The organism is Aliihoeflea sp. 40Bstr573 (assembly GCF_024105655.1).
Classification (GTDB): Bacteria; Pseudomonadota; Alphaproteobacteria; order Rhizobiales; family Rhizobiaceae; genus Aliihoeflea.
The window spans coordinates 1-81,119 of sequence record NZ_JAAAMH010000014.1; the positions used below are offsets into that span (position 1 = coordinate 1).

General features: G+C 64.0%; 77 protein-coding genes, 1 tRNA gene and 1 riboswitch. Of the genes, 36 read left to right on the forward strand and 42 right to left on the reverse strand.

Annotated features, from left to right (window positions below; genetic code table 11):
- The 6 genes from GTK01_RS15605 to GTK01_RS15630 all read right to left on the reverse strand — a co-directional run.
- On the reverse strand, positions 1 to 1,476 hold a 1,476-nt coding region (locus tag GTK01_RS15605), incomplete at its 3' end, for an FAD-dependent oxidoreductase (RefSeq protein WP_252927805.1).
- 10 nt (positions 1,477 to 1,486) lie between these two features.
- Positions 1,487 to 3,025 (reverse strand): trimethylamine methyltransferase family protein, encoded by a 1,539-nt coding sequence (locus tag GTK01_RS15610; RefSeq protein WP_252927637.1) that lies wholly within the window; start codon positions 3,023 to 3,025, stop codon positions 1,487 to 1,489.
- 152 nt (positions 3,026 to 3,177) lie between these two features.
- Positions 3,178 to 5,643, reverse strand: a complete 2,466-nt coding sequence (locus tag GTK01_RS15615) for a dipeptide ABC transporter ATP-binding protein (RefSeq protein ID WP_252927639.1) — start codon at positions 5,641 to 5,643, stop codon at positions 3,178 to 3,180.
- A 4-nt stretch (positions 5,644 to 5,647) separates the two neighbouring features.
- On the reverse strand, positions 5,648 to 6,805 hold the full coding sequence (locus tag GTK01_RS15620; RefSeq protein ID WP_252927641.1) for an ABC transporter permease: 1,158 nt from the start codon (positions 6,803 to 6,805) through the stop codon (positions 5,648 to 5,650).
- Positions 6,806 to 6,817: 12 nt separating this feature from the next.
- A complete protein-coding gene (locus tag GTK01_RS15625; protein ID WP_252927643.1) occupies positions 6,818 to 7,852 on the reverse strand; it encodes an ABC transporter permease in 1,035 nt (344 codons plus the stop codon).
- Positions 7,853 to 7,951: 99 nt separating this feature from the next.
- A complete protein-coding gene (locus GTK01_RS15630) occupies positions 7,952 to 9,616 on the reverse strand; it encodes an ABC transporter substrate-binding protein (RefSeq protein WP_252927645.1) in 1,665 nt (554 codons plus the stop codon).
- Between the two features lie 275 nt (positions 9,617 to 9,891).
- Positions 9,892 to 10,096: riboswitch (cobalamin riboswitch) on the forward strand.
- Positions 10,097 to 10,242: 146 nt separating this feature from the next.
- Between GTK01_RS15630 and GTK01_RS15635 the strand changes: the two genes are divergently transcribed.
- The 4 genes from GTK01_RS15635 to GTK01_RS15650 all read left to right on the forward strand — a co-directional run bounded on the left by GTK01_RS15635 (position 10,243) and on the right by GTK01_RS15650 (position 14,862).
- On the forward strand, positions 10,243 to 12,069 hold the full coding sequence (locus tag GTK01_RS15635) for a TonB-dependent siderophore receptor (RefSeq protein WP_252927647.1): 1,827 nt from the start codon (positions 10,243 to 10,245) through the stop codon (positions 12,067 to 12,069).
- Between the two features lie 212 nt (positions 12,070 to 12,281).
- On the forward strand, positions 12,282 to 13,106 hold the full coding sequence (locus GTK01_RS15640; protein ID WP_252927649.1) for an ABC transporter substrate-binding protein: 825 nt from the start codon (positions 12,282 to 12,284) through the stop codon (positions 13,104 to 13,106).
- A gap of 8 nt (positions 13,107 to 13,114) precedes the next feature.
- On the forward strand, positions 13,115 to 14,092 hold the full coding sequence (locus tag GTK01_RS15645; RefSeq protein WP_252927651.1) for an iron ABC transporter permease: 978 nt from the start codon (positions 13,115 to 13,117) through the stop codon (positions 14,090 to 14,092).
- The gene (locus tag GTK01_RS15650; RefSeq protein ID WP_252927653.1) at positions 14,092 to 14,862 is read left to right on the forward strand and encodes an ABC transporter ATP-binding protein; all 771 of its coding nucleotides are present in this window, start codon (positions 14,092 to 14,094) and stop codon (positions 14,860 to 14,862) included. Before GTK01_RS15645 ends, GTK01_RS15650 begins: the two co-directional genes overlap by 1 nt.
- A gap of 95 nt (positions 14,863 to 14,957) precedes the next feature.
- Here GTK01_RS15650 and glpK read toward each other — a convergent pair whose 3' ends face one another.
- The 8 genes from glpK to GTK01_RS15690 form a co-directional block, all read right to left on the reverse strand.
- Positions 14,958 to 16,445: a glycerol kinase GlpK gene (gene glpK, locus GTK01_RS15655; protein ID WP_252927655.1), complete on the reverse strand. Its 1,488-nt coding sequence runs from the start codon at positions 16,443 to 16,445 to the stop codon at positions 14,958 to 14,960.
- A gap of 24 nt (positions 16,446 to 16,469) precedes the next feature.
- Positions 16,470 to 17,975, reverse strand: coding sequence for a glycerol-3-phosphate dehydrogenase (gene glpD / locus GTK01_RS15660; protein WP_252927658.1), 1,506 nt, complete (start codon positions 17,973 to 17,975; stop codon positions 16,470 to 16,472).
- A gap of 72 nt (positions 17,976 to 18,047) precedes the next feature.
- Positions 18,048 to 18,812 (reverse strand): DeoR/GlpR family DNA-binding transcription regulator, encoded by a 765-nt coding sequence (locus GTK01_RS15665; RefSeq protein ID WP_252927660.1) that lies wholly within the window; start codon positions 18,810 to 18,812, stop codon positions 18,048 to 18,050.
- A 56-nt stretch (positions 18,813 to 18,868) separates the two neighbouring features.
- Positions 18,869 to 19,876, reverse strand: a complete 1,008-nt coding sequence (locus GTK01_RS15670; protein ID WP_252927662.1) for an aldose epimerase family protein — start codon at positions 19,874 to 19,876, stop codon at positions 18,869 to 18,871.
- Entirely contained in the window at positions 19,873 to 20,877 is a 1,005-nt protein-coding gene (locus tag GTK01_RS15675; protein ID WP_252927664.1) for an Ldh family oxidoreductase, read from the reverse strand. Before GTK01_RS15675 ends, GTK01_RS15670 begins: the two co-directional genes overlap by 4 nt.
- Positions 20,874 to 21,806 (reverse strand): hydroxyacid dehydrogenase, encoded by a 933-nt coding sequence (locus GTK01_RS15680; protein WP_252927666.1) that lies wholly within the window; start codon positions 21,804 to 21,806, stop codon positions 20,874 to 20,876. The genes GTK01_RS15675 and GTK01_RS15680 overlap by 4 nt, the downstream gene beginning before the upstream one ends.
- 1 nt (position 21,807) lies before the next feature.
- The gene (locus GTK01_RS15685; RefSeq protein ID WP_252927668.1) at positions 21,808 to 22,989 is read right to left on the reverse strand and encodes a UxaA family hydrolase; all 1,182 of its coding nucleotides are present in this window, start codon (positions 22,987 to 22,989) and stop codon (positions 21,808 to 21,810) included.
- 10 nt (positions 22,990 to 22,999) lie between these two features.
- Positions 23,000 to 23,287: a UxaA family hydrolase gene (locus GTK01_RS15690; protein WP_252927670.1), complete on the reverse strand. Its 288-nt coding sequence runs from the start codon at positions 23,285 to 23,287 to the stop codon at positions 23,000 to 23,002.
- A 132-nt stretch (positions 23,288 to 23,419) separates the two neighbouring features.
- Between GTK01_RS15690 and GTK01_RS15695 the strand changes: the two genes are divergently transcribed.
- From GTK01_RS15695 to GTK01_RS15705, 3 genes are read left to right on the forward strand one after another with little or no spacing between them, the layout of a single operon-like run.
- On the forward strand, positions 23,420 to 24,202 hold the full coding sequence (locus tag GTK01_RS15695) for a UTRA domain-containing protein (RefSeq protein WP_252927672.1): 783 nt from the start codon (positions 23,420 to 23,422) through the stop codon (positions 24,200 to 24,202).
- Positions 24,203 to 24,249: 47 nt separating this feature from the next.
- Entirely contained in the window at positions 24,250 to 24,540 is a 291-nt protein-coding gene (locus GTK01_RS15700; RefSeq protein WP_252927675.1) for a BrnT family toxin, read from the forward strand.
- The gene (locus GTK01_RS15705) at positions 24,506 to 24,769 is read left to right on the forward strand and encodes a BrnA antitoxin family protein (RefSeq protein ID WP_252927677.1); all 264 of its coding nucleotides are present in this window, start codon (positions 24,506 to 24,508) and stop codon (positions 24,767 to 24,769) included. Before GTK01_RS15700 ends, GTK01_RS15705 begins: the two co-directional genes overlap by 35 nt.
- Positions 24,770 to 24,779: 10 nt before the next feature.
- Here the strand turns inward: GTK01_RS15705 and GTK01_RS15710 are convergent, their stop codons facing one another.
- Genes GTK01_RS15710 through GTK01_RS15725 form a run of 4 tightly spaced genes read right to left on the reverse strand, consistent with a single transcriptional unit; the run spans position 24,780 to position 29,258 of the window.
- The gene (locus tag GTK01_RS15710) at positions 24,780 to 25,892 is read right to left on the reverse strand and encodes a Gfo/Idh/MocA family protein (protein ID WP_252927679.1); all 1,113 of its coding nucleotides are present in this window, start codon (positions 25,890 to 25,892) and stop codon (positions 24,780 to 24,782) included.
- 11 nt (positions 25,893 to 25,903) lie between these two features.
- Positions 25,904 to 27,301 carry an L-fucose/L-arabinose isomerase family protein gene (locus GTK01_RS15715; RefSeq protein ID WP_252927680.1) on the reverse strand — a complete coding sequence of 466 codons (1,398 nt, stop codon included), beginning with the start codon at positions 27,299 to 27,301 and terminating at the stop codon, positions 25,904 to 25,906.
- Complete coding sequence (locus GTK01_RS15720; RefSeq protein WP_252927682.1) at positions 27,301 to 28,356, reverse strand: tagatose 1,6-diphosphate aldolase; 1,056 nt, start codon at positions 28,354 to 28,356, stop codon at positions 27,301 to 27,303. Before GTK01_RS15720 ends, GTK01_RS15715 begins: the two co-directional genes overlap by 1 nt.
- Positions 28,353 to 29,258 (reverse strand): PfkB family carbohydrate kinase, encoded by a 906-nt coding sequence (locus tag GTK01_RS15725; RefSeq protein ID WP_252927684.1) that lies wholly within the window; start codon positions 29,256 to 29,258, stop codon positions 28,353 to 28,355. The genes GTK01_RS15720 and GTK01_RS15725 overlap by 4 nt, the downstream gene beginning before the upstream one ends.
- Before the next feature lie 205 nt (positions 29,259 to 29,463).
- Here GTK01_RS15725 and GTK01_RS15730 point away from each other — a divergent pair, with 205 nt between their 5' ends.
- The 5 genes from GTK01_RS15730 (at position 29,464) to GTK01_RS15750 (ending at position 36,140) form a co-directional block, all read left to right on the forward strand.
- Positions 29,464 to 30,552: a sn-glycerol-3-phosphate ABC transporter ATP-binding protein UgpC gene (locus tag GTK01_RS15730; protein ID WP_252927686.1), complete on the forward strand. Its 1,089-nt coding sequence runs from the start codon at positions 29,464 to 29,466 to the stop codon at positions 30,550 to 30,552.
- A 51-nt stretch (positions 30,553 to 30,603) separates the two neighbouring features.
- Positions 30,604 to 31,863 (forward strand): ABC transporter substrate-binding protein, encoded by a 1,260-nt coding sequence (locus GTK01_RS15735; protein ID WP_252927688.1) that lies wholly within the window; start codon positions 30,604 to 30,606, stop codon positions 31,861 to 31,863.
- A gap of 64 nt (positions 31,864 to 31,927) precedes the next feature.
- Complete coding sequence (locus GTK01_RS15740) at positions 31,928 to 32,863, forward strand: carbohydrate ABC transporter permease (RefSeq protein WP_252927690.1); 936 nt, start codon at positions 31,928 to 31,930, stop codon at positions 32,861 to 32,863.
- On the forward strand, positions 32,864 to 33,694 hold the full coding sequence (locus tag GTK01_RS15745) for a carbohydrate ABC transporter permease (RefSeq protein WP_252927692.1): 831 nt from the start codon (positions 32,864 to 32,866) through the stop codon (positions 33,692 to 33,694).
- Between the two features lie 175 nt (positions 33,695 to 33,869).
- Positions 33,870 to 36,140, forward strand: coding sequence for a mechanosensitive ion channel domain-containing protein (locus GTK01_RS15750; RefSeq protein ID WP_252927694.1), 2,271 nt, complete (start codon positions 33,870 to 33,872; stop codon positions 36,138 to 36,140).
- 10 nt (positions 36,141 to 36,150) lie between these two features.
- On the opposite strand, the gene GTK01_RS15755 is transcribed toward GTK01_RS15750, so the two are convergent.
- From GTK01_RS15755 to GTK01_RS15770, 4 genes are read right to left on the reverse strand one after another with little or no spacing between them, the layout of a single operon-like run.
- Positions 36,151 to 38,157 carry a hybrid sensor histidine kinase/response regulator gene (locus tag GTK01_RS15755; RefSeq protein ID WP_252927696.1) on the reverse strand — a complete coding sequence of 669 codons (2,007 nt, stop codon included), beginning with the start codon at positions 38,155 to 38,157 and terminating at the stop codon, positions 36,151 to 36,153.
- 1 nt (position 38,158) lies between these two features.
- Positions 38,159 to 38,602 carry a response regulator gene (locus GTK01_RS15760; RefSeq protein WP_252927699.1) on the reverse strand — a complete coding sequence of 148 codons (444 nt, stop codon included), beginning with the start codon at positions 38,600 to 38,602 and terminating at the stop codon, positions 38,159 to 38,161.
- Positions 38,571 to 40,808: an ATP-binding protein gene (locus GTK01_RS15765; protein ID WP_252927701.1), complete on the reverse strand. Its 2,238-nt coding sequence runs from the start codon at positions 40,806 to 40,808 to the stop codon at positions 38,571 to 38,573. Before GTK01_RS15765 ends, GTK01_RS15760 begins: the two co-directional genes overlap by 32 nt.
- 37 nt (positions 40,809 to 40,845) lie before the next feature.
- Entirely contained in the window at positions 40,846 to 41,454 is a 609-nt protein-coding gene (locus GTK01_RS15770; protein WP_252927703.1) for a biliverdin-producing heme oxygenase, read from the reverse strand.
- 189 nt (positions 41,455 to 41,643) lie between these two features.
- Here GTK01_RS15770 and GTK01_RS15775 point away from each other — a divergent pair, with 189 nt between their 5' ends.
- The 4 genes from GTK01_RS15775 (at position 41,644) to GTK01_RS15790 (ending at position 45,046) form a co-directional block, all read left to right on the forward strand.
- Positions 41,644 to 41,877 (forward strand): hypothetical protein, encoded by a 234-nt coding sequence (locus tag GTK01_RS15775; RefSeq protein WP_252927705.1) that lies wholly within the window; start codon positions 41,644 to 41,646, stop codon positions 41,875 to 41,877.
- Between the two features lie 176 nt (positions 41,878 to 42,053).
- Positions 42,054 to 43,544 (forward strand): CHASE3 domain-containing protein, encoded by a 1,491-nt coding sequence (locus GTK01_RS15780; protein ID WP_252927707.1) that lies wholly within the window; start codon positions 42,054 to 42,056, stop codon positions 43,542 to 43,544.
- A gap of 31 nt (positions 43,545 to 43,575) precedes the next feature.
- Positions 43,576 to 43,989: a response regulator gene (locus GTK01_RS15785; protein WP_252927807.1), complete on the forward strand. Its 414-nt coding sequence runs from the start codon at positions 43,576 to 43,578 to the stop codon at positions 43,987 to 43,989.
- Positions 43,990 to 43,993: 4 nt separating this feature from the next.
- Positions 43,994 to 45,046: a response regulator gene (locus GTK01_RS15790; protein WP_252927709.1), complete on the forward strand. Its 1,053-nt coding sequence runs from the start codon at positions 43,994 to 43,996 to the stop codon at positions 45,044 to 45,046.
- Positions 45,047 to 45,053: 7 nt separating this feature from the next.
- On the opposite strand, the gene GTK01_RS15795 is transcribed toward GTK01_RS15790, so the two are convergent.
- The gene (locus tag GTK01_RS15795; RefSeq protein ID WP_252927809.1) at positions 45,054 to 46,085 is read right to left on the reverse strand and encodes a DNA topoisomerase IB; all 1,032 of its coding nucleotides are present in this window, start codon (positions 46,083 to 46,085) and stop codon (positions 45,054 to 45,056) included.
- Between the two features lie 212 nt (positions 46,086 to 46,297).
- Between GTK01_RS15795 and GTK01_RS15800 the strand changes: the two genes are divergently transcribed.
- Together GTK01_RS15800 and GTK01_RS15805 are read left to right on the forward strand one after the other, a co-directional pair.
- The gene (locus tag GTK01_RS15800) at positions 46,298 to 46,519 is read left to right on the forward strand and encodes a hypothetical protein (protein WP_252927711.1); all 222 of its coding nucleotides are present in this window, start codon (positions 46,298 to 46,300) and stop codon (positions 46,517 to 46,519) included.
- 111 nt (positions 46,520 to 46,630) lie between these two features.
- A complete protein-coding gene (locus tag GTK01_RS15805; RefSeq protein WP_252927723.1) occupies positions 46,631 to 48,052 on the forward strand; it encodes an amidase in 1,422 nt (473 codons plus the stop codon).
- 22 nt (positions 48,053 to 48,074) lie between these two features.
- Here GTK01_RS15805 and GTK01_RS15810 read toward each other — a convergent pair whose 3' ends face one another.
- Positions 48,075 to 48,809 (reverse strand): SIMPL domain-containing protein, encoded by a 735-nt coding sequence (locus GTK01_RS15810; RefSeq protein WP_252927725.1) that lies wholly within the window; start codon positions 48,807 to 48,809, stop codon positions 48,075 to 48,077.
- Between the two features lie 119 nt (positions 48,810 to 48,928).
- On the opposite strand from GTK01_RS15810, the gene GTK01_RS15815 reads away from it, so the two are divergent.
- The 5 genes from GTK01_RS15815 to recQ all read left to right on the forward strand — a co-directional run bounded on the left by GTK01_RS15815 (position 48,929) and on the right by recQ (position 53,038).
- A tRNA-Ile gene (locus tag GTK01_RS15815) sits at positions 48,929 to 49,004 on the forward strand.
- A gap of 139 nt (positions 49,005 to 49,143) precedes the next feature.
- Positions 49,144 to 49,386 (forward strand): hypothetical protein, encoded by a 243-nt coding sequence (locus GTK01_RS21110; RefSeq protein WP_371924366.1) that lies wholly within the window; start codon positions 49,144 to 49,146, stop codon positions 49,384 to 49,386.
- A gap of 118 nt (positions 49,387 to 49,504) precedes the next feature.
- Positions 49,505 to 50,233 carry a Crp/Fnr family transcriptional regulator gene (locus GTK01_RS15820; RefSeq protein ID WP_252927727.1) on the forward strand — a complete coding sequence of 243 codons (729 nt, stop codon included), beginning with the start codon at positions 49,505 to 49,507 and terminating at the stop codon, positions 50,231 to 50,233.
- Between the two features lie 41 nt (positions 50,234 to 50,274).
- Complete coding sequence (locus tag GTK01_RS15825; protein WP_252927729.1) at positions 50,275 to 51,087, forward strand: hypothetical protein; 813 nt, start codon at positions 50,275 to 50,277, stop codon at positions 51,085 to 51,087.
- A 151-nt stretch (positions 51,088 to 51,238) separates the two neighbouring features.
- A complete protein-coding gene (gene recQ, locus GTK01_RS15830; protein ID WP_252927731.1) occupies positions 51,239 to 53,038 on the forward strand; it encodes a DNA helicase RecQ in 1,800 nt (599 codons plus the stop codon).
- Between the two features lie 27 nt (positions 53,039 to 53,065).
- Here recQ and GTK01_RS15835 read toward each other — a convergent pair whose 3' ends face one another.
- Positions 53,066 to 54,670 carry a pilus assembly protein gene (locus GTK01_RS15835; RefSeq protein ID WP_252927733.1) on the reverse strand — a complete coding sequence of 535 codons (1,605 nt, stop codon included), beginning with the start codon at positions 54,668 to 54,670 and terminating at the stop codon, positions 53,066 to 53,068.
- Between the two features lie 164 nt (positions 54,671 to 54,834).
- Between GTK01_RS15835 and GTK01_RS15840 the strand changes: the two genes are divergently transcribed.
- Positions 54,835 to 55,209 (forward strand): DUF305 domain-containing protein, encoded by a 375-nt coding sequence (locus GTK01_RS15840; protein ID WP_252927734.1) that lies wholly within the window; start codon positions 54,835 to 54,837, stop codon positions 55,207 to 55,209.
- A gap of 72 nt (positions 55,210 to 55,281) precedes the next feature.
- On the opposite strand, the gene GTK01_RS15845 is transcribed toward GTK01_RS15840, so the two are convergent.
- From GTK01_RS15845 to GTK01_RS15860, 4 genes are all read right to left on the reverse strand, one after another.
- Positions 55,282 to 55,641: a hypothetical protein gene (locus GTK01_RS15845; protein WP_252927735.1), complete on the reverse strand. Its 360-nt coding sequence runs from the start codon at positions 55,639 to 55,641 to the stop codon at positions 55,282 to 55,284.
- A 114-nt stretch (positions 55,642 to 55,755) separates the two neighbouring features.
- Positions 55,756 to 56,355, reverse strand: a complete 600-nt coding sequence (locus GTK01_RS15850; protein ID WP_252927736.1) for a GNAT family N-acetyltransferase — start codon at positions 56,353 to 56,355, stop codon at positions 55,756 to 55,758.
- 3 nt (positions 56,356 to 56,358) lie between these two features.
- Entirely contained in the window at positions 56,359 to 56,772 is a 414-nt protein-coding gene (locus tag GTK01_RS15855) for a ketosteroid isomerase-related protein (RefSeq protein WP_252927738.1), read from the reverse strand.
- A gap of 66 nt (positions 56,773 to 56,838) precedes the next feature.
- Entirely contained in the window at positions 56,839 to 57,285 is a 447-nt protein-coding gene (locus GTK01_RS15860) for a YcgN family cysteine cluster protein (RefSeq protein WP_252927811.1), read from the reverse strand.
- Between the two features lie 180 nt (positions 57,286 to 57,465).
- Here GTK01_RS15860 and GTK01_RS15865 point away from each other — a divergent pair, with 180 nt between their 5' ends.
- Positions 57,466 to 59,439, forward strand: a complete 1,974-nt coding sequence (locus GTK01_RS15865; protein ID WP_252927741.1) for an OmpA family protein — start codon at positions 57,466 to 57,468, stop codon at positions 59,437 to 59,439.
- A 104-nt stretch (positions 59,440 to 59,543) separates the two neighbouring features.
- Here GTK01_RS15865 and GTK01_RS15870 read toward each other — a convergent pair whose 3' ends face one another.
- Positions 59,544 to 61,205, reverse strand: a complete 1,662-nt coding sequence (locus GTK01_RS15870) for a Na/Pi symporter (RefSeq protein WP_252927742.1) — start codon at positions 61,203 to 61,205, stop codon at positions 59,544 to 59,546.
- A 269-nt stretch (positions 61,206 to 61,474) separates the two neighbouring features.
- Here GTK01_RS15870 and dnaG point away from each other — a divergent pair, with 269 nt between their 5' ends.
- Both dnaG and rpoD read left to right on the forward strand, forming a co-directional pair.
- On the forward strand, positions 61,475 to 63,394 hold the full coding sequence (gene dnaG, locus GTK01_RS15875; protein ID WP_252927744.1) for a DNA primase: 1,920 nt from the start codon (positions 61,475 to 61,477) through the stop codon (positions 63,392 to 63,394).
- A 328-nt stretch (positions 63,395 to 63,722) separates the two neighbouring features.
- Positions 63,723 to 65,741: an RNA polymerase sigma factor RpoD gene (gene rpoD, locus GTK01_RS15880; protein ID WP_252927754.1), complete on the forward strand. Its 2,019-nt coding sequence runs from the start codon at positions 63,723 to 63,725 to the stop codon at positions 65,739 to 65,741.
- Between the two features lie 69 nt (positions 65,742 to 65,810).
- On the opposite strand, the gene GTK01_RS15885 is transcribed toward rpoD, so the two are convergent.
- Genes GTK01_RS15885 through GTK01_RS15895 form a run of 3 tightly spaced genes read right to left on the reverse strand, consistent with a single transcriptional unit; the run spans position 65,811 to position 66,468 of the window.
- Entirely contained in the window at positions 65,811 to 65,951 is a 141-nt protein-coding gene (locus tag GTK01_RS15885; RefSeq protein WP_252927757.1) for a hypothetical protein, read from the reverse strand.
- Positions 65,951 to 66,208: a hypothetical protein gene (locus GTK01_RS15890; RefSeq protein ID WP_252927759.1), complete on the reverse strand. Its 258-nt coding sequence runs from the start codon at positions 66,206 to 66,208 to the stop codon at positions 65,951 to 65,953. Before GTK01_RS15890 ends, GTK01_RS15885 begins: the two co-directional genes overlap by 1 nt.
- On the reverse strand, positions 66,205 to 66,468 hold the full coding sequence (locus GTK01_RS15895) for a hypothetical protein (protein WP_252927760.1): 264 nt from the start codon (positions 66,466 to 66,468) through the stop codon (positions 66,205 to 66,207). Before GTK01_RS15895 ends, GTK01_RS15890 begins: the two co-directional genes overlap by 4 nt.
- A gap of 430 nt (positions 66,469 to 66,898) precedes the next feature.
- Between GTK01_RS15895 and GTK01_RS15900 the strand changes: the two genes are divergently transcribed.
- Genes GTK01_RS15900 through GTK01_RS15920 form a run of 5 tightly spaced genes read left to right on the forward strand, consistent with a single transcriptional unit; the run spans position 66,899 to position 68,616 of the window.
- A complete protein-coding gene (locus GTK01_RS15900; protein WP_252927762.1) occupies positions 66,899 to 67,189 on the forward strand; it encodes a GYD domain-containing protein in 291 nt (96 codons plus the stop codon).
- A gap of 58 nt (positions 67,190 to 67,247) precedes the next feature.
- Positions 67,248 to 67,682 carry a GFA family protein gene (locus GTK01_RS15905; RefSeq protein ID WP_252927764.1) on the forward strand — a complete coding sequence of 145 codons (435 nt, stop codon included), beginning with the start codon at positions 67,248 to 67,250 and terminating at the stop codon, positions 67,680 to 67,682.
- Positions 67,682 to 68,107, forward strand: coding sequence for a secondary thiamine-phosphate synthase enzyme YjbQ (locus tag GTK01_RS15910; protein WP_252927766.1), 426 nt, complete (start codon positions 67,682 to 67,684; stop codon positions 68,105 to 68,107). The genes GTK01_RS15905 and GTK01_RS15910 overlap by 1 nt, the downstream gene beginning before the upstream one ends.
- A gap of 55 nt (positions 68,108 to 68,162) precedes the next feature.
- Positions 68,163 to 68,441 (forward strand): HlyU family transcriptional regulator, encoded by a 279-nt coding sequence (locus tag GTK01_RS15915; protein WP_252927767.1) that lies wholly within the window; start codon positions 68,163 to 68,165, stop codon positions 68,439 to 68,441.
- A complete protein-coding gene (locus GTK01_RS15920; protein WP_252927770.1) occupies positions 68,434 to 68,616 on the forward strand; it encodes a hypothetical protein in 183 nt (60 codons plus the stop codon). The genes GTK01_RS15915 and GTK01_RS15920 overlap by 8 nt, the downstream gene beginning before the upstream one ends.
- Positions 68,617 to 68,753: 137 nt before the next feature.
- Here GTK01_RS15920 and GTK01_RS15925 read toward each other — a convergent pair whose 3' ends face one another.
- Positions 68,754 to 69,203 (reverse strand): GatB/YqeY domain-containing protein, encoded by a 450-nt coding sequence (locus GTK01_RS15925; RefSeq protein WP_252927771.1) that lies wholly within the window; start codon positions 69,201 to 69,203, stop codon positions 68,754 to 68,756.
- A gap of 296 nt (positions 69,204 to 69,499) precedes the next feature.
- Between GTK01_RS15925 and carA the strand changes: the two genes are divergently transcribed.
- On the forward strand, positions 69,500 to 70,699 hold the full coding sequence (gene carA, locus GTK01_RS15930) for a glutamine-hydrolyzing carbamoyl-phosphate synthase small subunit (RefSeq protein ID WP_252927774.1): 1,200 nt from the start codon (positions 69,500 to 69,502) through the stop codon (positions 70,697 to 70,699).
- 46 nt (positions 70,700 to 70,745) lie between these two features.
- On the opposite strand, the gene GTK01_RS15935 is transcribed toward carA, so the two are convergent.
- The 4 genes from GTK01_RS15935 to GTK01_RS15950 form a co-directional block, all read right to left on the reverse strand.
- On the reverse strand, positions 70,746 to 71,285 hold the full coding sequence (locus tag GTK01_RS15935; RefSeq protein WP_252927777.1) for a hypothetical protein: 540 nt from the start codon (positions 71,283 to 71,285) through the stop codon (positions 70,746 to 70,748).
- Positions 71,286 to 71,382: 97 nt separating this feature from the next.
- Positions 71,383 to 72,285 (reverse strand): neutral zinc metallopeptidase, encoded by a 903-nt coding sequence (locus GTK01_RS15940; RefSeq protein ID WP_252927779.1) that lies wholly within the window; start codon positions 72,283 to 72,285, stop codon positions 71,383 to 71,385.
- Between the two features lie 58 nt (positions 72,286 to 72,343).
- The gene (locus GTK01_RS15945; protein ID WP_252927781.1) at positions 72,344 to 73,159 is read right to left on the reverse strand and encodes a 2-keto-4-pentenoate hydratase; all 816 of its coding nucleotides are present in this window, start codon (positions 73,157 to 73,159) and stop codon (positions 72,344 to 72,346) included.
- Between the two features lie 62 nt (positions 73,160 to 73,221).
- Positions 73,222 to 73,638, reverse strand: a complete 417-nt coding sequence (locus GTK01_RS15950; protein ID WP_252927783.1) for a pyridoxamine 5'-phosphate oxidase family protein — start codon at positions 73,636 to 73,638, stop codon at positions 73,222 to 73,224.
- 17 nt (positions 73,639 to 73,655) lie between these two features.
- On the opposite strand from GTK01_RS15950, the gene GTK01_RS15955 reads away from it, so the two are divergent.
- On the forward strand, positions 73,656 to 74,708 hold the full coding sequence (locus tag GTK01_RS15955; protein WP_252927785.1) for a hypothetical protein: 1,053 nt from the start codon (positions 73,656 to 73,658) through the stop codon (positions 74,706 to 74,708).
- Here GTK01_RS15955 and GTK01_RS15960 read toward each other — a convergent pair.
- A complete protein-coding gene (locus tag GTK01_RS15960; protein WP_252927787.1) occupies positions 74,705 to 75,241 on the reverse strand; it encodes a TetR/AcrR family transcriptional regulator in 537 nt (178 codons plus the stop codon). The genes GTK01_RS15955 and GTK01_RS15960 overlap by 4 nt on opposite strands.
- Positions 75,242 to 75,333: 92 nt before the next feature.
- Here GTK01_RS15960 and GTK01_RS15965 point away from each other — a divergent pair, with 92 nt between their 5' ends.
- Complete coding sequence (locus tag GTK01_RS15965; protein WP_252927789.1) at positions 75,334 to 75,654, forward strand: multidrug efflux SMR transporter; 321 nt, start codon at positions 75,334 to 75,336, stop codon at positions 75,652 to 75,654.
- Between the two features lie 143 nt (positions 75,655 to 75,797).
- The gene (gene carB, locus GTK01_RS15970; RefSeq protein WP_252927798.1) at positions 75,798 to 79,277 is read left to right on the forward strand and encodes a carbamoyl-phosphate synthase large subunit; all 3,480 of its coding nucleotides are present in this window, start codon (positions 75,798 to 75,800) and stop codon (positions 79,275 to 79,277) included.
- Between the two features lie 237 nt (positions 79,278 to 79,514).
- Here the strand turns inward: carB and GTK01_RS15975 are convergent, their stop codons facing one another.
- From GTK01_RS15975 to GTK01_RS15985, 3 genes are read right to left on the reverse strand one after another with little or no spacing between them, the layout of a single operon-like run.
- Positions 79,515 to 80,267, reverse strand: a complete 753-nt coding sequence (locus GTK01_RS15975; RefSeq protein WP_252927799.1) for a hypothetical protein — start codon at positions 80,265 to 80,267, stop codon at positions 79,515 to 79,517.
- A 6-nt stretch (positions 80,268 to 80,273) separates the two neighbouring features.
- Positions 80,274 to 80,723 carry a hypothetical protein gene (locus tag GTK01_RS15980; RefSeq protein WP_252927801.1) on the reverse strand — a complete coding sequence of 150 codons (450 nt, stop codon included), beginning with the start codon at positions 80,721 to 80,723 and terminating at the stop codon, positions 80,274 to 80,276.
- Positions 80,671 to 80,877 (reverse strand): hypothetical protein, encoded by a 207-nt coding sequence (locus tag GTK01_RS15985; protein WP_252927803.1) that lies wholly within the window; start codon positions 80,875 to 80,877, stop codon positions 80,671 to 80,673. Before GTK01_RS15985 ends, GTK01_RS15980 begins: the two co-directional genes overlap by 53 nt.
- Positions 80,878 to 81,119 lie beyond the last annotated feature (242 nt).

Here is an 81,119-nt window from a genome sequence, read left to right on the forward strand (position 1 = left end):
GAGGATCGGAACGCGCGGATCTCCATCTTGGCGGCGGCCGTCAGGCCGACATGCCGGATACGTTTGTGCAGACTGTTTACACCATCGTCCAATTGTCGCTTGCAACCGGGGCGGGCCATACGTTTGCGACAGGCGGTCATAGATCGGTGTCGTGCGCAGCGGCCGTCCGGCCGGCAGTTCCTCGTTCGGAAAGCGGATCGAGAAGCGCCGCGAATAGTTCTCACGCACCTTGGCGTTGGTGTAGGCCATCGACGCCCAGTCGCCGTAGCGCGCGACATCCATCGCCCAGATGTCGGCGCCCGGATCGTCTTCGATCATCCAGTTGGCAATGGCAAGCCCGACACCCCCGCCCTGACTGAAACCTGCCATGACGCCGCACGCCACCCAGAAGCCAGGCAGGCCGCGCACCGGGCCGACCAGCGGGTTGCCGTCCGGCGCAAATGTGAACGGACCATTGATGATCTGCTTGATCCCGGTCTTCTGGAACGCGGGGAAATGTCGAAAGCCGACTTCGAGCGACGGCGCGATGCGGTCAAGGTCCGGCTCCAGCAATTCGTGCCCGAAGTTCCATGGCGTCTCGACCTGCGACCACGGCTTGCCCGCCTTCTCGTAGGTGCCCATCAGCATGCCGCCGCGCTCCTGGCGCAGATAGAACTCGCCGTCGAAATCGATCGCGTGGATGATTTCGGTTCCGGTCTTGGCATTCCAGGCCGCGACCTCGGGCATGTCCTCGGTGATGAGGTACATATGCTCCATGGCGAGCACCGGCAGTTCCAGCCCGACCATGCGCCCGACCTCGCGCGCCCACAGCCCGCCCGCATTGACGACGTGCTCAGCGATGATCTCGCCCTTGTTCGTCGAGACCTGCCACTGGCCGTCCGGCCGCTGCGCGATGCCCTCGACCTTGGTGAACCGCTCGACCGAAGCGCCGAGCTTGCGCGCGGCCTTGGCATAGGCGTGGGTCACGCCCGATGGATCCAGATGGCCGTCGACGACCGTCCGGACCGCGCCGACGAATTCGGCCGGATCGAGAAGCGGCATCAGTTCGCCGGCTTCCGCGGCGGAGATTTCCTCCAGTTCGATGCCGAGATAGCGCCCCTTGGCGACGAGATTGCGCAGCCAGTCCATCCGCGCCGTCGTCGCCGCCAGCATGACGCCGCCGGTCAGGTGAACGCCGGTCGCCTGGCCGGAAAGCTCCTCGATCTCCTTGTAGAGGCTGATCGTGTATTTCTGCAGCTTGGCGACGTTGGGGTCGCCATTGACCGTGTGCATGCCCCCTGCCGCGTGCCAGGTCGAGCCGGACGTCAGTTCGTCGCGTTCCAGCAAGACCACATCCGTCCATCCCGCTCGCGCCAGATGATAGAGCACAGAGCACCCCACAACCCCGCCCCCGATGACCACGACACGTGCATGCGATTTCCTGGATGTTCCTGTGAAGTCAGATGGTTGAGTTGGTTCTTGGAATCGACGTCTCAGCTTCTTGAGATCAAGGCTCCCCGCTGCCGATCTCCTCGCGCCGCCGCGCCACATAGGCATCGAGTTCCTCGCGAACGCCCGGATCCATCGCCGGCTCGACATATTCCTCCAGCGCCTTCTTCCAGACCGCCGTCGCGCGGTGGGTGGCATCGAGCCCGCCCGCCTCCTCCCAGCTCTCGAAATTCTGCCAGTTGGAAAGGATCGGCTGGTAAAAGGCGGTGGAATAGCGCTCCAGCGTGTGCGGGTCGCCGAAGAAGTGCCCGCCGGTCGGGACGCGGCCAAGCGCGTCGAGCGCGAGTTCGCCGGCATCGACCGGGATCGGCGTCAGGAACTCCATCATGTGCTGGATCATCTCGACGTCGATGACGAACTTCTCGAAGCCCGCCGTCAGCCCGCCCTCCTGCCAGCCGGCCGCGTGATAGACGAGATTTCCATGCCCGAGGATCGCGCCCCAAAGCGCCATCATCGTCTCGTACGCCCCTTGCGCGTCCGCCGCATTGGAGGCCGAGCCGGGGGTCGTTCTGTAGGGCAGGCCGTATTTCCGCGCGAGCTGGCCGGACGCGATGTTGGCCTTGGTATTTTCCGGCGTGCCGAAGGCCGGCGCACCCGACTTCATGTCGACGTTCGACGTGAACGCGCCATAGATCGCCGGCGCGCCGGGCCGCACGAGCTGCGTCAGCGCAATTCCGGCCAGCGCCTCGGCGTTCTGCTGGGCCAGCGCGCCGGCGAGCGTCACCGGGCTCATCGCCCCCATCAGCGTGAACGGCGTCACGCAGACCGACTGGCCATGCTCCGACATGGCAATCATGCCGTCCAGCATGTCGCCGTCGAAGCGGCGCGGCGAGTTGACCGAGATGATCGTCGTCACGGACGGATCGCCGCGCATCTCGTCGAGCCCCATCCCGCGCGCGATCGCGGCCATCTTCACGCCGTCGAGCGCCCGCCCGGCACCGATCGCCGAAACGTGGAAGGCCTTGTCGGTGAGCGTCAGATTGGCGCGATAGGTGTCGAGATGGCGAGAATGGGCCGGCAGTTCCATCGGCGCGCAGACCTGATTGCCGAGCATGTGGATGCAATTGAAGTGCTGCGCCAGCCGAACGAGGTCGCAATAGTCGCGGTAGTTGCCCGACCGCCGCCCGCGCTCCATGTCGTGAACGTTGGGCGGACCGGCAACGAGCGTGAAATTGATCGCATCGCCACCGATCGTCAGCCGGTTTTCGGCATTGCGCGGCGTCAGGTGAAATGACGAAGGCGCCTTGGCAACCGCCTCCAGGACGAGCCCCCGGTCGAGCCGGACGAGCCCGCTCGCATGATCGACTTGTCCGCCCGCCGCCTCGAAGATGGAGCGCGCCCGCGCGCTCATGATCTCGACGCCGAAATTCTCCAGAATATGCATCGAGGCGTCGTGGATCGCCTCGATCTGGTCGGCGGAGAGGAGTTCCATCGGCGGATATGGATTGCGCGCCGCGCGTCGCGGCAATTGCGCGATGCCCGCATCCTCGGAACGGCGGGCACGGTCGGCGGAACGGCGGCGGCGAGGCTGGGTCATGCCGCCAATGTGCAAACCCGCAGCGAGGGCCGCTAGAAGAAATGCGACGTCTGAATATGGCGATCGCGCCAGTTCACCGGCACATCAATTGACAAGTACCCAAATAGCGACACATCAAGTCGCCTCATCAACAAAGACGCCTTCGGCAGGGATCACTCACTATCCTTGCCGCTCACCGCACGCGCGCCGATCGAGCGCCGAGCCTCTTCCGGCGAGGCGGCGACGTCGATCGGCTGGCGCGGAGCGCGCTTTGCTCCGGCCGCTTCTGCCTCTTCCTTCGGCGTCGCGGCAAGGCCGGGCTTCACCTCGGCGCTTGCGGCCAACCGTCCCTCGCCGGCCTCCGTCAGCGACTTTTCCGGCGCCGAATCGCCGGGCACGGCCGACATTTCCTTCGACGCCACGACAGGCGGCTCGCCGTCCTCGGCGCCGTCGTCCACTGGATGCTCTGCCGACTCCTGCACATGGCCGCGCGGCGCGTTCGCCATCGGCGCGCTGCTCGCCGTGTCGTCTTCCTTCTTGCCGTCGAAGCTGATCACCGGCTCCATCTGCGCAAGTTCCGCATCGTCGAGCCAGCAAAGGCTCTTGTGCCCTCCGCCAAGTTCGCGCAGCGGCGGCAGCTCGGTCTCGCATTTGTTGCCGGGCACCAGATGCTTGTAGTTGCAGCGCGTCTGGAACGGGCAGCCCGAAGGCGGGTTCATCGCCGAGGGAATGTCGCCTTCGAGCACGATGTGCTTCTTGACCACGGACGTGTCGGCGATCGGGATCGCGGACAAAAGCGCCTCGGTATAGGGGTGGTAGGGCGGCGCGAAGATCTGGTCTGTCGTCCCCTGCTCCACAATATAGCCGAGATACATGACGACGACGCGGTCGGCGAGATAGCGCACGACCGAAAGATCGTGGCTGATGAACAGCATCGTCGTCTTGTTCTTGCGCTGGATGTCCATCAGCAGTTCGGTGACCGCCGCCTGCACCGAGACGTCGAGCGCCGAAACCGGCTCGTCGGCCACCACCACGCGGGCGTTGCCTGCAAACGCCCGCGCGACGCCGATGCGCTGCTTCTGCCCGCCCGAAAGCTGGCGCGGCATCCGGGTCGCGAATGCGCGGGGCAGCTTCACGAGGTCGAGCAGCTCGAACATGCGCTGCTTGCGTTCGGCCGTGTTATTGCCGATCTTGAACTTCTCCAGTGTGCGGATGATCTGCGAGCCGACCGAATGGCTGGGATTGAGCGTGTCGAACGGGTTCTGGAACACCATCTGGATCGACGAGATCGTCTCCGTGTCGCGGCCCTCGATCGGCGTGCCACCGATGGATTTGTTGTCGAGCGTCACCGACCCTTCCGTCGCCGTCTCCAGCCCGAGCAGCACCTTCGCCAGCGTGGACTTCCCGCAGCCGCTTTCCCCCACGATCGCGACGGTCTCGCTTTCGCGTGCCTCGAAGCTGATCTGCTCGTTGGCCTTGACGGTGCGCGTGTCGCCGCCGCCGAAAATGGCATTTGCCGCGACCTCGTAGTGCTTCTTCAGCTTCTCGATCTTCAGCACCGGCGCACCGGGCTTCACCGCTTCCTTCTGCGTCGTCGCTCCCTCCGGCACCGCCGCCCAGTCGATCTGATCGAACCGCACGCAGCGGCTCATATGCCCCTCATGCCCCTCCACCTTCACCATCGGGATTTCGGCGGCGTCACACACACCTTCCACGAAATGGTGGCAGCGCGGGCCGAAATTGCAGCCCTTCGGCCGCTCGTGCGGCAGCGGCAGCTGGCCGGGAATGGCGATCAGCGGCCGCGAATTCTTGTCGGCGCCGGGCAGCGGAATCGAGCGGAACAGCCCTTGCGTATAGGGATGGCGCATATGATCGAAGACGTCGCGGATCGAGCCTGTTTCGACGGCCTCGCCCGAATACATGACCGTGATCCGGTCGCAGGTCTCGAGGATCAGCCCCAGATTGTGCGACACGAAGATCATCGACGTGCCGAAGCGCTTGCCCAGATCCTTGACGAGCTGGACGATGCCCGCCTCCACCGTCACGTCGAGCGCCGTCGTCGGCTCGTCGAGCAGAAGCAGCGCGGGCTTCGACAAGAGCGCCATGGCGATAACGATGCGCTGCTGCTGGCCGCCCGAAAGCTGGTGCGGGTACGAATCCATGATGCGCGCCGGATCGGGCAGGCGAACCGCCGTCAGCATGTCAAGCGCGCGGTCATAGGCTTCCTTCTTGGAAACCTTTTCGTGGATGATCGGCACTTCCATCAACTGCCGCCCGACCCTCATGGCCGGGTTCAGGCTGGCCATCGGCTCCTGGTAGATCATCGCGATCTTGTTGCCGCGGATCGCGCGCAGTTCCTCATCCGACATGTCGCCCATGTCGCGGCCCTGGAACTTGATCCGTCCGCCGACGATCTTCCCGACATTGGACAGGTCGCGCATGATGCCGAGCGAGACGGTCGACTTGCCGCAGCCCGATTCCCCGACGATGCCCATCGCCTCGCCCGGCATGACCGAGCAGGAAAAATCCATCACCGCAGGGATTTCCCCGCGCTTAGTGAAGAAGGAGATGGACAGGTTCTCGATTTCGAGGATGGGCTCGGCCCCCTCGACGGCGGAGGATTTGACGGTCTCGTTCATGGCCTCAATCCTTCAGTGACTGCTCACGCAGCGCATCCGCCAGCAGGTTGAGCCCGAGCACGAAACTCATCAGGGCAACCACGGGCGGCAGCGCCGGGTGGACATAGGCGCGCAACAGGCGGCTCGCATCCTTGATCGCCGTGCCCCAATCCGGGCTTTCGGGAGACAAGCCAAGGCCGAAATAGCCGAGCGTGCCGAGCAGGATCGTCGTATAGCCGATGCGCAGGCATGCATCGACGATCAATGGGCCGCGCGCATTGGGCAGCACTTCCCACAGCATGATGTACCAGGGCGTCTCGCCCCGCGTTTGCGCGGCCGCCACATAGTCCCGCGTCTTGATGTCCATGACGAGCCCGCGCACGATGCGAAAGACGCCCGGGCTCGACGCAAACACCACCGCCACGAAGATGTTGAGCTCGTTCGGCGAGATACGGATGAATCCCAGCGGGTCCGCGTCGAACACCAGCCCGGCATAGATCCACCCGCCGATCAGGAAGGTCAGCCCGAGCTGGATCGCGAGCAGGACCGGCCGGTGCTTGTTGCGGGTGTAGAACAGCGTGGCGAAGAAGATGATCGGGAACAGGAAGAACAGGCCCGCCATCGCATAGGGGATCGGCGTCTCCATGATGCCGGGGGTGACCAGCAGGTAGAAGAGCAGGATCACCGGGAAGGCGAGGACGAGATTGGCGAGGAAGGAGAGGAAGGAGTCGATCCGCCCGCCATAATAGCCGGCAGGCAGGCCGAGCGTCGTTCCCACCATGAGCGCGAAGCCCGTCGCAACTGGCGCGATCAGGAGCACGATCTGGCTGCCATAGATGGTGCGCGAGAAGATGTCGCGCGCCAGCCGGTCACCGCCGAAAAGGTAGGCCTGGCCTGATTCCGCTTCGATGGCGCCGGGCAGCGCATCCTTCATCATCAGCATCTGGCCGAGCGGATCGAACGGCGCGATGATGTCGGCGAAGATCGCGGTGAACAGCCAGAAATAGCAGATGGCGACGCCGACCACTCCGACCGGGTTGCCGAAGAGTTCGCCGTAGAGGGCGAGCCTTTTGCGAAAGGCAAAGCTTGCGCCCATGACGATGAGAAGCGCGACCCAGACGGGCCAGAACCGGGCGAGAACGCCCGTCAAGATCTGGAGTGCACTCAGATATTCAAGCTGCATGCGCGTTTCCCCCTATTGAACGCGAATGCGCGGATTGAGATAGGCATAGCCGACGTCGGAAATGAGCTGCGTGAACAGCACCACGAAGACCGAGACGAGCGAGCAGCCGAGAAGCATGTCGATGTCGTTGTTGCCGGCCGCTTCCACCAGCGTGAAGCCGAAGCCCTGGTAGCGGAACATCACCTCGACGATGACGACGCCGGTCAGAAGCCATGGAAACTGCAGCATGATCACCGTGAACGGCGCGATCAGCGCGTTGCGCAGCGCGTGCTTGATGACGACGGACGAAAAGCCGAGGCCCTTGAGGCGTGCGGTGCGGATATATTGCTGCGTCATCACCTCGACCATCGAGGCGCGGGTCATGCGGGCGATGTAACCGATGCCGTAGATCGCCATGGTCATGACCGGAAGCGTGAAATTGTTGAAGGTGATGCCCTGGTTGGTGGCGCTCGCCGCCGACCCGTTGAGCCAGCCCAGCCACGAGGCGAAGATAACGGTGAAGATGACCCCCGACACATATTCGGGCGTCGCTGTCGTGGTGATCGCCGCCACCGAGAGACTTCGGTCCGTCCGCGTTCCTTCGCGCATCCCGGCAAGAATGCCCATCAGGAGCGCGATGGGGACCATGGTGACCATGACCCAGAACATCAGCTTGCCCGTCGCCGCCAGTGCCGGGAAGAGCTTGTCCTCGACCTCGGTCCGAAACTTGGTCGAGCAGCCCCAGTCACCCTGCAGGATGCCGGAATAGCTCGGCTCCATCGGACCGGAGCAGTAGCTGAATCGCGGCTGCGGCTCACCGGCATCGTTCGTCACCGGTTGCTTTGGCACCACGCCGAGCCACTGGCCGTAGCGCACGAAGAACGGCTCGCGATAGCCGTTATTGACCAGCCATTGCTCGATCTGCGCGTCCGAGGACCGCATGTCGATCTGGCTGATCGACAGGCGCCGCAGGTTCGGCTCCAGATTGACGAGGAAGAACACCACCAGCGTCAGGCAAACCATCGTGAGTGCCATGACGCCGAGACGCCGCAAGATGAAAGACAGCATGAGCCCCCTGCCGTTCTGGTTGGGGTTTTGTTTTTATGTTCCCGAAGCAGTCTGGCGAAGGCCGGCTTGCGGCCTTCGCCTGTTGCGTAGCGCGGCCGATCAGGCGCCTTCGGCCAGCCACACCTTGCCGAGATCGATCTCGAAGGTCGGGTGCATGCCGTGGTTCTTCACCGCCTCGACCGAATGGTTGTAGAGCGTACGCCAGTAGGGCTGGATGATGATGCCGGAATCCTGGATGATCGTTTCGATCTGCTCCATGACTTCCTTGCGTGCTTCCGAATCCCCGATCGCCAGGCCCTGGCTGATCAGCGCGTCGAGCTCTTCGTTCGCATAGGCCGTCTCGTTCCAGCTTCCGCCCGAGCGGTAGGCGAGCGCGATGACCTGGATGCCGAGCGGGCGCATGTTCCAGTTCGTGGCCGAGAAGGGATACTTCGTCCAGTCGTTCCAGAAAGTCGAACCCGGCAGAACCGTGCGCTTTACCTTGAAGCCGGCGTCGCGAAGCTGCGCGGCGACGGCATCGCACGAATTGCGGTGCCAAGTTTCGTCGACCGAGATGATCTCATGCTCGAAATCCATCTGGCCGGCTTCTTCCATCATCTGCTTGGCGCGCTCGACGTCGCGCTCATGCGCGGCGATCTCGACATGGTCCGGCTGGATCGGCGCGACATGGTAGTTGTCGGCCTTCACGCCGGCATTGTCGATGCCAAGCTGCAAGATGACGTTGTTGTCGACGCCGTACTGGATGGCCTTGCGCACGTTCTGGTCGTCATAGGGCGCATTGTCGACGTTCATGCGAATGCACAGCGTCGTGCCCGTCATGACTTCCGAGCGCACCAGGCCGAGACTGTCCATGATCTCGAGATAGTCGGAGGTCGTCTCGTAATTGGTGTGGATCTCGCCGGATTCGAACGCCGAGACCATGGCTGCCGGATCGGTGCCGTAGTCGATGAACTCGACGCCGTCGAGATAGACGTCGCCATTCCACCACGAACCGCTTTCGCGGCGCTTGAAGACGATGCGGTCGCCGACCGAATAGGAGACGAGTTCGAAAGGCCCGGTGCCGATCGGGTTCGCAACCCAGTCCGCGCCGGTCTCCTCGAAGCTCGGGTGAACGATGAGCGCCGGATAGTCGGCGAAGCCGGGGATGATGGACACGTCCGGCTCGGGCAGCGTCAGCTTGACCGTGTAATCGTCGACACGCTCGACCGCGCCTTCGCGCAGCTTCTTCGTGTCGGGATCGATCATCGAGGAGACACGCGTCGCCATCGAGTTGCCTTCGGCTTCCTGGTCGGCCCAGCGCGTCAGATTGTAGATCACGTCGTCTGCTGTGAATTCGTCGCCGTTCGTCCAGGTCACGCCCTGGCGTACGTTGAGCAGGTATTCCGTCGCGTCCTCATTGACTTCCCAGCTTTCCAGCAGCCGGCCCTCGAAGGTGAAGTCACGGGTATACTTGACCAGCGGCTCGAGCGACTGGCGCATGCCGTTGGCGATTTCGGACCAGTCGGCCGTACGCGGATCCTTGTTCGCCTTGACGAACATGGCGACACGCAGCGTGCCGCCGGTGACGGGCTCGCCGTCATCCTGCGCAATCGCCTCGCCCGGCAGCGCCATGCCAAGCATCGAATAGGCAAGCGCGGTCGTCGCGCCGAAAGTGCTGGCCAGCGCCAGGAACTCGCGACGATCCATATCGCCGGCCTTGGCTTCTTCGGCCAGCTTCTCGATATGCGCGGGAACGCGATCGCCGTCGCTCTTGAAGAACTTCATGACTGTCATCTCCCATTATTTTGCCTGAACCCTACCATCCCGTATCGGTCAACTATTGTCAAAAACGCCGCCAGATCAGGATGTTCGGCGCTGAATGTGCCCCGCGACGTGCATCGCGAACCGCGCAAATGCGACATCCATGGCGCATTTTCGCCACTTATACGGCAAAAATTGACGTTACGTCGCCCGACCGCGCGTTGCGGACGGGCCACACGAGCACATCCCGATAACAAGTTGGTGACAGCCCCGATTGACGCCGGGTTTCCCGCCCTGCTACCCATTTCTCAGCTTGAGGTGCCTTGCGTCGTCGGACGCAGGCTAAGAGGGAATACGGAAGGACGAGCGATTGTCCGAGCCGTGGCTGCCCCCGCAACTGTAAGCGCCGAGGACATTCGAACGACCACTGGACCATCGGTCCGGGAAGGTGAGTGATCCGCCGAAGCGCGAGCCAGGAAACCTGCCTCGAGTGTCACCTTTGCCGGATGCGGGGCGCGTTCGGGGCTGTGGTTTCGCAGTGGTGACTTCTGTCATCGCTGGCGATATCGGGGCTGCAACGGTTCCTTTTCCCAGCATCGTTGAGAAGCTTGAGCTGCCGCCCGCGACGCGTGGCCGGCACGGGGGACCGAATGCATATTTCCCATCTTGGCGCAGCCTGCGCCGTATCCGCCATTGCCGTTCTGGCGAGCCTTCCCGCGCACGCCCAGTTCACCGAACTGCCGCAGATCGTCGTCACACCCAATCGCGCCCCCACCGATGCGACGAAAACCGGCTCCCGCGTCGAGACGGTCAGCCGCGAGGAGATCGAGGAAAAGTCGCAGCCGCTCGTCATCGACTATCTCGACCGCCTGCCGGGCATCAATCTGGTGCAGACCGGGCCCGACGGCTCGACATCAACACTGATGATGCGTGGCCTTCGCAAACAATATGTGAAGACGCTGTTTGATGGCATCGACATCTCCGATCCCACTGGACCGCAGAACGCGACGCTTTACGAACATCTTCTCGTCGGTGGCGTCAACGGCATCGAAGTGCTCAAAGGCTCTCAGAGTACACTTTACGGCTCAGACGCGATTGCCGGTCTTATAAGCATTTCGACACTCGGAAACATCGAGCCAGGAATCCACCATACGATCACCGCTGAAGGCGGATCCGACGGCACAGTGCGCGGCGGCTACAGGCTGGAAGGTGGATTCGAACGCGGTAGGGTGAGCGCCTTTCTTGGCGGTTTGCGCACGGACGGCTTTTCGGCTGCCGCAGCTGGCACCGAACGCGACGGCTACGAAAACATTACTGCCAATATCTCCGGCGAATTCGATATCAATGAGGATGTCTCGGTATTCGGGTCGGCGCTTCTGCTTGACGCAACGACCGAGTACGATGGTTTCGCCCCACCGACGTTTACACTCGGTGACACGGAAGACTATGCAGAGATTCGCCAGGCTGGCGTACGCGGCGGTGTGAACTTCGCCCTGCTCGACGGACGGTTCAAGAATACCGTTTCGGCGCAACTTTTCGACTCCACCCGTGAGGTCGTGGATTCCTTTCCGGGACGATTCGACGGCCAGCGAATCAAGCTCGACTATCAGGGCTCCTACGAGTTCAATCCAATGCTTACGACACAGTTCGGATTCGATTTCGAGCGCACGGCGGCGGAAACGACCGGCGGGGTCGATGAAGATGCGACAATGGCCAGCGTTTGGGGACAGGCCCTATTATCGCCTATTGAGCCCCTCGATCTGACGGTCGGAGTACGTCACGACGAACACGACATGTTTGGCGGTTACACCACTTGGCGCACAACGGGTTCTTATCAGTTCGAGACGGCCACCCGTCTACATGCTTCGGCTGGCTCGGGTTTCCGCGCGCCGAGCCTTTTCGAGTTGTATAACCCGACGAGCGGCAACCCAAACTTGGATCCTGAAACAAGCGTCAGCTTCGACGTCGGTGTCGAGCAGCGCTTTCTTGATGGCCGGCTGATTGCTGACGTGACATTCTTCCATAGCCGCATCGATGACCACATCGAATGGGCGGCCGGCAGATATCGCCAAGTCGAAGGAACCACCCGCACGAGTGGCATCGAATCAACCCTCGTTTATGATGTAAATGAATGGTTCCAACTCGGCACAAGCTACACGTATACGCGTGCAAAGCGTCCCAACGGCGACCGTGAGGTGCGCGTTCCAGCGCACACGGCCGGCCTCTCGGCGGTTGTCCGACCGGCCGAGAAATGGACCATTGCAGCCGACGCCAAGCTCGCGTTCGACACAATAGATGTCGGAGGCCTCGAATTGGATGACTATGTTCTTCTCAATGCGAAAGTTGCTTATCAGGCTAACGATAGCACTGAGATATACGTGCGCGCCGAGAACCTGCTCGATCAAGATTACCAGACGATTAGCGGGTACAACACGTCGGGCTTCGCCGCCTTCGCCGGCGTCAGGTCGAGGTTCTGATGCGGACGAGTCCGGCAGATCGGAAAGGTCGGAGCTTCATAACGCCCCCTTCTGTCCTGCCGGACTTCTCCCCCGCAAGGCGGGTGATTGCCCCCTCGTTCGCCGCGCGTGATCTCGCCACTCGCTGGGGGGGCGAAGGACGCAACGAGACCGGTGGCTCGGCCCAAGGCGGCCGACCACCCAGAGGGAGGCGCCGCAAAGCTCTGGTCTTGGTGGCTTTCGCGAGCGCCATATCGACCACGTCTTACGCCGCCGACCTGCCCCGCGTCATGTCCATGAACGTGTGCACCGACCAGCTCGTCCTGCTCCTCGCCGAACCAAGTCAGATCGCGTCTCTCTCCGACCTCTCCCTTGACCCTTCCCTCTCCTTCCTCCACGAAGAGGCCGCGCCTTACCCCAAGAACAGCGGCCGCGCCGAAGAGGTTTTCCTGTCGAAGCCCGACCTCGTCGTCACGGGCACCTTCTCGCTCCACAACACGACCAGCCTCCTCGAAGCGCTCGACTTCGCCGTCGAGGAATTCGCCTACGACCAGTCCGTAGACACCATCGCCGGCGAAATCCGCCGCATGGGCGCGCTCATAGGGCAGGACGCGAAGGCCGAGCAGATCGCATCGGCCTACGAGCGTGATCTGGCCGACCTGCGCGCCCGCCAGTGCTCGACGAAGCCCGCCGCCATCGCCTATGAGCAGAACGGCGTGGTGCTCAGCGAAGGCACGCTCGCCGACAGCGTTATCGAGGCCGCCGGCCTGACGAACCTTGCGACCGAACTTGGCTATTCGGCCATGACGCCGCTGCCGCTGGAACAACTGGTCTCGCACGAGCCCGATATCGTCATCGTCTCCGAGCCGATGACGGACGCCCCTGCCCTTGCCGACCAGATCGCTCAGCATCCGGCTCTTCGGTCGCTGGAAAGCTCCCGTATCGGCGCGTTCGTGCCGCGCGGCGCCTGGGCCTGCGGCGGGCCGTTCGTCATCGAAGCCGTGCGCGCCCTGACCGCTCTGCGCGAAGAGATCGCTTCCTGCGCGCCGGCGCGGTAGAAGGCGCGATGCTGAATCCGATCCTCGGCCTTGCCTGCCTCCTCCTGACCGCCGCCTCGCTGCTCGTCGGCCCGGCAGATCTCGACCTGGCGTCGAGCATTGCAGGCCTCTTTGCCGGCGGCGATGCGGCGGCGATGATCATCATGCAGGAAATCCGCCTGCCCCGCGCGCTCCTCGCGCTCACCATCGGCATCAGCCTCGGGCTTGCCGGCGCGGTGCTTCAGGGCCTCCTGCGCAATCCGCTGGCCGAGCCCGGCCTCATCGGCGTCACCTCCTCGGCCTCCTTCGGCGCGGTGGCGATTTTCTACACCGGCCTTGCCGGCGCCTCGCTCTATGCGCTGCCGGCCGGCGCGCTCGCGGGTGCGGCCGTGTCCGTCCTCCTGCTCCTCGCCATTGCCGCCCGCAACGGCGCGACGCTGACCCTCATCCTCGCCGGCGTCGCACTGACGAGCCTGACCGGCGCCTTGACGTCGCTGGTGCTGAACCTTTCGCCCAACCCCTTCGCCTCCTACGAGATCATCTTCTGGCTGCTCGGCTCGCTACGCGACCGCTCGATGAGTCATGTCTGGCTGGCGCTGCCACTGATGGCCCTCGGCTGGGTGCTTCTGGGCGCCTCGGCCCGCGCACTCGATGCGCTGTCGCTGGGCGAGGAGGCGGCGTCGAGCCTCGGAATCCGTCTCTCGGCGACGCGGCTGCTGGTCGTCCTCGGCACCGCGCTCAGCGTCGGCGCCGGCACGGCGGTCGCAGGCGCCATCGGCTTCATCGGGCTTGTCGTGCCGCATCTCGTACGCCCCTTCACCGACCGCCTGCCCTCCAGCCTGCTCGTGCCGAGCGCGCTTGGCGGCGGCGCGTTGCTGCTGGCAGCCGACATTGCCGCGCGCATCGTCGTGCCGACACGCGAACTCAATGTCGGCGTCCTGACGGCGCTGATCGGCGCACCGTTCTTCTTGTGGCTGGTCGTGCGCGCCCGGCGGGAATTGTTCTGATGCTTGCCGCCCGCAACCTCTCCGTCAGCCTGTCCGGCCGCCCGATCCTGCATGACGTTTCGCTTTCGCTGCAGCCCGGCGAAGTGGTCGGTCTTCTGGGCCCGAACGGCGCCGGCAAGTCGACGCTGATGCGAAGCCTGTCCGGCCTGATCCCGTTTTCGGGCACCATTGAACTGGACGGCCGAAACCTCGCCGCCATGAGTGACCGGGAGCGCGCGCGCGAAATCGCGTTTCTTCCACAGGCCCGCGCCATCGCGTGGCCCTTGTCCGTCGAGAATGTCGTCCGCCTCGCCCGCTCCCCCTGGCGTGGCTTCGGCGCGTTGTCGCAAAAGGACCTCGCCATCGTATCCGATGCGATGGAAGCAATGGACGTCGCGGCGCTGGCGGATCGCCCCGTCACCGAACTCTCAGGCGGCGAGCAGGCCCGCGTCCTTGCCGCCCGCGCCATGGCGCAGACGACGCCCGTCCTCCTCGCCGACGAACCCGTCTCCGGCCTCGATCCGGCGCATCAGATGACGATGACGGGCGCCTTCCGGCGCCTTGCCGGCGAACGCCGCGCGATCCTCGTCTCGCTGCACGATCTGACGCTCGCCGCCCGTTGGTGCGATCGCCTGGTGGTGATGGCACAGGGACGCATCGTCGCCGAGGGCAAGCCCGCCGACATCATGACGAGCGAGCGCCTGCGAGAAGTTTTCGGCATCACCGCCCACATCGCCCATGACGAATGCGGCATGATCTTCGCGCCGACAGGTCTGGCTGCAAATAGTTAGGCGTTTCAAGAGTCGGTCGAAGTGACCCCCACCCTGTATCCCTCCCCACAGGGGGGATACAGGGTGGGGGTCACTTCAGAAAAAACCTTCAGCGGTCAACTCAACGTCCGCCGCACCGCATCGCGCCACCCCGCCAGCTTCGTCTCCCGAAGCTCGTCCCCCATCGCCGGCTCAAACCGGCAATCGAGCTTCCAGGCCTTCGAAAAATCCTCCATCCCCGGCCACACGCCCGCGCGCGAACCGGCCAGCCAGGCGGCCCCCAGCGCGGTCGTCTCCAGGATCGTCGGCCGGTCGACGGGTGCGTCGAGGATGTCCGCGAGCCGCTGCATCGTCCAGTCGGATGCCACCATGCCGCCATCGACCCTCAGGACCGTCTGCCCGCTCGCATCCGCCCAGTCCTTCCTCATCGCATCGAGCAGATCGCGGGTCTGGAATGCCACGGATTCAAGCGCGGCGCGGGCGAACTCCGCCGGACCGGTGCTGCGCGTCAGACCGAAGATCGCGCCCCGCGCGTCCGCGTCCCAGTGCGGCGCGCCGAGCCCGACGAAGGCCGGCACCAGATAGACCTGTTGTGTCTCGTCCGCCTCCGCCGCCAACAGACCGCTTTCCTCGGCCTTGCCGATGACCTTGATCCCGTCGCGCAGCCATTGCACCGCCGCGCCGGCAACGAAGATCGAGCCTTCCAGAGCATAGGTCGTGCGCCCGTCGAGGCGATAGGCGATGGTGGTCAGGAGCCGATTCTTCGAGCGCACCAGCGTCTCGCCGGTATTGAGAACGGCAAAGCAACCAGTGCCATAGGTGGATTTCATCATGCCCGGCTTGAAGCACGCCTGGCCGATCGTCGCCGCCTGCTGGTCGCCGGCAACGCCGAGGATCGGGATCGCCGCGCCGAAAAGACCAGCCTCCGTCATCCCGAAATCCGCCGCGCTGTCCTTCACTTCGGGCAGCATCGACACCGGCACATCGAGAAGCGCGCCGAGTTCGGCGTCCCACGCATTCGTTTCGATGTTGAAGAGCAGCGTGCGCGACGCATTGGTCGCGTCGGTCACATGCGCCGCGCCGGCCGTCAGCTTCCAGATCAGGAACGAGTCCATCGTGCCGGCAAGCAGGTTGCCCGCCTCGGCGCGCGCCCGCGCGCCCTCCACATTGTCGAGCAGCCAGGCGAGTTTCGTGCCCGAGAAATAGGGGTCGAGCAGAAGCCCGGTCTTGCCCGCGAAGACCTCTTCAAGCCCCTTCTCCTTCATCTCGTGACAGATCGCGGCAGTCCGTCGGTCCTGCCACACGATGGCATTGTGGATCGGCTTTCCCGTTGTCTTGTCCCAGACGACGATCGTTTCACGCTGGTTGGTGATGCCGATCGCGGCGACATCCGCAGCCGACACGCCAGCCCTTTCGAGCGCCGTCTTCACCACCGCGACGACGCTCTCCCAGATTTCATCCGCGTCATGCTCGACCCAGCCGGACTGGGGAAAATGCTGCGTGAACTCCTGCTGTCCGACGCCGGCGATCTTCATCTCGCCGTCGAAGACGATCGCCCGGCTCGAAGTCGTGCCCTGGTCGATCGCGAGAACGAACCCGCCCATGAAATCCTCCCCGATGCTGGTCTGTCAGGCGGCGGCTGCGAGCCCGCCCATGAAGGTCTCGAGCCGTGCGGCGTCTTCCCTGGACACCACCAGCCCGCGCTTGGTGCGCCGCCATAGCACGTCCTCGGCGGTCTTCGCCCATTCGTGCGCCATGAGATAGCAGATCTCGGCCTCGTAGAGGTCGGCGCCGAAATGCCGTCCAAGATCCTCGATAGACTTCGCCGAGCCAAGGATCGTGCGCGCCCGCGTGCCGTAGAGCCGGGTCAGCCGCCGTGAATGCGCCTTTGCCAGGAACGGAAAGTCGTCGCTCAGCTTGCGCACGGTTGCGTCGAATGTGCCGACCGCGAAATCCCCGCCAGGCAGCGCCGCCCTTTCGGTCCAAGGCCGCCCCTTGGCGCCGATCAGCCCCTCGATCTTCGCCAGCGTGGATTCGGCGAGCCGCCTGTAGGTGGTGATCTTGCCGCCGAAGATGTTGATCAGCGGAGCGCCATCCGTATCGGCCTTCAGCACATAGTCGCGCGTCGCCTCCTGCGCCTTCGACGCGCCGTCGTCATAGAGCGGGCGCACGCCCGAGAACGTCCAGACGATGTCCGCGCGCCGCACCGGCTCTGCGAAATACTCGCTCGCCGAAGCGATCAGATAGTCGATCTCCGCCTCGGTGATCGCAACCTCCTTGGGGTCGTCCTGATAGTCCTGATCGGTCGTCCCGATCATGGTGAAGTCGTCATGATAGGGAATGGCGAAGATGATCCGCCCGTCCGCATTCTGGAAGAAATAGGCGCGCGGATCGTCGAACTTCTTCTTCACCACGATGTGGCTGCCCTGCACCAGCCGCACATTGTGGACGTCGCCGCGGCCGACCGTCTCGCCCAGCACATGGTCGACCCACGGGCCGCCGGCATTGACGAGAAGCCGCGCCCGCACCGTCTCGCGCGTGCCCGTCGTCTGGTCCTCGATCTCCACCGACCAGACGTCGTTTTGCCTCCTGGCCGAAACGACCTTGGTGCGCGTGCGGATCACAGCGCCCTTGTCGGCCGCGTCGCGGGCGTTGAGCACGACGAGCCGCGCATCGTCGACGCCGCAATCCGAATATTCGAACGCCTTCGAAAAGATCGGCTTAAGCGGCCGTCCGGCCGGATCGGCCCTCATGTCGAGGACGCGCGTTTTCGGCAAAAGCTTTCGCCCGCCAATGTGGTCGTAGAGGAAAAGCCCCAGCCGCAGAAGCCAGGCCGGGCGAAGACCCTTGTGGTGCGGCAGCACGAAGCGCATCGGCCAGATGATGTGCGGCGCGTTCTTCCACAGAACCTCGCGCTCCTCCAGCGCCTCGCGCACGAGTCGAAATTCGTAATGCTCGAGATAGCGCAGCCCGCCATGAATCAGCTTGGTCGACCAGGACGAGGTGCCGCTCGCAAGGTCGTTCATCTCGGCCAGGAACACCGAATAACCGCGCCCGACGGCGTCCCGCGCGATGCCGCAGCCATTGATGCCGCCGCCGATGATGAAAATGTCGTGGATCGTCTCGTCAGGCACGTCGAATATCCGATTTCGAAATCAAACGAAATCTAAACGAAACTTCATCGAAATCCAAGCGCTGGCAGTGCCTCAGCGCGTCGTTTCCACCAACTGCACGCCCGCTTCCTTGCATACCCGCCTGATCTCGGCGCTGGGACAGCGGTCGGTGACGAAGCTCGAAACCTGCGACAGGTGCGCGATCCGCACCGGCGCGGTGCGCTCGAACTTGGTCGAATCGGCGACGAGGATGACGTGCCTTGCATTGGCGATGATCGCCTGCGCGACTTTCACTTCGCGAAAGTCGAAATCGAGCAGCGCGCCATCCTCGTCGATCGCCGAGGCGCCGATCACCGCATAGTCGGCCTTGAACTGGCGGAAGAAGTCGACCGCCGCCTCGCCAACCACACCCCCGTCCGAGCCGCGCACCACACCTCCCGCGATTACCACCTCGATCGACGGCTGCACCCGCATCCGGTTGGCGACGTTGATGTTGTTGGTGATGACCATCAGCCCCTTGTGGTCGCCCAGCGCCTCGCTGACGGCCTCGGTCGTGGTGCCGATGTTGATGAAGAGAGAAGCGTTATCGGGCACGAGCGCCGCCGCTGCCCGGCCGATCGCCTGTTTCTCGTCGGCCGCGATGCGCCGCCGCGCCTCATATTCCATGTTCTCGATGCCAGACGGAATCACCGCGCCGCCATGGACGCGCGCGAGAAGTCGCTTGTCGCAAAGCTCGTTCAGATCCTTGCGGATCGTCTGCGGCGAAACGTCGAAGCGAAGCGCAAGATCGTCGACAAGGACACGTCCGCTGTCCTTGGCGAGTTGCACGATTTCGGCATGGCGCGGAAGAAGGAACATGGAAGCCGTCTGCTTTCGTTTTCGCTCCTTCTAATGCAAATCGAAAGCCGATGCATCTATTTCGAAAAACGATACTCGGTCACTTGCTCGTAGGTCTCGCCCGGCCGCAAGTCCGCCTGCGGGAAATCCGGGTTATTTGGCGCGTCCGGCCAGACCTGGGGCTCGAGGCAGAGACCGGCAAACGCGCCGTAGTTGCGTCCGCCGAGCCCGCCATCCACGGCTAGCTTGTGCCCCGCATAGAATTGCACGCCCGGTTCGCTCGTCCAAACTTCCATCGCTACGCCCGATCGCGCGCCTTCTAGGCGAACCACTCGCGTCAACGAACGCCTGCCATCGGCAAGGCACCAATTGTGGTCGTAGGCGAACTGCGCACCGTCCTCGTTCCACGCAATCTCGCGCATCCTTCTGAAGTCGAACGGCGTTCCAGCCACATCGAGCGTTCCGCCGGTCGGAATCCATTCGCCATCGACCGGCACATAATTGTCTGCGTCGATCATCAACCGATGGCCGAGCACGTCGCCCGCCCCGCCATCGTCGAGATTGAAATAGGAGTGATGCGCAAGATTGCAGAGCGTCGGCGCATCGGTTCGCGCCGTCAGCCTCACTTTCAGCGCGCCATCCTCAAGCGTGTAAAGACATTCGATGTCGAGATTGCCGGGAAACCCCATTTCGCCGTCCCGGTCGGCGAGCGTCAGCCGCACGAAATCCGATCCCATGTCCGCGATCGTCCAGATCCGTTTGCCGATCCCCAAGATGCCGCCATGAAGCAGATGCTTTCCGAGGAAATTGGTATCGACCTGCACCGGCCGGCCGTCGAGTTCGAACCGGCCATGCCTGATCCGGTTGGCATAGCGCCCAGCGGTCGCGCCGAAGAAGGGCGAGCGCGCGGGGTAGTCCTCGAAGCGCTCGAAGCCGAGCACGAGCGGCGGCTCGTGGCCATCAAGGCGCAGATCCTGCATCACCGCGCCCCATGTCAGCACATGCGCGGTCAGCCCGCCGCCGGCGATGCGAATGCGCTGGACCGTCTCGCCAGCAGCGGTCCGACCGAATTCCTCGATGCTCATGCGGCACCGATCGCGCCGATTTCGTCGATCAGCGCCTCATCGACCGAAATGCCCTCGGCAGTGAGTTTCTTGCGCAGCGCGATACGACGATGTCCCGGCACGCGCGCGCCGTCACTGCCTGCGATCTGGTCCGCCATCTGCGCAAACCGGACCATTGCATGGCTTCCGAATACGCCCGGATCGATGGCGATGATCGCCTGTCCCGTGCCCGGCGGATCGCCCGCGGCGTCGAAGAACGACGTCTGCTCATATCCGTAATTCGCGCCGGTGAGCCCGGCGCAGAGCAGCTCGACCATCAGCGCAAGCGCCGTTCCCTTGGCATTGCCGAGCGGGATCATCGTGCCGGCGAGCGCAGCCTTGGCGTCGGTCGTCGGATTGCCGTCCACGTCGAGCGCCCAGCCTTCGGGAATGGACTGCCCTTTCTGGTTTGCGGCCATGATCTTGCCGCGCGCGACCTTGGATAGCGAGACGTCGACGACGATCGGATCGCCGCCCTCCGTCGGACAGGAAAACGCAATCGGATCGGTTCCAAAGAGCGGCCGACGCCCACCCCACGGCGCCATCGCCGCCGGCGCATTGGCGAACATCAGCGCCACAAGCCCGCGCTCGGCCAGCGCCTCGACGGCGAGCCCCGCAACGCCGGCATGGTGCGAGCGATGGATGCCGGCAATCGCGACGCCTTGCGCCGGCGCCATCTCGGCCAGTTGCTCGCCGGCCATTTCCAGCGCCGGATAGGCAAAGCCGAACCCGGCATCGATCCGCACCGCGCCGGGCCGGACGCGCTCGGCACGCGGCACCGCATGGCCCTTGACCTTGCCGGCACGCGCCTGCGCCGCATAGGCCGGAACGCGCCTCAAACCGTGCCCGCCCTGCCCAACGAGCTCGGCGCTCACCAACGCCCGCGCGACAGCGTCGGCATTGTCGACCGACGTTTCGCACGCCGTCAGCACGGCGGCGATCAGCGCATGCGCCTCACCCACCGTCAGAACCCGTTCGCTCATGCCTGCTTCTCCAGATGCGCGATCACGAGTTCCGCGATCATGTCGGAGACACGCACATTCGATTCTTCCGTCACGCCCGCGATATGCGGCGTCAGCACGAGATTGGGAAGCCCCCTGAACTTCGCGCCGTCCGCCGCCGTCAACGGTTCGCTTTCGAACACGTCGAGCGCGGCTCCGCCAAGCCTTCCATCACGCAGCGCGTCGGCAAGCGCCGCCTCGTCGACGACCCCGCCCCGCGCGGCATTGATCAGCACCGCGTCGCGCTTCATCAGCCCGAGCCGCCGCGCGTCGATCATGTGCCGCGTCGCCTCGGTCAACGGCACGTGCAGCGAAACGACGTCGGCAAGTTCCATCAGGCCGTCGAGCGCGACATTGCGCGCGATCTGCCAGGCAGGGTGCCCCGCGTCCAGGTGCGGATCGTAGGCGAGTAGCCTCATGCCGTAGTCATGCGCCCGCCATGCAACTTCCTGCGCGATCGCGCCGAAGCCGATCAGGCCGAGCGTCTTGCCGGCAAGTTCGCGCCCCATCATCTTCTGGCGCGGCCACGCGCCCTCCGCCACCGCATCGCTCGATTGATAGGCCTGGCGCAAAAGCAGCATCGCATTGGCGATGACATATTCGGCAACCGCCAGATTGTTCGCCCCCGTCGCCGGGTGCACCGCGATCCCGCGCGCCGAACATGCCTCCACGTCGATATTGTCGAGCCCGACGCCCAGCCGCCCGACGATTTCCAGTTTCCCCGCGCTCTCCAGAAGCGCGCCGCGCACCTGCGTGCGGTTGCGCACGATCAGCGCGCGCGCCGGCCGAACCAGGTCGGTGAGCCTTTCCGGATCATCCACCAGCTTCGGGTCGTAGAGCGTGTCGAACCGCGCGGTCAGCCGCGCGACCGCTGCCTCGTCCATGAATTCGCTGATGACGATGTCGGCCATGTCACGCGCTGCGATAAAGCTTCGTCATCGAGAACTCGCGGTGCCCGAGCGCCTCGGCCGCCGTGTTGCGCCCGTTCGCCGTGCGCACGATCATGTCGATCAGGGCGTCGCCCGCCTCGTCGATCGTCATCTCGCGCCGCAATATGCCCGACACGTCGACATCGACATGCTCGCCCATCGTGCGCACGGTGCGAGGATTGGCGGTGATCTTGATAACGGGCACGATCGGATTGCCGATCACGTTGCCCTGACCCGTTGGAAATGTGTGGATCACATACCCGCCCGCCGCCATCAGCGTCACGCATTCGGCCGCGGCCGACGAAGAATCCATGAAATAGAGCCCGTTGCCCGATTTCGGCATCTCGGCAGGCTCCAGAATGTCGATATATTTCGACGTCCGGCCAATCTTCTCGAGGTTGCCGAGCGCCTTTTCCTCGATCGTCGTCAACCCGCCTTCGATATTGCCCTTGGTCGGCTGGCTTTCGGACAGATCGTCGGTCTTGAACTGCTCGATGACGTCGTCCTGATAGGCCTTCCACATCCTGTACCAGCGCTCGCCGACTTCCGGGTTGATCGCGCGCGCCTTGGCGATGTGCTCCGCGCCGGTGATCTCGGACGTCTCGCCAAAGCAGCCATAGATGCCTTCGGGCAGGAGCTTGTCATACATGTTGCCGACGGTCGGGCACGAGCCGAGCCCGGTCGTCGTGTCGCTCTCGCCGCATTTGGTCGAGACCCACAATTCCGAGATCGAGCATTCCTCGCGCTGCAGCTCGGTGGCGTAGTGGACGAACTCCTTCGCCTTGCGGCTGGCGTCCATAATTGTCTTCAGGTCGCCATTCTGCTCGATGGAAAAGCCCGCCACCGGCTTGCCGGTCTCCGCTATGCCGTCGACGATCTTCTTCGTCCAGCCCGGTTCGATGCCGATGACGACGACGGCGGCGACGTTCGGGTTCGCGCCGGTACCGATCATGGTGCGGAAATGCAGCTCCAGGTCCTCGCCGAACTGCAGCCGCCCATAGGCATGCGGCAGCGCCATCGTGCCCTTGATGTTGTTGGCGACCGCCTCGCAGGCGGCGTTGGAAATGTCGTCGACCGGCAGGATGATGACATGGTTGCGCACGCCCACGCGCCCATTGTCGCGCCGATAGGCCTTGATCGTCCGGTTCGAATATTTCGACGCCATGGGTCGGCTCCTACCAGCGCTTGGTCTTGAGATTGTGGACATGGACGTGGCCGCCCTTGGCGACGTCGGCGACGAACCTGCCGATGTCCTCGCCATACTTGATTGCCGTGTCGCCGCTCTTGATGTCGGCAAGCGCGACCTTGTGGCCGATCGGCACGTCGGCCTTGGCTTCCAGCTCGAAGCTGGAATTGTCCTGCGTGACGACGCCGAGCATCTTCGTGCCCGCCGTCAGCCCTTCCACGACGACGACGCCGACATTGTCCTTGTGCTCGTGAACAAGCAGATGGGGAATCGCCATCCTGACCTCCGCAAAACCTCAAAGCCACGCTGGCGGTGCAGCGATAGCTCTTGTATAAGATAAAAGACCAGCGACGCAATCGGGAAACGGCGGGCGACCGGGCAAACGAGAGTTCATTTCGCGGAGAAGAGTGTGACCAGCGCACGGATGGAAGAATCAGACGGCGATTTCCAGGAAGAGCGCTTCCGCGCCGAGCGAGCCGGCAAGCTCGGCTACCAGCCGCTCTACAAGCGCGTGAAGGCGCTGCTCGTCGCCCGCATCGCCGACGGCCGCTGGCAGGCCGGCCAGTCCATCCCCAACGAGTTCCAGATTGCCGAGGAACTGAACGTATCCCAAGGCACGGTGCGCAAGGCCTTGCACGAGATGACGCTCGACAATCTGCTTGTGCGCCGGCAGGGGCGCGGCACCTTCGTCACATCCTATGATGACGAGCGCATCCTGTTCCAGTTCTTCAAGCTGACCCCCGACGAGGGCAGCCGGGAGTTTCCCGACTCGACGGTCCTCTCGCTCGAGAGTGGCGACGCCAACGCGGCCGAGGCCGATGCGCTTGCCATTCCCGCCGGTAACCCCGTCTGGCGTCTCATCCGCCGCCGTACGCTTGGCGAGAAGCCGCTGATCATCGAGCGCATCGTCCTACCGGCCGAGCACTTCCCCGAACTCGACCGTTTCGAGACCATCCCCAACAATGTCTACGGCCTCTATTCCACCCGCTACGGCATCACCGTTGCCCGTGCGGTCGAGCGGCTCAAGGCAGTCGGCGCCGACGCCCACGACGCGCGCCATCTCGACTGCCCCTTCGGCATGCCACTCCTGGAAGTCGACCGCCGCGCCGTCGGCCTCGACGACCGCATCGTCGAATGGCGCATCTCCCGCTGCCTCACCGAAGCGCATCACTATCTGTCGGATCTGAAGTAGCTTGCCGCCCGCAGCACGCATTGAACGTAACTACATAATGTGCTTACATGACTTTTGAATGGGATGAGGCGAAGAACCGGACAAACATCGCCAAGCATGGGCTGAGTTTTGCAACCGCCTGTCGAATCTTCGAAGGTCCCGTCCTGACGGCAATCGATGACCGGTTCGAATATGGCGAAGTTCGCCGCAACAGCATCGGCGCGATCGAAGGCGTGTTCGTGCTCGTGGTGACCCACACCGACCGGAATGGCACAACCCGCATCATCTCCGCGCGCCCCGCCAAGCGCGTCGAAAGGAACACCTATGAAGAAGCGCTACGACAGGGAATTGACCCTTGAGCAACTGGCCGCCCTGCCGGACGACCAGATCGACACCAGCGACATTCCCGAACTGGACGAGAACTTCTGGAAGAATGCGAAGCTGGTCGAGCCCGACACGACGCAGCAAGTGACTTTGCGTGTGAAGAAGTCCGTCCTCGATGCCTTCAAGGCGACGGGCAAGGGTTACCAGACCCGCATGAATGCCGTGCTGGAGACCTACGTCCGCACCTTGCACAAGCAGCGCTAGACCGCAGCGATCACGCCACCTGACGGTCGCGCCAGCCATCCGCAAACTCCACCGCCTGCCCCGTGCGCGCGGAAAGCTCCGCCGCCGCGCCCATCTCGACCGATCGCAGCCCGTCCTCGAGCGACACCTGCGGCTCGCCGCCTTCCAGCACCATCTGCCGGAACAACCGGTGCTGGTAGAAGGTCGAGCCGTGATGGTCGCCGGCGGCGAGGATTTCCGGGTCGACCTCGATCACACGCCGCTCAGGCCCCTTCGGCTCGCGCGGCGAAATGACGATCTCCGCCGCCCGTTCGCCCGCGCCCGGCCAGAACCGCGCCGGTCCGGGCACAAAGGCCTCGATCTTGGCCGCGGAGCCCATCGCCGAGACGTGTTCCTGGAACCAGCTTCCTTCCGAAAACATGCAAAGTTCGAGCATCGCCCGCATGCCGTTGGCGAAATCGACGATCACATAGGCATTGTCGAGGATGTCCGGCGCGCGGCCGTCATAGGCCTCGTCCTTGTGGTTCACATCCTGCGCGCCGGACGCGAAGATCCGCACCGGCTCCGATTGCGTGACGAGCCGCATCAGGTCGAAGAAATGGCAGCATTTCTCCACCAGCGTGCCGCCTGTCTCCGCCGAAAAGCGGTTCCAGTGGCCGACTTTGTGGAGGAAGGGAAAGCGGTGTTCACGGATCGTCAGCATCTTGGTCTCGCCGATCGTCCCGGCGCGGATTTCCTCGATCATGCGCGCGATCGGCGGCATGTAGCGATATTCCATCGCCACCCATACCGGAGCCTTGCGGCTGGCGGCCACTGACAGGATGTGCCGGCTCGCCTCGGCAGTCGAGCAGAGCGGCTTTTCGACGAGGATCGGCAAGTCTGCCGGCATGACATCGAGCAGGATGTCGTGATGGGTCTGGTTGGGACTGGCGATGAGGAGCACATCCGCGAGCTGCGCATCCATCAGCGCACGATGATCGGCGAACTGCCGCGCCCCTCCGGCAAGCGCCGATGCACGTTCGCGCATGCTCTCGTCCGGATCGCTGACGGCGACGATTTCCGTATCGGGCAAGAGCATGATGTTGCGAATATGCTCCTGCCCCATCATGCCCGAACCGATGATCGCGTAGCGCAGTCTGGCCATGTGTTTACCCTTCAGAATTCGAGAACCGGAAGGCCTATCTCGGCCGCGAGTGCCCGCAGCGCCGGCCGGTGATCGCCGTAGACGAGACTCAAATGATGCTCGAGTCCGGCCCCGATGATCGTCTCGGCGACGGTTTCGATTGCTGCGTCGAAGGCGAGCACGCCTGCCGTGCCGGAAAAGGCGAGCGGTCGGCGCTGCATCTGCCCGCCTGCGATCACCATCGTCGGATGCCCGCGCGCCTGGCTGATCCGGGCAAAGGTGACGCGGCCGGGCTTCAGCGGGAACTCGAAGAGCAGCGGCATCTTGCGGTTGGAATGGATCGCAGCCTTCGCGATCACCGTCTCGTCGCGCATCGAAACCGGCGCCTGCCCGCAGTGCCAGACCACGGCGGTGCCGTCCTCAGCGTCCAGGTCGACGAGATCAACGAGAAACGCCGCCTCGCCGGTCATCTCTTGGAGGAAAAGGTTCGTCAGCGCGCCATGGACGTCGGCCTCGCAGGCGCACGGCACGCGCCGCTCCCCCATCATGCCGACCGGCCCACAGACCGCGCCGCCATATTGCGTGAACATCTCCGGCCAGCAGCGCACCGCAAAGGCCGAATAGCCGCCTGTCGCGCGCACGTCTTCCAGCGCGGCGCGCAAGCGTAGCGAGCGGTCCAGTTGGTCCTGATCGACCGTGTCGAGATCACCGAGCGTCGCCCCCGCCTCCGCGCGCGCCTCGCCGACGGCGCCCGCGTCCGCATTCCGCGCGGCGTCGAACAGCGCGTCGAGCGCGATTGGCTCTACCGAGACTCCGGCTAGGCTTTCCAGCCGCTCCGAATCATAGTCGCAGGTGAAGAACCCGTCCGGCCGCTCGCCGATCCGCCCGATCCGGCTGCCGGCGATGCGTGCCAGGAGCGCCCGCGCGCCGGCCCTCTCGACTTCGCCCGCTTCTGCCGGAGCAAGCGGCAGCGCGTTCGCCTGCCGGTTCCCGGCAAGAAGATCGCCGGCCAAGGCACCGACATCCGTCGTCGCGGGGTCCGCATGGACCCAGCCGAACGCAACGTCGTTCAGGCCCAGCGCGTGCGCCGCGAGATTGAGTCCGCAAAATGCGTTGAGCCGCAGCCGCCCGCCGGTCCGCGGCTCGGGAAGCGACCAGATCGCGAGCGGCGCATCCGCTTCATCGGCAATCTTCACAGTCATCGTCGCATCGGTGAAAGTCACCTGCACGATAAGCAGGAGATCGAGCGGCTCGCCCGTCATCGCAGCGAGCGCGGCCTCGGTCGCCGGCGCGTCGAACAGCAGCGCATCGCCGCTAACAAGATCGTGCCCTGCAGCCAAAAGCCCGCGCCTCAGCTTGCCGTAGAGCGCTTCGGCATAAGGCACGTCGAAGGTCGCACGCGCCAGCGGCAACAGCCCGATCCGTGCCATCATCCGCCTCCCATGCCGGGATAGGCCATTCCCTCATAAGAATGCCGGAACGAAGCATCCGCATGGGCAATCTCGGCCCTGCCGCCATAAAGCGGCGTGTCGAACCACGGCGTCGCGCCTTGATCCGTCAGCGCATTGATCCGCTTCACATAGGGCAGGCTCGTCTGCCGCAGGCCGGCGCGGATCGCCTCCCAATCCGGAAACGCCTTGAACGGTTCGGACCAGATCGCTCGACCCGCCAGATAGCCTGACGCACCGGCCGCGTAGGCGTGCTTCAACACCGCCTCGAACTCCGCCATGCCGGCGCCCGCCGAAAGCATCACCCAGGGGCGGCGGGCGATCCGGCCCATTTCATCGAAGAGTTTCTGCGTCGCGCCGCCCGACCCGTCGCCGATACCCTTGGCCGGCACCGGACTTTCCAGCTTGAAGATATCGATGCCAAAGGCCGGGTCGGCGAAACGCCGCACGCTTTCCAGCACGTTGTCGGCCTGTTTCGCCGCCATCTCGACATAGTCCGTCGTCTGGTCCGCCTCGCCGGGCAGCGGATAGACGAGCAGTTCGAAAAGATAGGGAATGTCATAGACTTGGCAGGCTTCGCCGATTCTTTTCGCGAAGTCTTCCTGTGCCTGGCAATTGGCGCGATCGGCATCCGGCCGATACCATGCCAGCACCTTCACCGCGTCGCCGCCGGCGCGCTTTATCTTTTCGACCGACCAGTCGTCGATCTCGCCCGAAAGCCGCCCCGTCTCCGTCTCTTGGAAAATCGAATCCTCCAGCGTCACGATCATGCCCTTGGCTGGCGAAGAGACGGAAAGCCCGCGCGGCAGCGCGAAATGCGGGTCCATCAGCACCGCCGAGGTCTCCGCCTGCAACTCCTCCACCAGCATCAGCTTGAAGCGGGCCACGTCCTCATAGGGCGCTTCAGCGGTGCCACGCATCGCCTTGATCAGTTTCTTGATCGGCGGGCGCTGGTCGACGGCCAGCATCTTGAACCGCCCGTTGTCGTCGGCGAGCCGCCGCAGGCCCCACAGCTTGCCGGCCGAAAGTGACGTCATGCCTGCGATCCTTCGCATCTGTTCAGGAATTGATCGAGTTCGACGCGGGTCGGAATTCCCGCTCGCCCGCCGAACCGGGTGCATTTCAGCGCCGCCGCCGCCGAGGCAAAGCGTATCGCCGCGCGCGTTTCCATGCCTTCGGCAAGCGCCACGGTCAGCGCGCCATGCCACACGTCGCCGGCGCCGAGCGTGTCGACGACATCGACCGCGTAGGCCGGTTCATGCGCGATCGCATCGCCCTCGAAGAACAGCGTTCCCTCCGCGCCGATCGTGACGGAAAGATGCGCGGCACACCGTTCGCGCAGGCGCGTCAGCCCGGCGCGCGGATCGGCCGTTCCCGTCATCTCGCGCAGCGCCTGCGCCGACAGCGCGACATGGCTCGCAGCGTCCAGAAGGCTCGCATCGAAGGGCGGCCGGTCGACGTCGAGCACGGCCGGCAGGCCCGCGCCGCGCGCAAGATCGAAGAGATGCCGCGCGCCCTCCTCCCAACGAATGTCGCCCATCACCGCGCCCGTTCCGGCCGGCAGTTCGTCCGGCAGCCAGTCCGTCGCTGTCGGGATCGACCAGTCGCCGTAATTGACGATCATCCGCTCTCCCGCATCGTCGACATAGACCGAGGAGAGCGGCGAGCGATGCCCTGCAAAGCGGCGCAGACCGGCGCAATCGACGCCTTCGGCCGCAAGTCCCTCCCCGATCTGTCCTGCCACGACATCGTCGCCGATGCGCCCGATCATATGCGCGCTGTGGCCAAGCCGCGCCGCCGTTACCGCCGCATTGGCGGCCAGCCCGCCACCGACGATCTGCAAGTCGCGCGCCCGGTATTTTTCGGCGCGGTCAGGGAGACGGTCGACCAGGAAGATATAGTCGACGACCGCGATACCGATGAAGAAGATGTCGCTCATGCACTCGTATCGCAATATTGGGGCATCGCAATGTGCCGCCGGAACCGGCGCAATGCGCGGCTGGGCACGCCCTTTAGATGACTGGACGGTAACAGGTCTTGTATCTTTTACAAGACATGGCATGATCCGCCTCGATCGATGCTCTTGGATGGCATCGCACCTTACGCATATGGTCCCGCCAAGAGGATCGTCTGGGAGGTCAAACGTGGCAGGCGTCGAAATTCGCCGGGTCGTCAAGCAATATGGCCGCGTCGAAGTGCTTCATGGCGTGGACCTTTCGGTGCGCGACGGCGAGTTTGTGGTCCTCGTCGGCCCGTCCGGTTGCGGCAAGTCCACGCTCTTGCGAATGATCGCAGGACTGGAGGGCATCACCGGCGGCGAGATCGCCATCGACGGCACGGTGGTCAACGACATGCCGCCGCGCGAACGCGACCTTGCGATGGTCTTCCAGGACTACGCGCTTTATCCGCACAAGAGCGTCTACGACAATATGGGCTTTGGCCTGCGCATGCGCGGCGCGGCGAAGTCGGAAATCGAAACGCTCGTCCACGAAGCTGCGGACATCCTCCAGATACGGCACCTGCTCGAGCGCCGCCCCGGCCAACTTTCCGGCGGCCAGCGCCAGCGCGTCGCCATGGGCCGTGCAATCGTGCGCCGGCCGAAGGTCTTCCTTTTCGACGAACCGCTCTCCAATCTGGACGCCCAGCTCCGCGCCGAAATGCGCGTCGAGATCAAGAAGCTGCACCAGCGCTTCGGCACCACCATCGTCTATGTCACGCACGACCAGATCGAGGCGATGACGCTCGCCGACCGCATCGCGATCATGAAGGATGGCCATCTCCAGCAATACGGCACGCCGGACGAGGTCTACAATCGCCCGGCCAACCGCTTCGTCGCCTCCTTCATCGGTGCCCCGCCCATGAACATGACGCCCGCCAGCGTCTCGGCCGATGCGCAGGCGATCCGCCTGCCGTCGGGCGTGGACGTCGCGCTGCACGGCGCGAACCTTGCCGCCTGTGCCGGCCGCGACATCGTCATAGGCCTTCGCCCCGAGCACGTCACGCTCGGCCATCACGATCCGTCGCGCACGCCCGTTGCCGGCCAGGTCGAACTGGTTGAGCCCCTTGGCTCCGAGACACAGGCGACCGTGCGCGTCGGCGACGCCCGCTTCACCGGGCGCTTTTCCCCCGATGCCGGACTGAAGTACGGCCAGGACGTCACCCTCGGCCTCGCGCTCGACCGCGCCCATTTCTTCGATGCCGAAACCGGCGAAGCCATCCGCCTCGCCGCCTGAGAAAGAACATTCCGGCCCGCCCGTCGGGTCCACAACATCAGGGAGACAGACATGACGAGACTGATTACCGGAACCACGCTCGCCGCGATCATGACCTTGTCGGCCGGATCGGCCTTGGCGCAGACGGAACTGCGAATCTTCACCGGCGGCCAGCAGCGCCCCGACGTCATGCGCCAGATCCTCGACGCCTATCAGGAACAGAACCCCGACGTGAACGTCGAGGTCGAGGTCGGCGGTGCGACGTCCGAACAGCAGCAGCAATATCTGAACACCGTCTTGGCCTCGCAGGATTCCACGCTCGACGTGGTCCTGATCGACGTCATCCGTCCCGCGCAATGGGCGGCCGCGGGCTGGGCGGAGCCGCTCGACGAATATCTTGGCGACGAGCGCGACGCGGTCATGGATCGCTACCTGCCCGCCTATCGCGAGGCCAACATCGTCGATGGCCAGGTGATGGCGCTGCCCTACTTCGCGGATTCGCAGTTCCTCTACTACCGCACCGACCTGCTGGAAAAGCACGGCGTCGAGCCGCCGAAGACCTGGGACGAACTGAAAGCCGCCGCGCTCAAGATCAAGGAAGCGGAAGGCAATCCCAATCTCGCCGGCTTCCTCACCGCCGGCGCGCCGATCGAAGGCACGGTCTGCACCTATCTCGTCCCCTATTGGGGCGCGGGCGGCGAGCTTGGCGGCGAAGGCGGCGCGATCACGCTGTCGCAGGAGCAGGCCGCGCGCCCCTTTGAGCTGTGGGGCGACTTCAAGGAATCGGGCGTCCTGCCGCCGAACATCGCCGAAATCCCGACCGACCGCATCCGCCAGGACTTCCAGGCCGGCAACGCCATCTTCGCGATGAACTGGGGCTATGTATGGAACCGCGTCCAGAACGACGAGGACAGCCAGGTCAAGGGCAATGTCGGCGTCGTCACCCTGCCCGGCTTCACCGCCGACACGCCGGCGACCTGCATCGGCGGCTGGCAGCTCGCCGTCTCCGCATTTTCCGAGAACAAGGAAGCGGCTGTCGAACTGGTGAAATATCTCTCCAGCCCCGAAGTCTCCAAGCAGCAGGCGATCCTCGCCTCGCACATGCCGGTCTTCCCCGAGGTTTACACCGATGCCGAGGTGCTTGAGGCCAATCCGTGGTTTGAAGACGCGCTTCCAGTCGTCGAAACCGCCCGCTCGCGTCCCGTCACCCCGGCCTATCCGCGCGTGTCGGAGGTCATCCGGACCAACATGAATGCCTTCCTCGCCGGCACCCAGGACGGAGCCGCCTCCCTGCAGGGCATCGAGCAGGGACTGTCGGAGGTCATGCAGTAAGGCTTCCTAGGCGGCCGAAACCATCCGGCCGCCTCATTCTTCCCAAAAGCAGAGGACTTGGCCGATGGCGCCACGTACGGGCAAGACGGTGGCTCTGAAGCCCCTGCCGCTGACCCGCCTGGAAAAATCCGAGCGGCGGCTGGGTCTGCTGATGATCCTGCCGGCCTTCCTCTTGCTCTTCGCCGTCGTGCTGTTCCCGATCGGCCGCCTCCTCGTGACCTCGACGCAGCAACTGCGCCTGACCGAGCCCTGGCTCGGCACACCGTTCATCGGCCTTGCGCACTACCAGAAGGCGCTCACCGACCCCCGGTTCTGGGAAACGACGCTCAACACGGTCATTTACATCGCCGTCACGGTGCCCGGCGCCATCGTCGTCGGCCTCGGTCTCGCGCTCCTCGCCAACCAGCCCTTCAGGGTCAAGTGGCCGGTGCGGCTCGGCCTCCTCCTGCCCTGGGCGCTGCCGCTTGTCTTCGCGGGCCTCATCTTCCGCTGGTTCTTCGAGTTCAACCAGGGCATCGTCAACAACATCCTCATGTGGGTCGGCCTGCCCAAGCTCGCCTGGCTCACCGATCCATTCCTCGCCACCATCGCCATCTGCATCGCCATCATCTGGAAGACGTCGAGCTTCGTCGCGCTGATCCTGCTTGCCGGCCTGCAGACGATCCCGAAATCGCTCTACGAGGCGGCCGAGATTGACGGCGCGTCGAAATGGCAGCAATTCATCGAGATTACGCTGCCGATGCTGCGGCCCGCGATCATCGTCGCCGCCATCTTCCGCACCATCACCGCGATCCAGACCTTCGACATCCCCTATGCGATGACGAATGGCGGGCCGGGCAATTCGACCGAGACGCTCGCCATGTATATTCTCAAGACGACGATCGACTTTCTCGATCTCGGCTACGGCTCGGCGCTCGCGGTGCTGATGTTCGTCGTCTCGCTCGTAATGACCGCCGGCTACCTGCGCTACACGCGTCGCGACCCCCGGCAGGAGGCGTAGATGATGCGTCTGCCCCGCCCGCGCGTGATGGTTCTCCTCGCCGGTCTCGTCGTCGTCGTCAACGGCTTCGTGCCGGCCATCTGGATCGTTTTGACCTCGTTCAAGACCGAGGCCGAGCTCCTTCGCCTGCCGATCACCATCCTGCCCGACACGCTGACCTTCCAGAACTACACACGCGTCTTCACCGACCAGCCGATCCTCGCCTTCATGTGGAACTCGGTCGCGGTCGCCACGCTGTCGACGCTTCTGTGCGTCACCGTCTCGGCGCTCGCGGCCTATGCGCTGGTGCGCCTTCGCCTGCCCGCACCAGGCCTCATCCTGTCGGTGCTGATGGCGATCGCCATGTTCCCGCTGATCTCGCTGATGGTGCCGCTCTTCCAGGTCATGCGCACGGTCGGCCTCCTGAATACATGGTGGGCCCTGGTCCTGCCCTACGCGGTCCTTTCCATGCCGGTCTGCACCATGGTGCTGATTTCCTTCTTTCAGGACATCCCGAAGGACCTCGAAAGCGCGGCCATGATCGACGGCTGCTCGCGGCTCGGCGCGCTGTGGCACGTCGTCATTCCGCTGACGGCGCCCGGCGTCTTCACCGCCGGCATCCTCGCCTTCGTCAATGCGTGGGACGAGTTCCTGCTGGCGCTGACGCTCTCATCGCGCCTGTCGAGCCGCACGCTGCCGGTCGGCATCACGCTCTATCAGGGCGAGTTCTCGTTCCCCTGGCCGATCATCTCCGCCGCACTCGTCGTGGCCATCGTGCCGATCTCGATCATCATCGCGCTCTTCCAGGAACGCGTGGTGGGTGGCCTGACGCAGGGCGGCATGAAGGGCTGACCGTCGAATAAGATCACGCCCGAAGGCCGGCAAACCTTGCGCGAATTGCTCGGCGGAGCGGTTCTGACCGAGCCCATCTCGCTCGAATTCTCTCTGTCGGGGTTGACCTTCACATTTGCCCCGCCATGCTTAGGGAGCTTTCCCAGCCTTCCGATCATCGAGACCTCCTATTCTGATGCGATTCATTGTCTGCGCCTTCCTCGCCCTGTTCCTGTCCGTCGGGGGCGCCAGCGCCCAGCTGCTTGCGCAGGGCCAATCGGCCGCCAGCGAGGAGACGCCTGCGGCTAGCGTCGACGACCTCATTCGCCTGCTCGAAAACGACACGACGCGAAACGAGCTGATCGAACGACTGCGCGCGGCCGGCGGTACGGAAGGCGCGCCGGAAGCCGAGGCACAGGCCGCCGAGGGCACGGCTGACCCCACCATCGCGCGCCAGATCGCGGAATATACCCGTGACATCGCCGAAGGCGTATCGACGACGATCGGCGCGGTCGTCGAGCTCGGCTCGGATGTGGGGGCGATCTTTTCGTCGCCGACCCGCGACTTCGGAGCGATCACGCAGACTGCGACCAGTGTCGCCATCCTCGCCGTGGCGCTGTTTGCCAGCTACTTCTTCCTGCGCGCCTTGGCCACACAGGGCCAGAAATCCATCTCGAACCGAGTCGCCGGGCGCGGCTGGGTCCCCCGCATCATGGGCATCGTCGGCGCGGCCGTCATCGATGTGGTCGCAGTCGCCGCCGCCTGGGCGATCGGCTATGCAATCTCGCTCTATTTCTTCACGGGGCCGGGCCGCATGGGCATCAACCAGACGCTCCTGCTGAACGCCTTCCTCGCGGTCGAAATGACAAAGGTCGTCGCGCGCGCCATTTTCGAGCCGCACGGGCCCGCGCTTCGCCCCCTCCCCATGAACGACACCACCGCAGCCTACTGGTATTTCTGGGCCGCGCGCATCATCGGCCTCCTCGGCTACTCGTTCATGTTCTTCGCGCCCATTCTCGCCGACATGGTCAGCCCCACGGCGGCACAGGCGCTGCGCGTCCTCGCCATGCTGACCGCTGTCGTCATCGGCATCTTGATCGTGCTCCAGAACAAGGCGGCCGTCCGCAACGCCATGACGTGGCGGGCAAACAACGGCCGTCACGATGCCCTGTCGAAGTCGCTCGCCTTCCTGGGCGCGTACTGGCACATGATCGCGATCGCCTATCTCGTCGCGATCCTCGTCGTCTGGCTCGCCAATCCCGCCGAGGCATTGCCGTACATGCTGGGCGCGACGATCCAATCGATCGCCGCCGTCGTCGTCGGCGTCATCGTCATCTCGTTCATCTCGCGCTTCATCCACGTCGGCGTGCGCCTGCCCGACGATCTCAAGCAGCGCCTGCCGCTGCTCGAAGCGCGGCTCCACGCCTTCGTGCCGCGCGTCATGGAGGTGGTGCGCACCGTCACGCTCATCGGAGTCGCGATCGCGATCGCCCAGGCTTGGGGCCTGATCGACTTCCTCGGCTGGGTCGCCTCGGAAGGCGGCCAGCGCGTTACCGGATCGGTCATCTCCGCGCTCATCATCCTGCTCGTCGGTTTCCTGATCTACCTGGCCATGTCGTCCTGGGTCGAATACCGCCTCAATCCCAACTTCGGCACCGTGCCGACCGCGCGCGAAAAGACGCTGCTCTCGCTCTTCCGTAACGCCTTCACGATCGCGCTCGCCGTCTTCATCGTCATGCTGGCATTGGCGCAGATCGGCATCAACATCGCCCCGCTCCTCGCCGGCGCCGGCGTACTCGGCCTTGCCATCGGCTTCGGCGCGCAGAAATTCGTGCAGGACATCATCACCGGCATCTTCATCCAGCTCGAGAACATCATGAACGAGGGCGATGTCGTCAGCGTTGGCGCGACGTCCGGCGTTGTCGAAAGGTTGACGATCCGCTCCGTCTCGATCCGCTCGCTGGACGGGACGCTCCACCTCATCCCGTTCTCATCCGTTGACATGGTGTCGAACTCGATGAAGGGCTTCTCCTACCATGTCGCCGAGATCGGCGTCGCCTATGACAGCGATATCTCCGAGGTGAAGACCGCGATGCAGGAAGCCTTCGACAATCTGATGGAAACGGATGCGAAGACCGCGATCCTGGAACCGCTTGAGATCCATGGCGTCACGCTCTTCGGCGACTCGGCCATCAATGTGCGCGCCCGGATCAAGACCCTGCCCGGCTCGCAATGGGGAATTGGCCGTCAGTTCAACGAATTCATAAAGGCCGCGTTTGAGCGTCGTGGCATCGAAATCCCGTTCCCGCAGGTCACCTACCATGTCGGCGTCGACGGGCAGGCCGATGCCCTTCTGACATCCAAGACGCGCAAGCGCCGCAAGAACAAGGCCGGCAAGATCATCGATCAGCCGAGCATCGAGAAGCCGGAAGAGGCCGACACGCCGGACGCAGCATCGCGGTCGTGATGCCGGCCAATCAGTCCCGGCCGATGATCGCCCGCACCTTGCGCTCGAACTCGGCCATGTCGAAGGGCTTGGAGATCAGGTCCATGCGCTCGCCGAGAAAGCCGGCGCGCGTGCGCGCACCTTCGGCATAGCCGGTCGCAAACAGGATCGGCAGCTCGGGCAGGTGCCTGCGCACATGGTCGGCGAGTTCACGCCCGTCCATGCCGGGCAGACCGACATCCGACACCATCAAATCGATCCTGCGCCCGCTTTCCACGATCTTCAGCGCGGATGGCGCGTCGTGGGCCTCGAGCGTCTCGAATCCCATCTCGTTCAGGGCATCGACGACGAGCATCTGGACGATCGCTTCGTCCTCGACGACGAGAACCGTCTGCGTGACCTCATCCGGCGAGACTGCGCCATCGCGAGATGAATCCAGCGCGGCGAACTCGGCATCAGGATCGCAGGGCATGATGATCTCGATCGTCGTTCCCTTGCCCTCTTGCGAGAGGATCTGGGCAGCGCCGCCGAGCTGCTTGGCAAAGCCGAACACCATCGACAGCCCGAGTCCCGTCCCCTGCCCGATCGGCTTGGTGGTGAAAAAGGGGTCGAACGCTTTTTCCTGCACCTGTTTGGACATGCCGGTGCCAGTGTCGGTGACGGTCAACGCGACATAGTCGCCGGCCGCAAGTCCCTTGCGCTGCGCAAAGTCGCCATCGACATGGCGGTTGCGGGTCGAGATCGTCAGCACGCCGCCCTCGGGCATCGCATCGCGGGCGTTGATGGCCAGGTTGAGGATGGCGCTCTCGAGCTGGTTTGCGTCGGTCAATGCGGGGCACGTGTCGCGCGCGAGATCGAGATCGAGCTGGATGGACTCGTTCAATGTGCGCCGCAGCATGTCCTCCAGCGAGAGCACCAGTTCGTTGAGATTGGTCGCCTTGATATCGAGAGACTGCCGCCGTGAAAAGGCGAGCATGCGCTGCGTTAGGGAAGCGGCGCGTCCGGCGGAAGTGATGATGCCCTCGAGATACCGCTCGATCCCGTCTGATCGCCCCGCCGACAAGCGCCGTTGCAGCAATTCCGCGCTGCCCAGGATGCCAGCAAGCATATTATTGAAATCATGCGCGATTCCCCCAGTAAGCTGGCCGATCGCCTCCATCTTCTGCGACTGGCGCAGCGCCTCTTCGCTGTCCCGCAATTGGGCGGTGCGCTGGGCAACCTCTGCTTCCAGCATCTCGCGCGCAAGCTTGGAATCCGTCACGTCGACCGCGCAGCCGCTGAAACCCAAGAAGGCGCCAGAACCGTCGCGCCGCGGAATCGCTTCGCAGCGCAGCCAGCGCACCTCGCCATCCTTCAATGTCCGGATTTCGGCATTGAACGGCTGGCGATTGTCGAATGCGTCACGGAAGGCAGCTTCGAACCGGGCGACATCGTCCCCATGGACGATCGAGCGCCACCCCTCGCCGAGCATGTCGGCAGCACCGCCATATTCGGCCTCGAACTTGCGGTTGGCGAAGGTCAATTTTCCGTTGGCGTCCGTCGACCAGATAAGCGCCGGTGCGCTGTCGGCAAGGTTGCGGAAGCGGTTCTCGCTTTCAGCCAGCGCGTTGACGGCGCGGGCGCGCTCGCGCTTTTCGCGCGCTTCGTCGAGCGCGCGCCGAACCACCATGGGAATCTTGTCGAGATCCTTCTTGGTGACGTAATCCGTCGCCCCCGCGCGCACGGCTTCCGTGGCGAAATGCTCGCCGGCCACGCCCGAAACGAAGATGAACGGCACGGTCGGAAAGTTTTTCTCCGCCATCTTGAGCGCAGCCATGCCGTCAAAGTCGGGCAGCGAATAGTCCGCGATGATGAGATCGAAGTCTCCGACCGCCAGAGCCGCCTCGAATTCGCGTTTGCGCGTCGCGCCGACGATATCCGCAGGCATGCCGATCTTGCCGAGCTGGTTCTGAATGAGCTCGGCATCGATATGACTGTCTTCCAAAAGAAGGATGCGGATCTGCGCGGCGCCGACCATGTTGGCTCGGAGTTGGTTCAATTCAAAGGCCTCCGGGATAGGGCTCGTTGAGAACGGCCCATACGAGCCCCAGGTTCCGGATGGCTTCGAAGAATGCGTTGAAGTCGACCGGCTTGACCACGAAGGAGTTCACCCCTTGCTGGTAGGAGCGAACCACGTCCGATTCCTCGCGCGACGAGGTCAGCATGACGATCGGGATGTTGCGGTGGTGCGGATGGTTCTTGACCTTCTCAAGCACCTCTATGCCATCGACCTTCGGTAGCTTGAGGTCGAGCAGGATGACCGCCGGATGCTCGCCGTCGCGACCTTCATGTACCCCTTCACAGAAAATGTAGTCGAGAGCCTCGACCCCATCGCGCGCGATGACGATCTCGTTGGCTATGTTGGTCTTTCGCAGCGCTGCGATGGTCAGTTCGATGTCGGCCGGGTTGTCCTCAACCAGCAGGATCGGTCTCAAGCTTGCCACGTTCGTTTTCGCCTTTTCGATCGGGCAGTTCGATTGTGAACATCGCCCCTTTGCCCAGCGTCCCTTCTGCGCTTATCGATCCTCCATGGCGGTCGATGATGCGTTTCGTCAAGGCCAGTCCGATTCCCGTGCCGTCGAACTCGTCGGAATGGTGAAGCCGCTGGAAAACCTGGAACAGTTTTCCAACATAGCTCATGTCGAAGCCGACGCCATTGTCCGCGACACTGTACCGCGTCGACCCGTCGGCATCGCGACCGCCGGTAATGGTTATGACCGACGGGTCGCTGTCGCGCGAATACTTCACTGCATTCTCGACCAGATTGAACATTGCCTGGCGCATCAGCGAGGGATCGCCCCAAGCGACGGGCAGGTCCTTGTCGACCTTCCACTCCACGCGGCGCCGTTCCGTCTCGTGCGATAGGCCGCGCTGGATTTCCTCCACCACCTTGTTCATGTCGACGCGCGACATCTTGAGGCCGGTGCGTCCAAGCTGCGAGAACTGCAAAAGATCGTCGACGAGCTGGCCCGCCGTCACCGCGGCCTGAGAAATCCCCTCAATATAGTGCCGCGACAGCTCCTTCAGCTCCGGCTCCTCATCCTTCAGGAGCTGCGCATAGCCGGCGATGTGCCGGAACGGTGCCCGCAGATCATGGCTGATCGAGTACGAGAATGCCTCCAGTTCCTTGTTGGAACGCTGAAGCTCCTCGGTCAACTCGGCCCGTTCCTCGGCACGCTGAAGCACGAGATCGACCACTGACTGGCGGAAATCCTCCGCGCTGTGGAGTTCCGCACTCGACCAGGGCACGGAGCGGCCGCGCACGGTTTCCTTCCAAATCTCGAACGAGGTCCGCGGACTGATGCGCATCGTGCGCTCGTCGACGTTTTTCGCCGGCTCGCCGCCCCACTTGACCGTATGTTTCAGTTCCGGGCGGAACCAGATGATGAAGCTCGCATGGCGCTGCGAGATCGGCACGGCGAGGACCCCGCTCGCGACATCGGCAATGTCCCTGCCCGGCGTCCACTCCTGGCCCAGTTCACGCGTGACGAAGATGCGATCGACATTGCTCTGGTGCAGCCAGCGCGCCAGTTCCTTGATCCGCGCGGTCGAAGGCACCTGCCCTGCCGTCAGCAGCACGCCCTCGGTAACCACCGCCGCGCCCTCGGCATTGGTCAGTTTCAGCCATTGCTTGGAACGTGCGACGAGCCCTTCCTGAAAGACCGGCGTGCGGGCCAGGTGCGACACGAGTTCGGTCTCCACGCGCTTGAGCGCCAACCGATCGCTCGTCTCCGTGCGCCGCTCGTGAAACGCGATCTGGTGGCCGACGATACGGCCCAGAAACTCGCAGGCCGCACGAATGCGCGCGTCCACTTCCTTCGGGTCGCGATTATGGCACGAGATCAGGCCCCACAAGGCTCCGTCGATGATGAGCGATATCGACATCGACGCACCGGTGCCCATGTTGCGCATGTATTCCAGGTGGATCGGCGAAACGCTCCGCAACGCCGCGTCGGAAAGATCCAGCGGCTCGCCATCCACGGGTGAGTTGACTGGCTCGATCGGCACGGGATCGTAGGACGAACTGGGGATCAGGCGCAGGCGGTTGAGCTTGTAGAGTTCGCGGGCCTGCGCAGGAATATCCGTCGCTGGAAAGCGCAGGTCGAGATAGGACGGCAGAACCCCGTCGCCGTCTTCGGCGATCACCGTTCCGTTCCAGTCCGCGTCGAAGCGGTAGATCATCACCCTGTTGAAGCCGGTCAGGGCGCGGACTTCGCCGGCCGCCTCGGCCAGCACATTTGCAATATCCTTGCTGCTTTCGATCCGGTCGACAAAACGCTGCATTCGCGGATAGGGATTTGCGGACACGATTTCCGGATCGGTCTCCTCGAACTCCACGATCACGCCCTGCGACGTGCCATGGGCTGAAACCAGCAGGCACTTTTCGCCGATTTCGATCGGCTTCAGGAAAGGGTCGCCCGGCGCGTTCTGCTTCAATGCGGCGAGCGCATCGGCGAGCGGCCCGGCGTCGATCCGCGCGCCGGCCTTGGCCTCAAAGCCCAGAAAGTCGGGCGCGTTCGCGCTGGCCTGAAGGATCGTGCCGAGGTCGGCGTCGAGAACGATGAGGGCGCCATGAGGCTGAATGCCGCCGGGAATGCGGATCGGCTCCTGCGCGCACAGATCGAGGTCGGTCGAAACTTTGACGTTCATGCGCGGGGCCTGCTTCAGGATTTGCGCCGATCCCGTTTCACGAACGGTTCGCGGCGACAATGCGGTTTGCGTTTTCAACTGGACCAACGGGCTCGATGCCGCCCCGTTGCATCATGGCAAGGATTTCGGCAGTCGCCGTCATATACTGTTCGAACGCCATGCTCGCGCCATTCGCCAGGCTGCGGCGCATCGCGAGATCGTCGGGCAGGCTTTCGAGATGGCGCAGGAAGTCCTGCCAAAGGGGCTGTCCCGCCCCATGCGTGAGAAACGCGTTGCGCGCGCCCTGAACCCTGGCCCTGCGTTCCAGAAGCCTGCCTCCCAGACGCGAGCCCTCCAGGACATAGAGAACCCCCATCTGTTGACCGGTGCCGCAGATTGCGGGCAGCGCCGCGCCGGTCCCCTCCTCGATATCGCATGCGCGAAGGTCGGCGATCAGCGCGTGGCTGCGGCGATGGCGCGGCCACGTCGGAAAGCTGCCTTCGATGCCACTCGCCTCCAGCGCAGCTTCGAGGGGCAGTAGCGCGGCGGCATGGATGCGCAGGAACGCCGCGTAGTCACCGGCATCGGCGAGATCGAGACGCGAGATAAGCGCGTCGAGGTCGTGGTGAAGGTCGCGTGTCGTCTCACGCAGGAAAAACCGATGCAATTCGTTCCATCCGCAGTTCGTTGTCTGGAAGACCCTATTCGCACTCGGGCCGGAAGCGAAACACCTCCAGCTTGATTAGCAGGAACCAAAATGCGTGCCAGCACATTATTGCAGCGCGATAAGGGATGTCGCATTCACCGGCAATGCTGATCCGCAGGTGGATTGCCCAGAATTTGAGAGGAAACAAGAATGTCTGATCGTGGACCGACGATTGTCAATACGGGTCGCGGCGGTGGCGGTGGTGGCGGCTGGGCTGTTGCGCTCGTGCTCGCCATCGTGGTCATCATCGGCGGAGTCTGGCTGCTCGGTGGATTCGGCGGCGGCGGCGGTGCCGACGACGTCAACGTGACCATCGACACGCCGGACGTCGATGTACCTGATGTCGACGTGCCCGATGTCGATGTGACGACCGACGGCGACTGATCGGCGGCAGCACTCACTATCAAATGATTAAATCAAATGATTGAACGAGACGTCCGCCGGTGCAGCCGGCGGGCGTTTTTCGCGGCTGAACGCCGTCATATTAAAAATCTAGTGGCATTTCGCGGGTCGATGGGCCATTGCTCGAAGCGGGGACGGACTTTGGGCTGAACGATCGAATGCCGACTGCTAATAAAAATTTCATCAGGACCACCGGGATCCTGCTGCTCATCGGCATGCTCGCGCTCGTGGCCATTGTCGGTACGTCGGCGTGGCTCGTCGAGCAGACTCAGAACCATTTCGAAGAGGTTATCGAGGCCCGCCAGGCGCGCTCCGCGACGGTCGACCTGCGCAGCGCGTTGCAGGATATCGAGACCAGCCAGCGCGGCTTCATCCTGACGCAGGAAGAACGGTATCTCGAACCTTACGAGGCCGCGCGCGGCACCGTGATGGAGCGCTACGAGCGGCTTCGTACGATCCTTCTGCCCTATCCGCAGGCGACGGAGCCCATGGCGCGCCTGCTCGAAGGCATCAATCTCAAGATCGACGAGATCGACGAGACGATCGAACTCGTCCGCCAGGGCGATGTCGCAGCCGCCGTCGCGATCGTCCGGACGGATCGCGGCAAGGAGATAATGGACGAGGCGCGCGAACTCTTCACCGCCATCATCCGCGCCGCCGACGAGCGGCTGGACACGGGCGCAGACCGCCAGCGGGACAGCGCGAACTGGCTGCGCCTGACAACCTTTCTCGGGGCGCTCGTCATTCTCGCGGTCGTCGGTGCGGCCGTCTGGATGGCGCTGCGGTATACGCGCGAACTTCTGAATGCGCGCGAGGAGGTCAAGGAACTGAATGCCGGCCTTGAACAGCGCATCGCCGAGCGCACCGAAGACCTCGTGCGCGCCAATGAGGAAGTGCAGCGTTTCGCCTATATCGTGACACACGATCTGCGCGCGCCGCTGGTCAACATCATGGGCTTCACCAGCGAACTCGACTCGACCATGAAGACGATCCAGACCTACGTCCTGGCCGACGGCGAGCCACTTTCCGAGCAGGAGATCCAGGACGCGCGCCTTGCCGCTTCGGAAGATCTTCCCGAGGCGATCGGCTTCATCCGCTCATCCACGCGCAAGATGGACGCGCTGATCAACGCGATCCTCAAGATTTCGCGCGATGGTCGCCGTCCGCTCAAGCCGGAGCGCATCGACTTGAAGGAACTGATCGAGGCCAACGCCAACACGATGCAGCACCAAGTCGCCGACAGCGAGGGCCGCATCGATGTCGATGTCGCGGTACCACCGATCCTGTCCGACCGCCTGTCGCTGGAGCAGATCATCGGCAATCTGCTCGACAATGCGGTGAAGTATCGCGCGCCCGACCGTCCGATCGAAATCGGCGTCTCCGCCCGCAAGATGAACGGTCGCCAGATCGTCATCGACGTCAAGGACAATGGCCGCGGCATCGCTCAGCAGGATCACCAGCGTGTCTTCGATCTTTTCCGCCGTTCCGGCACGCAGGACAAGCCCGGCGAAGGCATCGGCCTCGCCCATGTCCGCACGCTGGTTCGCAACCTCGGCGGCGATATCACCCTTCAGTCCGAGTTCGGGCGTGGAACCACGTTCCGGGTGACCTTGCCGGAAAAACTTCCCACGGTTCAAAGGAGTGCATGAGTTGACCGACGGACAGCCAGTGACGATCATCATGATCGAGGACGATGAGGGCCATGCGCGCCTGATCGAGAAGAACATCCGCCGCGCCGGCGTCAGCAACCAGATCATCCCGTTCACCGACGGTACGTCTGCGCTCACCTATCTCTTCGGCGCGGATGGTTCGGGCGAAGACAGTGCCCGCCGCCAGCTCTTGATTTTACTGGACCTCAACCTGCCGGACATGACCGGCGTCGACATCCTCGAGAAGATCAAGAACAACGTCCACACCAAGCGCTCCCCGGTCGTCGTCCTCACCACGACGGACGACCAGCGCGAAATCCAGCGCTGCTACGATCTCGGCGCCAATGTCTATATCACCAAGCCGGTCGACTATGACGGGTTCGCCAATGCGATCCGCCAGCTCGGCCTGTTCTTCTCGGTGATGCAGGTCCCCGAGACCGCTTGAACCGATGACCGATTCCGTCCGCGTCCTCTATGTCGACGACGATCCGGCGCTCGCGCGTCTGGTCCAGAAGCGCCTTCAGCGCCAGGGCTTCGTCGTCGAACATTGCGGCGACATCACCGAGGGTCTGGCGCAGATCGACGCGCAGCCGATCGACGTGGTCGTGCTCGATCACTATCTCGCGTCCGGAACCGGTCTCGACATGTTGGCGGCGCTCAAGAAGCGGCGCATCGCCCCGCCCGTGGTCTATGTCACCGGCTCCTCCGAGGCGACCGTCGCCGTCGAGGCGCTCAAGGCGGGCGCTGCCGACTACGTGCTGAAGAGCGTGGGCGACGAGTTCTTCGTGCTGCTGTCGAGCGCGATCGATCAGTCGATCGAAAAGGCCCGGCTGCAGCGCGAGAAGGAGAACGCCGAAAAGGAGGTTCGCGACGCGCGCGACCGGGCGGTCATCCTGCTCGCCGAAGTCAATCACCGCGTCGCCAATTCGCTCGCACTCGTCGCGGCTCTCGTGCGTATGCAGACCTCCGCCGTTTCCGAGCCCAAGGCGAAAGATGCGCTCGCCGAGACCCAGGCGCGCATTTCGGCCATCGCCGGCCTCCACCGCCGGCTTTACACGTCGGACGACGTGACCATGGTCGACCTCGACGCCTACATCTCGACCCTGATCAACGAATTGGACACGTCGATGAAGGCCGCCGGCCATGCCTCGCGTATCCGCGCCGATCTCGAACCGCTCACGGTACCCACCGACAAGGCCGTCTCCATCGGAATGATCGTTACCGAGCTCGTCACCAACGCCTACAAATATGCCTATCCGGGCGACGCCGAGGGCGAGGTGCGCGTCTATATCCGCCGCGCTGGCGACGAGTTCGCCGTCCTGCGCGTCGAGGACGACGGCATCGGCTGGAACGGCGAAGGCAAGCCCAAGGGGACCGGCCTCGGTTCGCGCATCGTCAAGGCGATGGCGACCAGCCTCAATACCTCGATCGTCTATGGCGATGGCGTCGGCGGCACGCGCCTGACCATCGACCTGCCCATCGGCCGTCCCGTCCAGCACTGAAATCTTCTCAGGCCGAAACTTCCGTAGCGAGCCAGCGCAGCACCAGCGCTTCCTCCTCGTCGAGCCCTTCGATCGGCTTGCGGTAGCGCTTGCGCGCTTCGGCCAGTTCTTCCACCAGCCTGCCTGCGGACCACGAATCGACCACGCGCGGGTGGATGTAGCAGCGCCGGCACACGGCGCGCGTGTTGCCGAGCCGCGCCGCCACCTTGTCGATCAGGCCGTTGAGAACCCGCGCCATCTCCGTTTTCGTCCCCGGCAGTTCGACGGTTGAAAACAGGGCCGCCGCGCTCGTCGTCCCGCCCCAGGTGCGAAAGTGCTTGGAGGAAAACTCCTCGCCCGTCGCCTCGCGGATATAGGCGTTGACGTCCTGCGAGCGCACCATCCGGCGCTCGCCGTCCTCGTCGCGGTACTGAAACAGGTGCTGGCCGGGAAGGTCCAGAATGTCCTTCATGATCCGCGCCATGCGCTTGTCGACGAGCTTCAGGTTCCATTCCTTGCCGGACTTGCCCTTGAAGGCGAAGCGCAGCTTCGAGCCTTCCACTTCGACGTGGCGTGCGCGCAGCGTGGTCAGGCCAAAGCTCTTGTTGTCGCGCGCATAGGCCGGATTGCCCACGCGGATCATCGTGTTGTCGAGCAGCCAGACGATGGAGGCGATCACTTTCTCGCGCGGCAGCCCGCGCTTGCGCAGGTCCGCCTCCATCCGCTCGCGCATCCGCGGCAGCGCGGTCGCGAAATCGACGAGGCTTTGATATTTGACGTCGTCGCGATATTCGCCCCACCGCGCGTGATATCGATATTGCTTGCGCCCCTTGAGGTCGCGCCCCGTCGCCTGGATGTGGCCGAGCGGATCGGGCGAGATCCACACATCCGTCCAGGCCGGCGGGATCACGAGCGCCTTGATCCGCGCGATCTCATCGCGATCCGTGAGTTTCGCCCCTTCCGGGGTCAGAAACGAAAAGCCCTTGCCGGCGCGCTTTCGTCTTATCCCGGGCTCGGCATCGCTGACATACGAAAGATCGGCCGGCCGGCGCAGCGCCATCGGCAGATCGTCTTCAACTGGCTTTATCTGTCTGGAAACGGATTCGAGCACGCAGATCGCTCCTGGTCGGTCTCGTCAAATGCGCCGGGCATGCGGAAGGTTCCTCTCAGGAAGCGCGATCCGAGGGAACCTGGAATGCCGTTCCGCGTTTCAGTTCGCCTTCCCAAGGGCAGACCCAAAAGACCACCACAAGAAGACATAGGGACCCTCTCATGGACCATCGCGACCGGCTTATTCTCGCTCTCTCCGCGTTGATCCGCGCAGAACGCGAAGCTCGCAACGCCTGGGACTCGGCAATTGCCGCCAATGCCCTCTCCCCGGAAATCATCGACGGCGATCCGAAACGCCTGATCGGACATGAAGACCTCGAACTGGCAGAGGCGTTCGTCTCGCCGTCTTCGTCGCGAAGCCGCGCCGCCGCGCGCTTCGCCTGATTCTTCGACGAAAAGGCTGGCCCGGCGATTTCGCCGGGCTTTTTGCTGTCTGGCCCTTGGATGCCCAATTGCTCCCGGCTATCACGGAACCGCAATTTGGGAGGCGCATGAATGACATCCGAACTGATCCGCAAATCAGCCTGCGAAATCGTCGACGGCCTGCGCGCCGAAAAATGGTCGCCGCGCCAATTGCTCGACGCATTGGAGGAGCGGATCGTCGTCGTCGACCCCGCCGTCAACGCCCTGCCCACTCTCGCCTTCGAGCGTGCCCGCGCAAATGCCGATGCACTTGCCAGGCGCCCGCTCGCCGAGCGCGGACTGCTCGCCGGCGCGCCCGTCGCCATCAAGGATCTGACCGAGGTCGAGGGCGTGCGCACCACGCACGGCTCGCGCATCTTCGAGAACCACGTCCCCACCCGTTCCGACATCATGGTCACGCATCTGGAGGACGAGGGCGCCATCGTCTACGCGAAGACCGCGACGCCCGAATTCGGCGCCGGCGCCAATACCTTCAACGACGTCTTCGGCGCCACGCTTAATCCGTGGAACACCTCACGCTCGGCCGCGGGCTCGTCCGGCGGCTCGGCGGTCGCGCTCGCCACCGGCATGGCGTGGCTGGCGCAGGGCTCGGACCTTGGGGGCTCGTTGCGCAATCCTGCCTCCTTCAACGGCATCGTCGGCCTGCGCCCCTCGCCGGGCCGCGTCGCCGCCAATCCGGGCATGCTCGTCGACGACATCCTGTCGGTCGAAGGCCCGATGGCCCGCACCGTCGAGGACGTCGCGCTCTTCCTCGATGCCATGACCGGCGAGCATCCGGCCAACCCCATCTCGCTGCCGCGTGACGGCACCAGCTACCGCAAGGCCGCACAAAGCCGTGCTCTGCCGAAGCGCGTCGCCTTCTCGGCCGATCTTGGCGGCATCACGCCGGTCGATCCGGAAGTCGCCGACATCTGCCGCGCCGCCGCCTACCGCTTCACCGAACTCGGCGTCGAAGTTGCCGACGCCCATCCCGACCTTTCCGACGCCCGCGAAACCTTCCAGACGCTGCGCGCCGTCAGCTTCGCCACCGGCCACGCCGCGAAGCTCGAGACGCACCGCGATCTGTTGAAGCCGGAAGTCGTCTGGAACATCGAAAAGGGCCTGGCGCTCACCGTCGGCGACGTCGCCAAGGCTGAGGCCCGCCGCGCCGGCATCATCGCCCGCGCTCTCGCCTTCTACGAGGAGTACGACCTCCTCCTGACGCCCGCGACCATCGTCTCGCCCTTCCCGGTCGAGAACCGCTACGTCACCGAATGCGCGGGCGTGAGGTTCGAAACCTATATCGACTGGCTGACGATCGCCTTCGCGGTCACGCTCACCACTGGCCCTGCCCTGTCGCTGCCCTGCGGCTTCACGCGCGAGGGCCTGCCGGTCGGATTGCAGATCGCCGCGCGCCCGCGCGGCGAGGCGCGGCTCCTTGCCGGAGCCGCCGCCCTCGAGCGCCATCTCGATCTCGGCACGGTCGCGCCGATCGATCCGCGCCCGGGAAGCTGACGCGCTCTATTCGGGCGTGTCGTTATTCGGGCGTGTCGTTCCCGCCGATGGCGAACGTCACGTCGACATGGACGACGTAGTTGTTCTCGCCGGTCTCGACGGGAACCGCGCCGCCCGAATCCGCCGCCGACATGCGCATCATCGCGCGCTCCTGCATCGGCATTGGCGGCGGCGCGGTCCGCTCGGACATTTCGACGACGTCGCCGAGCGTCACCCCGGCGGCCTCGGCCAGTATCTGCGCACGGCCCATCGCGTCCTCCACCGCCTTGCGGCGCGCCTCGGCGGTCGCGGCCGACGGGTCGTCGTTGACGAAGGAGATCGATCCGCCCTGGTTGACGCCAAGCGTCACCGACTGGTCGAGGATTTCGCCCACCTTGTCGATGTCGCGAATGCGGATCGTCAGGTTGTTCGTCACCTGGTAGGCGACGATGCGCGGCTGTTCTGAGCCGTCGTTGTTCTGCGGATAGACATAGCGCGGGCTGATCGAAAGACCCGCTGTTTGCAGATCGCGTTCGGCGATCCCCGCTTCTTTCATCGCCGCGATCACGTCCGCCATCGCCTCGTTGTTGTCGTCCAGCGCCGCGCGCGCCGTCTCGGCCTCGCGCAGCACGGCCAGATTGACGATCGCCATGTCGGGCGCAACAGCCGCCTCGCCCTTGCCGGAAACGACGATCTTGGGAAAGGGCCGCTCTTCCTGCGCTTGTGCGGCGAGCGGCAGGGCAAGCGCGAGGATGGCGGTCGAAACGAGAAGGCGCATGAGGTAACTCCCTGGATATGCGGATCGAACCAGAATGCGTATGCAGCGATTATGGGTGCATTGCGGCGCGGCCCGGCTTGTGCGGTGGCCCAAAAGCCCTTAATGCCAACACCCGTGTGGGGCCTGTAGCTCAATGGTTAGAGCCGGCGGCTCATAACCGCTTGGTTGGGGGTTCGAGTCCCTCCGGGCCCACCATTCCGATCCTTGTCGGACTGCGAATACGGCACCCCGTTGGTTCGACCTCATTCGCCTGGCCATGATGGGGCGCAAGTCGTCTTTTGCCCGCGGAACCTAAAGTCCGATCGCTTGTTGGACCATTTCCAGCCCGATGGAGATGCCCGTGGCGATATACTCATTCAGCGTCCAACACCCCCATTCGCCCGCTGAATCAGTAGATCTCGATCTTCCGGATGATCTGTCTGCTTGGGCGGAAGCGGTCATTGCATGCGGCGATTCGCTGAGAGACATGAACAGCCGGTTTGGCCCGGCGGACGAATGGTCGATCACTGTTACGGATCAAGCTAGAACGCCGCTCTTTGAGATCAGGTGCACCAGCAAGCACTTCGATCGCCGATAAAGTTCATCGTCTGCGTTAGCCTCGCTCAGTACGCTTGGTCCCGGCACTTGCCGCATGCATGAAATGTCTGCATGGGATACTCGGCCAAGCCTTCGCCGCCCGCCTGACCGAGGACAACATGACACCAGCGATCGAACTTCTATGCCGAAGCCTGTCACGCCGCGACAAGCTGACCCCTGCCGAAGAAGCGTCGCTGGCCTCCCTGACGCAGCGCACTTCGCACTATGCCAGGGGCTCTGAAATCATTGCCGAGATGTCCCGCCCCTCGGCCAGTTGCCTCCTTGTCGAGGGGCTGGCCGGCCGTGCCGTGAGTGGTGAGGACGGCACACGACAATTGAGCGCGCTTCATATCCCGGGCGACTTTGTCGACCTTCACGGATTGCTCTTGCGCAAGATGGATCATTCGATTGTTGCGATTTCCAATTGCACGGTCGCCTACATTCCGCACGAAAGTCTGATCGCATTGACCGCGACAGAGCCGCATCTGACACGCATGCTGTGGACATTGACGGCCATCGATGCGGCCATTCAGCGAAAAATGACTGCGCTCCTGGGCCGCCATACGCCGGCCCAGCGACTGGCTCACCTCCTGTGCGAGATTTATACGCGGCTCGAAATAGTCGGCCTTTCGTCCGGTTTGGGCTTCCATTTTCCGATAACGCAGACAGAGCTTTCGGATGTGCTCGGCTTGTCGGTGGTTCATACAAACCGAACCGTCGGAAAGCTTCGGGCGCGGAACCTGATTTCCTGGAACTCGCAGCAAGTCGATATCCTGGACATGGAGGGGCTAAAGTCGCTGGGGGACTTCGATCCCACCTATCTCAGCCTTCAGTCGGAACCCCGCTAGGCAGCGCGACGAATGGCCAACGGTTCGCGAACAAGCAAGGCGTGCGGCTCTTCCAAAGCCATCACTTCGTCAGGCCGGAACTGGAAACGTTCTGGCCGCTCGATGACTTACCAGGGTACGGCACTGCGGCAGCGGGCCGCGACCGCAATAAACTAAGTTCGCCCCGCCACCCGTTCGACCGCTGCCAAAAGCTCACCTTCGCTGATCGGAAGAGCTGGATGAGTCCTCCGAACAATCGCAGCCACGGCGCGATGGGTCTGTTCGCCATTCCGGTCGGGGAAGTCGAGCAGAGCGCGCTGGATCGCGATCTGAAGGTGTTCTGGCAGCCACATGCCCTCCCTTGTTCGAAACGAACTCTTGTTCTTCATGATTGCGCCGCCGCTCTGTTGGTCCAAGCACACGCTCTAGCCGAGGACCCCAAAGCCCGAAATATCATTTGCTATACGCCGCAGCCCGCAGCCCTCATTTGCAGGATCGGGAACATGCCGAACCGCTGCTTGTTCGGTCATGAGAAGGAGCCCTCCATGACCAACGAGAAGCACGACAACGGCGTCTACATACCCAAGACACGCAATCCGCCAACCGAGATCGACCAGAATGCAGGTATGCCGAAGAACCCGCATGGCAACGGCCTGTCGCGAACGGCGGGCGAGACGAACGATGAAACCCGCCAGTCCGATCAGGCGGGAAGCATGGCGAACCCGGCTGAAACCGACGCCAAGGGCCAGTATGCAAAACCGCAGAGCGGTGGCGACAATGATGGCGTTGCGAGTGTCGATCCGGTCGCAACCTCCGGCGCCAACAGCGGAGACGCGACGTTCAAGCACACGTACAAGGGCATCGATAAAGAATAGAGCGACGGCCAACGCCAAGGTGGCGGCCTTGCCGGCGAGCCGGCGAGTCATTCGACAGCGGCAGGCTGTCTGCCGAGGTGAAGGGTCGAGCATCACGCCTGCGGCAAAGCTGCTATGAGAAACACCTTTCCGATTCTCCATGCAGATTCACATGACCGGCACTGCCCTCGAAATCCTCAAGACTGTCTATGGCTATGATGCGTTCCGAGGGCCGCAGCAGCACATCGTCGACCATGTCATCGGCGGCAACAATGCCTTCGTGCTGATGCCGACGGGCGGCGGAAAGTCGCTTTGCTACCAGATTCCCGCCATCGTGAGGCCCGGCATGGGCCTCGTCGTCTCGCCGCTTCTGGCGCTGATGGCCGACCAGGTAACCGCCCTTCGCCAGGCGGGCGTGCGGGCGGCAGCGCTCAATTCGGACCTTGCTCCCGACGAGCGCGGCGCGCTGTGGCGCGACATCCACGGCGGCCAGCTCGACCTCCTCTACGTCGCGCCCGAGACGCTCCTGCGCCGGGAGGTGCTTGAGCAGCTTGGCCGGGCGAAGCTGTCGCTGATCGCCATCGACGAGGCCCACTGCCTGTCCCAATGGGGACACGACTTCCGCCCGTCCTACCGGCAACTCGATGCGCTTGTCGGGCAGTTTCCCGAGACGCCGCGCATGGCGCTGACGGCGACGGCGGACGAACCGACGCGCGCGGAAATCCTCTCCCATCTCGCCATTGCCGAGGCAGACGCCTTCATCGCCGGCTTCGATCGGCCCAACATCCGCTACGCCATCGAGGAAAAGGACAATCCCCGCGCGCAACTGAAGGCGTTCCTGAAGCGCCATGAAGGCGAGAGCGGCATCGTCTACTGCCTGTCGAAGCGCAAGACGGAGGAGACCGCCGCCTGGCTTCGCGACCAGGGCTACGATGCGCTCGCCTATCATGGCGGCATGGACAAGGCGGCGCGCGAGGCCAACCAGATGCGCTTCCAGCACGGCGAAGCGATCGTCATGGTCGCCACCATCGCCTTCGGCATGGGCATCGACAAGCCGGACGTGCGCTTCGTCGCCCATTTCGACCTGCCGGGAAGCATCGAGGCCTACTATCAGGAAACGGGCCGCGCCGGGCGGGACGGCCTGCCATCGGACACGCTGATGCTCTACGGGTCCGAAGACATCGCGCTGCGCAGTCGCTTCATCGAGGAATCGGACGCGCCCGACCAGCGCAAGCGCACGGAACGCCAGAACCTCGACGCGCTTTTGGGGCTGGCCGAGACGGCAAGCTGCCGCCGGCAGGTGCTCCTGTCCTATTTCGGCGACCACTGCGAGCCTTGCGGCAATTGCGACACCTGCGCGGAGCCGCCGAAACTCTTCGACGGCACCACGGCCGTTCTGAAGGCCCTGTCCTGCATCTATCGCACCGGCGAACGCTTCGGTCAGGCCTATGTCGTCGACGTGCTGCTCGGCGTGGAGAACGACCGCATCGCCCAGTTCGGCCATGACCGCATATCGACCTTCGGCATCGGCAGAGAGCACGACAACCGCACCTGGCGCGCGATCCTGCGCCAGATGATCGCGCTGCGCCTCGTGACCGTCGATCTCGCTGGCCATGGCGGCCTGTCCATCGCGCCCGCCGGCCGCGATTTCCTGCGCGACCGTCCTGTGCTGATGCTGCGCATGCCCGCGCCGCCGCGCGCGCGGCGCCAGAAGGTCGCGCGCGGCGCGGCGCAGGTCGCCATCGCTCCCGCCGACAACGATCTGTTCCAGGCGCTGAGGCAGAAGCGGACGGAAATGGCGCGTGCGCAAAACGTCCCGCCCTATGTGATTTTTCACGACAGGACGCTGATCGAGCTCGCCTCGGCCCGCCCGAGGTCACGTGCCGAAATGGCCGATGTGCCCGGTGTCGGCGAAGCCAAGCTCGACCGCTACGGCCCCGCCTTCCTGACGGTGATCGCCGAGCATCTTTGAGGACGTGCAGCCTATTGGCTGGACGCCTTAGCTTGTGATTCGCACCCGGTTGATCCGATGACGGATTTCTTCGAAGGTGGATTGCAGGGTCGAAGAATCAGGCACGTCAAAGAAGTGCTGCGGCGTGGTCGCACAGTCGCGCATCAAGTTGGCAGAGTTCGAATCCTGCAGGTCGAGGCGGATCGTGTAGATCGTGATGTCGTCCGCCTTGGCATTGGTGCAGCCTGCCAGCGTCTTGCTGTCCATGGCCGACCTGATGGTGGAATCGTTGCTGTTGCGCGCCACCAGCCTCTGGTCGGCAAGGAAACCGAAGCTCGAATAGGACGAATAGCGGTTGTTGCTCATCCTGTTCCAGGCGTTGTTGCCGTCGGTCAAGAGGATGACGATCTTCTCGTTGTTATGCGCGTTCCGGGGACGGCCCTCGGTGAAGGGCTCTGCATCGTCAAGCGTGCGCCAGCCCCACATCATGCCTTCGAAGATATTCGTGTTGCCGAGCGCTTTCAGCCCGTCGATGGCGTCGAGAATCTTGCCGTAGTCCGTCGTCAGCGGAACGATCGGCTTGCTGTCGCAAAAGAAGCCCGGCCCCATCGGTTCCGAATAGTTGGAATAGTAGCGCGAAGAGCTGTCGTTGATGGTCGGCTTGCGCCAGGTAGAGCGCTCGCCGACCTGCCCGTTCGCATAGGGCACGCCATAGACGGCGAGCCGCTTCGCCAGGGAGGAGGCGTTCCCGTCGACCGAGACGGCACGGCTGGAATCGTTCAGCCAGTTGTTCGGCCGCGCGCTGTAGCTGTCGCTGTCGTCGATGTGAAAGGTCGGCACGAACAGGCTGCGCGGATCGCTGCTGACCGGGGCGAGCGTCGTGTCGTAGGCCTTATAGTTGACGGGATCGCGCGTTTCCACGCAGCCCGGCCACGTCTTGCCCATCAGATCATAGAGCTGGAAGCGGCTGAGGCCGGCCGGCAGGTCGCCATTCGTGGCTGGGTTTTGTCCCCAGGTGTCGAGCCAGCTTGCCCCGGCACTCTCCAAGGTTCCATCGTTCCTGAAGGTCGGCGCAAATTGCGGGCCGACATTGACGAAGGTGGAGAACGGCACCAGCGAGAACTTGATCTTGCTGGTGTCGGAAATGTCCTCGGTCATCGTCTCGACCATGGTCTTCGCCGCGATCTTCAGATCGGCGAGCTTGGCGCCTTCCATCGAGCCTGTCGTGTCGAGAACGAGCGCGATCTCGTAACTCATGTCGCTATAGGCCGCACGCGATTCGATTTTCATGTCGATCGTGCTGCCGGCCTTGAACAGGGCGAAGGGATTGTCGGCCACGGCCGTTGCGCCCAGCCGCCATTCGTTACCATTCCTGTCGATTGTCAGATTCTTGTAGGAACCGGCGAAATTGGCGGCCAGCATGTCGGCGGCGATCTGGAACGCCTCGGCTTCACTCAGCGTGCCGTAATGGGCGCGCGCCAGCGACAGAACGGCCGAATCCGCCGCGTTCTGCAGCGATGAGCGCACGTTCATGGCATTGGTATAGTCGACGGTCAGCCCGACCGCGCCAACCAGCGGAACCGCCAGCACGCCCAGCATCATCGCGTAGTTGCCCTCGCGATCCCGCATGAAAGATTTGAGAACGTCGATCAACTCTCGCTCCCCTGAAGCTTGTTCTGCCTGAAGGGAGTCAGTCGTAGTCCGCAATTCTGAAGGTCGGGTTGAGGGACGTCGTTAATGGCGCATTGCAAAAATCGTTTGAGTTTCCAGTTGGTGGAGACCCTACGGTCCGGCTTGCACCTCGATTGGAGAAGCGGATGAAACTGCTATTGCCCCTCGCCCTTTCGGCCCTGCTGCTGGGGCCCCTGCCCGTTTCGGCGCAGCCCGCGCATGACGCACACCATGCCGGCCATGCCCCCGCCGCAGACGAAGCCGCGTCGACCGCGGCCTATCGCGCCGCGATGGAGACGATGCACGCGGACATGGCGGCGATGGAATATTCGGGCGACGCCGACATCGACTTCGCGCGCGGCATGATTCCCCATCACCAGGCGGCGATCGACATGGCGCGCGTCCAATTGGCTGAAGGCGACGACCCGCAGATGCGCAAGCTCGCCGAGGAAATCATCGAGGCGCAGGAACGCGAGATCGCTGAACTCGAAACCTGGCTGAAGGCCAACGACACAGACTAGCGCCAACACGCGAAAGGCGCCGGACCTCTTCGGTCCGACGCCTTCCGTCTTCCGCGGATCAGTCTCGCGGGTCTATCGGATGACCGGGCAGTTCGGCGCGCGGGCAAAGACGATCGCCGTGCGGCCATGGCGCCAGGCCCGTCCCGCAACGCGGATCACGTTGCGGTTGGCGTTGACGACGCGCGGATCGCGCAGCCCCATGCGCGCAGCCTTGTGGACGGCCTGGCCGGGTGTGCAGGCCTGGCGGTGGTGGCGCGGTCCGCCGCGGTGCCAGCGGTCTCCGCGATGGTGGCGGCTGCCCCACTGGACGGTGACCACGCTGGCATTGCCGTGAAATTGAAGGCTGGTGGCGTTGGCCTGGACCGGCGCCGCGGCCATCGTGCCGAGGCCGACCAGCGCGGAAAGAGCCGCCATCTTGGCGAATTTGAACATCGTGTCTCTCCTCGTGGCAGATGCGGATCAGGCATCTCGTCTCGCTCGTGAGCGATGGGGAGAGAATGGCTCAGCCAAGCTGAACCCGTTCAAAATCTAGCGTTCATGCACCGTTCATCTGGCCGGCACGATATCCTTCATCCAGTATTCCATCGGCTTTTCGCTCGCTTCGCCCGCGCCGACGTCCCGCCAGGAAAAGGATGTGACGAGCCCGTCGATCCGCCGATATCCGCGCTTTTCCCAGAACCGGTTGAGCGGCATGTAATCCGCCGGTCGCATCGGGTGGTCCACTGGCCGCACGACAGCGGAAAAGACGCACTTCGCATAACCTGCCTCGCGCGCAGCCCGTTCCCGCTCCTCGAAGAAGCGCACGCCGATCCCCGCGCCACGATAGCGAGCCTTGAGGACGGATTCTCCAAAATAAAAGAAATCGCGAACGTCGAGACTACGGTCGGCGAAGGGTTTCGCAAATTCTGGATGGTGCTCGCCGAGCGGCGAGGCTGTCGCCGCGCCGACGAGTTCCTCGCCGTCGAATGCGCCGATCACCACCGCGCCCGGCGCATCCATGTAGGTCGCCAGATAGTCGCGCTCATAGGCCACGTCGCCGTCATAGAGATAAGGATAAGCGCGGAAGACCTCGATGCGCAGCGCCGCGAGGTCGTCGATGCGCTCTTCGACTTCCTCGCGCGCCAGGCGCCGGACTGTGATGCTCACCGTTCAGCCCTTGGAGACCGCCGCGATCCAGTCTTTGAGATTGTAGTAGGTCGTCACGCGCGAGATGCGACCGCCGTCGATCTCGAACAGGATCGCGCCCGGCACCGAGTAGCGCTGGCCGTTCGCCTCGGGCAGCCCTTCGGCGGTGGAGAGATACTCGCCGTGCACGGTGAACTCCGCCGCCGCGCGGCTGCCGGTCTCGTTGGTCATGATGACGATGTCGGCCAGTTCTTCCTTGTAATGGCGGTCCATCATGCCGAGGAACCACTTGAACTTGTCCTTGCCGATCTCACGGCCACCTTCGTTGATGTCGTGCGCCACATCCTCGTCGAGACAGTCGAGCATCCCCTGGCTGTCGCCGGCATTGAAGGCTTCGAGATAGCGCTCGATCAGGACTTTGGCTTCGGTCTGGCTCATCGGTGGTTCCTTGGTTCGAGGTCGGGGAATTGCAGGTAGGCGGATGCCCAAGCGCGCGCAAGCGCCTTATGGCTCCTCGTCCAGCATGTGGTCGAAATAGTCGTCGACGCTTTCCATGTCGGTCTCGAGCGCGGTCACCTTGCCGCGAACGGAGATTCCGGCCTCGTGCACGGTCTCGCGTGAGCCAGAGAGGAGATGGTGCCACCATTTCAGGTCCTCGCCATTCGCGACCAGTCGGTAGGCGCAGGTCGAGGGCAGCCATGGCAGCGTGCGCACCTTTTCTGGCGTCAGCTTCACGCAGTCGGGCACCTTGGCCAGCCGCCCCGGATAGTCGGAGCAACGGCATTTGTCGGCGTCGAAAAGGCGGCAACCGATGCTGGTCCAGTAGATGTCGCCAGTGTCCTCCTCTTCCAGCTTCGACAGGCAGCACTTGCCGCAGCCATCGCAAAGCGACTCCCATTCCGGCGTGGTCATCGCCTCGAGCGTCTTGGTTTTCCAGAAAGGATCGGACATCGCGCCGATGTGGACCCGCGCCCTGTCCCGGTCAAGCCGCATTGCCCCCGAGGTCGACCGATTTGCCCCCGCATTGCCGTCAAATGGCCTTCCGGAAGCCCGTTTTCCCGCCAAACCGGAACAAAAAGCTGGTCTTTCTGTTGAAGCCGGGTTGGGACCTACTTTCAGGAGCACACTCTAATGAAGAGACAGTCGCGGATATTGGCCGGGACCGCCCTCGGGTTGATCATGGCCACCGCTCAGCTCGGCGCGGCACCGCTTGCCGGCGCACGAACGGATTTCGACGCCTTGCAGAAGGATGGGCAGCTCAACGCGCCGGTCATCCTCGCCCAGGCGACAGAGGAGACGGAAGAGCAGCGCCTGCAGCGTGAAGCGCAGGAAGCTCAGGATGCCGCTGAAGAGGCACCCGTAGAGGAAGAAGCACCCGTAGAAGAGGCCCCCGCCGAGGAAGCCCCGGCCGAGGCGCCCGCCGCCGAGGAAGCGCCAGCCGAAGAGCCGACCCCCGAGGAAGCACCCGCGGCTGAAAAGGCCCCGGCTGAAGAACCTGCTGCCCAAGAAGCCCCGGCCGAAGAACCCGCCGCCGAGGAGGCGCCGGTAGAGGCTCCGGCAGCCGAGGAAGCGCCCGTCCCGCAAGAGGCGCCGGCTGAACAGCCCGCTGCCGAAGAAGCTCCAGCTGAAGAACCGGCCGCGCAGGAAGCCCCGGCAGAGGCTCCGGCAGCAGAAGAAGCGCCCGCTCCGGAAGAGGCGCCGGCTGAACAGCCCGCCGCCGAAGGAGCTCCGGCTGAAGAACCGGCTGCGCAGGAAGCACCCGCTCCCGCTGACGCGGCTCCGGCTGAGGAAGCCCCTGCCGAAGATGCCGCTCCCGCTGAGGGCGCCGCCCCGACCGAACAGGCTCCCGTCGAGGGCGCAGCTCCGGCCGAAGGTGAAGTCGAAGTCGAAGGCGCCGTCACCCAGCCGGCCGAGCCAGGTGAAGCCCTTCAGGTCGAAATTCCCCCGGAGCAGGCCTTCGAGGAGACCGAAGACCTCGCGCCGATCCTCGATTCGCAGAAGCTGGAGCCGGCCGAGGCCGAGGCCGCGTTCGAAGCCGAAGCCGCCGCTGAAGGCGAAACGCCCCAGCAGATCGAGGAAGAGCGCGCACGTCGTGCCCGTCCGGCCGGACCTGCCCCTACTTCCGAGCTGGATGCACAGGCTCTCGAACGGCCAATCGAAGTCCAGTCCCTGCGTGCTGAGGAAGGCCGCCGTCTGGAAGAGTCGGAGGTTCGCGAACGTCGTCGTGAACGCCGCGAGGGAGCGGAAGTCGTTCGCGAGATGGACAACCGCTTCATCGTCAACTTCAACAACACCACCGTCATCCAGAGCGACGACCGCCCCCGTCTGACGGCCGGTGCCGACGAGGTCTACTACGAGGAGCTTCCGCGTGGCCGCACCCGTGAGGTGATCGTTCGTCCAAACGGCATCGAGATCGTCACGATCCGCGACCGCTACGGCGACGTCATCAAGCGCTCGCGCTTCTCGCCGGACGGACGCGAATACGTGCTGGTCTATGCCGACGATCGCCGTTTTGACGACGAGCGTCCGCGTCGCTGGCGCGACCCGGCCCGCGATCTTCCGCCGCTGGCACTGACGATTCCCGTCAGCCAGTATATTCTGGAAGCCAATCGCGTGGAAGATCCGGACATCTACTACGAATTCCTGGATCAGCCGCCGGTCGAGCAGGTCCGCGAGGTCTATACGATCGATGAAGTGAAATACTCCTCGCGCGTTCGCGACATCGCCCGCCGCGTCGACCTCGACACGCTGACCTTCGACTTCGGGTCGGCCAGCATTTCCCAGAGCGAGGTTCCCCGTCTGCAGGGTGTAGCCGATGCGATGGCACGCATGCTCGAGGAAAACCCGGCCGAGACCTTCCTGATCGAAGGCCACACGGATGCCGTCGGTTCGGATGCCGCCAATCTGGCGCTCTCCGACCAGCGCGCCGAAGCGGTCGCGGTCGCTCTGACGGACTTCTTCGACATTCCGCCGGAGAACCTGGTCACGCAGGGCTATGGCGAGCAGTACCTGAAGGTGAACACCCAGGAAGAAGAGCGTCGCAACCGTCGCGTCGCGATCCGCCGCATTACCCAGCTCGTCGCCCCGGTGGCGCAGGCGCAGTAAGGCACCTACATACAAGGTTCCCTGCCCCATCCCCCTCGGGCTTAGGCCCGGCGGGGAGAGGCATCAGAGCCCGGTCGTCCTCCAGCGACCGGGCTCTTCTCTTTTCAGATTGCTTTCAGCCGGCTGTCCCTGAGCAGCCCATGTTCTTCGAGCACCGGATAGGCGATCGAGGCGAGCAGCGAGTTGATCTGCTTCAGGTCGCGGATCGTGTCGAGATGGATCGAGCTCGTCTCGACGCTCTCGGCCGTGCCCAGGCGCAGCCGGTCGAAATGACGCTGGCTGGAGTTCTTTTCAAGGTCGCGCAGACGTTCCTTTTCCTGCACGAGCTGGCGCGCCGTCTCCCGGTCGCGCGAGACGAGCACGTTGAAGGCGAGCCGGGCATTGGCCAGCACCGCCGCATGCATCTCGTGCAGTTCGTCGAGCCCGTCTTGCGAAAACGACACGCCCCGCTCCAGCTTCTTCTTCACCTGCGCCAGCATGTTGCGCACGATGATGTCGCCCACCTGTTCGAGCTTCACGCAGGCGCCGAGCAGTTCCTGGTAGCGCAGCGCCTGGTCCTCGCTCATCTGCGAGGCGCTGATGCGCGCCAGATAGAGCTTGATCGCCGCATGGCGCTCGTCCACGCGGTCGTCGAGCGCCGTCAGCGCCGCGATCTTCGGCTTGTCCGCCTCCTCGTAGAGTTCCATGACATTGGTCAGCATGATCTCGATCGTATCGCAGATCGCCATCACCTCGCGCGTCGCGTTGCCGAGCGCCAGTGGCGGATTGTGGAGGACGGACGCATCGAGCGAAGAGACCGGCTGGTCCTCGAGGTCGATGAGTGCCTGCGGCTGCATCGCCGTCAGCGCCCCTGCGACCAGCCGATGGACGATGCCCGCCACCGGCAGTCCGACGATCACCAGCGCCAGGTTGAAGGCGATGTGCGCGTTGACAAGCTGCACCTCGGGCGAGCCGCCGAGAAGGTCGAGCGGCGGATGGACGAAGGCGATGACGATCAGCGCTGTCACCGCGCCGATGCCGCGCAGGACGAGATTGGCGATCGGCACCGAGCGCCCTTGCGGCGCCATCGCGCGCGACAGCATCGCCGCGATCAGCCCGCCTCCCAGATTGCAGCCGAGCACCATCACGATGCCAAGTTCGACCGGAATGAGGTCGCGCGCGGCCAGCGCGACGATCAAGAGGATCGCGGCGACGCTCGAATGGAAGAGCCAGGTCATGATCGCCGCGACGATGAAGGCGGTGATCGGGTCGGCAGCGAGGAAATCGACGATTACCGGCAGGAGCCGGCTTTCGCGCAGCGGCTCGGACGCCTCGCCGATCAGCCTGAGCGACAGGAGCAGCAGGCCGACGCCGACGAGGATGCGCCCGAACTGGCGCCACGAGCGCCGCTCCGTGGTCATGAAGATCGCCGTGCCGAAAAACAGGCAGATCGGCACCAGCAGGCTCAGATCGAAGGACAGCATCTTGACGACGATGGCCGACCCGAGGTCGGCGCCGAGCACCGCGACGAGCCCCGCTGCCCCGCCGACGATGCCCGAGCCCACGAACGAGCCGACGAGCAGCGCGACGGCGGTGGCGCTTTGCAGGGCGATCGCAAGCCCGGTGCCCGCGACGACGCCTGCCAGCGGATTGCGCAGTGTCGCGCGCAGCCGCCGGCGCAGCACCTCGCCATAGGCCCGCTCGACGCCGGTGCGCACCATGCGCGTGGCCCACAAGAGCAGCGCGACCGCGCCGGCGAGGTTGAGGAGAACGACCGACCCGCTCACGACCGGGCCTGCGAAAGGGAGGCGGCCAGGGACGGCTTGAAGCGTCTGCAGAATGAAATCATGAAATCAGCTTTGCTCTCGCGCGGTTCTGCCCGCGACTTTTTCTTTAGTCGATTAACAGGAATCGCACGGCCGCGATCGGCACGCAAGCGCGCTTCCATGGTCCAGTTGCGACGCGTGAAGGGTGTGAATCACGGGCATGAACCCGCAATCGTCTCGCGCGGCGCGCGGTTCGGCTCTATATGCAGGACAAAGCGAGCAGAACCCAGATGCGATTTTCACCTTCCTTCCTCGACGAGATTCGCGACCGGGTGCCGATCTCCTCGGTGATCGGGGCGCGCGTCACATGGGATCGCCGCAAAACCAACGCCCAGCGCGGCGACTATTGGGCCTGCTGCCCCTTCCACGGAGAAAAGTCCCCCTCCTTCCACTGCGAGGACAAGAAAGGCCGCTACTACTGTTTCGGCTGCGGTGTTTCGGGCGACCACTTCCGCTTTTTGACCGATCATGACGGCCTCGCCTTCCCCGAAGCGGTCCAGCGCATCGCCGACATGGCCGGCGTGCCGATGCCTGCCCGCGACGTGCAGGAAGAACGGCGCGAGCGCGAGCGCGCCTCGCTCTCCGACGTCATGGAAATGGCGACGCAGTTCTTCCAGGATCGGCTGCAAGGTGCGGACGGCGCCAAGGCCCGCGCCTATCTGCGCGAGCGCGGTCTCGTCGGCCCCACGCAGCAGAAGTTCCGCCTCGGCTACGCGCCCGAAAGCCGCAATGCGCTGAAGGAGCATCTGGCCGCGCGCGGTGTGGAGAAAGGCCAGATCGAGGCCTGCGGCCTCGTCGTCCACGGCCCGGACATTCCCGTCTCCTACGACCGCTTCCGCGACCGCATCATGTTTCCGATCGAGGATGCGCGCGGCCGCGTCATCGCCTTCGGCGGCCGCGCCATGTCCGCCGACGCGCCCGCCAAGTATCTGAACTCCAACGACACCGAGATCTTCCACAAGGGACAGGTGCTCTACAATCTCGCCCGTGCCCGTGCGTCCGTTGCCCGCGGCGGAACGGTGATCGCCGTCGAAGGCTACATGGACGTCATCGCGCTCGCGCAGGCCGGCATCGAAAATGCCGTCGCTCCGCTCGGCACGGCGCTCACCGAAAACCAGCTCGAACTGCTCTGGCGCATGTCCGGCGAGCCCGTCCTGTGCTTCGACGGCGACCAGGCCGGCATGAAGGCCGCATTCCGCGCCGCCGACCTCGCTTTGCCGCTCGTCCAGGCCGGCCGCACGCTGCGCTTTGCGCTCCTGCCGAACGGCCAGGACCCCGACGATCTCGTCAGGGCCGAGGGTGCGGAAGCCTTCCGGGCCATCGTTGCCGAGGCGCGCCCGCTCGCCGACATGTTGTGGCAGCGAGAGACGGGCAGTTCCACCTTTGACACGCCCGAGCGCCGCGCCGACCTCGAAAAGCGCCTGCGCGAACTCACCTTCCAGATCAAGGACGAGGATGTCCGTCGCCACTACCACCAGGAGATGCGCGACCGCGTGATCCGCTTCTTCGGATCGACCCGCCCGCAAAACCCGCGTTTCGAAAAGGGCGGCGGACAGGGCCGTCCCGGCGGCCCCGGCCAGATGGGCAAGCAGCGCTTCGCCGTCTCGGAGACCCTTGCCCGCTCCTCCATGGTCCGCCCTGCCGCCTCCGCCATGCCGCTGCGCGAGACGTTGATCCTCGTCACGCTCGCCAACCACCCCGACCTCGTCGACGAATATTTCGACGAGATCGACCGGCTGTCGATCACCAGCGCGGAACTGCGTCAGTTGAAGGCGTGCATCGTCGACGCCGCGGCGCACGGGTTGACCGGCAAGGCCGGTACGCTCATCGAGCACGTCCGCGCCTGCGGCATCGTCGAGATCTGGGAACGTGCCCTGCTGCAGGTCAAGGGCGCGGGGCTGTGGACCGCCCTGCCCGAGGCGGCACTGGACGACGCACGCGACGCCTTTCAGCAGGCCCTATACTTGCAGCAGGCGGCTCAGTCTCTACATAGGGAGTTAAAAGCAGCCGAGACCGCGCTTGCCACCGAGCCGACGGAGGAAAATTACCGTCATCTCGTCGATGTGCAGTCCCAGTTGCGAGACGTGCAGGCCACCGAGGCGCTCATCGAAGGTTTCGGGGTCCAATCGGGTCGTGCGGGCCGGGCCTGACGGCTGGACCGCCGAGCGCCGGCAAGGCAATTGATTCGCTTTTTTGCGGCGAATCGTGTCACAGCCGCTTGACCTTCCGCCTGAATGACGGAATCAGGACGACCACGAACCATTAACGAGCGGTTTGCCCGCATTGAAGACGGATAACGGGACGGTACACTGGTTTTGATCGGGTTGGGCACGCCGGTTTCGCTACCAGGGTTAACAGCGCATTTACGTGAACGCGCGTATGCGCGGTCGAAAAGCGCGGTCCGCGCATCTGCACCCATGTCCCCGACGAGAGCCGCTGAGGCTTCCAATGGCCTGATGGCCGCCTGGAGAACAACATATGGCGACTAAAGAGAAGGAAGAGGTCGAGAACGAGCGTGAAGGCGGGACCGACGGTCCGCTGCTCGACCTTTCCGACGACGCAGTCAAGAAAATGATCAAGCTCGCCAAGAAGCGCGGCTTCGTTACCATGGACGAGCTCAATGCCGTGCTTCCCTCCGAGGAGGTGACGTCCGAACAGATCGAAGACACGATGGCGATGCTGTCCGACATGGGCATCAACGTCGTCGAGGATGACGAGAACGCGGAAGACGGCGATCGCGAGAAGGAAGGCGACGCCGAGGAAGAAGCGAACGAGCTTGCCGAGCAGACCGGCACAGCCGTCGCGGCGACCACGACCAAGAAAGAGCCGACCGACCGCACCGACGATCCCGTGCGCATGTATCTGCGCGAGATGGGTTCGGTGGAGCTTCTGTCGCGCGAGGGCGAGATCGCCATCGCCAAGCGCATCGAGGCTGGCCGCGAGACGATGATCGCGGGCCTTTGCGAAAGCCCGCTGACCTTCCAGGCCATCATCATCTGGCGCGACGAGCTCAACGAAGCCAAGGTCCTCCTGCGCGAGATCATTGACCTTGAGGCGACCTATGCCGGCCCCGAGGCCAAGCAGGCGCCGATCGTCGAGCGCACCGAAGAAGACAACAAGCCGAAGGTCGACGACAAGGCCAGGCGCGGCCGTGAGGACGACGACATCACCAATGTCGGCGGCGACACGCGCGGCGAAGAGGAAGACGACGACGAGGACGAGGCGAACCTGTCGCTGGCGGCGATGGAAGCCGAACTGCGTCCGCAGGTCATGGAGACGCTCGACGTCATCGCGTCGACCTACAAGAAGCTTCGCAAGCTCCAGGATCAGCAGGTCGAGGCCCGCCTCGCCCAGACCGGTGCGCTTTCGTCCAGCCAGGAGCGCTCCTACAAGAAGCTCAAGGACGAGCTGATCACGGCGGTCAAGTCGCTGTCGCTCAACAATGCGCGCATCGAATCGCTTGTCGAGCAGCTCTACGACATCAACAAGCGTCTCGTTCAGAACGAAGGCCGGCTGTTGCGTCTGGCCGAAAGCTACGGTGTGCGCCGCGAGGATTTCCTCCAGCAGTACCAGGGCTCCGAACTCGACCCGAACTGGATGAAGTCGATCGCCAATCTGTCGGCGCGCGGCTGGAAGGAATTCGCCAAGAACGAGAAGGACACGATCCGCGACATCCGTGCCGAGATCCAGAATCTCGCCACAGAGACCGCGATCTCGATCCTCGAGTTCCGCAAGATCGTGAACCAGGTCCAGAAGGGTGAGCGCGAAGCGGCCATCGCCAAGAAGGAAATGGTCGAGGCCAACCTGCGTCTCGTCATCTCGATCGCGAAGAAGTACACGAACCGCGGCCTGCAATTCCTTGATCTGATTCAGGAAGGCAACATCGGCTTGATGAAGGCGGTCGACAAGTTCGAGTACCGCCGCGGCTACAAGTTCTCCACCTATGCGACCTGGTGGATCCGGCAGGCGATCACCCGTTCGATCGCCGATCAGGCACGCACGATCCGCATCCCGGTCCACATGATCGAGACGATCAACAAGATCGTGCGCACCTCGCGCCAGATGCTGCACGAGATCGGCCGCGAGCCGACGCCGGAGGAACTGGCCGAAAAGCTCGCCATGCCGCTCGAAAAGGTCCGCAAGGTCCTGAAGATCGCCAAGGAACCGATCTCCCTCGAAACGCCGGTCGGCGACGAGGAGGACAGCCACCTCGGCGACTTCATCGAGGACAAGATGGCGATCCTGCCGATCGACGCGGCGATCCAGGCCAATCTGCGCGAGACCACCACCCGCGTCCTGGCCTCGCTCACCCCGCGCGAGGAACGTGTCCTGCGCATGCGCTTCGGCATCGGCATGAACACCGATCACACGCTCGAAGAAGTCGGCCAGCAGTTCTCGGTGACGCGTGAGCGCATCCGCCAGATCGAGGCCAAGGCCCTGCGCAAGCTCAAGCACCCGAGCCGCTCGCGCAAACTGCGCTCGTTCCTGGACAGTTGATCAAAAAAACCCGGCCTTGAGCCGGGTTTTTTCATATTACGAGCGTCGCGTCGCCGAGAGCCACAGTCCTCAGGATTTGGCGCCGCCCTTCTTGCCATTGTCTGCAAGGTCCTTGACCTGCTTGCCGAACGCAGCCACCGGGGCCGCGGCCGGCTTGGCCTGCTTCGGTTTTCGGATTTCCTTGCTCGAACGCTTCTGCCCCTTGGCCATCAGTTCCTCCCTTTCGCATTTGCCGCTTCGATCAGTTCGAGCGCGCCTTCGCCGGCAACGCGGTCGTGTCGTTCGCCCGCGGCGCGGATCTTGTATTGGAATTCATTGTCGTGAGCCGGCAGGCAGTCGATCACGCTGTACGTCTCGTCGGTGCGCAGCGGCTTGGCAAACCATGATTTGAGATGAACGGCCTGCCCGACCGAGAAGCGATGGACCGCCTCGATGCGCGGGCCGCGTGCGGATTGAAATCGGATCATTGCGTCGCGTTGTCCTTCACGATGGCGGCTTCCAGATCGTTCGAATCGATCTCGACGATCTGCGTCGGACGGGATGCCCGGTCGATGGACGGCAGGTGGATGTAAGTTGCGACGGATCGGTGCGCGATCCATGAAAGACCGTCGATCAACTCTTCATCGCGGTCGATGCGGTATTCGCCAGCAGGAAGCGTCTGCCCGATCCCGCGCAGTGTGAACGGCGCGGCAAAGCGGGTCGTGGACGATCTGGTCCGGGTGGTCATGATGTTGGGTCCTTCCACCAGGCCCGATATCCAAACAGAGCCACCCACAAGGGTTGCCCGGCCGAAAACCTGTCTGGTCGAAAATCAACGGACAACGCAGCGCCGCACGGCATCTCGCCTGCTCGGCAGCAATTTCCATCTGGTAGCCTGTATGAGCATGCCGCAAATCAGCCGCAATTAAGGCCGGATGGGCAACTATCGGCCAGCCAGGCTGACGATCGCGGGCCCGACTGCCTTTTGCTGATCTGTCTCGGACGCCCCCGAGATTTCCAGTGCTAGCCGGGCACCGGGTACGCCCCAGAAGCGATGCCGTAGACTGATCGATGGATCGTGCGCCGGTTGCATCGGGCGCATAGTACGGGCGTCAACTTCAAGTCAGTGCCGTGCCGCGCGCGGCCTCTCGCCCCTGCGGCACGCAGGGAGGTGCAAAATGACGACCTACATCGTTCTCGTAGATTGGACCGACCAGGGGATCCGCAATGTGAGCGATTCCCCGCAGCGTCTCGACGCAGCCCGCAAGTTGCTGTCGGACATGGGCGGCACGTTCCGCGACATCTGGATGACGATGGGCGAGCACGATCTCGTCGCCGTGTGCGAAGCGCCCGACGACGCGGTTGCGGCGCGCTTCGCCCTGCAGCTCAGCAAGGGCGGCAACGTGCGCACCCGTACGCTGAAGGCCTTCCCGGAGGCCGCCTATCGCGAGATCATAGCGAAGCTCTGAAGGCTTGCGGCGCACAGCCGGCCGGTCCACCTTGTCGACAACGCACAAGGGAGACGGCATGGGCGCATCAGAAACGGTCGAAGGCGGCTGCCGTTGCGGCGCCGTCCGGTTCAGGACGAAGCTCGTCGACGGCTTCAACACCGCACGGCGCTGCACCTGCTCGCTTTGCGCGATGCGCGGCGAAATCGCCGTATCGGCGCGTGTGGAGGATTTCGAAGTCGAAAAGGGCGCCGGGCTCCTCACGCTCTACCAGTTCAACACGAGGGTCGCCGAGCACTGGTTCTGCTCGGTCTGCGGCATCTACACGCATCACCGCCGCCGCTCGGACCCGTCCCAGTACGGCGTCAACGTCGCGTGCATCGACGGCGTCAGCCCGTTCGACTTCGCCGAAGTGGTCGTCAATGACGGCCAGACGCATCCCAACGACCGCCCCCCGGGCGCGAGCGCCGTTGCCGGCGTCCTGCGTTTCGAGGCGTCCAAGGTCGTGGATTGATGGCGCGACAGACGATCCTCACCATCGAAACGCAGGGAGCGGGCCTCTACGAGTTCACCGACGAGGCGGCGCGCTTCCTCGCCGCTGCCGGCCGCACGGAACCTGCTCTTCTCACCGCTTTCGTGCGCCACACCTCCTGCTCGCTCCTCGTTCAGGAGAATGCCGATCCCGACGTCCGGCGCGATCTCGATGCCTTCTTCGCGCGGCTCGTGCCGCCGGCCGACGACCCTTCGATGTCCTTTGTCGTCCACCGCTCGGAAGGACCGGACGACATGTCGGCTCACATCAAGGCGGCGCTCACCTGCGTGTCGCTCTCGATTCCCGCCCGCGATGGCCGGCTGCTCCTCGGCACATGGCAGGGGCTCTATCTTTTCGAGCACCGTGCGCGACCGCATCGCCGTGAGATCGTGCTCCACCTCGCCTGAATTTGGGCGAACTGGCCGGCCATGCTAGATCCGCCTCGAAACGAGGAGAGAAGTGATGTCGTTTTTCAAGAAACTGTTCGGCGGCGCCAGTCCGGCAGCCGAGACCCCGGCGAAGACGCTCGAATACAAGGGCTACACCATCCAGCCCAGGCCCTTCCAGGAGGGCGGCCAGTACCAGACCTGCGGCATCATCTCCAAGGAGATCGACGGCTCGGTAAAGGAGCACAAGCTCATTCGCGCCGACCGCTTCCCCTCACTCGACGACGCGACCGAAACCACCATCCGAAAGGCGCGGCAGGTCATCGACGAACAGGGAGACCGGATCTTTGGCTAGGCTCGCACTCGCCTTCGCACTCTTCGCCCTGCCCGGCTGCGCGGTGTTCGGCGGCGCCGGAACGGCCACCGTCACCGATGGCCGCATCGATGCGCGTGGAACCGCTTCCTCTGCCGGCATCGGCGCGTCCGGCCCCTATGTCGGCACGACATCGGGCCGCGTCGTCGTCAGGTAGACCTATCGCTGCCGGCGGGCACCCATCCCGGCTTGGGCGTCAGCGGCGTCGATCACACGAGCAGCGAAACAAAAAAGGCGCGGGTCGCCGCACCGGCCCCGCGCCTTCGCCAACGGACGTCTTCGCCCGGCGGCTTCCTATTTCAGCATCGTCTTGACCATCCCGCTGGCCTTGGAGAAGTCCATCTGGCCGGGGAATTTTTCCTTCAGCGCAGCCATGCACTTGCCCATGTCGCGCAGCCCGTCGGCGCCGACTTCGGTAATGACCTGGGCGCAGGCCTGCCGCGTGTCGTCCTCGCCGAGCTGCTTTGGCAGGAAGTCGCGGATGATCTCGATTTCCTGGCGCTCCTGCTCGGCGAGTTCGAGCCGGTTGCCCTCTTCGAAGGCGCGCGCGGATTCCTCGCGCTGCTTGACCATCTTGGCGAGAATCTGCGTGATCTCGTCATCGCTGACCGGGTCTTTTCCCTGCCCGCGATTGGCGATGTCACGATCGGTTATCGCGGCCTGGATCAGGCGCAGCGTCGATGTGCGCCGCTTGTCCTGGCTCCTGAGCGCCGATTTCAGTGCCTGGGCGATTTTCTCGCGCATGGCTAGTCTCTCCTGTCGGGAAGCGGACCATAACGTCCGCTGATTGCAGAGGCAATCAGTCCCGTCTCTAACGCGTTGATTCGATTGATTCGGATTGGTACGAACCGCAGTTTCCGGCAATTGACCCGGCTTTCGCCTTCACCTATTGTCCGCCACCTGCATGGACCGACTTGAGTCTTGCACGGGGTGTTCCCAAATGGGGGGCACGACCCGTGCGTTTCGTTGCGCCATATGGCCCGGAACGCACCTCATTTCAAGGGCATACCTTGCCCGCGCGACGTTGATTGGAGAACCGCATGGCCGCTGGAACTGCCCCTTGGAACATCGAGAAGCCCACCGCCGTCCTGGTGCTGGCCGATGGAACGGTCATCGAAGGCAAGGGCGCCGGCGCAACCGGGGAGCGCGTGGCCGAAGTCGTCTTCAACACCGCGCTCACCGGCTATCAGGAGATCCTCACCGATCCGTCCTATGTCGGTCAGATCGTCACCTTCACCTTCCCGCATATCGGCAACATTGGCGCCAATGACGACGACGTCGAGGATCTGAACCCGGCCGCCCGCCACGGCGCCGTCGGCGCGATCTTCAAGGCCGACATCACCGCGCCGTCCAACTACCGCTCCGGCGGCGGGCTGGACGAATGGCTGAAGAAGCGCGGCATCGTCGCGATTTCGGGCCTCGACACACGCGCGCTGACGTCGCTCATCCGCGAGCGCGGCGCGCAGAACGCCGTCATCGCGCACGATCCGTCCGGCAATTTCGACCTGGATGCGCTGAAGGCCAAGGCCGCCGCCTGGTCGGGCCTCCTCGATGTTGATCTGGCAAAGGACGTCTCCTCGGGCCAGTCCTCCGTGTGGTCGGAAACCCCATGGGTCTGGGACGAGGGACATGGCACCCAGGGCGAACCGACGATGCACGTCGTGGCCATCGACTACGGCGTCAAGCGCAACATCCTGCGCCTGCTGGCCGGGCTCGGCGCCAAGGTGACCGTCGTTCCCGCCACGACCGATGCGCAGACGATCCTCGCCATGCAGCCCGATGGCGTTTTCCTGTCGAACGGCCCTGGCGACCCCGCCGCGACCGGCAAATATGCCGTCCCGGTCATCAAGGATCTGATCGGCGCCGACCTGCCGGTGTTCGGCATCTGCCTTGGCCACCAGATACTGGCGCTCGCCGTCGGCGCGAAGACCGAGAAGATGCACCAGGGCCACCACGGCGCGAACCATCCGGTCAAGGACCACACCACGGGCAAGGTCGAGATCGTGTCGATGAATCACGGTTTCGCGGTGGATTCGAAGTCACTGCCGCAAGGCGTCGAGGAGACTCATGTTTCCCTCTTCGACGGATCGAACTGCGGCATCGCGCTGACGGGCAAGCCGGTCTTTTCGGTCCAGCACCACCCGGAAGCCTCGCCCGGCCCGCAGGATTCGCACTATCTCTTCCGCCGCTTCGTGAACCTCATCCGCGAGCGCAAGGGCGAGCCGGCATTGGCGGAATGATGCCCGCCCGCGCGGGGACTTCACCCCGCGCGGCATGCTTGCCCGGTCACTTGATCGGGATCATCAGATGCGCATAGGGTGTGCCCGCCCACATCACATAGGGCTGGGTCGTGTCGGGCTCGGGCGTGTCCGGATAGCCTTCCATCATGTCCATCGCGTTGACGATCATGACGTGCGGGCCGGTCTCGATCCAGTTATTGCCCTGTTCCGGCCCTTGCGCATAGGGGTCCGTGTTGCTGCCGTCGCTGCCGCCGGCGAGCATGTACATGAAGCCGACCTTGCCTTGCGGCGGGTCCTTCTTGCCGATCCAGGCCATCGCCCATTCCATCGAGTTCGCATCGCCGCACATCGGGTCCGGCCCCGGCGAGGCCGGGTTGTCCGGCATGCACCAGAAGCCATTCGTCCCTTCGCGCAAGGTCCGCATCTCGCCCTTGTCGTCCATGGCATAGATCGCCGCGCCACTCGCAACCGCCGCGGGCGCCGCCATTTCGGCGCTCTTGATCAGTTCCGCGTCGTCGGCAGCGGCCGGCAAGGCAAGGACGCTGCCTGCCGCGCAAAGCACGGCCAAGGTCAGAAGCCTTATCATGGCTGTTCTCCTGTCGCCCGGGGCAGGCCCCGACGGCCCGCCGGCCGGGCGCGGCATTCTACCAGAGGCCGTGGAACGGGTGCACAGCCCGGATGGTCTAGATATCGCCGTTGAACGTGTCGCAGTCTTGCCAGCGCCCGGTCTCATAGCCGCGCGCGAACCAGGTCTGGCGCTGCTCGGACGAGCCGTGCGTGAAACTGTCGGGCATCACCTGGCCCTGCGTGCGCCGCTGCAGCGTGTCGTCGCCGATCTGGTGCGCGGCGTTCAGCGCCTCGTCGATGTCGCCGGCTTCGAGCAATCCCTTCTGCTCGGTGTAATGCGCCCAAACGCCCGCATAGCAGTCGGCCTGGAGCTCGACGCGCACCGACATTTCATTCGCCTGCGCCTCGCTCATGCGCTGCCGCTGCTGGTGAAACTGCGGCAGGATGCCCGTCAGGTTCTGGACGTGATGGCCGACCTCGTGGGCGATGACATAGGCTTGCGCGAAATCGCCCGACGCGCCGAAGCGGCTGGCGAGTTCGTCGAAGAAGGCGAGGTCGATATAGACCTGATTGTCGTTCGGGCAGTAGAACGGGCCGACCGCGGACGAGGCCTGCCCGCAGGCCGAGTTCACCACGCCGTCGAACATCACCAGCGTCGGCTCCTGGTAGGTCTCGCCTTCGCTCTGGAAGATGCCGTTCCACACGTCCTCAGTCTCGGCGAGCACCACACCGACAAACTGCGCCTGCTCGTCATTTCCCGGCTGCTGCCGCGTCACCTGCCCGGTAGGCGGTGCCGAGCCGCCACCGCCCATCATGTCCATCGGATTTATGCCGAGGAAGGAAAGGACGAGGAAGACGACCACGAGGATGACGATGCCGGACATGCCGCCTGCGCCCGCGCGCCCGATGGGGATTGGAATGCGCGGTCCGCGGCGTCCGAAGCCGCCTGGTATCCGCGCTGGGCCCTGCCCGCGCCGGTCCGAGATGTTGGTGCTTTGACGGCGGCCTCTCCAGCGCATGCGAACCCTCCAGCGCAAATGGTGCGCCATTCAACGGGATGCCTGCGTCACGGTTCCGTCAAGCGGAAAATCGAACGTCCATGCCGGCAAGCGGCAGCCCGACGATGCGGCTCGTCCAGCGCTCGCTAGGTACGATCGGAAAGGCGCGCGTCACCGTTCCGGTGGTGATCAGGTCGCCCACTGCGAGCGGCCGCGACATCGGCCGCATCGCAATGCCGTCGACCATGCTGCGCAGCGCCGAAAGCGGACCGCCCAGAACGTCACTCGCCGTGCCGCGATCGACCACCACGCCATCGCGGACAAGCTCCATGTCGAACGCGGCCAGCCGCTCCAACCACCCGGCCCGGTCACCTTCCACCGAAACCAGTTCGCCATGCAGGAACATTCCGTGCAGAGCGCAGGCCGCCACCGTGTCGGCCGCCTTGAACTTCCAGCCGGGAAAGATCGACTGCACGATCTCGAAGCCGTGCGTCACCGCATCGATGCAATCGAGCAGCGCCGCCTCGTCCATGCCGATCTCCGGCGCGCTTTTCAGCCGAAACGCGATCTCCGGCTCGATCCGCGATTCGACAAGCCCGGCAAGGCTGATTTCGTCACCGGCCGCGACCGGCCGCACGGTGCCGGAATACATCGGGCCCCAGATCGGTGCATGAACGTCGTACTCGTCCCAGATGTTGCGATTGGTGAAGCCGATCTTCCAGCCGACGACGCGCTCGCCGCGCGCAACCCGCGCCGCCATCACCGCATCCGACACCTGATAGGCGTCATCGAGCGCAAAATCGGGATCGTCCCCGCTGAAGGTCGCGATTGCCCGTGCGCTGCTGATGGCATCCAGCACGGCACGCGCGCGCGTTTCTATCATGTCGTTGGTCAATCGGACGCCCTCCCTGCGAATCGCGACAATTGCAGACAATCAACCACGGGTCACGATCCTGATTAAAGCTTCACCTCGCCGTTTTCCTCGCCGTCCCAATAGTGAACCCGCTCCGCGCTCACCTTGATCATCACCAGACCTTCGGTGTCGGCGCCGTCCTCGAACCAGTCGTCGAGATCGGGATTCCAGTGGTCCTCGAACGCGGCCTTGTCGCGCACAATCTCGGCCATGCCCTGAACCGCGACCATGAACATGTCTTCGCCCTGGAAGGCGAGCGACACAGTCGGATCGGCCTCGATATCGGCGACCATCCGTGCGTCGCTCCTCGTGAAATAATAGGAATCGCCGTCATATTCGACGTCGCCATTATTACTCATCGGGCGGCCGGCGATGGCGCCGCCGTCGGTACGCGTCATCAGCATCGCGATATCTATCTCGCGCATCTTGTCGGAAAGGTCGGAAAGCGACTGGGCTGGCATCGGGGGGGCCTCTCGGGGTGTCGGTTGAATCGAACACCGCCGAGGGCTTCCTGTTCCCGCGATTTCCCGCGTCGTCCGTCTCGGCCATCTTCATCGCGATGGATCGCACACAATCGACGACTGAACCTCGTGAACCTCCAGACGATCTGGCGCTGTGGGAACTCCACGCCTGGTGCCTCGGCGCCGTCCAGCTGCCCGGCCCGGTTGTGCGTCGAGGCGACAACGGCCGTCTCCTCCACGCTGCGCGAAACGGTCTCGACCGGCACGCCGTCGACGAGCCCCGCATGGCCGAACTCGAGCGCATGCACATTCTGGAGCGCTCCGGCGACGAGATCCGCGCCACCTTTCCCATCATCGGGCCACAGGCCGCGGCGCCCCTGCGCCGCCATGCGCGCAACCTCGCCGAAAAGCTTCTGCCGCGCCTGACCGATCCCGCCGCGCGAATCCACGACCACCTCGCCGCCGAACGTCTCACCGGCCACACTTTTGCAGTCGTCTTCGGCCACGCGCTCGACGGGCTGATGTGGTCCATCCTCGCCAGCCATCGCGCGGTGCCGGACACCCACCTCACCCCTGACCGCCCGTTCTGGAACGGCACCTTCTGGGCTATCTGGCCGCCACGCGAAAACCCGGCGGGTGTCAACGAGGCAAGGATTCCCGGCATGACTCTCGTCATGGTCTGGACGCCCCGCACCGAAGAGCCCCTGAAAGCCCTCGCCCGCCGTTCCGGCTTTCAAGCTACGCTCTGCGCCATCACCTCAGGCGCTTCCGCCCCCGTCGCCGACCCGCTTCTGCTCGATGACCACGGCCACTCCCGCATCCCCATCATCCGCCCCGGCGATCCGCTTCAGCTGCACGCCCTCGCCCTCGCCCGCCCCGTCGCCGAAGCCCTCCTCACCGAGCCGCTGCCTTCTATCGAAAACGTCACCGACCCGCGCGACGCCCGCATCATCTTCGGCCACGAACTCATCTGGGAACTCGCCGATCTCCTCCACGACAACGGCCTCGTTCCGCGCGCGAGCGAAGACGACCCAATTCAGAGCCTCTTCCTGCGTGTCGAAGCCGGCTAATCTTCCTTGGTCGCCAGCCCCGCTATGTCGACGAAGACCGCGTCCCACTCTTTTTCGTCGATCTCGACAATCCCCAGCCCGCGCAGCATGAAGATTCCCTCGCAGGCGAGAAACGCCAGTCGCCGCCGCCGCCCGTCGGCGTCGTCGCCGAAACTGTCGAGCCAGCCGCGATAGTCCGCGCGCAGCGATTCGGCCTCGTCGCCGGCCTCGACCAGCCCCGCCATCAGGCTCGCAGCCCGGGCGGTCATCGCCGCGCTCTCGTCGCGCGTCGCATCGATCCGCGCCTTGAGGCGGTCTCCCCCAACGGCGGCGAGCCGGGCCGTCATCTCAACCTCGAAGCGTTTCAGGTCGCGCTCCATCATCGCCGCGATCAACGCCGACTTGCTCGGGAAGCAATAGAGCACCCCGCCCTTCGAGACGCCGGCGCGCGCCGCCACCTGGTCGAAGGTCAGCTGCCCGGCGCCTGCGTCGCCCACGATCGCCTCGGCGGCGTCCAGTATGGCGTCACGGTCGATCGTCCTTTTGCGTCCCAAGTCGATTCCCTCTTTTCAATCCGTCTGGTCGGATATATATAATCACCACCCGGCCGCCTGTCACGCGGCCTTTCGTTTTGATGGAGACTATCATGGCATGGGTTTTTCTCGGTCTGGCGGGCGTGTTCGAGATCGTGTGGGCGACGGCGATGAAGATGTCCGCGGGCTTCACGAAAATCACCCCGACGGCAATCACCATCCTCGCCATGATCGTCTCCTTCGCCTTCCTGTCCATGTCGCTGAAGGCGCTGCCGCTCGGCACCGCCTACGCGATCTGGACCGGCATCGGCGCGGCCGGCGCCTTCGTCATCGGCGTCATGTTCATGGGCGAGACCCTCACACTTGGCCGCGCCATTTCGATCCTGCTTTTGGTCTCCGGCATCATCGGCCTGAAGCTTTCGACGAGCGTATGAAGAATGCCGGGTGATCGCGCATTTTCGGGGTTACGTTCGCGGGCGCCTTTCCCTATAAGGCGCTCCTAGCCTGACATCAGAAACCGACGCCGCACCCGGCCGCGCAAGCCGCCGGTCCGTGGCCATACGCGCCGAGACGAACCATGCCGAAACGCACCGATATCAAGTCCATCCTGATCATCGGGGCCGGCCCCATCGTTATCGGCCAGGCCTGCGAGTTCGACTATTCGGGCACCCAGGCCTGCAAGGCGCTGAAGGCCGAGGGCTACCGCATCATTCTGGTCAATTCCAACCCGGCTACGATCATGACCGATCCCGAGCTGGCCGACGCGACCTATGTCGAGCCGATCACGCCGGAAGTCGTCGCCAAGATCATCGCCAAGGAGCGCCCCGACGCGCTGCTCCCCACCATGGGCGGCCAGACCGCGCTCAACACGGCGCTGTCGCTGCGCCGCATGGGCGTTCTCGAGCGCTACAATGTCGAGATGATCGGCGCCAATGCCGAGGCGATCGACAAGGCCGAGGACCGCTCCCTCTTTCGCGAGGCGATGGCGAAGATCGGCCTTGAGACGCCGAAATCCATGCTCGCCAACGCCTCCGAGGCGAAAGACGCGGACAAGCGCGCCCATGAGGCCCGCCGCGCAGAGCTGAAGGCCTCGAACCCCGCCGATCTCGACGCCGCGCTCGACGCGCTCGAGACCGAATGGAACCTTGGCGAAGGCGACCGCAAGCAGCGCTATATCTCCCACGCCATGGGCATCGCCGCCCAGGCGCTGGACGAGGTCGGCCTGCCCGCCATCATCCGCCCCTCCTTCACGATGGGCGGCACCGGCGGCGGCATCGCCTACAACCGCGCCGAATTCTTCGACATCGTCTCCTCCGGCCTCGACGCCTCGCCCACCACCGAAGTCTTGATCGAGGAATCGGTCCTCGGTTGGAAGGAATACGAGATGGAGGTGGTCCGCGACCGCGCGGACAACTGCATCATCATCTGCTCGATCGAGAACATCGACCCGATGGGCGTCCACACGGGCGATTCGATCACCGTCGCCCCCGCGCTGACGCTCACCGACAAGGAATACCAGGTGATGCGCAACGCCTCGATCGCGGTGCTGCGCGAGATCGGCGTGGAAACCGGCGGCTCCAACGTCCAGTTCGCCGTCAATCCGGAAAACGGCCGCCTCGTGGTCATCGAGATGAACCCGCGCGTCTCGCGCTCCTCCGCGCTGGCCTCCAAGGCCACCGGCTTCCCCATCGCCAAGGTCGCCGCGCGCCTGGCCGTCGGCTACACGCTCGACGAGCTCGACAACGACATCACCGGCGGCGCGACCCCGGCCTCTTTCGAGCCCTCGATCGACTATGTCGTGACCAAGATTCCCCGCTTTGCCTTTGAAAAGTTCCCCGGCGCCGAGCCCACGCTGACCACCGCCATGAAGTCGGTCGGCGAGGTCATGGCCATCGGCCGCACCTTCGCCGAGAGCCTGCAAAAGGCCCTGCGCGGCCTCGAAACCGGCCTCACCGGCCTCGACGAGATCGAGATCCCCGGCCTGGTGGAGGGCGACGAGAAGAACGCCATCCGCGCCGCGCTCGGCACGCCGACGCCAGATCGCCTGCGCATGGTCGCGCAGGCCATCCGCATGGGCACCTCGCTCGAAGACGTGCACCAGATGTGCCGCATCGACCCGTGGTTTCTCGAGCAGATCGGCGCCATCATCGCCATGGAGGCGCGCATCCGCGAGCACGGCCTGCCGCAGGACGCGCAGAACCTGCGCATGCTGAAGGCGATGGGCTTTTCCGACGCCCGCCTCGCGTCATTGGCGAGGAAAGACGAGGAAGACGTTCAAAAACTTCGCGACAGGCTCGACGTCCACCCCGTCTACAAGCGCATCGACACCTGCGCCGCCGAGTTCGCCTCGCCCACCGCCTACATGTACTCGACCTACGAGACCCCCTTCGCCGGCTCGCTCGCCGACGAAGCCAAGGTCTCCGACAAGAAGAAGGTCGTGATCCTCGGCGGCGGCCCGAACCGCATCGGCCAGGGCATCGAGTTCGACTATTGCTGCTGCCACGCCTGCTTTGCGCTGGCCGATGCCGGCTACGAGTCGATCATGATCAACTGCAACCCGGAAACCGTGTCGACCGACTACGACACCTCCGACCGGCTCTATTTCGAATCGCTCACCGCCGAAGATGTCCTGGAAATCCTGCGCGCCGAGCAGAAGTCGGGCACGCTCCACGGCGTCATCGTCCAGTTCGGCGGCCAGACCCCGCTCAAGCTCGCCGACGCGCTCGAAAAGGCCGGCATCCCGATCCTCGGCACCTCGCCCGACGCGATCGATCTCGCCGAAGACCGCGACCGCTTCCAGAAGCTCCTCGTCAAGCTCGGCCTGAAGCAGCCCAAGAACGGCATCGCCTGGTCGGTCGAGCAGGCCCGCACCGTCGCCTCCGAGCTTGGCTTCCCGCTGGTCGTGCGCCCGTCCTATGTGCTGGGCGGCCGCGCCATGCAGATCATCCATCACGAGTCGATGCTGCAGACCTACCTGCTCGACACCGTGCCCGGCCTCGTGCCGGAGGACATCAAGCAGAAATATCCGAACGACAAGACCGGCCAGATCAACACCCTGCTCGGCAAGAACCCCCTTCTCTTCGACACCTATCTGTCGGAAGCCATCGAGGTCGACGTCGATTGCCTGTGTGACGGCAAGGCGACCTACGTCTCCGGCATTATGGAGCATATCGAGGAAGCCGGCATCCATTCGGGCGACTCGGCCTGCTCGCTGCCCGTCCACTCGCTCGACAAGGACATGGTCGCCGAACTCGAACGCCAGACCGCCGCGCTCGCGAAGGCGCTCAATGTCGGCGGCCTGATGAACGTGCAATATGCGATCAAGGACGGCGAGGTCTACGTTCTCGAAGTGAACCCCCGCGCCTCGCGCACGGTCCCCTTCGTCGCCAAGACCATTGGCCGCCCCATCGCCAAGATCGCGGCGCGCATCATGGCCGGCGAAACGCTCGACGAAGCCTTCGCCCATTACGGCACCAAGCCCAACGCGGCCGATCTCGGCCACGTCGCCGTCAAGGAAGCCGTCTTCCCCTTCGCCCGCTTCCCCGGCGTCGACACGCTGCTCGGCCCTGAGATGCGCTCCACCGGCGAAGTCATGGGCCTTGACCGCGACTATGCGCTGGCCTTCGCCAAGGCCCAGCTCGGCGCCGGCGTCGACCTGCCCCGCTCCGGAACGCTCTTCGTCTCGGTGCGCGACGAGGACAAGGCGCGCGTGCTTCCCGCCGTCAGGCGCCTTGCCGAAATCGGCTTCCGGATCCTCGCCACCGGCGGCACCGCCCGCTTCCTCAAGGAAAACGGCGTCGAGGCCGAAAAGATCAACAAGGTCCTCGAAGGCCGCCCCCACATCGAGGACGCGATCCGCAATCGCCAGGTCCAGCTCGTCTTCAACTCGACCGACGGCCAGAAAGCCGTCTCCGACTCCAAGTCCCTGCGCCGCGCCACCTTGATGCAGAAAGTCCCCTACTACACCACCATGTCCGGCGCCGAAGCCGTGGCAGAAGCGATCGCGGCGCTGAAGGCGGGGAGCCTGGAAGTGCGACCGCTGCAGGCGTATTTTTAGGAGCGCCCTATCCGCGCATGATCTCCCCCCCTCGCGGGGGAGATGTCCGGCAGGACAGAGGGGGGTGCTGTCCCGGGAACCCATCAGAGCAAAAGTATCGCGTCAGCTTCCGACCCCATTGCTGCCGGAATTGTTTAATTCGCCGAAACCCAAAAATCGCCGTTGGCACAGCGTTTGGTAACTGCCTAGCCTGAATCAGAATTCGAAAAATGCGGCGACCAGCTCAACTGACCACAATCAAAATTTTCTAATCACATTAATCACGAGGTCTTCTATTACAGAAATCGCCTTGCTCCTCGTGACCTCGACACTAGAGGGGTGCGCAGCGGTGTTGCGAACGCCAAGACCGTCATCAAGTATCTTCCGGACATCGTTCGATATGATGCCGGCGGCCCGGCAGAGCTCTATTAACTTGCCTTCCTTCAAATCCGAAAAATCGTCCTTTACCACGACCCTGGTCATCTTCTTGCTGGGCGGATTCTTTGCCAGCTCGATATTGAACTCTGCGAGCTTGTTGCTCAGGATGTAATCGTACAGATGATCGACCGTCAGTATCCAGGTCATCACGATGGCGGCACGGTTCGCACCAGCCTCGAAACAATCTACCGCTTCGACCAGAAATTTCTTCTTCGGTCCGTCAGAGAATAACGTTTCGAGGGAGCGCAATTCGGCACTGGTTTGTTGTACGACACGGCGGCTTCCCAAGTGGGAAGATAGCTTGTCTGCGACTGTGCGGTGGAGGCGGTATCCCACCGAACTTTTGATGTAGCGAGGGGATCGTCCTTTTGTTCGCTCGGACAAAAGCTGGGGTAGGCGCGATGGAAATTTCAGGTCGCACAGCTCAAAGCATTCTCTAATCTCCTTAGCTGTCGCGGAGCCTTTTCCTTGCTCCACGGTCAAGAAGTACATGAAAAAGCTCACTAACTCCGCGTCTGTCTGATTTTGTCCATCTGGAATGGCTTCATAAAAGCGGAGAACTGGCGAGATCATGCAGGCTCAGCCGCCTTCTTTTTTCAGTTCTCCAAACTGGACATGGTTCCGACCTCGCTCGGTAAGCGACACGTCGAACGGTGATGAAAATTCAACGAAGCCTTTTTTGTTTCGTGTATCTATGAAGGCTTGTCTAAAGGCGACAGGCGCTTTTATCTGCGCATCCCGGAAGCACGTATAGACATGATTGAACGTAACAGGAGAGATTTTTTTGTCTTCTAAGTATGACATAAATAAAGCGATGTAGTCATAGTTGGATTTTGGATCGAAGTTCGTCATATACGACTTCAAATCTGTTGTCGCTAAATCATTGACCAAGGCAGGCTTAAATGCAGGCGCAGCGGCAGCACCATCTTTGTGCTGTCGAGGGGTCTGCTGCTTCCTTTTTCGCCTTACGCCTTCGCTATTTTTTTTGCGGCGCACTCGCGGGCAATGCGCTGGTGTTGTCAGTACCAATCTCGTCGTCCTCGCCAGCCTGCACGAATGCATTCGTTGGCTGGGCGATCAATCCTTCCCGATAATCGTTATAGACCTCCCGAACGAACTCCACGTCGCCTTCAAAGTCTAAAATACCATGAACGAGATTGATATGCAGTTTAGCACTACTCATTCTTCCCCCTCTCTTTTGTTGAACGCGCTCCATTTTTTGAGGCGTCTAACACTGATCTCGATCCAATCCACGCATGCCGACGGAATCGCTCAGTTTGAAGCTAGCTCGGAGGTGTTAGGCTGTGTGGACGAATTGACTCAGGTACAGGTTTTGGGGTTCCGCGGATGAATCCGGCCTGATTCATAGGTTGCCGACTGATTTGGGAGGTCGGCGATGTCCACAAAGATGACGGATACGGATTG

Bases quoted from the DNA above. Each gene is read 5' to 3' on its own strand.
- GTK01_RS15610 (WP_252927637.1), bottom strand. From the start codon at position 3,025: ATGACCCAGCCTCGCCGCCGCCGTTCCGCCGACCGTGCCCGCCGTTCC.
- GTK01_RS15615 (WP_252927639.1), bottom strand. From the start codon at position 5,643: ATGAACGAGACCGTCAAATCCTCCGCCGTCGAGGGGGCCGAGCCCATC.
- GTK01_RS15620 (WP_252927641.1), bottom strand. From the start codon at position 6,805: ATGCAGCTTGAATATCTGAGTGCACTCCAGATCTTGACGGGCGTTCTC.
- GTK01_RS15625 (WP_252927643.1), bottom strand. From the start codon at position 7,852: ATGCTGTCTTTCATCTTGCGGCGTCTCGGCGTCATGGCACTCACGATG.
- GTK01_RS15630 (WP_252927645.1), bottom strand. From the start codon at position 9,616: ATGAAGTTCTTCAAGAGCGACGGCGATCGCGTTCCCGCGCATATCGAG.
- GTK01_RS15635 (WP_252927647.1), top strand. From the start codon at position 10,243: ATGCATATTTCCCATCTTGGCGCAGCCTGCGCCGTATCCGCCATTGCC.
- GTK01_RS15645 (WP_252927651.1), top strand. From the start codon at position 13,115: ATGCTGAATCCGATCCTCGGCCTTGCCTGCCTCCTCCTGACCGCCGCC.
- GTK01_RS15650 (WP_252927653.1), top strand. From the start codon at position 14,092: ATGCTTGCCGCCCGCAACCTCTCCGTCAGCCTGTCCGGCCGCCCGATC.
- glpK (WP_252927655.1), bottom strand. From the start codon at position 16,445: ATGGGCGGGTTCGTTCTCGCGATCGACCAGGGCACGACTTCGAGCCGG.
- GTK01_RS15665 (WP_252927660.1), bottom strand. From the start codon at position 18,812: ATGTTCCTTCTTCCGCGCCATGCCGAAATCGTGCAACTCGCCAAGGAC.
- GTK01_RS15670 (WP_252927662.1), bottom strand. From the start codon at position 19,876: ATGAGCATCGAGGAATTCGGTCGGACCGCTGCTGGCGAGACGGTCCAG.
- GTK01_RS15675 (WP_252927664.1), bottom strand. From the start codon at position 20,877: ATGAGCGAACGGGTTCTGACGGTGGGTGAGGCGCATGCGCTGATCGCC.
- GTK01_RS15680 (WP_252927666.1), bottom strand. From the start codon at position 21,806: ATGGCCGACATCGTCATCAGCGAATTCATGGACGAGGCAGCGGTCGCG.
- GTK01_RS15685 (WP_252927668.1), bottom strand. From the start codon at position 22,989: ATGGCGTCGAAATATTCGAACCGGACGATCAAGGCCTATCGGCGCGAC.
- GTK01_RS15690 (WP_252927670.1), bottom strand. From the start codon at position 23,287: ATGGCGATTCCCCATCTGCTTGTTCACGAGCACAAGGACAATGTCGGC.
- GTK01_RS15700 (WP_252927675.1), top strand. From the start codon at position 24,250: ATGACTTTTGAATGGGATGAGGCGAAGAACCGGACAAACATCGCCAAG.
- GTK01_RS15705 (WP_252927677.1), top strand. From the start codon at position 24,506: ATGAAGAAGCGCTACGACAGGGAATTGACCCTTGAGCAACTGGCCGCC.
- GTK01_RS15710 (WP_252927679.1), bottom strand. From the start codon at position 25,892: ATGGCCAGACTGCGCTACGCGATCATCGGTTCGGGCATGATGGGGCAG.
- GTK01_RS15715 (WP_252927680.1), bottom strand. From the start codon at position 27,301: ATGGCACGGATCGGGCTGTTGCCGCTGGCGCGTGCGACCTTCGACGTG.
- GTK01_RS15720 (WP_252927682.1), bottom strand. From the start codon at position 28,356: ATGACGTCACTTTCGGCCGGCAAGCTGTGGGGCCTGCGGCGGCTCGCC.
- GTK01_RS15725 (WP_252927684.1), bottom strand. From the start codon at position 29,258: ATGAGCGACATCTTCTTCATCGGTATCGCGGTCGTCGACTATATCTTC.
- GTK01_RS15735 (WP_252927688.1), top strand. From the start codon at position 30,604: ATGACGAGACTGATTACCGGAACCACGCTCGCCGCGATCATGACCTTG.
- GTK01_RS15740 (WP_252927690.1), top strand. From the start codon at position 31,928: ATGGCGCCACGTACGGGCAAGACGGTGGCTCTGAAGCCCCTGCCGCTG.
- GTK01_RS15745 (WP_252927692.1), top strand. From the start codon at position 32,864: ATGATGCGTCTGCCCCGCCCGCGCGTGATGGTTCTCCTCGCCGGTCTC.
- GTK01_RS15750 (WP_252927694.1), top strand. From the start codon at position 33,870: ATGCGATTCATTGTCTGCGCCTTCCTCGCCCTGTTCCTGTCCGTCGGG.
- GTK01_RS15765 (WP_252927701.1), bottom strand. From the start codon at position 40,808: ATGAACGTCAAAGTTTCGACCGACCTCGATCTGTGCGCGCAGGAGCCG.
- GTK01_RS15775 (WP_252927705.1), top strand. From the start codon at position 41,644: ATGTCTGATCGTGGACCGACGATTGTCAATACGGGTCGCGGCGGTGGC.
- GTK01_RS15780 (WP_252927707.1), top strand. From the start codon at position 42,054: ATGCCGACTGCTAATAAAAATTTCATCAGGACCACCGGGATCCTGCTG.
- GTK01_RS15785 (WP_252927807.1), top strand. From the start codon at position 43,576: ATGATCGAGGACGATGAGGGCCATGCGCGCCTGATCGAGAAGAACATC.
- GTK01_RS15790 (WP_252927709.1), top strand. From the start codon at position 43,994: ATGACCGATTCCGTCCGCGTCCTCTATGTCGACGACGATCCGGCGCTC.
- GTK01_RS15795 (WP_252927809.1), bottom strand. From the start codon at position 46,085: ATGGCGCTGCGCCGGCCGGCCGATCTTTCGTATGTCAGCGATGCCGAG.
- GTK01_RS15800 (WP_252927711.1), top strand. From the start codon at position 46,298: ATGGACCATCGCGACCGGCTTATTCTCGCTCTCTCCGCGTTGATCCGC.
- GTK01_RS15805 (WP_252927723.1), top strand. From the start codon at position 46,631: ATGACATCCGAACTGATCCGCAAATCAGCCTGCGAAATCGTCGACGGC.
- GTK01_RS15810 (WP_252927725.1), bottom strand. From the start codon at position 48,809: ATGCGCCTTCTCGTTTCGACCGCCATCCTCGCGCTTGCCCTGCCGCTC.
- GTK01_RS21110 (WP_371924366.1), top strand. From the start codon at position 49,144: ATGCCCGTGGCGATATACTCATTCAGCGTCCAACACCCCCATTCGCCC.
- GTK01_RS15820 (WP_252927727.1), top strand. From the start codon at position 49,505: ATGACACCAGCGATCGAACTTCTATGCCGAAGCCTGTCACGCCGCGAC.
- recQ (WP_252927731.1), top strand. From the start codon at position 51,239: ATGACCGGCACTGCCCTCGAAATCCTCAAGACTGTCTATGGCTATGAT.
- GTK01_RS15840 (WP_252927734.1), top strand. From the start codon at position 54,835: ATGAAACTGCTATTGCCCCTCGCCCTTTCGGCCCTGCTGCTGGGGCCC.
- GTK01_RS15845 (WP_252927735.1), bottom strand. From the start codon at position 55,641: ATGTTCAAATTCGCCAAGATGGCGGCTCTTTCCGCGCTGGTCGGCCTC.
- GTK01_RS15855 (WP_252927738.1), bottom strand. From the start codon at position 56,772: ATGAGCCAGACCGAAGCCAAAGTCCTGATCGAGCGCTATCTCGAAGCC.
- GTK01_RS15860 (WP_252927811.1), bottom strand. From the start codon at position 57,285: ATGTCCGATCCTTTCTGGAAAACCAAGACGCTCGAGGCGATGACCACG.
- GTK01_RS15865 (WP_252927741.1), top strand. From the start codon at position 57,466: ATGAAGAGACAGTCGCGGATATTGGCCGGGACCGCCCTCGGGTTGATC.
- dnaG (WP_252927744.1), top strand. From the start codon at position 61,475: ATGCGATTTTCACCTTCCTTCCTCGACGAGATTCGCGACCGGGTGCCG.
- rpoD (WP_252927754.1), top strand. From the start codon at position 63,723: ATGGCGACTAAAGAGAAGGAAGAGGTCGAGAACGAGCGTGAAGGCGGG.
- GTK01_RS15885 (WP_252927757.1), bottom strand. From the start codon at position 65,951: ATGGCCAAGGGGCAGAAGCGTTCGAGCAAGGAAATCCGAAAACCGAAG.
- GTK01_RS15890 (WP_252927759.1), bottom strand. From the start codon at position 66,208: ATGATCCGATTTCAATCCGCACGCGGCCCGCGCATCGAGGCGGTCCAT.
- GTK01_RS15895 (WP_252927760.1), bottom strand. From the start codon at position 66,468: ATGACCACCCGGACCAGATCGTCCACGACCCGCTTTGCCGCGCCGTTC.
- GTK01_RS15900 (WP_252927762.1), top strand. From the start codon at position 66,899: ATGACGACCTACATCGTTCTCGTAGATTGGACCGACCAGGGGATCCGC.
- GTK01_RS15905 (WP_252927764.1), top strand. From the start codon at position 67,248: ATGGGCGCATCAGAAACGGTCGAAGGCGGCTGCCGTTGCGGCGCCGTC.
- GTK01_RS15910 (WP_252927766.1), top strand. From the start codon at position 67,682: ATGGCGCGACAGACGATCCTCACCATCGAAACGCAGGGAGCGGGCCTC.
- GTK01_RS15915 (WP_252927767.1), top strand. From the start codon at position 68,163: ATGTCGTTTTTCAAGAAACTGTTCGGCGGCGCCAGTCCGGCAGCCGAG.
- GTK01_RS15925 (WP_252927771.1), bottom strand. From the start codon at position 69,203: ATGCGCGAGAAAATCGCCCAGGCACTGAAATCGGCGCTCAGGAGCCAG.
- carA (WP_252927774.1), top strand. From the start codon at position 69,500: ATGGCCGCTGGAACTGCCCCTTGGAACATCGAGAAGCCCACCGCCGTC.
- GTK01_RS15935 (WP_252927777.1), bottom strand. From the start codon at position 71,285: ATGATAAGGCTTCTGACCTTGGCCGTGCTTTGCGCGGCAGGCAGCGTC.
- GTK01_RS15940 (WP_252927779.1), bottom strand. From the start codon at position 72,285: ATGCGCTGGAGAGGCCGCCGTCAAAGCACCAACATCTCGGACCGGCGC.
- GTK01_RS15950 (WP_252927783.1), bottom strand. From the start codon at position 73,638: ATGCCAGCCCAGTCGCTTTCCGACCTTTCCGACAAGATGCGCGAGATA.
- GTK01_RS15965 (WP_252927789.1), top strand. From the start codon at position 75,334: ATGGCATGGGTTTTTCTCGGTCTGGCGGGCGTGTTCGAGATCGTGTGG.
- carB (WP_252927798.1), top strand. From the start codon at position 75,798: ATGCCGAAACGCACCGATATCAAGTCCATCCTGATCATCGGGGCCGGC.
- GTK01_RS15975 (WP_252927799.1), bottom strand. From the start codon at position 80,267: ATGATCTCGCCAGTTCTCCGCTTTTATGAAGCCATTCCAGATGGACAA.
- GTK01_RS15985 (WP_252927803.1), bottom strand. From the start codon at position 80,877: ATGAGTAGTGCTAAACTGCATATCAATCTCGTTCATGGTATTTTAGAC.